This window comes from Blautia sp. MSJ-9 (genome assembly GCF_018919065.1).
In the GTDB taxonomy this organism is placed as follows: domain Bacteria; phylum Bacillota; class Clostridia; order Lachnospirales; family Lachnospiraceae; genus Blautia_A.
Genome location: NZ_JAHLQG010000006.1, coordinates 1 through 114,148, shown reverse-complemented (window position 1 = coordinate 114,148; position 114,148 = coordinate 1). Strand labels below are relative to the sequence as shown.

97 protein-coding genes and 1 riboswitch are annotated in these 114,148 nt (G+C 40.5%); of the genes, 17 read left to right on the top strand and 80 right to left on the bottom strand.

Annotation, left to right across the window (positions count from 1 at the left end):
* Positions 1 to 169: 169 nt before the first annotated feature.
* The 3 genes from spoVG to KQI87_RS01545 form a co-directional block, all read right to left on the bottom strand.
* Positions 170 to 457, bottom strand: coding sequence for a septation regulator SpoVG (spoVG, locus tag KQI87_RS01555; RefSeq protein WP_008706939.1), 288 nt, complete (start codon positions 455 to 457; stop codon positions 170 to 172).
* Between the two features lie 110 nt (positions 458 to 567).
* On the bottom strand, positions 568 to 1,686 hold the full coding sequence (gene glgD / locus KQI87_RS01550; protein WP_216458616.1) for a glucose-1-phosphate adenylyltransferase subunit GlgD: 1,119 nt from the start codon (positions 1,684 to 1,686) through the stop codon (positions 568 to 570).
* Positions 1,686 to 2,960 (bottom strand): glucose-1-phosphate adenylyltransferase, encoded by a 1,275-nt coding sequence (locus KQI87_RS01545; protein WP_216458615.1) that lies wholly within the window; start codon positions 2,958 to 2,960, stop codon positions 1,686 to 1,688. Before KQI87_RS01545 ends, glgD begins: the two co-directional genes overlap by 1 nt.
* A 428-nt stretch (positions 2,961 to 3,388) precedes the next feature.
* Between KQI87_RS01545 and murC the strand changes: the two genes are divergently transcribed.
* From murC to KQI87_RS01525, 4 genes are all read left to right on the top strand, one after another.
* Positions 3,389 to 4,768, top strand: a complete 1,380-nt coding sequence (gene murC, locus KQI87_RS01540; protein ID WP_216458614.1) for a UDP-N-acetylmuramate--L-alanine ligase — start codon at positions 3,389 to 3,391, stop codon at positions 4,766 to 4,768.
* A 671-nt stretch (positions 4,769 to 5,439) separates the two neighbouring features.
* Positions 5,440 to 6,522: a DnaD domain protein gene (locus KQI87_RS01535; RefSeq protein WP_216458613.1), complete on the top strand. Its 1,083-nt coding sequence runs from the start codon at positions 5,440 to 5,442 to the stop codon at positions 6,520 to 6,522.
* 47 nt (positions 6,523 to 6,569) lie between these two features.
* The gene (locus tag KQI87_RS01530) at positions 6,570 to 7,553 is read left to right on the top strand and encodes an ATP-binding protein (protein ID WP_216458612.1); all 984 of its coding nucleotides are present in this window, start codon (positions 6,570 to 6,572) and stop codon (positions 7,551 to 7,553) included.
* A gap of 3 nt (positions 7,554 to 7,556) precedes the next feature.
* Complete coding sequence (locus KQI87_RS01525) at positions 7,557 to 8,744, top strand: ribose-phosphate pyrophosphokinase (RefSeq protein ID WP_216458611.1); 1,188 nt, start codon at positions 7,557 to 7,559, stop codon at positions 8,742 to 8,744.
* A gap of 227 nt (positions 8,745 to 8,971) precedes the next feature.
* Here the strand turns inward: KQI87_RS01525 and KQI87_RS01520 are convergent, their stop codons facing one another.
* The 9 genes from KQI87_RS01520 to KQI87_RS01480 all read right to left on the bottom strand — a co-directional run bounded on the left by KQI87_RS01520 (position 8,972) and on the right by KQI87_RS01480 (position 22,619).
* Positions 8,972 to 10,522, bottom strand: a complete 1,551-nt coding sequence (locus KQI87_RS01520; protein WP_216458610.1) for an ATP-binding protein — start codon at positions 10,520 to 10,522, stop codon at positions 8,972 to 8,974.
* Between the two features lie 10 nt (positions 10,523 to 10,532).
* On the bottom strand, positions 10,533 to 11,585 hold the full coding sequence (locus tag KQI87_RS01515) for a metallophosphoesterase family protein (RefSeq protein WP_216458609.1): 1,053 nt from the start codon (positions 11,583 to 11,585) through the stop codon (positions 10,533 to 10,535).
* A 114-nt stretch (positions 11,586 to 11,699) separates the two neighbouring features.
* A complete protein-coding gene (gene asnS, locus KQI87_RS01510) occupies positions 11,700 to 13,091 on the bottom strand; it encodes an asparagine--tRNA ligase (protein WP_216458608.1) in 1,392 nt (463 codons plus the stop codon).
* A gap of 149 nt (positions 13,092 to 13,240) precedes the next feature.
* Positions 13,241 to 15,655 carry an InlB B-repeat-containing protein gene (locus tag KQI87_RS01505; protein WP_216458607.1) on the bottom strand — a complete coding sequence of 805 codons (2,415 nt, stop codon included), beginning with the start codon at positions 15,653 to 15,655 and terminating at the stop codon, positions 13,241 to 13,243.
* A 251-nt stretch (positions 15,656 to 15,906) separates the two neighbouring features.
* A complete protein-coding gene (galT, locus tag KQI87_RS01500; protein WP_216458606.1) occupies positions 15,907 to 17,397 on the bottom strand; it encodes a UDP-glucose--hexose-1-phosphate uridylyltransferase in 1,491 nt (496 codons plus the stop codon).
* Between the two features lie 361 nt (positions 17,398 to 17,758).
* Positions 17,759 to 20,212: a C39 family peptidase gene (locus tag KQI87_RS01495; RefSeq protein ID WP_216458605.1), complete on the bottom strand. Its 2,454-nt coding sequence runs from the start codon at positions 20,210 to 20,212 to the stop codon at positions 17,759 to 17,761.
* The gene (locus KQI87_RS01490; RefSeq protein ID WP_216458604.1) at positions 20,209 to 21,378 is read right to left on the bottom strand and encodes a class I SAM-dependent methyltransferase; all 1,170 of its coding nucleotides are present in this window, start codon (positions 21,376 to 21,378) and stop codon (positions 20,209 to 20,211) included. Before KQI87_RS01490 ends, KQI87_RS01495 begins: the two co-directional genes overlap by 4 nt.
* 52 nt (positions 21,379 to 21,430) lie before the next feature.
* On the bottom strand, positions 21,431 to 21,799 hold the full coding sequence (locus KQI87_RS01485; protein WP_216458603.1) for a hypothetical protein: 369 nt from the start codon (positions 21,797 to 21,799) through the stop codon (positions 21,431 to 21,433).
* A gap of 121 nt (positions 21,800 to 21,920) precedes the next feature.
* Entirely contained in the window at positions 21,921 to 22,619 is a 699-nt protein-coding gene (locus KQI87_RS01480) for a 5'-methylthioadenosine/adenosylhomocysteine nucleosidase (RefSeq protein ID WP_216458602.1), read from the bottom strand.
* 264 nt (positions 22,620 to 22,883) lie between these two features.
* Here KQI87_RS01480 and KQI87_RS01475 point away from each other — a divergent pair, with 264 nt between their 5' ends.
* Positions 22,884 to 23,129, top strand: a complete 246-nt coding sequence (locus tag KQI87_RS01475) for a TIGR03905 family TSCPD domain-containing protein (RefSeq protein ID WP_216458601.1) — start codon at positions 22,884 to 22,886, stop codon at positions 23,127 to 23,129.
* Between the two features lie 99 nt (positions 23,130 to 23,228).
* Here the strand turns inward: KQI87_RS01475 and KQI87_RS01470 are convergent, their stop codons facing one another.
* Both KQI87_RS01470 and KQI87_RS01465 read right to left on the bottom strand, forming a co-directional pair.
* Positions 23,229 to 24,845 (bottom strand): MBL fold metallo-hydrolase RNA specificity domain-containing protein, encoded by a 1,617-nt coding sequence (locus tag KQI87_RS01470; RefSeq protein WP_216458600.1) that lies wholly within the window; start codon positions 24,843 to 24,845, stop codon positions 23,229 to 23,231.
* A gap of 368 nt (positions 24,846 to 25,213) precedes the next feature.
* Positions 25,214 to 25,651, bottom strand: coding sequence for a hypothetical protein (locus tag KQI87_RS01465; protein ID WP_216458599.1), 438 nt, complete (start codon positions 25,649 to 25,651; stop codon positions 25,214 to 25,216).
* A gap of 119 nt (positions 25,652 to 25,770) precedes the next feature.
* Between KQI87_RS01465 and KQI87_RS01460 the strand changes: the two genes are divergently transcribed.
* Complete coding sequence (locus KQI87_RS01460; RefSeq protein ID WP_216458598.1) at positions 25,771 to 26,841, top strand: undecaprenyldiphospho-muramoylpentapeptide beta-N-acetylglucosaminyltransferase; 1,071 nt, start codon at positions 25,771 to 25,773, stop codon at positions 26,839 to 26,841.
* A gap of 1 nt (position 26,842) precedes the next feature.
* On the opposite strand, the gene KQI87_RS01455 is transcribed toward KQI87_RS01460, so the two are convergent.
* Positions 26,843 to 27,391: an RNA polymerase sigma factor gene (locus tag KQI87_RS01455; RefSeq protein ID WP_216458597.1), complete on the bottom strand. Its 549-nt coding sequence runs from the start codon at positions 27,389 to 27,391 to the stop codon at positions 26,843 to 26,845.
* A 4-nt stretch (positions 27,392 to 27,395) separates the two neighbouring features.
* Complete coding sequence (locus KQI87_RS01450) at positions 27,396 to 27,809, bottom strand: HIT family protein (protein ID WP_216458596.1); 414 nt, start codon at positions 27,807 to 27,809, stop codon at positions 27,396 to 27,398.
* A gap of 192 nt (positions 27,810 to 28,001) precedes the next feature.
* On the opposite strand from KQI87_RS01450, the gene KQI87_RS01445 reads away from it, so the two are divergent.
* On the top strand, positions 28,002 to 28,688 hold the full coding sequence (locus KQI87_RS01445) for a sensor histidine kinase (protein WP_216458595.1): 687 nt from the start codon (positions 28,002 to 28,004) through the stop codon (positions 28,686 to 28,688).
* On the opposite strand, the gene KQI87_RS01440 is transcribed toward KQI87_RS01445, so the two are convergent.
* The 28 genes from KQI87_RS01440 to KQI87_RS16740 form a co-directional block, all read right to left on the bottom strand.
* Positions 28,661 to 29,266, bottom strand: a complete 606-nt coding sequence (locus KQI87_RS01440; protein ID WP_216458622.1) for a rhomboid family intramembrane serine protease — start codon at positions 29,264 to 29,266, stop codon at positions 28,661 to 28,663. The genes KQI87_RS01445 and KQI87_RS01440 overlap by 28 nt on opposite strands.
* Before the next feature lie 222 nt (positions 29,267 to 29,488).
* Positions 29,489 to 30,955, bottom strand: coding sequence for a DUF6382 domain-containing protein (locus KQI87_RS01435; RefSeq protein ID WP_216458594.1), 1,467 nt, complete (start codon positions 30,953 to 30,955; stop codon positions 29,489 to 29,491).
* A gap of 1 nt (position 30,956) precedes the next feature.
* Positions 30,957 to 31,421 carry a TadE family protein gene (locus tag KQI87_RS01430; protein WP_253292320.1) on the bottom strand — a complete coding sequence of 155 codons (465 nt, stop codon included), beginning with the start codon at positions 31,419 to 31,421 and terminating at the stop codon, positions 30,957 to 30,959.
* Positions 31,418 to 31,843, bottom strand: coding sequence for a prepilin peptidase (locus tag KQI87_RS01425; RefSeq protein ID WP_216458593.1), 426 nt, complete (start codon positions 31,841 to 31,843; stop codon positions 31,418 to 31,420). The genes KQI87_RS01430 and KQI87_RS01425 overlap by 4 nt, the downstream gene beginning before the upstream one ends.
* Before the next feature lie 59 nt (positions 31,844 to 31,902).
* Entirely contained in the window at positions 31,903 to 32,535 is a 633-nt protein-coding gene (locus KQI87_RS01420) for a TadE/TadG family type IV pilus assembly protein (RefSeq protein ID WP_253292319.1), read from the bottom strand.
* 83 nt (positions 32,536 to 32,618) lie between these two features.
* Complete coding sequence (locus KQI87_RS16460) at positions 32,619 to 32,801, bottom strand: hypothetical protein (protein ID WP_253292318.1); 183 nt, start codon at positions 32,799 to 32,801, stop codon at positions 32,619 to 32,621.
* On the bottom strand, positions 32,794 to 34,305 hold the full coding sequence (locus tag KQI87_RS01415; protein WP_253292317.1) for a DUF5702 domain-containing protein: 1,512 nt from the start codon (positions 34,303 to 34,305) through the stop codon (positions 32,794 to 32,796). The genes KQI87_RS16460 and KQI87_RS01415 overlap by 8 nt, the downstream gene beginning before the upstream one ends.
* 50 nt (positions 34,306 to 34,355) lie before the next feature.
* On the bottom strand, positions 34,356 to 34,544 hold the full coding sequence (locus KQI87_RS01410; RefSeq protein WP_216458619.1) for a Flp1 family type IVb pilin: 189 nt from the start codon (positions 34,542 to 34,544) through the stop codon (positions 34,356 to 34,358).
* 140 nt (positions 34,545 to 34,684) lie between these two features.
* The gene (locus tag KQI87_RS01405; RefSeq protein ID WP_216458591.1) at positions 34,685 to 35,716 is read right to left on the bottom strand and encodes a type II secretion system F family protein; all 1,032 of its coding nucleotides are present in this window, start codon (positions 35,714 to 35,716) and stop codon (positions 34,685 to 34,687) included.
* An 8-nt stretch (positions 35,717 to 35,724) separates the two neighbouring features.
* The gene (locus tag KQI87_RS01400) at positions 35,725 to 36,498 is read right to left on the bottom strand and encodes a type II secretion system F family protein (RefSeq protein ID WP_216458590.1); all 774 of its coding nucleotides are present in this window, start codon (positions 36,496 to 36,498) and stop codon (positions 35,725 to 35,727) included.
* Positions 36,495 to 37,685 carry a CpaF family protein gene (locus tag KQI87_RS01395; protein ID WP_216458589.1) on the bottom strand — a complete coding sequence of 397 codons (1,191 nt, stop codon included), beginning with the start codon at positions 37,683 to 37,685 and terminating at the stop codon, positions 36,495 to 36,497. Before KQI87_RS01395 ends, KQI87_RS01400 begins: the two co-directional genes overlap by 4 nt.
* Positions 37,686 to 37,720: 35 nt before the next feature.
* Positions 37,721 to 38,746: a hypothetical protein gene (locus KQI87_RS01390; RefSeq protein WP_253292316.1), complete on the bottom strand. Its 1,026-nt coding sequence runs from the start codon at positions 38,744 to 38,746 to the stop codon at positions 37,721 to 37,723.
* Complete coding sequence (locus KQI87_RS01385; protein ID WP_216458617.1) at positions 38,743 to 39,258, bottom strand: prepilin peptidase; 516 nt, start codon at positions 39,256 to 39,258, stop codon at positions 38,743 to 38,745. The genes KQI87_RS01390 and KQI87_RS01385 overlap by 4 nt, the downstream gene beginning before the upstream one ends.
* 255 nt (positions 39,259 to 39,513) lie before the next feature.
* The gene (locus KQI87_RS01380) at positions 39,514 to 40,308 is read right to left on the bottom strand and encodes a lysozyme inhibitor LprI family protein (RefSeq protein ID WP_216458588.1); all 795 of its coding nucleotides are present in this window, start codon (positions 40,306 to 40,308) and stop codon (positions 39,514 to 39,516) included.
* A gap of 125 nt (positions 40,309 to 40,433) precedes the next feature.
* Positions 40,434 to 41,372, bottom strand: coding sequence for a zinc ribbon domain-containing protein (locus KQI87_RS01375; protein WP_216458587.1), 939 nt, complete (start codon positions 41,370 to 41,372; stop codon positions 40,434 to 40,436).
* 97 nt (positions 41,373 to 41,469) lie between these two features.
* On the bottom strand, positions 41,470 to 43,695 hold the full coding sequence (locus KQI87_RS01370) for a protein kinase domain-containing protein (RefSeq protein WP_216458586.1): 2,226 nt from the start codon (positions 43,693 to 43,695) through the stop codon (positions 41,470 to 41,472).
* Positions 43,696 to 43,716: 21 nt separating this feature from the next.
* Positions 43,717 to 44,325: an FHA domain-containing protein gene (locus tag KQI87_RS01365; RefSeq protein WP_049946876.1), complete on the bottom strand. Its 609-nt coding sequence runs from the start codon at positions 44,323 to 44,325 to the stop codon at positions 43,717 to 43,719.
* A gap of 157 nt (positions 44,326 to 44,482) precedes the next feature.
* Entirely contained in the window at positions 44,483 to 45,361 is an 879-nt protein-coding gene (locus KQI87_RS01360; RefSeq protein WP_216458585.1) for a DUF4234 domain-containing protein, read from the bottom strand.
* A gap of 42 nt (positions 45,362 to 45,403) precedes the next feature.
* Complete coding sequence (locus KQI87_RS01355) at positions 45,404 to 47,704, bottom strand: ATP-binding cassette domain-containing protein (RefSeq protein WP_216458584.1); 2,301 nt, start codon at positions 47,702 to 47,704, stop codon at positions 45,404 to 45,406.
* Positions 47,705 to 47,719: 15 nt separating this feature from the next.
* The gene (locus KQI87_RS01350) at positions 47,720 to 48,646 is read right to left on the bottom strand and encodes a serine/threonine protein kinase (protein ID WP_216458583.1); all 927 of its coding nucleotides are present in this window, start codon (positions 48,644 to 48,646) and stop codon (positions 47,720 to 47,722) included.
* A 15-nt stretch (positions 48,647 to 48,661) separates the two neighbouring features.
* Positions 48,662 to 49,441 (bottom strand): PP2C family protein-serine/threonine phosphatase, encoded by a 780-nt coding sequence (locus KQI87_RS01345; protein ID WP_216458582.1) that lies wholly within the window; start codon positions 49,439 to 49,441, stop codon positions 48,662 to 48,664.
* 175 nt (positions 49,442 to 49,616) lie between these two features.
* Complete coding sequence (locus KQI87_RS01340) at positions 49,617 to 50,780, bottom strand: RNA-guided endonuclease InsQ/TnpB family protein (RefSeq protein WP_216458581.1); 1,164 nt, start codon at positions 50,778 to 50,780, stop codon at positions 49,617 to 49,619.
* Entirely contained in the window at positions 50,728 to 51,387 is a 660-nt protein-coding gene (locus KQI87_RS01335) for an IS607 family transposase (protein ID WP_216458580.1), read from the bottom strand. The genes KQI87_RS01340 and KQI87_RS01335 overlap by 53 nt, the downstream gene beginning before the upstream one ends.
* A gap of 109 nt (positions 51,388 to 51,496) precedes the next feature.
* Positions 51,497 to 53,191 (bottom strand): FHA domain-containing protein, encoded by a 1,695-nt coding sequence (locus KQI87_RS01330; protein WP_216458579.1) that lies wholly within the window; start codon positions 53,189 to 53,191, stop codon positions 51,497 to 51,499.
* The gene (locus KQI87_RS01325; protein ID WP_216458578.1) at positions 53,167 to 53,763 is read right to left on the bottom strand and encodes an FHA domain-containing protein; all 597 of its coding nucleotides are present in this window, start codon (positions 53,761 to 53,763) and stop codon (positions 53,167 to 53,169) included. The genes KQI87_RS01330 and KQI87_RS01325 overlap by 25 nt, the downstream gene beginning before the upstream one ends.
* A gap of 151 nt (positions 53,764 to 53,914) precedes the next feature.
* Positions 53,915 to 54,646, bottom strand: coding sequence for a PP2C family protein-serine/threonine phosphatase (locus tag KQI87_RS01320; RefSeq protein ID WP_216458577.1), 732 nt, complete (start codon positions 54,644 to 54,646; stop codon positions 53,915 to 53,917).
* A 42-nt stretch (positions 54,647 to 54,688) separates the two neighbouring features.
* Entirely contained in the window at positions 54,689 to 55,723 is a 1,035-nt protein-coding gene (locus KQI87_RS01315) for a M15 family metallopeptidase (protein ID WP_216458576.1), read from the bottom strand.
* A 52-nt stretch (positions 55,724 to 55,775) separates the two neighbouring features.
* A complete protein-coding gene (locus tag KQI87_RS16740; RefSeq protein ID WP_216458575.1) occupies positions 55,776 to 56,123 on the bottom strand; it encodes a DUF2752 domain-containing protein in 348 nt (115 codons plus the stop codon).
* A 389-nt stretch (positions 56,124 to 56,512) separates the two neighbouring features.
* On the opposite strand from KQI87_RS16740, the gene KQI87_RS01305 reads away from it, so the two are divergent.
* Together KQI87_RS01305 and KQI87_RS01300 are read left to right on the top strand one after the other, a co-directional pair.
* On the top strand, positions 56,513 to 57,793 hold the full coding sequence (locus tag KQI87_RS01305; protein ID WP_216458574.1) for a serine/threonine protein kinase: 1,281 nt from the start codon (positions 56,513 to 56,515) through the stop codon (positions 57,791 to 57,793).
* Between the two features lie 26 nt (positions 57,794 to 57,819).
* On the top strand, positions 57,820 to 58,443 hold the full coding sequence (locus KQI87_RS01300; protein ID WP_216458573.1) for a hypothetical protein: 624 nt from the start codon (positions 57,820 to 57,822) through the stop codon (positions 58,441 to 58,443).
* Between the two features lie 169 nt (positions 58,444 to 58,612).
* Here the strand turns inward: KQI87_RS01300 and yicI are convergent, their stop codons facing one another.
* The 3 genes from yicI to KQI87_RS01285 form a co-directional block, all read right to left on the bottom strand.
* Positions 58,613 to 60,967 (bottom strand): alpha-xylosidase, encoded by a 2,355-nt coding sequence (gene yicI / locus KQI87_RS01295; protein WP_216458572.1) that lies wholly within the window; start codon positions 60,965 to 60,967, stop codon positions 58,613 to 58,615.
* Positions 60,968 to 61,390: 423 nt separating this feature from the next.
* Entirely contained in the window at positions 61,391 to 63,514 is a 2,124-nt protein-coding gene (locus KQI87_RS01290; protein ID WP_216458571.1) for a glycoside hydrolase family 36 protein, read from the bottom strand.
* A gap of 152 nt (positions 63,515 to 63,666) precedes the next feature.
* Positions 63,667 to 64,680, bottom strand: a complete 1,014-nt coding sequence (locus tag KQI87_RS01285) for a LacI family DNA-binding transcriptional regulator (protein ID WP_216458570.1) — start codon at positions 64,678 to 64,680, stop codon at positions 63,667 to 63,669.
* Between the two features lie 258 nt (positions 64,681 to 64,938).
* Here KQI87_RS01285 and bsh point away from each other — a divergent pair, with 258 nt between their 5' ends.
* Entirely contained in the window at positions 64,939 to 65,916 is a 978-nt protein-coding gene (gene bsh / locus KQI87_RS01280) for a choloylglycine hydrolase (protein WP_216458569.1), read from the top strand.
* A 202-nt stretch (positions 65,917 to 66,118) separates the two neighbouring features.
* Here bsh and atpC read toward each other — a convergent pair whose 3' ends face one another.
* The 8 genes from atpC to KQI87_RS01240 all read right to left on the bottom strand — a co-directional run bounded on the left by atpC (position 66,119) and on the right by KQI87_RS01240 (position 72,531).
* Entirely contained in the window at positions 66,119 to 66,532 is a 414-nt protein-coding gene (atpC, locus tag KQI87_RS01275) for an ATP synthase F1 subunit epsilon (protein ID WP_216458568.1), read from the bottom strand.
* A 12-nt stretch (positions 66,533 to 66,544) separates the two neighbouring features.
* Positions 66,545 to 67,942 (bottom strand): F0F1 ATP synthase subunit beta, encoded by a 1,398-nt coding sequence (gene atpD / locus KQI87_RS01270; protein ID WP_008706999.1) that lies wholly within the window; start codon positions 67,940 to 67,942, stop codon positions 66,545 to 66,547.
* Between the two features lie 5 nt (positions 67,943 to 67,947).
* Entirely contained in the window at positions 67,948 to 68,838 is an 891-nt protein-coding gene (gene atpG / locus KQI87_RS01265) for an ATP synthase F1 subunit gamma (RefSeq protein WP_117676676.1), read from the bottom strand.
* 8 nt (positions 68,839 to 68,846) lie between these two features.
* On the bottom strand, positions 68,847 to 70,355 hold the full coding sequence (gene atpA, locus KQI87_RS01260) for a F0F1 ATP synthase subunit alpha (protein ID WP_117676677.1): 1,509 nt from the start codon (positions 70,353 to 70,355) through the stop codon (positions 68,847 to 68,849).
* 7 nt (positions 70,356 to 70,362) lie between these two features.
* A complete protein-coding gene (gene atpH / locus KQI87_RS01255; protein ID WP_117676678.1) occupies positions 70,363 to 70,866 on the bottom strand; it encodes an ATP synthase F1 subunit delta in 504 nt (167 codons plus the stop codon).
* Positions 70,847 to 71,347: a F0F1 ATP synthase subunit B gene (gene atpF / locus KQI87_RS01250; protein WP_242986820.1), complete on the bottom strand. Its 501-nt coding sequence runs from the start codon at positions 71,345 to 71,347 to the stop codon at positions 70,847 to 70,849. The genes atpH and atpF overlap by 20 nt, the downstream gene beginning before the upstream one ends.
* A 40-nt stretch (positions 71,348 to 71,387) precedes the next feature.
* Complete coding sequence (gene atpE, locus KQI87_RS01245) at positions 71,388 to 71,606, bottom strand: ATP synthase F0 subunit C (protein ID WP_019160512.1); 219 nt, start codon at positions 71,604 to 71,606, stop codon at positions 71,388 to 71,390.
* Between the two features lie 262 nt (positions 71,607 to 71,868).
* Entirely contained in the window at positions 71,869 to 72,531 is a 663-nt protein-coding gene (locus tag KQI87_RS01240) for a F0F1 ATP synthase subunit A (RefSeq protein ID WP_216458567.1), read from the bottom strand.
* Between the two features lie 640 nt (positions 72,532 to 73,171).
* Between KQI87_RS01240 and KQI87_RS01235 the strand changes: the two genes are divergently transcribed.
* Both KQI87_RS01235 and KQI87_RS01230 read left to right on the top strand, forming a co-directional pair.
* Complete coding sequence (locus KQI87_RS01235; protein ID WP_216458566.1) at positions 73,172 to 73,846, top strand: SGNH/GDSL hydrolase family protein; 675 nt, start codon at positions 73,172 to 73,174, stop codon at positions 73,844 to 73,846.
* Between the two features lie 219 nt (positions 73,847 to 74,065).
* A complete protein-coding gene (locus KQI87_RS01230) occupies positions 74,066 to 74,842 on the top strand; it encodes a GNAT family N-acetyltransferase (protein WP_216458565.1) in 777 nt (258 codons plus the stop codon).
* Between the two features lie 278 nt (positions 74,843 to 75,120).
* On the opposite strand, the gene KQI87_RS01225 is transcribed toward KQI87_RS01230, so the two are convergent.
* The gene (locus tag KQI87_RS01225) at positions 75,121 to 75,681 is read right to left on the bottom strand and encodes a folate family ECF transporter S component (RefSeq protein ID WP_216458564.1); all 561 of its coding nucleotides are present in this window, start codon (positions 75,679 to 75,681) and stop codon (positions 75,121 to 75,123) included.
* Between the two features lie 86 nt (positions 75,682 to 75,767).
* A riboswitch (THF riboswitch) is annotated at positions 75,768 to 75,872 on the bottom strand.
* A 324-nt stretch (positions 75,873 to 76,196) separates the two neighbouring features.
* On the opposite strand from KQI87_RS01225, the gene KQI87_RS01220 reads away from it, so the two are divergent.
* Complete coding sequence (locus tag KQI87_RS01220; protein WP_216458563.1) at positions 76,197 to 76,394, top strand: hypothetical protein; 198 nt, start codon at positions 76,197 to 76,199, stop codon at positions 76,392 to 76,394.
* 79 nt (positions 76,395 to 76,473) lie between these two features.
* On the top strand, positions 76,474 to 77,652 hold the full coding sequence (locus KQI87_RS01215; RefSeq protein ID WP_216458562.1) for a hypothetical protein: 1,179 nt from the start codon (positions 76,474 to 76,476) through the stop codon (positions 77,650 to 77,652).
* A 54-nt stretch (positions 77,653 to 77,706) separates the two neighbouring features.
* Here KQI87_RS01215 and KQI87_RS01210 read toward each other — a convergent pair whose 3' ends face one another.
* The 22 genes from KQI87_RS01210 to KQI87_RS01105 all read right to left on the bottom strand — a co-directional run bounded on the left by KQI87_RS01210 (position 77,707) and on the right by KQI87_RS01105 (position 110,230).
* Complete coding sequence (locus KQI87_RS01210; protein ID WP_216458561.1) at positions 77,707 to 78,576, bottom strand: amidohydrolase family protein; 870 nt, start codon at positions 78,574 to 78,576, stop codon at positions 77,707 to 77,709.
* A gap of 129 nt (positions 78,577 to 78,705) precedes the next feature.
* Positions 78,706 to 79,857, bottom strand: coding sequence for an alanyl-tRNA editing protein (locus KQI87_RS01205; protein ID WP_216458560.1), 1,152 nt, complete (start codon positions 79,855 to 79,857; stop codon positions 78,706 to 78,708).
* A 204-nt stretch (positions 79,858 to 80,061) separates the two neighbouring features.
* Positions 80,062 to 82,806 carry a C1 family peptidase gene (locus KQI87_RS01200; RefSeq protein ID WP_216458559.1) on the bottom strand — a complete coding sequence of 915 codons (2,745 nt, stop codon included), beginning with the start codon at positions 82,804 to 82,806 and terminating at the stop codon, positions 80,062 to 80,064.
* A gap of 24 nt (positions 82,807 to 82,830) precedes the next feature.
* A complete protein-coding gene (locus KQI87_RS01195; protein WP_216458558.1) occupies positions 82,831 to 83,778 on the bottom strand; it encodes a YARHG domain-containing protein in 948 nt (315 codons plus the stop codon).
* 150 nt (positions 83,779 to 83,928) lie between these two features.
* Positions 83,929 to 85,410 (bottom strand): hypothetical protein, encoded by a 1,482-nt coding sequence (locus KQI87_RS01190; RefSeq protein WP_216458557.1) that lies wholly within the window; start codon positions 85,408 to 85,410, stop codon positions 83,929 to 83,931.
* Between the two features lie 132 nt (positions 85,411 to 85,542).
* A complete protein-coding gene (locus tag KQI87_RS01185; RefSeq protein ID WP_216458556.1) occupies positions 85,543 to 87,024 on the bottom strand; it encodes a hypothetical protein in 1,482 nt (493 codons plus the stop codon).
* Positions 87,025 to 87,054: 30 nt separating this feature from the next.
* Positions 87,055 to 87,795, bottom strand: coding sequence for a fibronectin type III domain-containing protein (locus KQI87_RS01180; protein ID WP_216458555.1), 741 nt, complete (start codon positions 87,793 to 87,795; stop codon positions 87,055 to 87,057).
* 158 nt (positions 87,796 to 87,953) lie between these two features.
* Positions 87,954 to 89,270 carry an FHA domain-containing protein gene (locus KQI87_RS01175; RefSeq protein WP_216458554.1) on the bottom strand — a complete coding sequence of 439 codons (1,317 nt, stop codon included), beginning with the start codon at positions 89,268 to 89,270 and terminating at the stop codon, positions 87,954 to 87,956.
* Between the two features lie 2 nt (positions 89,271 to 89,272).
* A complete protein-coding gene (locus KQI87_RS01170) occupies positions 89,273 to 90,928 on the bottom strand; it encodes a VWA domain-containing protein (protein ID WP_216458553.1) in 1,656 nt (551 codons plus the stop codon).
* A gap of 2 nt (positions 90,929 to 90,930) precedes the next feature.
* Entirely contained in the window at positions 90,931 to 91,704 is a 774-nt protein-coding gene (locus tag KQI87_RS01165) for an FHA domain-containing protein (protein ID WP_216458552.1), read from the bottom strand.
* 45 nt (positions 91,705 to 91,749) lie between these two features.
* On the bottom strand, positions 91,750 to 93,105 hold the full coding sequence (locus KQI87_RS01160) for a trypsin-like peptidase domain-containing protein (protein WP_216458551.1): 1,356 nt from the start codon (positions 93,103 to 93,105) through the stop codon (positions 91,750 to 91,752).
* Positions 93,106 to 93,113: 8 nt separating this feature from the next.
* Positions 93,114 to 93,836 carry a PP2C family protein-serine/threonine phosphatase gene (locus KQI87_RS01155; RefSeq protein ID WP_216458550.1) on the bottom strand — a complete coding sequence of 241 codons (723 nt, stop codon included), beginning with the start codon at positions 93,834 to 93,836 and terminating at the stop codon, positions 93,114 to 93,116.
* Between the two features lie 58 nt (positions 93,837 to 93,894).
* Positions 93,895 to 95,106, bottom strand: a complete 1,212-nt coding sequence (locus tag KQI87_RS01150) for an FHA domain-containing serine/threonine-protein kinase (protein ID WP_216458549.1) — start codon at positions 95,104 to 95,106, stop codon at positions 93,895 to 93,897.
* Positions 95,107 to 95,112: 6 nt separating this feature from the next.
* Positions 95,113 to 95,859, bottom strand: a complete 747-nt coding sequence (locus KQI87_RS01145; RefSeq protein ID WP_216458548.1) for a PP2C family protein-serine/threonine phosphatase — start codon at positions 95,857 to 95,859, stop codon at positions 95,113 to 95,115.
* Positions 95,856 to 96,557 (bottom strand): FHA domain-containing protein, encoded by a 702-nt coding sequence (locus KQI87_RS01140; RefSeq protein ID WP_216458547.1) that lies wholly within the window; start codon positions 96,555 to 96,557, stop codon positions 95,856 to 95,858. The genes KQI87_RS01145 and KQI87_RS01140 overlap by 4 nt, the downstream gene beginning before the upstream one ends.
* A 23-nt stretch (positions 96,558 to 96,580) precedes the next feature.
* Positions 96,581 to 97,897: an FHA domain-containing protein gene (locus tag KQI87_RS01135; protein WP_216458546.1), complete on the bottom strand. Its 1,317-nt coding sequence runs from the start codon at positions 97,895 to 97,897 to the stop codon at positions 96,581 to 96,583.
* Positions 97,898 to 97,911: 14 nt separating this feature from the next.
* Complete coding sequence (locus KQI87_RS01130) at positions 97,912 to 99,555, bottom strand: serine/threonine protein kinase (protein WP_216458545.1); 1,644 nt, start codon at positions 99,553 to 99,555, stop codon at positions 97,912 to 97,914.
* A 121-nt stretch (positions 99,556 to 99,676) separates the two neighbouring features.
* The gene (locus KQI87_RS01125; RefSeq protein ID WP_216458544.1) at positions 99,677 to 102,289 is read right to left on the bottom strand and encodes a serine/threonine-protein kinase; all 2,613 of its coding nucleotides are present in this window, start codon (positions 102,287 to 102,289) and stop codon (positions 99,677 to 99,679) included.
* Between the two features lie 109 nt (positions 102,290 to 102,398).
* Complete coding sequence (locus tag KQI87_RS01120; RefSeq protein WP_256444781.1) at positions 102,399 to 104,786, bottom strand: serine/threonine-protein kinase; 2,388 nt, start codon at positions 104,784 to 104,786, stop codon at positions 102,399 to 102,401.
* Positions 104,787 to 104,853: 67 nt separating this feature from the next.
* Positions 104,854 to 105,618 carry a hypothetical protein gene (locus KQI87_RS01115; RefSeq protein WP_216458542.1) on the bottom strand — a complete coding sequence of 255 codons (765 nt, stop codon included), beginning with the start codon at positions 105,616 to 105,618 and terminating at the stop codon, positions 104,854 to 104,856.
* Positions 105,619 to 105,737: 119 nt separating this feature from the next.
* Positions 105,738 to 108,671 carry a protein kinase domain-containing protein gene (locus KQI87_RS01110; protein WP_216458541.1) on the bottom strand — a complete coding sequence of 978 codons (2,934 nt, stop codon included), beginning with the start codon at positions 108,669 to 108,671 and terminating at the stop codon, positions 105,738 to 105,740.
* 212 nt (positions 108,672 to 108,883) lie between these two features.
* A complete protein-coding gene (locus KQI87_RS01105; RefSeq protein ID WP_216458540.1) occupies positions 108,884 to 110,230 on the bottom strand; it encodes a hypothetical protein in 1,347 nt (448 codons plus the stop codon).
* A 238-nt stretch (positions 110,231 to 110,468) separates the two neighbouring features.
* Between KQI87_RS01105 and KQI87_RS01100 the strand changes: the two genes are divergently transcribed.
* The 3 genes from KQI87_RS01100 (at position 110,469) to KQI87_RS01090 (ending at position 112,265) form a co-directional block, all read left to right on the top strand.
* The gene (locus tag KQI87_RS01100) at positions 110,469 to 110,975 is read left to right on the top strand and encodes an RNA polymerase sigma factor (RefSeq protein WP_216458539.1); all 507 of its coding nucleotides are present in this window, start codon (positions 110,469 to 110,471) and stop codon (positions 110,973 to 110,975) included.
* Positions 110,976 to 111,473 (top strand): hypothetical protein, encoded by a 498-nt coding sequence (locus KQI87_RS01095; RefSeq protein WP_216458538.1) that lies wholly within the window; start codon positions 110,976 to 110,978, stop codon positions 111,471 to 111,473.
* Between the two features lie 72 nt (positions 111,474 to 111,545).
* The gene (locus tag KQI87_RS01090) at positions 111,546 to 112,265 is read left to right on the top strand and encodes a hypothetical protein (RefSeq protein WP_253292312.1); all 720 of its coding nucleotides are present in this window, start codon (positions 111,546 to 111,548) and stop codon (positions 112,263 to 112,265) included.
* Positions 112,266 to 112,472: 207 nt separating this feature from the next.
* Here the strand turns inward: KQI87_RS01090 and KQI87_RS01085 are convergent, their stop codons facing one another.
* The gene (locus tag KQI87_RS01085; RefSeq protein ID WP_216458537.1) at positions 112,473 to 113,441 is read right to left on the bottom strand and encodes a biotin--[acetyl-CoA-carboxylase] ligase; all 969 of its coding nucleotides are present in this window, start codon (positions 113,439 to 113,441) and stop codon (positions 112,473 to 112,475) included.
* Between the two features lie 201 nt (positions 113,442 to 113,642).
* Positions 113,643 to 113,864, bottom strand: a complete 222-nt coding sequence (locus KQI87_RS01080; RefSeq protein WP_216458536.1) for a hypothetical protein — start codon at positions 113,862 to 113,864, stop codon at positions 113,643 to 113,645.
* Positions 113,865 to 114,148: the final 284 nt, after the last annotated feature.

Below are 114,148 nucleotides of genomic sequence, written 5' to 3'. Positions count from 1 at the left end.
GGTAATCCTCAACAGCAGCAATTTTTTCTTCAACTGTACACTTGGGTTTTCTACCCATAAAAATACCTCCAAAGTAGATTTTGGTTATTTAACCTGTCTACTTTAGAGGTATCATATCAATTTCCAGAGACAGTGCCTGTTTTTTATCTTACTGATTATCTCTCACCGATCATTCAGCTGCTGCAGCTTCTTCCGGTTCCGCATCCATAACTTCCTGGAACTTGTCCAGAATAATGGTCTGGATTCTGTCACGGGTTGCAGAATTGATCGGGTGTGCGATGTCACGATATTCCCCATCAGTTGCTTTGCGGCTTGGCATAGCAATAAATAAACCTTTTTCTCCTTCGATTACTTTAATATCATGTACTACAAATTCATCGTCAATTGTAATAGAAACAACTGCCTTCATTTTGCCTTCTTTTGCTACCTTTCTCACACGCACGTCAGTAATATTCATGATATAACTAGCTCCTTTCGATTGCCGAATCTATCCGACTCTTTTAATTTTTACTTTCGGGCCTTTTAATCCCCTGGATATTCCCGGATTGCTCCGCTGCTTCGCAGCTCTCACAATACATATCTCTCATTTTTCTCCACAACGATCTTGACTTCTCCCTCGCCGCAGAAGTACGAATTTGCACGAATAGTGTCTCGGCTCTCAACAATGCAGTTCTCTATATGTGTATTGTCCCCCAGATATACATTGTTTAAAATTACGGAGTTCTTGATAACGCAGTTATTTCCTACAAATACGTCTTTGAAAAGAACAGAATTCTCTACCGTACCATTGATAATGCATCCACTGGCAACAAGGCTGTTTTTAACCTGTGCTCCCGGATTGTATTTTGCCGGCGGCAGATCATCGATCTTTGTCTTAATTGTTGGTTCCTGTTTAAAGAAATAATTTCTGATCTCCGGCTGCAGGAAGTCCATATTTGTCTTATAATATGCTTCTGCTGTGGAGATATTGCTCCAGTATGTATCGATCTTGTATCCATAGATTCTCTTAAGATTCTTATAACGGATCAGGATATCTTTTACAAAATCATGTCTTCCCTCCTGGGCAGCACGCTCGATCAACTCGATCAGCTGTCTTCTGCGGATAACATAGATACCGGTTGAAATTGTATTATAGGAGGAAACGATTGGCTTCTCCTCAAATTCCTCAATTCTGCAATCCTCGTTCATGCGGAGAACACCAAATCTCTCAATCTCATTCGGATCATTGCAGGTAGTGCATACAACGGTAACGTCTGCACGTTTCGCAATGTGGTACTCCAGAACTTTGTTGTAATCCATTTTATAGACACAGTCACCGGATGCAATTACTACATATGGTTCATGGCTTTTCTTAAGGAACTGCAGGTTCTGATAAATGGCATCTGCTGTTCCCTGATACCACAGACTGTTATCCTTTGTAATGGTAGGTGTGAACACGAAAAGGCCACCCTGTTTACGACCGAAATCCCACCACTTGGAAGAACTTAAATGTTCATTTAAGGAACGGGCATTGTACTGTGTCAGAACTGCAACTTTCTGAATATGAGAACTTGCCATGTTGCTCAGCGCGAAGTCAATACTTCTGTAGCTTCCGGCAATCGGCATTGCTGCAATTGCTCTCTTGTTTGATAATTCTCTCATGCGGTTATTGTTTCCGCCTGCCAAAATAATACCTATCGCTCTCATTATTCGTCACCGTCCTTTGCTACAATTACCTGTCCGCCGGCCAGTTCACCATCAGGATAATCCTCAGGAGTTGTAATTCCTGAAATTGCTGTATTCTTACCGATCCTTACGTTATCCGGGATCACGCTGCGCTCACCTACTGTAGCGATTCCAAATGCATAAACTGCCGGTTTCAGTACGTTCGGTGCTTCCTCGCCGCATCCTAATACAACATTATTTCCGATGGTAACATCCTCGGCAATGATCGCTTTATCCATCTGTACGCCTTCACCGATGGTAGAATTGCGCATAATAATAGAATCACGGATCACACTGCCTTTTCCGATCACAACATTCGGTCCGATTACTGAATTATGTACTTCTCCGTAAATCTCAGCTCCTTCACCGATCAGACATCTGTCAGTAACAGCATCTGCGGAAATATACTGAGGCGGGATAATATCTCCCTTTGTATAGATTTTCCAGAATTCTTCATAAAGATTGAATTCCGGAATGATATCGATCAGTTCCATGTTGGCTTCCCAATAAGAGCCAAGTGTTCCAACATCCTTCCAATATCCATTGTATTCATAGGCAAAAAGTCTCTCACCTTTCTCCTTACAATATGGAAGAACATGCTTACCGAAGTCACAGCTGCTCTGATCCTTCAGAGTCATCAGTGCTTCTTTTAAAGCAGGCCAGCTGAAAATATAGATACCCATGGATGCCAGATTGCTGCTTGGATGCTCAGGTTTCTCTTCGAACTCTGTGATGCGTCCCATGTCATCTGTTACCATGATACCGAAGCGGCTTGCTTCTTCGATTGGTACAGGCATACAGGCAATTGTCACGTCAGCTTTATTCGCTTTATGGAAATCAAGCATTACTTCATAATCCATCTTATAGATATGGTCACCGGATAAGATCAGAACGTAATCCGGATTATACTGTTCCATGTAATCCATATTCTGGAAGATCGCATTGGCCGTTCCTGTATACCACTCACTGCTGGTACTCTTCTCATAAGGCGGAAGTACAGTTACACCGCCTTCGTTTCTGTCAAGATCCCACGGGATACCAATGCCAATATGTGTATTAAGCCTAAGTGGCTGATACTGTGTTAATACGCCTACTGTATCGATACCCGAGTTAATGCAGTTACTTAAGGGGAAGTCTATGATACGATATTTCCCGCCAAAAGCAACTGCAGGTTTTGCTACTTTTTCTGTCAGTACGCCCAGCCTGCTGCCCTGGCCGCCAGCTAAAAGCATGGCTATCATTTCTTTCTTAATCATGCAATCACCTCTTGTTGTAATTATGATTATTTAATTATAGCACAGTTCCATCTATTAGTGAACATTATTTACAATTTTTATTAGTGTTTTTTAATTTTTTTATAGTTTTTGTACACGTTTTACTTTGTACATTTTTGATTTTGCCTCATATTTTTATGCACTTTTTATATATCAGATGTCAATTTTTGTAATTTTTTATCATTATCCATATTTTACTATTTCTAAATTGCACATCTGATGTTTCCAACCGCAAACCCGGCAACAGCCTGCTTATGTCACCGTTACTCCCAGCACAGCAACACACATTCCTATTATTGCTATAAACCATAAAATAAAGAAGTTCTTTTCATTTTCCAGCTCAGGGAGTATAATAAACGCAACCAGAAACAAACAAAAAATGGTTAATTTATGATTAAGGAGATTCAACAATGTATCAGATAGATTTTCATAAACCTCTGCATGTACATTTCATCGGCATCGGCGGGATCAGTATGAGCGGTCTGGCAGAGATTCTTCTGGGAGAGGATTTCGTCATCTCCGGATCCGATGCCAAATCAAGCCCGCTTACACAGGCACTTGAGAAAAAAGGCGCAACCGTTTACTACGGACAGCGTGCATCCAACATTACTGACGGTGTAGATGTTGTGGTATACACAGCAGCCATCCATCCGGACAACCCGGAATTTGCCTGTGCAAAGGAGAAAGGCATTCCAATGCTTACCCGTGCAGAGCTTCTGGGACAGATCATGAGAAATTATGACACACCGATCGCCATTTCCGGAACTCATGGAAAAACAACTACAACCTCTATGGTATCTCATATCCTTCTTGAGGGTAACTGTGACCCTACTATCAGTGTAGGCGGTATTCTTCCTGCAATCGGCGGAAATATCCGCGTAGGTGAATCCGAGACTTTTGTCACAGAGGCCTGTGAGTACACAAACAGCTTCTTGAGCTTTTTCCCGAAGATCAGCATTATCCTGAACATGGATGCGGATCATCTGGATTTCTTCAAGGATATTGATGACATTCGTCATTCTTTCCGCCGTTTCGCAGAGCTTCTTCCGGCTGACGGCACACTAATCATCAATGCAGATACACCGAAATATGAAGATATCATCCGTAATCTTCCATGTAAGGTCATTACCTATGGTCTGGAACATGACGCAGATTATCAGGCAGCTGATATTACTTATGATAAATATGGTCACGCTTCTTTCTCCGTTCTCCGTAATGGTGTAAAAGTTGGCAGCTATTATCTGAAAGTGCCGGGCATCCACAATGTTTCCAATGCTCTGGCAGCGATCGCACTTGGTCATCTTCTGGAGCTTCCTGAAGAAGTGATCATCAAAGGACTTGGAAGTTTCACAGGTACAGACCGCCGTTTCCAGTACAAAGGCGAAGTTGCAGGCGTTACTATCGTAGATGATTATGCACATCATCCGACAGAGATTGAAGCGACTCTTCATGCAGCACATAATTATCCACATAAGAAATTATGGTGTGTATTCCAGCCTCATACATATACACGTACCAAAGCCCTGCTTCCTGAGTTTGCAAAAGCTCTCAGCCTCGCAGACCACGTGGTAGTCGCTGATATCTATGCAGCGAGAGAGACTGATACTCTTGGCATCTCTTCCGAGGATCTGCAGAAACGTATTCAGGAACTTGGAACTCCGTGCGAATACTTCCCTACATTTGATGAGATCGAGAACTATCTTCTTTCCAACTGTCAGGAGGGCGATCTGCTCATCACAATGGGCGCCGGAGATGTCGTAAACATCGGAGAACATCTGTTGGGAAAATAGTTTCTTCCTATATTATTGTGTGAATTTCTGTTTACCAAACAGAGAACACTCAAAAATCTCCAGCACTTAACAGGACGATTTCATAAAGCATTTCTTTGCTTTTAGAAATCGTCCTTTTTTACTCATTGCCTGTTATTTTATCAAATAGATAAAAGTCACGTATTCCTCCAAATATCTGCTTACCAATTTATTGTCATCCAAAAGAGTAACAGAAACTTACCTGATTCTCTTAAATTGTAATAAAAACTTTTCCCTGCTCATCAAAATAGTTATAAACAATTTATCCCCCTTCTACTTCTGCGTGTTTCTGCCGCTTTTAGGTACTTATCCACATTATCCACATCGTTATACACATTTTTACCCGCACTTTTATGTGGAATCATATGTGTATAAGTTGATTAACATAATTCTACATTTTTTTCACTCATAACACATCATTTTTCCCTAAAATTCGCCATTTTTTTAGTTTCCCATAATGTACACACGATTCCTTCTTTCCACATTATCCACATTATCCACATTCAAAGTGTGGATGAAACCTTATGAAAAAATCTCCTATTCTCTTTTAAAAAATGTTGTGCTATAATTCAGATTACTAAGAACAAAGCGAATAATTACCGTTACCGAACACAACATGAACAGTAACTTATTTAGAAAGAGAGTAGATATTCATGGCTATGATCACCTTACAGAATTCCCGAAGCGCGGAAATAACTGTATTAACCAATAATTTCATAGACAACTATATGCCTGAAGCCAACGGAGAATTTGTAAAAGTATATATCTATCTTCTAAGGCTTCTTTCTGATACATCTGTACCTTTCAGCCTGGAACAGATGGCTGATCATTTCTTCTGTACAGAGAGGGATATTGTCCGTGCTCTGAAATACTGGGAGAAGGAGAATCTTCTTACTCTGACCTACAGAAATAATGAGGATATTGCAGACATTACGCTTAACATACCGCCAGTAAAATCCGAAGCTCTCAAACCTGAAATTTCTACAGTCCCGATATCTACCGACAGACAGAAGACTGTTCCGCTGGAGCCGTCTGCAAAGCCATCTGCCAAATCTGCTTCTTCACTTTCTCCTGACCGTGTAAAAGAATTAAAGCAGAATGATGAAATTGTACAACTTCTCTATATTGCCGAACAATACCTGGGAAAAACGCTTACTCCTACTGAAATGAAGAAGATCCTGTTCTTCTATGATGAGCTGAAGTTCTCCCCGGATCTGATTGAATATCTGATCGAATACAGTGTAAGCCGTGGTCATAAGAGTATCCGTTACATAGAAACAGTTGCACTTGCATGGGCAGAAGAAGGAATTACTACTGTCACCATGGCAAAAGAAGCAAATTCCCGTTATTCCAAAGAATATTTCACGATTTTTAAGTCAATGGGAATCAGCGGACGCAATCCAGTCGATACCGAGATCACCCTTATGAATACCTGGCTTAAAGATTACGGTTTTTCTATGGATATTATCCAGGAAGCATGCAGCCGTACTGTTCTTTCCACAGGACAACCCAGTTTCCAATATGCGGATAAAATTCTTGCAGGGTGGAAAGATAAAAATGTCCGGACACTGGCAGATATAAAGCTTCTCGATGCCGCACATCAGCGCCGTAAACTGGAAAAGAATGCCCAGAAGAAGGATACTACAGCCAAACCTGCTTCGTCCAACCGTTTTAACAATTTCCATCAGCGGAAATATGATTTCAATGAATATGAGAAAAAACTACTGAATCAGTGATCTGATCTTTTGCTGATCCAGCCTAACCAAAGAAAGGGGGTCAGTTTATGCCTCTACAGAATTATCAATATGACACGATCATGCGGCAATACAGCAAAACACAATCCCAGAACCGCCGTGTTCAGGAGGAACGTACAAAGGAAATCTACGAGAAGATTCCCCGCATCCGTGAAATTGATGAAGAAGTTGCTACTTTAAGCGCTCAGAAAGCAAGAGCTCTTCTGAACGGAGAATCTTCCAGTCTCGAAGATCTGAAAGCAGCAATTTCTCTTTTATCCCAGGAGCGCAGTGCTCTGCTCGTATGTAATGCCTATCCTGAGAATTATCTGGAACTTCCTTATAAGTGTCCAATCTGTCAGGATACCGGTTATGTAAACAGTCAGAAATGCTCCTGTTTCAAGAAAGCCGAGATCGAACTGCTCTATACGCAGTCTAATTTAAAAGAAATTCTCAAAAAAGAAAACTTTGAACACTTTTCTTTTGATTATTATTCTGATACAATGAAGAACGAAGCCACGGGGCTGACAGAAAGAGAGACTGCTCAGAGAGCTTATGATATTGCCAGAGGTTTTGTCCGAAACTTCGATGGTTCTTTCGAGAATCTGTTTCTCTATGGTGATACCGGTGTAGGTAAGACATTTCTTTCACACTGTATTGCCCACGAGCTTCTGGAATCAGCACATTGCGTAATGTACTTCTCCGCATTTGATCTGTTTGATCTGCTGGCAGACTCCAAGTTCTCCAGAGACAAGACAGAAGGTGAGGATTTTGTATTTGACAGTGATCTGCTGATCATCGATGACCTGGGAACTGAACTTACAAACAGTTTTGTCTCTTCCCAGCTGTTTTTGTGCATAAACGAACGTATCATGCGCAGAAAGTCCACGATCATATCAACAAATCTTGATTTTGAAAATTTTTCGGCTACTTATTCCGAACGAACCTTTTCACGAATTATGAGTAACTACAGAATGGTGAAACTGGAAGGAAAGGATATCCGTATACAGAAAATTTTTTTAGGAGGAAAATAAATCATGGCACAGGCAACAACTAAAGATTTAACTACACTTCCGGTGGGCAGACTTGGTCTGATTCCGCTGATCAGCTGTAAAGGTCTGGGTGAGAAAGTAAATGACTGGCTGGTACAGTGGCGTAAAGACCGCACTCACGAAGAGCTTGATTCCTTTGCATTCGAGGGTTATCAGAGAGATTCTTATCTGGTCCCGGTTCAGACAGCACGTTTCGGCTCCGGTGAGGCGAAATGTACGATCATGGAATCCGTACGTGGTGATGATATCTATCTTATGGTTGATGTATGCAACTACAGCCTTACTTATAATATCGGACCATATGAGAATCTTATGTCCCCTGATGACCATTTTCAGGATCTGAAACGTGTAATCGGCGCAATTGGAGGCAAAGCCCGCAGAGTAAATGTTATTATGCCATATCTGTATGAAAGCCGTCAGGACATCCGCAACGGCCGAGAATCTCTGGACTGTGCGACAGCACTTCAGGAGCTTGTAAGCATGGGTGTAGAGAACATCATTACTTTTGATGCACATGATTCCCGTGTACAGAACGCAACTCCTCTGCATGGATTTGAAACAGTACATCCTTCCTATCAGTTCATTAAGGCCCTTCTTAATAATGAAAACGGACTGCACATTGACAATGACCATTTCATGATCATCAGTCCTGATGAGGGAAGCATGAACCGTGCGATCTACCTTGCAAATATCCTTGGTGTTGATATGGGTATGTATTACAAACGTCTGGATTACTCCAAGAGAATCAATGGACGTCATCCGATTGCAGCTTATGAATTCCTCGGACCAAACCTTAAGGGCAAGGATATGATCCTGATCGATGATATGATTTCCTCCGGTGATACGATCCTTAAGATTGCTTCTCTTCTCAAAGAAAGAGGTGCCGGCAGAATTTATATCTGCTCTACTTTCGGTCTGTTCACAGATGGCCTTGAGAAATTTGACCAGGCACACAAGAATGGTGTATTTGACAAGCTGCTCACTACAAACCTGATTTATCAGTCTCCTGAGCTTCTTGCAAAAGATTACTACATTACCTGTGATATGAGTAAATATATTGCTCTGATCATTGATACTCTGAATCATGACCAGTCTGTAAGCCATCTGCTCAACCCGGTTGACAGAATTAAGCGTTGCGTAAATAATTATATGGCTCAGTATGATGAGAAATAATTACATTCGAATAAAATAAATATATAGAAAGAGAGATTACATATATCAATTCTACTCTAGTATGCCGACAACTTGATTGTTGGCACAACAGGACTTAGATTGGTACTATGTAATCTCTCTTTTTATGACTTCTCACATCTTATTATTTATAAAAAAGTCTTTATTATAAAATATGTCGCCAGAAATATCTCTTTAAGCATTTCTGGTAAATAATCAGGTCAGTGATTTCAGGAAAGCAGCAATTTCTGATAAGGAATACCTTCCCTGTCCAGGATTTCCATTTCTCGCTTATGGCAGGTACTGATAATGATCTGTTTATTCTCCTTGTGCATCCATTTGAGCACTGCTGCAAGACGTTCTTCGTCATACATGCCAAATACATCGTCCAGTATCACCGGAAAGCTCTCTTCCTGGCACAGAAGCTCTCCTGCTGCCATACGCAGGGAAAAATAAATCTGCTCCATAGTTCCCCTGCTAAGACGTTCCAGACCAATGGTACGGTCTCCGGTATTTACTGTCATATGAAATGCCGCATCCATCAACACTTCCTGATATTTACCGCCTGTAATCTCACTCAAAATCTGCGAGGTACGTGTCCTGAGCTTACGTCCTACCTGATGATGAATATTTTCAGACAACATCTCTATCGTCTCCATTGCCAGGTTCAGAGCCTGTACTTCCATCTCTTCTAAGGTAGGAAGGTAAGAATTCTCTTCATATTCCCGGTACTCTTCCTGTAGATTTCGAAAATCAGTCTCTTTTTCATCATAGTCCTGTTTAAGGCTCTCCTTGCTCCATTTCAGCTTCTCCTGTCTTGACATCCAACGGTTCTTCATACGCACCCTTTTCTGAAATTCACGGGCATATTTCATCTGCTGTCTGCCACAGAAGAATACCAGGCCTGCTGCTATGGCAACTGCTGTCAGACTTACCGCAATACTATTTGCTGCCAATGCAGACGTAATCAGTCCAATGATTCCCACTGCCGCTGATGCAAGCATTCCCAGCGCATATCCGTTTCTCTTCTTCCTGGTTTCTGCCAGTTTCTCATCCAGAAGCAGTGCACCGTTCTCCTCTCCCGGGCGCATTCCCAGAGATCCTTCTTTCTCATCAATCTGGGCGATCTTTTCCCTGAGATCATTCATCTCTCCTGCAATATAGTCCATATTTACCTGGAGTTTCTGCTGCTCCTGCTCTGTTTCTTTCTGTTTCTTGTCTGCCTGAACCTGATAGCCTTTTCTGGACATTTTCAGCATCTGCATGGCACGTCCCAGATCAATGGAACTGTCTCCGGTTCCCTGATAGCTTGCCATATAATTCTGAAGTTCACGTACCAGATCCTGTCCTGTTACGCTCTTTAACTGCGCAACGGAAACTGTATTGTCATAAACTGCCTCGCTGACATTTCCCAGAACCTTTTCCAGCCCCACTGCATCAATGTCTGCAAGCTCTTTCGTATCTTCATTTAATAATTCACTGAATGCATGATCTTTCTGAAAATTTCTGGACAAACGATAGTTATGACCCTTGCTGTTGAACCAAATCGTTCCTCCGTATTGTCCCGGATTCTCCCACGGTTCATAGGTACTGTATGTATCATTTCTGGCTGCCTTGCCACGCATTCTCGTCAGTCCGAAGAACATGCTCTTAATAAACGTATGAATCGTTGTCTTTCCACTCTCATTCTCTCCATAAAGCACATTGATACCCGGTGAGAATTCCAGAGTCTTATCATGAATCTTTCCAAAATTTTTGATATTTAACTGTCTGATAATCATATTCTACCTGTCACCTGCTTGTCTCCAATAGAGCCTGAAGCCCATAATACAAAGCTTTCTCCTCTATCACATTTCTGTCTTTATGAAGAAAATAACTGATATAATCACCAATCAATGTTCCGCTATACTTTTTCTCAAGGTCCTCCAGATCATAAGCAGGTCTGGATTCATCCAACACTTCTGTCACAAACCCAAAGGACTTCAGTCTCTCCGGAAGAAGCAGAAGCTCCGGTGCCCGGTTTCCACGGATCACAATCCTGTAGATATTCATGCGGCCTTTTGTTGCCAGATCTGCCTTTAGCATATCCTCCAGGGATGCCTGTGTAGAATCTTCCCGCAGCATCAGCAGAATCTGTTCATAAGAGCGGCAGGCAAATGGCACAAACGTTGTCTTAAGTCTCCCGTTCTCCAGATGTCCTTCTATGTACCCATGCTCTCCCAGATCATTCCTGTCGATAGGTTCCAGCGCCCCTGCATAAGCTGCGCCATCCCTGATCAGAATCTGTGGTTTATGGATATGTCCAAGCGCCACATAATCAAATCCTGCGGAAGCAATGCCTTTTATATTCATTGGTATATGTGTAGCATCTCCGCCATGTGCCAACAGGATATGCATTCCCTCCCCCTCTACAGGACGGGCCGCATCGTAAAGTGGCTTCTCAATCTCCTGGTGCTCATAGCTTAATCCATATACATAGACATCCAACTTCTCATCCTTCACACATGTGAGCTGTTCATTCTTAAAAAATGTCACGTTCTTTTCCCACTGAAAATCCCGGTAAAAAGAATCTGCTTTGATGTAGTCATGATTTCCTGCCATCAGATAAATTCGTGTATCCGGAATGGTGGAAAACAGGTAATTTACTTCTTTTAGCTCCCGTAAAAGAGGCTGGCGGTGGAATAAATCTCCTGCTATAAATAACAAATCCACCGGATTCTCACGGATACCCGCAATAACCCGGCGGAAAGTTTCCCAGATTTCTTCCTCCCGCCTGCTGCTCCATGGACAGCCCCTGTCCGGGACTGCACCAAGGTGTACATCTGCAAGATGAATAAATCTCATGCCAATCTCTCTTTCTGTTATGTTTCTCAAAACACAGGTCCAGACAGATATCGTCTGCTTATTTCAACTGGAAATAGTATCTGTGTACTGCTAAACATCTTTCTACGATTCTAATTATAAGTCACAGTTCTTAACAGTTCTTGGGAATGGAATTACGTCACGGATGTTGCCCATGCCGGTAAGGTACATTACGCAACGTTCAAATCCAAGACCAAATCCTGAATGACGTGTGGAACCATATTTGCGAAGATCAAGATAGAAATCATAATCCTCTTTCTTCAGTCCCAGCTCATCCATACGTTTCTCAAGTTTCTCAATATCATCCTCTCTCTGGCTTCCACCGATAATCTCACCGATTCCAGGTACCAGACAGTCCATAGCTGCAACAGTCTTGTTATCCTCATTCATCTTCATGTAGAATGCTTTGATCTCCTTCGGATAGTCTGTTACAAATACAGGTTTCTTAAAGATCTCTTCTGTCAGATAACGTTCATGCTCTGTCTGCAGATCGCATCCCCAGAATACTTTGTAATCAAATTTATCGTTGTTCTTTTCCAGAAGTTCTACTGCTTCTGTATAAGTTACGTGACCGAACTCAGAATTTAATACATGGTTCAGTCTGTCAAGAAGACCTTTATCAATGAAAGAGTTGAAGAAGTTCATCTCTTCCGGTGCATTCTCAAGTACATAGCGGATGACATATTTCAGCATTGCTTCTGCAAGATCCATGTTGTCATTTAAGTCTGCAAATGCACACTCAGGCTCGATCATCCAGAACTCTGCTGCATGACGGGTTGTATTGGAGTTCTCTGCACGGAATGTTGGTCCGAATGTATAAACATTACGGAATGCCTGTGCAAAAGTCTCGCAGTTTAACTGACCGCTTACTGTCAGGTTGGTTTCTTTTCCAAAGAAGTCCTGAGAGTAATCTACAGCACCCTTATCATCTGTCGGAATATTGTTCATATCCAGTGTTGTTACCTGGAACATCTCACCTGCACCTTCACAGTCACTTCCTGTGATCAGTGGAGTATGAACATACACGAATCCCTGTTCCTGGAAGAAACGATGGATCGCATAAGCGCACAGAGAACGTACACGGAATACTGCCTGGAATGTGTTTGTTCTCGGACGGAGATGTGTGATAGTTCTTAAGTATTCAAGGCTGTGGCGTTTCTTCTGAAGCGGATAATCCGGTGCAGAAGTACCCTCTACGCTGACTTCTGTGGCCTGGATCTCAAATGGCTGTTTTGCCTGCGGAGTTGCTACCAGTGTACCTTTGACGATAATAGCAGCACCTACGTTTAATTTGCTGATCTCAGCAAAGTTATCCATTGTATCATGATAAACTACCTGAAGAGTTTCAAAGAAGGATCCGTCATGAAGAACGATAAATCCAAAAGTCTTGGAATCACGTACGCTTCGTACCCATCCTCCTACAGTAACCTCTTTGTCCAGGTATTTCTCTCTCTCTTTGTAGATTTCTTTTACTGTTGTTAACTTCATATCTATATTTCCTCTTTCTCCTCATCGTTGTGGATATTACACAAAAAGACGAAACGCTGTTCTCTCATAACAGCTGTCTCGTCCTTTAGTATAGACTATTCCCTGATTTCACGCAAGGAGTAATCTGGTATTTAACTGTGTTTTTTCTCTTAAGATGGTTGTCTTAATGAATCCATACATTTCGCATAAATGCGCTTATAAGTTCTTGCAGTATAATGCAAACCGTCATCTATCGTTCCAACACCATAATAATCACTGGCAAAACTGTATCCTGTTGATTTCAGATAGGAATACATATCAATATAGGTATACGCTGAACTCAGGTTTGATTTCAGATAAGCATTAAATAATCTGACTGAAGCTTCACTTCTGTCGGCTCTGTTGGTATTTGACAGCATCTGGCGATTTATTGGATTCACTGACATGAAATACAGATCACATCCTTTACTGTTCAGCATAGGTGCAATGCCATTATAATATGATACATATTCCTTATAATCTTTCAGATCATTTACGCCAAAGTTAAAGATAACCGCCGTTCTCTTCTCAAGAATACTGTTCTTTCCATTTATTACCATGGAGTAAAGACTCGACCATCCGGTTGTAGAAAGCCAGTCTAATCCTTTTCCTGCTGAGCAGACAAACTTCACATCCTTGATCGCAGTCTGACCCATAGACTTCAGAACATTCTCCATATATTCTGTACGGGAATCTCCTACAAAGATCACCTGCTTGTATTTATAAGTATTTACCTGTGGAAGTTCATCTTCTGAAAGATCTGTCTCTGAAGATCTGTTAAATACCACTGCATACAGATCCATGTTTCCATTTACTGTGATCGTATCTTCTGCCTCATATTCCGGACTGACAGTCTGCATTTCTTTGGAAGACCATCCCATAAATGTATAACCTTCTGCATCTCTGACTCCCGGCAGTTTATAGGTAGACCCCTGTGCCAGAGTCGTCTTCTGCCAAATCGTTCCGCCAAACTTGTGAAGCGTAAGCATAACTGCTTTCTTCTGTACTGCATAAAGAGCAATATTTTTCGTCACTGTATGAGTTGCTTTGGCAGTTGCTTTCGTGGAATTCTTGGTACTGGACCATCCCAGATTTACATATCCGGTTCTGGCTGGTACCTGCGCAAATTTGACAACAGTTCCCTCTTCTACAGTCTGAGTAAGTTTCTTATAAGCTGCATTGGTATTTCCATTTCCCAGATAATAGGTAACTGTGTAGTAATTACTCTTTCTGCGTACTGCATAGAATTGCGTGTTCTTGGTAATCTTTACGCTTGCACCAACCTTATACAGTGGCGTCGTTTTTCCTTTTACAGTTGTCCATCCAAGATTAGTGTATCCTTTTACCTTCGGCACCTCAGGCAGAGTTACCATCTGATTCTTTGATGCATATAAAGTTAATGATGTATAAGTCTTACTTGTGCTTGTTCCATTATTGTTATTAAAACTAACCGTATACGGCAGTTTCTTATAAACTGCATATAAATTCAGAGCGGCACTTACCTTTACCTGCTGATTTACTTTATAAGTGGCAGAAGATGCGTTCTTGCTCTTGGACCATCCTAAAGCCTGATAACCTGTTTTTGCAGGAACCTGCGGCATTGTTATGGTAAGTCCCTTGCCGATCTTCTGATTCAGTGCAGTAAACTTACTGTTGCTTGCCCCGGTATTCGTCATAAATTTTACCTGAAGTGCTGTACGGCGCACAATGTAGAAATTCATATCACCCGTTACCGTATACTGGGTATTCAGCTCATAGTCCACATTTGAAGAACCCTTGGTAGCAGTCCATCCATAATTAATATACTTGCTTGACGGCATATCCGGCAGTGTAATGGTGTTCGTCTCGTAAGCTTTCAGTGTACCTTTGGAAAATACACTTGTACCCGAATTGTTATAAAGAGAAATTGTACATTTCTTCGGCATATAGAAATCCAGCTCACCATTCTTAATAAAAAAGTCCCAGCTCTCTCCCTTTTTCAGGGTAAGCAGATCTCCTCCTTTAAGTGTGATCGCTTCTCCCAATGCCTCATCCTTCTCCAGTTTCCACATATTTGGAGCTGTCGAATCCGGTACACTAGGCAAAATCAGAGAATCATTCCATGCCAGTACAGCTCTTAACTGTTCACATTCATTCCCCTCTCCATCCACGAAGCGAAGCATAACTTCTTTCTCCGGGTTGATCGTCGGTGTCACAGATGGAGTCGGCGTTGGTGTTGGTGAAGGAGTCGGTGTTTCCGTTGGTGTCACTGTAGGCGTTGTTGATACCTCTGGTGTCGGAGATGCTTCCGGTGTCGGTGTTCCATCCGGCTGAGGTGTCACCGTCGGTGTAACCTCCTGCTGCCCGACTGCTGCCTGTGCAGCTGCACTCTCCGTTCCTGTGTCAAATTCGTCTACGGAGTCTTCTTCTCCGGAACTGAAAATCTGTTCGAAGCTATCCGGAGAGCAAAAGTCTGCTGCCTGCGCCGGAACCGCTGTAACGATCATCGCCGCTGCCAGAACCACACTGGCAAAACGCCTTCCTCTTCCGTGTTTCTTTCTGTACATAATTACCTCCATTTTATTTGCAAAACTTTGCAAAAACGCCCCGCTGCCAAATGTGCGGGACGTTCTCTGTGCATTCCCAAACATTCGAAATCTGAATTACTTTGCAAGTCCCCACCCACTGTTTATTGCTTTTCGCAATTGAAGCAGTGGACTTACTTGATTTGGTTAAATAATGTCATTTGGTTTTATAATAACAAATCTGTTTTTCTGTTATGTAAAATCCATCTTTCTTATGTTCGGTAAATAATCTCTTATAATTTATCAATGAATCTCATAAATGCATCTCTGCCTTCTGCAGTGCATTTATATACACCGGCATCTTCCAGTACATGAACAAATACATTGCCGACTTCTTTTCTGAGAACATCCTGAATGTTATCTTTATCAAGGTTGTCATATTTAGGAAGGAATTCTGCAACCCATGCTGCATGTTTCTCAATCTTCTCATTAGAAGAAATATCTTTTCCCTCCAGAATATATTCTGCAAGAAGTTCCAGTTCCTCTTTTAATCTTGCCGGAAGTACCGCAAGTCCCATTACCTCGATCAGACCAATGTTCTCTTTCTTGATATGATGGTACTCTGCATGAGGATGGTATACACCAAGCGGATGCTCCTCTGTGGTAATGTTATTTCTCAGGGTAAGATCCAGTTCAAACATATCTCCTGATCTACGGGCAATCGGTGTGATTGTATTGTGCGGTTCTCCGTCTGTCTCGGCAAAAATAAATGCGCTCTCGTCTGTGTAACCTCTCCATACTTCCAGAACATGTGTTGCAAGTTCTATCAGTCTCTTCTCGTCTTTGTGACGGATTCTTAAAACAGATAATGGCCATTTGACAATGCCTGCTTCCACATCTTCATATCCCGGGATTGTCACATGTTTCTCAATCGGCGCTTTTGCCATCGCGAATGTATAGTGACCACCCTGGAAATGATCATGGCTTAAAATAGATCCACCGACGATTGGAAGGTCTGCATTAGATCCAAGGAAGTAATGTGGGAAAAGTTTTACAAAATCAAAGAGTTTGATAAATGTATTCTTCTCGATCTTCATTGGAATGTGACTGCTGTTAAATACGATGCAGTGTTCATTGTAATATACATATGGAGAATACTGGAAGCCCCAAGGACTGTCATTTACAGTAATCGGGATAATTCTGTGATTCTCTCTGGCAGGATGATTGACTCTTCCCGCATATCCTTCATTCTCCGGACAAAGAAGGCATTTCGGATAGCTGCTGGACTTTACAAGTTTGGCAGCTGCAATAGCTTTCGGATCCTTCTCTGGTTTGGAAAGGTTAATTGTGATATCGATTTTTCCATATTCACTGTCTACAGTCCATTTCTGGTCTTTCTCTACACGATAACGGCGGATATAGTTACTGTCCTGGCTGAGTTTGTAGAAATAATCAGTTGCTTCCTGCGGATCTTTCTCATATTTGCTCCAGAACTCTTTCTGTACCTGACCTGGACGTGGCATCAGGCAGTTCATAAGTCTGGTATCAAACAGATCACGGTAAACGATACTGTCTTCAATTAGATTTCTCTTTACTGCTTCATCCAGAAGCGCATTTAAAACCTCTTCCAGATTAATGTCTGTGTATTCTTCTTCAGGTTCCACATATTCATCTTCCTTAAAGACATCCAGGAGAAGATTGGTTGTGTAACTCTTCTCGCAGGCAGGTGTGAGCCCTGTTTCAATTCCGTACTGTACTAATTTCTTAATGTTCTCGTATAACATTGGTACATTTCCCTCCGTTTCGTTATTACTGTTCCCTTTGTTCCCAAAAAACGCCTCGCAGGATATTATCCGTGAACAGCAATTATTCAACAGCTATATTTTGTCATATAACTCTCATTTCCTTTTAAGGATACTCAAATATCGTTCAAATGTAAATAACCATTTGCACAATTTTTCTTAATAATAACTGACAGGTTGCTATTCACACGCCACTATCCCGCGAGGTGTTTTGACATGAATATGTCAAAATCCCGAGACATACAGCGCGAATTTATGCGATCAGCATAAATTCTGTGCATCGCGAAGCGTGTTACTGGGCACGGAGTGAACAGCAACCTGTCTGATTGTCGCGAAAGCTATATCAGTAATTAACAGCTTCCACATATGTGATAAATACATTTCCCGCTTTCTGGAATAAATCTGTACTGTCATTCATTCCATACGGATAAGTTTCTTTCTTGACCGGATCATAGAGATAAGTATTGTACTCGTCATACCCCACGATCACCACACTGGTATTGGCTCCTGTCTTGGCGATCACAGGACGCTGTGCACTTACTTCATATAACACGCTATCCAGACTGCACCCGGAAAGGTCGATTACTGTGCCGGTCTTCTTCAGGCTCTTCTTCAATGTTGCCACATCCAGGGTTCCCTGAAGAATAATATCCGGAAGTTCTCCTGTATCCATCTGTATCTTCGTCTTCTTATTCCCACGTTCCCAGATATACTGCTGCGCACGGTTCAGTACCACACCGCCCAGATTATCTGCACGCAGAACTGCTTTTGCAGGATCTGTATAGATACTGTCCAGTCCTCCCTGACCATAAACATAATAAGTAGTTTCCTGCGGGATCTGTGTATCCAATACAATATCCTTCTGCCTTGCACTGCTTACCTTGGCATACATAGCAAGCGGTGAATCTGTCTGCGTAGATGTATTCAATGTCAATTTCACACGGACACCGGTTCTGGATGCCGAAACCAGCTCAACCTTAACTGTATTCACAGCATCCTTTTTGTTGTTCATAATATTGTCCTTCTTTTGGGCAACATAAGCAGTATCTCCGGATTTTGCGGAAAGTTCAAACTCTATCAATGTACTTCCTACAGAAATATCCGTGATGTACAATCCCTCTTTCTGATATTCCTTCTTTACATTTCCTTCAAAATCTTCAATACGCAGAACACGAATACCTTCGGATTTATGTCCGTCTTCATCTGTAAGGATATCGGATTTATTCAGGATTCCATAGATCAGATCCTCATTCATAAATCCTACTGTGCGAAGTCTCTGTCCCTTCTCCGGTGCAATCAGACGGGTTTCACAGGTATCAAAATCAATTTCCTTGATTCTTCCCTTCTCATCACCTTCTGAAACCAGCCAGGCTGCATGATCATTATTATCAGAAGAAACAAAGTTTGCATTCTTAATTCCCTTTTCCAGTACTTCACTTGTATTCTCTTCAATATTAATCTTGTAGAGATTCTTTGCCAGAAGCAGAAACAACTCATTGTTTTCATTGACATAGGATAATTTTTCCAGATCCTTCTTCAGGAACTCAAAGGATTCTGAAACAGGGATAAATGCCCGCTCCTCTGCCACATTCTTATCATGGTTGTAATGATAAACACCGATTCCTTCATATCCTTCGTGGTTTCCTCTGTTCATATATCCATAAAGTACAAAGTCAATGTCACCCTCATCTGTCACCCGGACAATCTTGATATCATGCTGCGTTCTTGAATCGCGGAAATCTCCGTCCTCAGATTTTCGGAAGCTGAAAACCTGGTTTACTTTTCCGTTGTCCGGTGAGTAAGACCACAGATCTCCCTCCTGCACAAATGCTATCACTGTAGCGCTGTCATTCATCATATATTCCACATTCTTGTCGCGCACACCCAGAGTCAGTCCATCATCTGAATAAACCGGAAGTGTTCCGTCGAATACCTGACTGGCAGAACGTTGGAAATCAAGCAAATAAATTCGTGTATCCTGATATTTCATCCTGTAAAATTCTTTTACATCATACAATTCTGTATCGCCGTTATCACTTTGAGATGTAATCTGATACTCAACAGAAATACTGGCAGTTGTTTCGTTGATATCTTTGATAACCGGAATACCTCCCTGATATAACTGCGGTGCAAGAGTTCCCCAGCTGATCTCACTCAGAGAAGAATTAATATTAATTCCTGCATAATTCGTAGCAGCTCCCGTGGTCTCCGGCTCCAGATAACTTCCTAAGTCATCTGCTGTATTCTTGTCCAGACAGGCCTCATAAAAATATTTGACAAAAGCTGCATAATCAGATGCATGTACCTGTGATCTGGAAACAACTCGGGTATAATAATATGCTACGCTCTCATCTGTCTCCAGCGCGATCTGCATGGAATATTCCTGATTCATTCGCAGATCACTGGTGATTTCCACATCTACCGTCAGATAAGAATCTTCTTTCTGGAGATTCTTGATCTTCTTATTTTCCAGAACTTTATTTCCATCTGAAGTACGGATTTCATATGAGAAACTTTTCACATCCGCATTATATGGATTTACCTTGAATTTGAGTTTCTTTGTAGTATCCAGAGGTGTTACACTGTCCCTGGTAAAGTCCGCCTGCATAGGTTCTGCATAACCGTACATTCGGTTGATCAATGTACCATCCATGTCGATCATGACTTCCGGAAAAGTAGCGTCATTAAAATCAGACCTGTCATCTGTAGACTGACTATTCAGAAGCAGCGCAGTTCCTGCTACACCAATCAGAAACACAAGAAGGAGAATACCTGCTCTTTTTAGTATTCCTCTCATTGTCTGCCCCCTTGCTGTTCTTTTTGGTCCTCATTCAGAAGTCTGGCAAGAGTTGGATGAATATTCAATGCTGCAAGCATGTCCTGTGTGCTGGCAATATCTGATTTCTTTCCTGTTTTTACTGCACGGATCAGGAGATTCTTCGGTGTGTGCTCCATATCTATAAACTCCAGGATCTGTGTCTCATAACCTTTGCTTCCCAGCAGATTTGCACGTACTGCATCTGTGATCAGCGCTGACAGTCTCTCTTTCAGGATGCCATATCGAAGGACGGATTCCAACATCTCATTTCTGATCTGTTTATTCACTTCATGCTGACAGCAAGGTACAGAGAGAATTACTTCTGCTCCCCACTCCACAGCTTTCGCAAGCGCATAATCTGTAGCTGTATCGCAGGCATGAAGTGTCACTACCATATCTACAGAGGATACTCCTTCATAATCTGCAATATCACCATGATAGAAATGCAGTTTCTCATAGCCATATCTGAGTGTCAGAGAATTACATTTCTCAATTACATCTGTTTTCAGATCCAGGCCAATAATATTCACATCATAGCCTTTCAGCTCTCTCAGATAATAATACATAGCAAATGTAAGATAGCTCTTTCCACATCCAAAATCCAGTATCGTTACTTCTCTCTCTCTGGAAAGTCTCGGAAGAATATCTTCAATGAATTCCAGGAAACGATTGATCTGTCTGAATTTGTCATATCTGGCATGGACAATTTTTCCCTGATCATTCATAACACCCAGATCTATTAGAAACGGTACTGGAACTCCTTCTTTGAGAATGTACTGTTTTACACGGTTATGTGCCTGGATCTGAACTTTCTCTACCGGCGCATGGTGCTTCTGTTTAATTGTCATTTTGCCCTTTTTGCTTACAAGGACTACGCCATCTGTCATTGCTCCCTGCGCCTGAAACTGTCCAAAGTTCTCTGCAAGTTCTGCCTCCAGATACTCTATCAGCTGCATGCGTTCGTAGTTCTTATGAAGGACTTTCGTCCCTTCTGTGGCAGATGCCTGATAACAGATCTGTCCCTTGAGCCGGATCGGACGTATCTTCACTTTTGAGATACCATTTTTGTTTCTGCTGGCACTCAGAACAGCCTGTATCAGATTTTCATTTATCTGTTCTTCTAAATATTCTCTTAAATTCTTCATTATTCTTTCTATAAAAATACTATTTGATTGTAACTATTCGGCAATCCACTACTCAAAAATATCTCCGACAGCGATGTCTGCGACATCTTCTTCTGGATATCTCCTGATAAAGCATTACTTGGATCAGTTCATCCAGGAAACTTTCCCTGACTGCCTCACTGCTGATCTCCGGCTGTATGCTTTCTTTGATCCTGCTGCTTAAATGATAAAGCATATATTTATCCGGATACTCATCATACAGGCGGCTCCCCTCATAATCCAGGAGATCGCATTCCTCTTCTACCCGCTCCTGGATACGCTGTACTGTCTGTGGATAATAAGACTTCATCAGCTTAAACTCTTCTTCCTGCATCCGTTCTCCTTCATACATAAAAGGATTGGAATATGCCGCGTGAAACGGAAAATATGGTTCGAAATACATATTAAAATCCTGCATTCTTTTTCGTTGTCTATTTCAGTATATGCAGAATATCTCAAACCGTTCGCTTCAGAGATATTACTGTTTTCTCCGTGTACAGCAGATCAGAAATCTGTAACCTGAATTACAGTTCCTGGATCATTCTTACAGTTAATTTTACACTGTGCTCAATTGCTGCCATCTCGAATTCTGCATAATCCATGTTTGCACTTCCGTCTGCTTTGTCAGAAATTGCTCTTACTACAAGGAATGGAATGTGATTCAGATAAGCGGCCTGACCGATGGCAGCGCCTTCCATCTCTACTGCAAATCCACCAAACTCTGAAATAATAGCATCTTTTACACCTTTATCAGAGATAAACTGATCTCCGGAACAGATTCTTCCTTCGAATACACTGATCTCAGGATTTACTTCCTGGCATACCTTTGCTGCCAGATTACGAAGTTTCTCGTCTGCCGGGAAAGAGAAATCATCCATCTGCGGGATCTGTCCTTTCTTATAACCAAACCCTGTTGCATCCATATCATGATGCAGTACGTCTGTAGAAAGAACAATATCTCCAATATTTACATCATTATTCAGGCTTCCTGCGATTCCTGTGTTGATCACAGCTTCTACGCCAAACACATCTGCAAGGATCTGTGTGCACATTCCTGCATTTACTTTTCCAATTCCGGAACGTACAACTACAACTTTCTTGCCTTCAAGAGTTCCTTCGTAGAAATCCATAGACGCTCTGGATGTAATTGTAACATCCTGCATTTTTTCTTTAATTTTGGCTACTTCCTGTTCCATTGCTCCGATAATTCCGATACATTTCATTATTAAAACACCTCTTCTTTGTATATTTGTATTTTTATTTATTCTATCTGGCTGTCCTAACTGGCGGCCAATTTCAGGTTACCTTTCATTCGAAGATTGATAACTTTTTTGTTGCATTCTTTTCTATTATAGCAAAACTTTAATTTATATGGAAACTTTTTTTATGTTCTGTTATAATATGATTACAAAATAATGGTTACTGGCGATTTTTATGTCAGTAATCTGGTAACCTTATAAACTATTTTACACAGGAGGAATCATATCATGACATATAAAACAAAAGGTGTCTGTGCCAGTCACATTGAGTTTGAATTAGATGACAATCATAAAGTTCACAACGTACACTTTATTGGTGGATGCAGTGGAAATACACAGGGAGTTGCCTGTCTTGTAGAGGGTATGGATGCTGACGAAGTGATCAGCAGACTGAAAGGAATCAAATGTGGTTTCAAAAATACTTCATGTCCGGATCAGCTTTCTATTGCACTGCAGGAAGCGCTGAATAAATAATTCCCAATATCCCCCGAAAGTTACACTTTATTCTAACTTTCGAGGGATATTTTTATTTCATATTATTTTTGTACTATTCTGTTTCACATAGAATAACTGCTATACGTCTGTTCTGTCCCACTTGTCGCACAATGACTGCACCTCTCTGGAAAAGCGTTCCAGATCCTTGTTCGGGGTTCCTTCGTTCTTTTTGATTACCGCCAAAAGTCTGTAACCAAGTGCCAGAAGTTTCTCAAATGCTCTGGCAGCTCTCGTTGCCTTAGGAGATGCAGATGCTTTCTGAATTTTCACCCCCTTAGCTTCATAAAGACATACATTATTAGCCAGATCATATTCCGTTCCACTGAAAGGTGCCATTGTATCATATCCCAGATCTTCTTTCAGGCGTTTTGCAAAAATTTCTGTCACAGTATCCTCACCATGGGTAACAAAAACTTTCTGCGGCTTCTCTTCAAATGCCTTCGCCCAGTCCAGTAAACCATTCACATCTGCGTGACCGCTGATTCCCGGCATCTGACAGATATGTGCTGCCACATGAATCGGTTCTCCGAAAAGCTTTACATCTGTTGCACCCTCAATCAGAGCTCTTCCAAGTGTTCCAACTGCCTGATATCCCACAAAAAGAATAGTGTTCCGTTCATCCCACAGATTATGTTTCAGATGATGTTTGATACGTCCGGCATCGCACATACCGCTGGCAGAAATAATTACCTTCGGTTCTTCATCATAATTGATCGCTTTGGAATCATCACTTGTAACTGATACCTTCAAACCAGGAAAACTGATCGGATTAATTCCCTTCTTGATCAAATCCATGGCTTCTTCATCAAAGCAGTCATACTGATGCTCTGAGAAAATAGTAGTCGCCTCATTAGCCAGAGGACTGTCTACATATACTTTGAATCCATTATGCCCGTGTACCAGGTCATCTGCCTTAATCTGTCTGATAAAATACAGCATCTCCTGTGTACGTCCTACTGCAAAGGAAGGAATAACAAGGTTGCCGCCTCTGTCAAAAGTTTCCTGAATAATCTTTGCCAGAAGCTGTACATAATCTGGTTTCTCCCCGTGACTACGATCACCATACGTAGATTCCATAATCACATAATCAGCACGATGCAGATATTCCGGATCCTTGATCAATGGCTGATGAGTATTTCCAATATCTCCGGAAAATACAATTTTCTTCTCTATTCCTTCTTCTCTGATAGTCAGTTCAATACTTGCAGATCCCAGCAAATGGCCGGCATCTATAAAACGTACTGAAATCCCCTCTGCCGGAGTGATCACTTTATTATACGGACACCCTACACAATTTCTGATCACGCCCATCGCATCTTCCATAGTATATGCCGGTACAAATTCCGGTTTCCCCTGTCGTCTGCCTTTACGGTTTCTCCACTCTGCCTCAAACATCTGGATATGTGCACTGTCTCTGAGCATAATATCACACAGATGGCTGGTTGCATCTGTCGCATATACAGGTCCTCTGAATCCCTTTGCATAAATGGCAGGAAGATTACCTGAATGATCCATATGCGCATGTGTAAGAAGAACAAATTCAATTTCTCCCAAAGCAACAGGAATCTCTACATTCTCGTAATAATCCGGTCCCTGCTCCATACCACAGTCTACAAGAAATTTATGCCCCGCAGCCTCCAGATAATAACATGATCCTGTAACTTCGTGTGTTGCTCCGATAAATGTTATCTTCATATGAAAACCCCCTTTCGAACTTTTAGACCCCATATATTATTATATTTATTATACAATACAATGAAACAGATTAATAGTATTTTTCTGAAAATAAAAAACAGAAACAGTTCTTGTTCGACTGTTTCTGTTTTCTCTGCGCCTGCCACGTAACGATATAATTAGCTGATATTTTGTCGTTTCCGATTTACGCATCACATATTTCAGCATCACTTACAGAGTTTTCTATCGCCTCTGTGTTCCCCTGTCTTCATGGTATGTTATAAACATCCCATTTTGAGTTACAGCTTATAAAAGTGTACTCGTTAACTCTCTTTACATATATAATGCGAATCAAAATGATAAATATCACAAAAAAATTTAAAATTCTTTTATTTTTCTTCAGAAAATGATGTATCACATGTCTGCACTGTCTCATCCTCAAACTGCAAATCTGCTGACACAGTCATTCCTGCCAGGGCAGTCAACATAACAGCTGCCACTACTGCTGCTACAGGTTTCAAAAATCTGTGAGTTCTATTCCACTCATTTTCATAATTCTTCAGGTGCTCTTTTGTTTCTTCAAGCCTTTCTGTTCTGATGTCCGCTACTGCTTCCCGATATTCACCTTTTGCTTTCAATCTGGCAACCAGCCTGTCATATTCTCTTTGAACCTTCTCCTCTGGTTCCTCCGGAAATTCTTCCCAGGAAGTTTTTCCGGCTGCCTTCAGCAGTGCTGATTCAAGTATTTTCGTTTCTGCAGCATACTGTTCTTCCAACAGTTTATCCATCTTCCGTTTTTCTGTTTGTCTGTTTATTTTATTTTCCATAATCTTTAACTTTCCTTGACAATTCCTCCCCTTGGGTTCATATTAAATATAACTATCGTTACTGTTCACACCAAAAGGAACAGTAACTTATTTTTCAGAATGAAACAGGAGGAATCTCTATGAAACATATTGTGCTCACCGGTGGCGGTACTGCCGGACATGTTACCCCCAATATCGCATTAATCCCACGTCTGAAAGAACTTGGATACGAAATCTCCTATATCGGATCCTATGATGGAATTGAGAAAAAGCTTATTGAAGAAATGAACATTCCATATTATGGTATCTCTTCCGGTAAACTGAGACGTTATTTTGATGTTAAGAACTTCACTGATCCATTTCGTGTGCTGAAGGGTTTTGGCGAAGCCAGAAAATTGCTGAAACAATTAAAACCTGATGTAGTCTTTTCCAAGGGTGGTTTTGTAACTGTTCCAGTTGTTATTGCTGCGGGACAACGCAAAATTCCTACAATCATCCATGAATCAGATATGACACCAGGACTTGCAAACAAACTTTGCATCCCATCTGCAACAAAAGTATGCTGTAACTTTCCTGAAACAGTCAAGAGCCTTCCCGCAGACAAAGCAGTTCTTACAGGAACACCAATCCGTCAGGAACTATTGAGTGGAGACAAAGAGGCCGCCCTTAAGTTCTGTGGCTTTACAGACGAGAAACCGGTTCTGATGGTCATCGGCGGAAGTCTGGGTGCAGCCTCTGTGAACGAAAATATTCGCAAGATCCTTCCTGAACTTCTGAAAGAATTCCAGGTTATCCATCTGTGCGGCAAGGGAAAAATGGATGAAAGTCTCAAGGATACTGAAGGGTATGTACAGTACGAATACATTAAACAGGAACTTGCCGACCTGTTTGCTTTGGCAGACATCGTTATCTCCCGTGCAGGCGCCAATGCAATCTGCGAATTGAATGCACTGAAGAAACCAAATCTTCTGATTCCTCTTTCCGCAAATGCCAGCCGTGGTGACCAGATTCTTAATGCGCATTCATTTGAGCGCCAGGGATTCAGCATGGTACTTGAGGAAGAAGAAATTACTGAAAGTACACTTCTTAATTCTATCCGTGAATTGTATCAGAACAGACAGTCGTACATTGATGCCATGTCGGGAAGCAGTCATATGAACTCTATCGAAAAAATCACCGGTCTGATCGAAGACTGCGTAAATAAACGGTAATTCATCGCCGTATTTTCTTATATTCTCTGGCAAGCCAGCGTCTCGTCCTCATAACTTTATTGTTTACATTATTTTCTGTGATATGATAATGTTTGGCAACGAGACGCGATGGTATGTCATATAACGTTACACTGACATAGATTTCATAATCAATTCTGTTCTTCTCTCTTAGTTTTTGAAATATCGTCTGTAGATATCCGGCAGCTTCCAAAGTCAGAATAATTTCATCTACATTACCACCGCTCTTCACACCCATATCCGTCATTGTCATAAGCACATCCGAATCCACATGTTCATATTTTCGAAATGCGATCTTGCCATGATCAGTTGCTTTATGAAAACTAATTCTGGTAATAAGGTTACTCAGTTTCTCTTCATCCATAAAGTCTACCGTGTCACCCATATTGTACAGAGTTTCAAATACATCCTGACAAACATCTTCTGCTTCATCAGCATCATGCAACATAGCCTTAGCAATATTAACTACACGTGTGCGGTATTTCTTGTAAATGTCTATAAAATCTACATTCTCCATCTTTTGTAATGTCAAAATATCAGGACAGCTGTTCTTTTACTTTTGACAGAATCTCCTCTTTATCCTTATCACTCAGTTCACCTGGTGTCCATGTGATTCCTACATTATCACCTTTATATCTCGGGATTAAGTGCATATGGAAATGAAATACAGTCTGTCCTGCACATTCTCCATTGTTCTGTACAATATTAAATCCATCACATTTCAGAGCTTCTGTCATTGCTGTTGCCATCTTCTTTGCAAGAACCATTGCCTTTGCAGCCATCTCATCCGATAATTCATAAATATTGGCAGCATGAGACTTAGGCAGGATCAGGGCATGTCCCTTACTTGCCGGACCCAGATCAAGAATCACGCGAAAATTCTCATCCTCATAAAGTGTTGCAGCAGGAATCTCTCCATTGGCGATTTTACAAAAAATACAATTATCCATTTTTAAGTCCTTCTTTCCTAAATAATTCGAATAAGCCTCTGCTCTTGTTCTGAAGGCTTATCCAGACGCTGTTCGCAGACATTATTCCGCAAGCAGTAACTTTGTCGGCGTGTCGTTTTAGTGCGAAATTTCCATGACGAAATCAGTTGCGGTGAAAAATTCGCAATGATACACTTTTTTTGAGGTGATGATATGCAGATTGAAACAACAGAACAATTAAAACAGGAGTTTAGCCTTACTCTTTCCAGGCTGTCACATGAAATCCGTAATCCGATCTCACTGATCAACAGTGAACTCCAATTAATGGCGTCCTCTCATCCGGAATTATACAGTTACAGTCAATGGGATAGCCTTATAGATAATCTGGAATATGTCAAAGAACTGTTAAATGAGCTCTCCGATTTTAGCCATGCCGGAACTGTAAATCTGATTCCCACAGATTCCCGGAAGTTCCTGGAATCTGTTCTATCCTGTGAGAAAAACACATTACATTATCTTGGTATTACACTGGAAACACACTTGGAAAATATTTCCACATCAATACTTCTTGACCGTGTAAAAATGCGTCAGGTTCTATTTAATCTGATAAGAAATGCCTGCGAAGCAGTCTCTCTGCCCGATGGCAAGATCTCAGTCAGACTTTTTCAGGCAGATGAAAACATCTGCATTTCAGTGGAAGATAATGGCTGTGGAATGACTGAAACTCAGCTACAGAATATCTTTCATCCATTTATTACATACAAAGCAGACGGAACCGGTCTGGGACTTGCAGTAACAGCCGAGATCATAGCTGCCCATCACGGCCAGATCAAAGTCTCCAGTTCTCCCGGACATGGTTCCAGATTTAACATCTATCTGCCTGTTTCTTCCGAAGCGTGAATTTGTAAGCGAGAAGGATGATAGAACAATACTGCCAGTATAAATCCACAGATAAGGCCTCCCACATGTGCTGCATTATCCACACCTTCACTTGTAAATCCAAAATAAAGGGAAAATGCAGCCATGATTACAACCTGTCTGGCAGAAAGATCTTCAATATATCCCCTGCCTCTAATCACAGCATAGATCATAGCACCCATTACAGCAAATACTGCACCAGATGCACCTGCGGATACTGCAAAATCTCTGCTGTTTAATTCCAGGAATATACACAACAGATTTCCGCCCATCCCGCCAAGAAGATAAATCAGCAGATATTTCAGCCTTCCTACTGTACGTTCCAGTCTTCCGCCAAGTACAAAAAGTACCAGCATATTATTACCAAGATGCTGCGGACCAAAGTGCAGAAACATACTGGTAAAAATCCTGTAATATTCCCCCTGCATGACAGATGGTGTATACGCAGCACCACACTGAAGCATATGCATGGTATCTTCGGATCCTCCGGTCAGCTCTACTGCAAGAAAAACAAGAAGATTGACCAGAATGAGAAACACTGTAACCGGCTCTTTTTTCATTTCTTCCAAGATTTACCTCTTTTCTGTCTGTTTTATTCTGTTTTGTTGTTTTTTCGTAACTATTCAGCAGTCTACTATTCCGCGAGGTGCTGAATAGTTACGCTTTTCATACACAATCATCTTCAGCAATTCACATAACAAATTCTTCTATAAAGAATTAGCAATATTTTCCTGAATTACTATTCTTAATTGTATCAGACATTTTGTATTTTTTCAAAACATTTATGCCAGAAATATGTATCTTGCCTGTGCAAAGTCCACTTCATCTTCCGGTTGCAGCTGATATTCTTCATCTGGAAGAAGAAGTCTTCCGTTTACCGCTGTTCCGTTCCTTGAATTCATATCTGTAAGATAATATTCTTCTTCCCGCTTTCGGATTTTCGCATGGATACGGCTTACTGTCGGCAGACTGATCACTGCATCACAGGCAGTCTCCAGTTTTCCGATCACAGTCATATCTTCATTCAGATAAATGGTCGCCAGCTCTCCCGGTTCTTTGCTCACCAGACTAGCCGGACCGGATACTGCTCCCGCAGACAAAACTACAGTTTCTCCATAGTCCGCATGAGGCTGCAAAGTTTTGGAAATCTCTGGCTTTGAGTCTGGATATCGATTCGGACTTTCCAGTTCTTCTTTCATGGTTTCATAGAATCGTTTTTCCCATTTCTCTTCTTTTTCGGTTTCAGTTAAATTCGGATACTGTTCAAAAATTTTCCAATCCGCTTCTTCTTTCTTTACATTTGCAGAATTTCTAATTGAAATTCGACCTTTTTTCTCCGCAGATCTCTGCTGTAAAGTATCCGGTTTCTTTCCCCTGCGTACAATACGTACGACCAACATTGTGCATGCTGCCAGTACAAGAATTCCTCCCATAACAACTCCGGTTTCTATATATGGCAGATATCCCATCAGAGTAACTGCCGTTATTCCGCAGAGCAACAATGCTGCCAGTATTATAATCACTCCCTTCTTTATCATTCCAGGCTTCTCTGTCGCTTCACCTTCTCTTATAAACTCTTCCTGTACAGTTCCAGCTTCCCAGAGTCTTTCTTCCTGAAGTCTTTCTTCCATTGAAAACTCCTGAAAATCTTGTTTTTGTCCTGTCCTGGCTTCTGTGTTCTCTTCTTTTGGCAATGTCGATGTTCCCTGAACTTTATATAGTTCTTCTTTAATGTGTTCCAGATGAAAACTGTCTTCCATCGCTCTCTTATATACACCGTATCCCAGAATCACAGCCTCCCCGTCCTGATGATCAATTTTGGGAAGGATATACTCCGTCAGACGCTGAAACTGTTCTCTGATATCTTTTTCGTATCCTGGCATCATGCAGAAATAAATCTGCTGTTTTTCAATATCTGTATAAATATATTCCGGCGCTATAATAAACTGTCCGGGGTTCATCAGATATTCCGCCGCATCCTCCATAGCTTTAACAAAACCACCAAAAATCAGACGGAGATCTTCAATCTCCATCTTTTTCTCTTCATATAAAACGTTCAATGCCTGTTTAGAGGTAATATCAAAGTACACAAGAAATCTTCCATCCATTCCCTGAATCCTGCATTTCAGAAGAGAGGGGATTACATTTCCCACCAGCATTCTCACCTGATAGGAGTCTGTATTAATCTCCTCTTCTCCGTAAAGGATCAAATAATTGTGGTTCATATCTCTCTTATATTCTGTCCGCATCTTAGTCCCCCATCCCCTTTAGAACAGCTGCTGCCGCTCTTAGTTTTCGAATATGTTTTACAGGATTGATAATGGCAGAAGTTCCTTCTATCCTTAAATGCCAGCTCAGATTCCCATATGAAGAAATCGTATCAAGATCATAGGTTACCTGCACTTCCTTCCCCACATTTGTCTGTGTACTCAGATTCTCTGCCCCAAAGAAGCCTGTACTTCCAAGCTCTTCACTGCGCATTCTGGCAGTCTCATACACTTCTCCGTTCTTTCGGATTCCTTCCATACTTCCGCTGATTGCTGATTCATAAGCAGCCGCTGTAAGCCAGGCTCTGTTATGTACAAAGAAACTCAGATAGATCAATCCCATCAACACCAGCAAAATCAACGGCATAACGCAGGCAGTTTCTACTGTCAGGCTTCCCTTACTGACCTTTTTTATTATATTTCTATTTCTCATAATGATTTTTTTCATAGCAAAATCCCTCCAAGATATCCTGCCAGCAAAAATGGCACAAACGGGATCTCCATGTGGCCTTTCCCACGAAATACCATCAGCATAATTCCTGCAAATCCAGCACTGCACAGCATTCCCACAAAAAGCATGGTGAAAAATTCCGCAGGACGCATCATAGTTCCCAGCGCCATAAGAATCCACCCATCTCCCATTCCCACTGATCCCTCCGTAAAAATGCTGATTCCCACAAATCCAAGTCCAGTCCCCGCACATAGCAGGAAATCCAGTGCATCACTCCCGGTGCGTATCGTCCAGATTATCCCTCCCCCGGCAAATACAACAGTGATTAGCAGAGAAATCTGCTTTCTCCGGATATCAATCCAGGAATTCACTCCCAGAAATGCCAGTATACATGCTTCTTTTATACAGTTTACTTCCATATCCCTCTCTCCTGATTCTTATCCACTTTACTTCTTATCCGCTTTAATTTTTATATGTTTTATCCACATCTGCTGCATGCACTCATTCCGGAAACTGTGGAAGATTTTACCAGTTTTACTGAACGCTTCAACCCACTGCAGGACTCCAGATTATGATATCTGTTTCCCTGTTCCGTGACATACACTACCCCTGCCGGATTCTGATTTCTGCTACAGGTTTCACAGGCAGAATAGCGCTCTCCGTATTGATTACTTGCAGACTTTACAGAACTTCCCGGAATCTGTTTCAGAGAAACATTTAGATAACTACATCCAGGATTTTTGTGATAGACACTTCCAGATGCTGTCACATATACCATCTGTTCTACTTCTCCCTGTTCACCTCCATTATCAGGAAACTCTGTTCCAGTCCATGCATGAACTTTTACATGGTTATAGATCACAACACCTGGAAGAGGGAGCAGACCACCAAACGGCTTATAAGTATATATATCCGGCAAAGTAATATTCTCCGGGCCGTTATCTCCCGCAAGACAGGCATACATTCCTGTCTGTTTTGCTCTTGTACATAAGCTTGTCAGATGTTCTGTTTGAAGCTTATAAATATCCATAAAGGATATCAATGTGACCATTCCCAGAAAAAACAATGGAAGCGCCAACGCAGTCTCCACTGCCAGACTTCCCCTTTTCAAAGCACTCTTCTTAAAAAACATCCTTTTCAGAAAAGAGAGATCAAAAGGTGCTTTTACAGAAAGATTAGCTTTCCAATCAACCTTCAAGCTGTATTTATTTCTTCCTTTTTTCGGGGATAAAAAGGAAAAAATATTTCTTCGAGAGCAACTCCTCCTTTCATAATTTTTGTCATCTTTTTTTCTGCTTTCTCTAGTCCCTTTGCTTTTTTTCTGTAAAAGCATCTTTTCACACCTCTTTTCTGAAGCTTGTTTCTATGATCATTCATAGCAATATTGTCGAACCACATGAAATTCCTTTTTCTTATTAGCTTTGATATCTGCAAACGCTTCCAAAGCCACAATACAAGAATCCATACAAAAATGTGCTCTGCCATTATTTCTGATCGTATTCTCAACCATATCCATTCCTCTCATTACCTTCTTTTCCTTCGAAACTGACAAAACCAGCACCTGAATATAGTCTTCATAGGACATTCCATGATCATCGTTTTTTCTCATAGAATCCAATCCTTCCATCAGATTAGAGAGATTTGCCAAGGAAATCTGCCAATCTGCAGAAGTCTTTACCAGCGGAATCTTTCCTCCTGCAAAAAGTTCTCGTACATCCAGTACACTCTCTGCGAATGCCCAGCATAATAGCAGCGCTGTCTCAATCACCACGGCTGCCGGCGGAATCAGAAATCCGGCTGCAATAGCTGTGGCAAGAGCCTGCGCTTCTGTTCTCTTTGCACTGTCTGCCATCAGACTGGCAAAGTTTACACCCTCTCTGATAAACAAAAGTTTCGTTGCTACAGCTTTCAGGTTATCCATATCATTGTCTTTCCCTGCGAAAATATATTCCATCTGATATGCCAGACCTTTGTCTGACGGATTTATATAATTTCCCAGATGATTCATCATATACTGTTGAAATAGTACACCTGAAGTATAACTGTTCTCTGTTGTCAGTCCATCCGGCATCTCCATTCCCTGCTGCAACTGTCTCCCTGAAACCAGCGTATTTCTGCTGACTGTATGCGTGGAAATCCCACGTCCGGATGGCAGCACCAGTTCCAGAACTCCCATCTTCATAATTCTTTTAATAACAGTAATCGGATTATTCACCGGTTCCTGTGCAGGTACCGGCTGTGTCGTTCCATCTCCAAACTGCTGTCCTGAAGAATTGTCTGCATTATTTCCCTGCTGATTCTTTGCAGCTTCTTCCGCTGCCTGCTGGCTTTTTTGCGAAGCCTGATTCATTTCTGAATCATACCTGTCGATAGAACCTCCTGCTTCTGCCTGACTCGCCTTCAAATCTGCTTCCTTCGTTTTCTTCTCACGGTCAGACATTCGGTTAAGAAGGGCCTGTACTCCCTGACTGCCAAGAGTTTCCTGCATATACTGCACAATCTGCTGATAAAAAACTTCTCCACCATTATCTGTCAGAAGACGATAACCGGTCAGTCCGCTCTGATGCAGACTGAGTTTCTGGCTGTTCTGCTTAAGGACAGGTTTCATATAGGATTCTAGATTGTCACAAATCTTTGCAAGGTTCAACATCCCGCCTCCCATAGAGCCGTCAAGTGCAAACAAGTCATACTCCTCCAGGAGTTTCTTATCATACTGTCCAAATACAGAGTACAGTCCGATATCCATACTGTTCAGGATCTGTGTTCGGGCAGATGCCATACGCACAGATTCTATGCTTGTACACACCAGTGACAGAAGCAGACTGAGGATCAGTGCCAGAAATACAGTAATGCTTCCTTTTTTCTCTTTATGACACTTCATACAGGAAGTACACCTCCTTCTCTTTTTTGTATTCAACGGGTAAACTTTTATCAGATAGAATTACTCTGTTTCGCGATCTTTGAAAGAATGCTCTGTACCAGATTGGTCAGCTGCTCTTTGAAAATAATGACAAGTCCGATCAGGACTACAAGAATTAAAATGATCTCCACAACACCTACAGCATCTTCTTCCTCTGCAAATCTTCGCAGCAGTCCGTTTTGTCTTTTCACACTTTGCATCAATTGTCCCATATTCTTCCTCCGTATGTTTCGTTTATATCCTGTTTCACATCTTGCAAACTATAACTCTAATATTAATGTCTATTTCGTGCGCAACAGCATACTTTCCAATACAACACCATTTTCAGGCACTTCTTAGATCAGGTTCCTCCATAAAAGGACAGAAACGCAGGTATCATCACAATTGCCATTACGACCATCAACATCATGATCATCGGGATCAGAAGCTTCGTTGCAGCAGCTTCTCCCAGAACACGGGCTTTTCTCTTACGCTCTTCCCACGCTTCCATAGACTCCCGTTCCAGCATATCTGCCATCTGTCTGCTTCCCTTCTGGAGGTTCTGAATCAGAAGTGTAGCAAAAGTCTTATATTTTGCCTGTCCACATCTCTCTCCAAACCTTCTGTATGCTTCACTCTCAGAAACTCCGCTTTCCATTTCATAACAGATGACTCGTATCTCATCATAGGCAGGCCGCGGTTTTCGTTTCTTCTTTCTGCTATAATCCAATGCGATTTTCTGGAATGCCTTTCTTACTGTCATTCCTGCCTGAACAAGAAGTGTAAACTTCATGATCAGTCCGGGATAATCCATAAGCAGTTCTTCATACCGTTTCTGAAGCTGTACCTGTTCTTCTCTGCCTTTCATTACCAGGATTACCATTGCGGCTATAAGAAACAGCCCGGTCAGAAGCATACCGGAATTATCTGCAGGGATTTCCCACTTTACCTTTTTTCCATTCAGCGTATCCGGAAGATAATAATAGTCCGGATCATTCTGCTGCTCATTATATCGGGCCACTGCCTCTGCCAGATCTTTCTTTGCCTGCTCTTTTCTGGTCAGTTTCTTATCCTGTTTCGGTGTTTCCTGTTCTTCCTGTTCCTTTTCCGGTACCTGTATATACATGGAGACCGGTTTCTCTCCATCCACGGATACCATAAATTCCTTCTCATATGATCCTGTATCCTCCTTTTCCAGACGGTATCCCTGAGGATACACCTGTCCGCCGTTTCCTGCGGTAAGAATCATGCCAAGCAGATTCCCGGATATTGCTACTGCTGCAAAAAGTCTGATTCCTTCCTTTCCTCCGATTCCGGAAGATGGAATCCATCCTTTTTTCCATCCGATCAGTGCACACAGAATCATGACAAAAATGACAACATGTACCCACATTTGTACTGTCACACCTCAATATCTACAATCCTTCTGCCAAGCCAGTATGCAGTCGCATAAATTGCGAGACAGATACTCATTGCTACAATTCCAAAGGGATTTCCATAAAGAACACTTAAGAAGCCCGGTGAGGTCATCTGCAGATACAGAATAATTCCTGCAGGCATAAGACTCATGATCATCTGCTCAGATTTCTTGGCTGCCAGTGTCGCCTCTATTTCTTTCTTCACATCAATCTTATCTCCCAGCATACGTGTTACTTTCTGAATAACCCGGTTCATATCTCCGCCGGTACGCTTAGCTGTATAAAACACAGATGCAAAGTTTTCAATATCTTCTACCTGGCTTCTCTCTCCAAGATCCAGAAACAATTCTTCCAGCGGAACACTGATGTGCTGCTGGCTCTCGATATAGCGGAATTCCTCCACAATATCTGTACCCTTTCCATACAATCGTTCCAGATCCCGAATACAGGTTTTCACTGCACTCTCCACCGAATATCCTGCCTGAACTGCAACACTTAGGGACGTCAGTGCATCTTTGAACTGATAGTTCAGATTCTTTCTTCTCTCTCTGATCATCCGGTTCTGCTGCCATTTCAGATAAAATACAACCACAGGAAATGCAAGAAGCAATACCCACACACTTCTGTAAAAAAGATAATCTGCCATAATACATAATGCCAGTGCCTGACCTGTATATTTCAGAAACTCCCTGGGTGAAAAGCAATAATGCTCATAATCCCGCTTCAGATAACGTTGTTCTTTTTCTTTCCCTTTCATAGTTCAATCCCCGCTCTTTCCAGTTTTTCCACATGGAGGAGAGACGCAGTCTTCACAAGACCTTTTCCCTCCTGCCATTGATACAGCGGCCGAATCCGGATCTCACCGTTTTCGAATCCGCACACTTCAGTTACCTCCAATAATTTTCTTGACTTGTCCCTCATTCTCCCCAAATGTACCAGAATATCCACACCGGATGCAATCTGTCTTCGTATCGCTTCCAGCGGCAGATCAACGCCCATCAAAACCATTGTTTCCAGTCGGGACAGCATGTCTCTGGCAGAATTGGCATGGGCAGTAGACAGCGACCCTTCATGCCCTGTATTCAATGCCTGAAGCATATCCATTGCCTCTCCGCCTCTGACTTCTCCCACAATGATCCTGTCAGGGCGCATTCGAAGCGCAGACTTGATCAGATCTCTGATCGTAACCGACACCGCGCCCTCCATATTTGCCATCTTGGCTTCCAGACGAACCAGATTGTCAATTCCCCTGATGCGAAGCTCTGCATTATCTTCGATGGTGATCAGTCTTTCATCCTTGGGAATATATTCTGACATAGCGGCAAGAAATGTTGTCTTGCCGCTTCCGGTTCCTCCGCCTATGATCATGGAATATCTTGCCTTCACCAGTTTCTGCAGAAACTCTGCGCATTCCTGCGTAATGCTTCCCAGTGCGATTAGCTTCTCCATTGTAATGGGGTGTTCGGGAAAACGCCTGATCGTAAGGATTGGGCCATTTAAAGCTACCGGATAAATTACCGCGTTCACTCTGGAACCGTTCTCCAGTCTGGCATCCACGATAGGCATGGATTCATTGATCACACGGTTGCATTTACCTACGATCTGCTGGATCACATCCCCCAGCTTCTCCGCAGAAGTGAAACTCTTATGCCACCTGGTCAGTCTGCCGGCCCGCTCTACAAAGATGGTGTCAGGTCCGTTTACCATAATTTCAGTGATAGTCTCATCATCCACCAGTTCCTGCAATACATCCAGCTTGCGGACAGAATAAAACAATTCCTGACGAAGCTGTACTTTCTCTTTCAGTGCAAGGCGGACATCTTTTATCTGGTTCAGGATCAATTCATCGATCACATCCAGAATTTCTTTATCTGACAGTTCTCTGGACAGATCCAGTTCCTCCATCAGCATCTGGCGTAAGGTTCTAAATACATCTTTGTTCATCCTTTTTCCTCCGGCTTTCATTCCCACAACTGTCTTCAGATTTCTTTTTTCTGATTTTCTTTTCTCAGAAGATTCCTCACGTAATCTCCCAGTTCACTCCACACCAGTTGTTCTATGTAAGCTGGCGACGGATCGGTTACCATGTGAAAAGGCGGACTTATCTTCTCCGTTTTCTCCAAAATCTGAGGATAATCCCAGATCCGCACCAGATTCTCAAACTGGGCGATCTTGCACTGGGAAACAGCATCTGACAATACAGGCATATAGATTTTCTTACACAGATCAAGTAACTGGAAATTTTCATCAATCCCACATCCAATATCCAGTACGATCACTTCATAAGAACTGTCAAGCATGATCATCTGCAAAAGCCTCTCCCAGTCCTGCCAGGATGTTGTGCGAATGTCTGCCGGCATCTGCACAGGCGGAATATAATCCAGGTTATTGATGGTCTGTATCATACTGTTCATCTTATACAAAAGATTCTGGTTATCTTGTCTCACATAATAAAGAAGATCGCTCAGATTATGAGCAAAACCTCTTCCCATCAGCTCCTCAAATCCAGAATATTCTTCCATGTTCAGGTAAAGAACCGCCCGGTCTCTGGCAAGTATCTGACCAAGTGCCAATGCAAAAGAAGTCTTCAGACAACGTCCCAGAGGAGAAAATACGCCTATTATTTCTGTTGTCTTCTTTAATACTGCAAGCTGATCGGATACGGACTTCTTTTCGGCACCGTAACATGCCATTACTTCCCGGAGTACATCAGAAGAAGACTGATATTTATACACACTTGGATACTGGTCAAGTTCCGGAGGATGCACACCCTCCGACAGAATAATAATCTTACCGATATCCAGTTCCCGGACTTCACGGCACATAGCCCGCCCGGAAATTAACAGCAACTCTATATGTGTATGTTTTCCGTAAGCGATCAGGTTCTCTACTGCTGTAAATGCCTGTATCTCAAACGGGATATTCTTCTTCTGATTCATATAATCCATAAAGTTCAGCGCATAATCTACTTCCAGATCACATACTGCAAAAATATTTCTCTTCAATAGATACCTCCTGCATATAACAACACACTTATAAAAACAGGAATCGTAAAATGGAAATTCTCCGGAGCAGAAATGCTTTTTCTCCGATAGGGAGTAATCTTTCCCGTGCTGACCGTGTGCTCTACATATTTGATAAAATAAAGGATTCGTTCACAGAAATTGTGGTTGATGATCAGAAGTACAGCTGCAATACATGCACCTGCCAGAAAAGAAACAAAGATACATCTTGAAATGGCTCCGGGGCCCATGACCCCTCCCAGCGCACAGAATAATTTAATGTCTCCTGCGCCCATCATTCCAAAAAGAAACAGAATGATAAGAAGTAAAGGTACTACACTTCCCACAGCAAAAGAGCAGATTCCTGCAATGCCTTTTTGCCAGATACAGCCGGACAGTCCCAGAAACATAGAAAACAGAATCCAGCCATTATCAACTTTCGCAGTACGAATATCCATAACCATGGCTGTTGCGGCTACTGCTACAGGAAAAAGGTGAAAAAATACATATGATATCCCCTCCAGTCTTATAATTTTCGTCTTGCTTGATGGATTCCAAGTTCAAACGCCTTATCGTGCAAGCACGAACAGATTTTTGTCCTTTTGACCCTGATATCAATATTATCGTTAAGTAAAAGTGGAATTTACCGCCGAACTGACGGGATTGAATTACCAGAAGACCTCTGGTGAATATTATTATAGGACCAGACAATTGATTTGTCCAGTCCTATTTTTTGTCGAAATTATAAAATAATTATAAACTGATTACTATCACGGAAGCTTTTCTAAAAGATAATATGTACGATCTCTGGTTCTTGTATAACCTTCTCCATACACAGCTGCGTATGTTCCAGCACTTCCGTTAAAGTCTTCTTTTATCTGATTCATCGTCTGTTCCTTATCATTGATCCATGCCTTCTCTTCATCCCTTAACGCTTCCATAGTTGCCGAATCCAGACTTTCTTCCAAATATCCCCAGATAACATTCAATTCTCTGTCCCAGATTTCATATAATTCTGTATATCCGGAATTACTGTCTGCCTGACTGCCAGTTAATGCACGATTCAGTGGTTCCTCACTCTGCGCTTCTACCTGTGCAATCTCATTCTTCGCCTGCCAATACAGATCCGACCTTGTAACCTGCTGCGCCTCGCTTTCTGCCGGCGGTGGAGTTTCTGCTGTAGGAGTATCGACTGGCAGGTCTACCTGTACCGGAGCTTCTGTTGGTACTGGTGTGTCCGTAGGTATAGGAGTATCGGTCGGTGCAGGAGTATTCGTAGCTGCTGGAGCACTTTCTGCACTTTTCTTTTCCCCATTCCCGGATTTATTCGTATTCTGTTTCTTCTTATCTGTACTGCTGACTGTTTCCGTTTTTCCCTCAGGTTTCCGCTGGTGGCTGAACATAAATATACCGGAAGCTACAATTGCCGTTAGGGCAATGATAACAAGAATAATTAATCCTATCGGAGATTTCTCTTCCTGTTCTTCCTCTTCCATCTGAAATCCACAGCTTGTACAGAACTTATCGTCGTCTTTTAACTTATTGCCACATTTAGGGCAGTACATCTCGTATCCTCCTTCTGCTAAAAGTAAATCTCTGCTTATACACAGCAAGCTCCTGCAAAGTATTTATTCTCTGCAGGAGCATATTCTTAATTGTTACTGCTTACTCTATAAGCAGTAAATAATGCCTAATCTTCTTTATACCACAGACCAATATCCGTGATTGCGGTATCTTGCCATTCTATCCTGTCGGTATATACATCCTGAATCGTGATTTTTATATTACTTATATCCGTTTCCGGATTAAGCTGAACCAGAAATTCCTGTTTTCCATCAGGAAATGTAAGATTCCAACTGTTATTTCCAGAATCAATCTGCAGAGTTTTTGGCCTGCAGTTTCCCCAGTAATACTTATCTGACTTATCTGGCAGCCAATTGCCCAGTTTAAATGTCATGTAAGTTACAGGATAAGACTTATCAAAGGTAAATTCCAGATATTCACCAATACCAGGGCCATCAACGCCTTCCTGCCAGTCCGTACTATCATTATCATCAAATGCTTTAATCGGCTCATTTCCAACCAGATCCTGGTCAATGACTGAAGATGCATCTGCCTTTGTGATCGCACCGCTGCCAATTCTGGTATACGTTTTCTTTACGCTCTTTAATAAATCAGAATCTTCCAGCAGTTCTGCGGAAGTTATTTTTTCTACCTCTGCTCCTGCATCCTGATTTGCAGTTCCATCAGGTGCCGGTTCTGCATGATTTTCTGTGTCGGATGTGCCATCGGATCCTTCCTGTTCTACTGCATTTGAGGAACTGTCTGATTTTCCGTCTTCTCCTTCATTTGAGGAACTATCAGTTTTTTCCTTCTTCTCTGAAGAATTCAAATCTGCTTCCGTCTGTATTCCCCCATCTTTCTTTGTCTCCTTATCACCGTGGACCACAAAGAAAATAGCGCCTACAATCACTACAATAGCGATCACTTCCAGAAAAATGGTAAAAATCATAAGCCCTGATTTCTTTTTCTTCGGTTTTTCTTCCCCCGATGTATTTAAATGATAGCCGCAACTGCCGCAATATTCATCATTTTTTCCCACAGGTGAACCACATTTTGGACAATTCATACTTCTCTCCCCTCCTTTAATTCATTCTGTAATTATCCAACACTTGATGTGCCAACAAGTTAGTAACTTATCGTTACATTAACAAAATACTGAACAGTTAATAAGTTTCCAACATACATTCATGAATATAATCCACTGCCTTTGAAAATTCATCAGCTGCCAGATCTGCGTCTCCTCCATCTGACATCACGCAGACAACATACTGCTGTCCATCTGCCAGAACGATTCCAACCTCAGCATAAGTACCACTTCCCGGATTCGGTCTGATTCCATTCTGGTTGCAGAAAGTTCCTCCATTATACAATGTATCCGACTGAAAAATTCCATGTCTCTGTGCATTGTCACAGATTCTCATATAATTCATCAGATAATCTCTATTTATCACACTGTATTTATTCATAAAAAGATCATATACCATATTTGCGGCATCCTTCGCAGAAATCAGATTGTCGTCTGCAGATGTACCACCCTTAACAATCTGACGACGCATCACAACACTCGTAAATTCATTTTCCTGGCATGTTTGCTGGATTCCTTCCAGCGTCAGAAAACTGATCAGAGAATTAGTTGCATTATTGTCGCTGTACATTAGCATCGCCTGAACAAGTGTATCAACAGACATCTGCTGACCCGCCTGTGCTGAAGTAAGATGTCCTCTGCCACCGCTGTTAGTATCATAAGTATACTGAAAAGTAACCGGGGTATTCAGAGTAATTCCACTGTTCGGATCATCCATTTTCACCGCAAGTGTATACAAAATTGGAACCGAAACCATTCCAGTTGCGGGCATAGCAGTATTTTTCTCATCAGTTCCACGGGGAGCATCCTCAATACAGTCACGCATGTACAGACTCTCCTGTGCTCCGGAACCTTTTGATCCAAACAGATTATCCTGAACATTATCTATATTAATTCTCGCAACTTTTGGAATCGTTGTTGGCGTCGGTATTGGCGTCGATGTCGGTGTTGGTTCCGGCTCCTCTTCAGATTTATCTTCAGTTTCTGAATTTTTCTTCTGATCAGAGTCCTTACTCTTATCCGTTGTACCTTCATCTACAGATTCTGTATCCGTCTTGTCTGCCTTCGCTGTTGTCTCAACAGAACCAGAAGAACTGTCTGAAGCCATTTTAGCTTTATAATAATTTACTCCAAATACTGCCAGAAGAGCAATCAGAACTACACCAAGAATTCCTGCCATGATCGGCAGCATATTATTCTGCTTTTTGGGATAATACTGCCTTCCTCTGACCTGTCCTTCTTCCCTGACAACACGATTATTACTATTGTTATGGTTATTATGACCATTATGATTATCAGAATCCTGAATACCCTCTGGTTGTACATTTGCTCTTCCATTATACAGGCAGTCATAAAGCTCCTCCATGGACTGCCAGCGATCGTCCTTGTAAACATTCAGACCCTTACAGATAGCAAAATTTACTTCCCGCGGGCAATCCGGCTGAAAATCTGTCACTGGTCTCAGATGATCCTGATAAGTACGTTCCATAGATTCCGGCGGTATCTGGCCGGTAATGCATCGATACATGGTCGCACATAATGCATACACATCTGTCCAAGGCCCTTGTTCTCCATGAGTACGATACTGCTCCTCCGGTGCATAGCCCGGCTTCAACATGATCGACATACTTCTGCCCCTGGCTGAGCCGAAATCTCTCGCACCGCCGAAATCCAGAATCTTCACTTCATAATTTGTGGTGATCATAATATTATCCGGACTGATATCACGATGAATCAGATTCATCTTATGTACCTGTCCGAGAGACCGGATCAGAGGTTTCATCATGTTCAGCGTTTCCGTTGCAGAAATCCTTCCGCCTCTTTCTTTCAGGTAGACTTTTAAAGTCTGCCCCTCAAGAAATTCCATTACAATATAAGCCGTATGATTTTCCTTAAAGAAATCCTTTACTGTAACAATCTCCGGAAGGTCAATACATTTTGCAAGAATCTTAGCTTCATTGATAAACTTCTCTCTTCCTGTCTCAAAGAAAGTCTGCGCTTCCCCGGAATATGACTGAACCGTACAGCTGTTGCCGCTTGTATCACGGATTGCGCAGCCATTCGGATAATACTCCTTAATAGCAACGCGCATCTCCAGATTCAGGTCCATACCGATATAAGTGATACCAAAACCACCTTCACCGATTGATTTTCCTACGAGATACTTTCCCTCAAGGATGACAAAGGGCGACAAATGATGGGGCGGAATCGTATCTTCTGCCGGATCATATCCGCAGTGCTCACATCTTCCTTCCGGACTGGCTTTTTCCTTCATGCATTTTATGCATAAATTTTCAATCTTCATTTACTCCTCCGACTGCCTGTCCTATTTCGCTTCTTTATTTCTGTATTTATCCCAGCTGAAATCCGGTCCGCAGAGTGGAATGAACATAAGACTTGTCTCTCCCAGAGTAATCACATCGTGACTCTTCAGAATCTCGCTGTTTAACACAACATTGTCATTCAGATAAAACAGTTCATGGGATTCTCCAGGCTGTGCATAGAAAATACCTGCACGCGGCTCAAAGATCACGCATGCGTGACGATGTCTTGCAACTGCCAGGTCTCCTCTGATCACAACGTCCATATCCTCGGCACGTCCGACAAAGTTCTTCCCTTCTCTAAGCTGGAAGCTCTGTCCCATGCACTCTCCCTGGATTCCCACCAGCCATCCGACAACCGGCTGTGTTCCTTTATTTCCGGAAATAGCATGTGAAAAAATTCCCACTGTTTTCTGGTCATCACTCGGAGTATTTCCGCCTGCATATGCAAAAGGCTGCTGCGGCATAGTCGGTGTAACTGACGGAGCCGGCTGATCATTTGGAACTGTCATTCCTATTGTTTTCTGGTCATCATTCATCTGCTGGCAGTGAGGGCATGTCTGATATTTATCTGCATCATAAAAGTGTCCGTTTTCGCATTTCTGTAAGTTCATAGTATTATCCTCCAATTTCTGTCTCTGTTCTGGTCAAGCGGCTAAAATCATCCGCTTCGCTACTTACTCATAACCAAATAACTGCTTCGCAGTTTGGTTAAACCTGATATCAAATCAGGGGCAAAATCTCTTTTAACCCTGACATCCTATCATTTCCTTACTGTAAAATAAACTCATTGCTTCCCTGTCCAAGGATGATCCTTGTTCCTCTTGAGCACCTTGTCGGCACTTCCCGTTCAAGCTGTACAGTGCCATTCATCCTTGTTCCAAGAGAAGAATAATCTGTCACATAATAGCAGTTCTCAGATGCATTAAACTGAACTGTGCAGTGACGTCTGCTGATATCTCTGTCTGAGAGAACCAGGTTACTTGCAGCACCATCTCTGCCGATGGTTACCATCTCACCATCCAGAATGTTGATCTCTGCACCCTGCATACTGCCTTTCGTGCAGACAAGTGCACCATGTGCCATTCCAATGGTCCATCCTGCCATCTGTGTAGTTTCCTCAGATTCCTGCTGTGCAGCTACTGATATCTTTTTCTGAGAAGAACCACTCTGAACAGAACTTCCGGAATTTCCGTATCCCCCAGCGTCATAACCATAAGAATCTCCATAGCCACCCTGAGCATATGCTGCATTATCAATAAACTCTTCATTATATTTACGGCAGATCTTATTCATATTCTTGAATATTAAATGATATGAAATAAAAACTCCAACTCCCAGCAGCAAACACCACATAATAAGTGTTGTTCCGCTCTCATCAACCCTTACTCCATAATCGTCACCGGATCTCTGGATCGTATTTCCCACTTTATAAAGCCAATACCAGCTATAGATACCACAGGTAACAATCGTGAGCAGGATCACTATGATAAAATTCGGTGATCTCCATCCGTCCGGATCTTTCGCAGAGCTTACATCATTCAGATCATTCGTAAAACTCCACATAAAAATCAGTCCATAAATCCCACAGGTAACTACTGATAACAATATATAGATCAACAACGACCTGTCTTCTTTTTTTCGTTCCACTTGCTCTCTCCTCCTTATTTCCCTTTGTTTTTATAATCTCTTTTATCTGCTGTCCTTCGCCACATTACGAAGCAGTAAAACACTGACAACAGTGAAGATCAGCATCATACCTGCCAGAATTCCCCATGACTGCATCAAATGTCCTTTCGTACATTCAAAGAAATCTTCTGCCGCATGTTCCAGTGTCGGAAACTGCTCCTGCATACGAAGCTGCATTCCATTCAGATCCACAATACTTCCCAGCGATTCCACAGACCATCTGCTTACAGTAAGGTAAGAAATCCATTCCCCAGTTCCCTCTAAATTAAACAGAATTCCTGAAAACAGAAGCTGTACGATCAGGATAAATGGTGCCACTGCCATCGCTTTGTCTCCTGTCTTCACAAGAGATGAGACGATAAATCCCATTGCCATAGAAGCCAGCACTGTCAGCCAGACTGTAAAAAATACTTCCAGGTAAAAAGAATCGAAAAAGATTCCAGAATGAGATTTTCCTACAGTTATAAGAAATACTGCCGTCAGCAAAATACTCTGGATCAGTCCAAGTAATGCCTGAATAATAAACTTCGAAAGAATGTAAACCGGAAGCTTCAGGTTTGCCATATATTCTCTCTTTATAATGACTCGCTCTTTGCAGATTTCCTGAATTGAGTTAAATAATCCCATCCAGATTGCCGAACAGCTTAGCGCAAACATCATAGATTTCGTAGATTCATAAATATCAAAGATGTCATCTTCCGAAACAATATATAGCAAAAATCCAATTAATATCGGCTGCAGAAATGTCAGGAACAACTTTGGCAGATCATTCTTGATCAGTTCTGCATATCTGAGACTCAGATACAAAAGCTGCCGCATCCACGAAGTCTTTCTCTCTTTTAACTCGGATTTTCTTTCTTTCTCCGGTTCCGGGAGATTGTCGGAGCCTACGCAGTGTTCATACTGTTCTTCCCAGAACTGCGGATCCTTCGCAATAATATTATAAACATTGACCAGACTGTCTGTCTGGAAAAACATCAGCGCCTGCTGTGCGGTTCCCACGAAACACAAACGCCCGCCCGGTCCCATGAATATGATCTTATCACACATATCCAGACTCTGGGTCGTATGCGTAACCATAATAATCGTCTTGTCCTTTGTCTTTGACAGTTTACTCAGAATGGTCATCAGGTTCTTCTCTGTTCCAGGATCCAGTCCTGATGTAGGTTCATCCAGGAAAAACAGTTTCGGATCTGCCAGAAGTTCTACGGCAATACTTGCACGCTTCTTCTGCCCGCCGGACATTTTTCGGATATAAGTGTTCTCATGCTCTTTTAGTTCCACCATATCCAGAACTTCTTCGATCTTTGCATCAATCTCATCTTTGGTGGTGTCTGCAGACATCTTTAATTTTGCTGTATAATAGAGCATTTTCCGCAGAGTCAGATTCTCGTAAATAATATCCTGCTGCGGCACATAGCCAATGATGCTTTTCAGATGCTGGAAATTCTCTCTCAGATTAATTCCATTGAGAAATACCGCTCCCTGAACATCCTTATCAAATCCGCTCATTGCATTCATCAGCGTTGTTTTGCCTGCACCGGAACCACCGATGATCGCTACAAATTCATTACTCTCAATCTGGCAGTTCACATGATTTAAGATGACTTTCTTCTGTTTGCCAACCCTCTTGTGGAGATTTCGTGTCTCAAGCGCCACGCCCTTTGCCACTGTCTTAAACAGCAAAAACTTCTCCGCAAAAATCATTCGATAATCCAGAATCTGTATCTCATCCTGATTCTTCAAAACAGCCGAATCCTGTACACCACGCCCATTCACCAGAAGGCCGTTTGTGCTCTTTAGATTATGTATCACGCATTTTCCATCCTCTTCCTGTATGATGGCATGCTGTCTGGATACATTACTGCTTTTTAATACCACATCGTTTTTGCTGCTTCGTCCGATCGTTAACGGAGCTTTTCCGATAGGAATTCGCTTCCACGTTTCCTCGCCCTGTTTTGTATCAAACAAAACCGTGATGGAATCATTTTCTAATCCTGCAGATATTCTCAGCAGCGCACCATCCTGAATTTCCACCCGTCTGGCAGTCTGGTGGAGAAATCCTCTTAATCCGCCTGACTCTACAATCGTCCCGTTGCTGCTGTTGAGATCTCTGTAATAAATTTTATTTCCTTCAAAAGTGATCTCTCCATGTCTCCCTGATACAAACCGGAAAGGAAGCTGCACAGTATTTGTACCCATTTCCCTTCCAAGACTGATCGTCCGGGTATTCTGAACTGGAATCTCACTTTTATTTATTCTGCCTTCCGGATCAATGACAGAAATAAAAACGCTTTCTCTCATACCTTTTCCCCTCATTTATTTTCTATGAAAAAAGCTTAAGAATCCTTTTTCCTCTTTCTCATTCTCTCCCAGATCCTTCATGATCTGCTTCTCCGTCTGTTTCGGAACTGTAATGCCCAACTCCGATACAGGCGGTAACTTCCGTTTCATATTTTCATTCAGAACACCATAGGGTTCTTCTCCCGTCAGCATCCTGTAAAAAACGGCTGCCATACTGTATTTATCTGTTTCAGTACTCTTCTGTAACGGTACTTTTCTGTAAGAAGCAGGTACATATCTACTCCAGAAAACAGTATTCTTTATATCATCCAATGCGTCACCAGACCATGATGGATCCAGCAGTTTCACTTCTCCATTCTGACACAGGATAATGTTATCCGGCGTAATGTTTCCGTGAATAATCTTGTTCTGATGAAGCCCAGACACTGCATCCTGCAGTTTCGCCATAATGTTCTCTGCCACCGGCAGACTAAGAGGATTCTGCCTGCTCAGAAGTTCACGCAGTGTCATTCCATTTACATATTCCATTACACTGTATACTGTATTATTTTCCCGAAAGAAAGCATACACAGGAATGAGTTGCGAAATATCCTGACGTTTATGCAGTTTCTCCATATGTGAAAGGAATACATCTTCCAGACGTTTCCATAGATCCTGACTTACCTCACTCTTCACCTGAATCTGTCCCTGAGCTCTGCATGCTGTTTTAACAGGAAACCACTCTCTGATATAAACTTTCTGTTCCAGAAGTGCATCCCAGGCAATATAAAGAAATCCAATCCTGTCTTTTCGCACTGCATCTCCGATAATAAAACGCCGGTTCAAAATGGTCTCTTCCGGAATCTGGTCTGTATAAACGGAGGCTACATCTCGTTTTCTACCACAATATGGGCAGAAATCTGTCTGCTCATATTCCTCCATACATTTCATGCATTTCGGCATATCTTTCTCCTCCTGTTATCCACAATCCTGACTGATTTTCAGCAGGATCACTGTCGTATTATCCTGACCATTTCTGCCCCATCTGCCTGCAGTCTTTCGTAGTCTCTCTCCCGCAATAGAAATATTGCCTCCACTTTCCGTGACGACTGCCTCAATCTGCTCCTCTGTCAGCGTCTTGTACAGTCCATCACTGCACAACAGAAGGATGTCCCCGTCCTGCAGTTGGAATGGAATCTCATTCGTATCTATCAGAATGATATTTCCCAGACCAAGATAACTGGTCAACGCCTCTCCTCTGCTGATCTCTGAATTATAGAAATCTATATCAACCTTTCCTGCTTTTAAATTCTCCCGCAGCATAGTCTTATAGTTGTGGTCTTTCGTCAGACGTGTAAGATGCTTATTTCTTAAAATATACAGTCTGCTGTCACCTACAGACATCCAGTGCAGAAGGCCTTCGCAGATCACTGCTGACACAATGGTCGTTCCTGCATCCAACTTATGATGTTGTTCATCTGTAAGAGTACTTACCAGACGATCCATCCTTCTGGCTTCTTCTTCCAGAAACCCGGGAATGTTCTGGATCGGCCAAGCCTCTTCCAGATCTCTCAGGAAATGCTGCACAGTCTGATCACTAGCCATTTCTCCGTGTTTCAGACCACCCATTCCATCACAGAGCACTGCCATGGCAGATCTGCCATCCGTGACTGCTTTGGCTGCGTCCTGCTGATATTCCCTTGTTCCCTGATCTGTCATCGTATATGTTTCAATTTTCCATAGATTATCCAGTTCCATACGCTTCCCGTTACTGAAAACTTATAAAAAGTTATAAACTTCTATGTTTCATTCCTACTTCAACGAGTATGCTTTTGAAGATATAAATATCTATCTACTCACAAGTTCTTGTACTCTCCATAGGCGTAAATTCCGGACTAACGTATCCGTACATATTTGCATTAACGTTTCAGTGTCAGCTTGCAAATTTTTCTCCATAAGTCTTGAGATTTATAGATGCCTGGAAATCTCTGTCAATCATATTCCCACACGCACATCTATAAACTCTGTCAGATAACTTCAGATCTTTTTTGATGTTTCCACAACAGCTGCAAAGCTTTGATGATGGATAAAACCGATCAGCCACAATAAGCTGAATCCCTTTATCGCTGCACCTATATTCAAGCTGTTTTCTAAACCAAAAAAATCCCTGTGCCTGAACTGCTTTGGATAAATGTCTGTTTTTCATCATTCCGCTGACATTCAGATCTTCAATACATATAAATCTTGGTTTTCGATTTATGATCTCCGATATGGTCTGATTTAAATGATTTTTACGGATGTTTGTTAATCTGTGATTTCGTTTTAATAAAAGTTTTTCCTTTTTGATTACATTATTTGTTTTACAGTAACTTTCCCCTTTCTTATTTTTCTCGTAAGAACGAGAGATACTACGCTGTAATCTGCGTTTCTGTTTTTCTAATTTCTTTATTTTCTGACTCTTATTGATGTTCTTATACTTAGTTCCATCAGAGCAGACAGCCAGATCTTTGATTCCCAGGTCTATGCCGACTCCGTCATCATTAAGTGTTTCCCTGCAGTCAGGAAATTCTACACATACGCTGATCCACCAGTTCAATCCGTCAAAGGATATTCTCGGGTTCATATATTTAGCATTTGTCGGAATACGTCCATGTTCTGCAAGTCTTACCCAATTCATTTTTTGTTTATTTGCTTTCCTGCTGGAAGAAAAGCCTTCAAATTTAACGTGTGTATTACTGAAGCGTATCTTAACGTTGTCCTGATAGAACTTCGGCATTGATCTCTTTTTTGACTTGAATCTTGGGAATTTCTGCAAACCCTTAAAAAAGTTCTTATACGCAGTACAGGCATCTTTGATCGCCTGTTTGGTTACATTATTTGAAATACTCAATAACCACGCATATTCATCAGAATGTCTAAGCTTTGTAAATTCTTTTCTGAGTTCTGCATCTGAAAGGAATTTTCCGCCTTTTTCATAGTTTTCTATTTCCCTGGCCAAAGCCCAGTTATAAGCAAATCTTGAAGCACCTGCGTACTGAAACATCTTAGTTTTCTGTACATTGTTTGGTATCAGCATTACTTTTATGGCTTTTACCATCTGTTTCCTCCTGTATCAGTTCACGGATAAGTTTCTTAGCTATATTCGCTCGTTTTCCTTGTAATTTACAACTGAATACTGTGATTATCTGAACCAGATCTTCAACAAGTTCCTGCTGTTCGGATTTTTCAGTATTATCAATGATCTCAATCTCACAATTATAAAGTGAAGTGATATATTCTATCAGCTCAAAACCAAATCGTAATAGCCGGTCTTTATATAAAACAACAACCTTTTCAACCTGATTTTGAGATATTCGCCTGATTAATTCCTGAAGTCCTTTTTTCTTATAATTAATCCCGGAACCGATATCACTTATTATCTCAAATGGCTGTCCTTTTGCCAAAAGATATGTCTTAACATTATCAATCTGTCGTTCCAGATCATCTTTCTGTTTATGGCTGGAAACGCGACAATATCCAATTGTAATGCGGTTTTTAGGCTTTACATTTATTACCTGGTTGAGTTGCTCATCAGAATAATATCTATAGCCACTTACTGTAGTATGATGCGGATGAAGTTTTCCATTGGCATCCCAATTTCGTAATGTCTGGGCAGATACGCCTATAATTTTTGAAAATTCATGTATAGAATAATATTTACTCAAAGTATCAACTCCTTTCAATAATATCCTATTCTAATATCTTATAAAACTCAACATATACTTATATGATTTTATAATTTATATTTAACTGTTAATTTCCTTCTATGTATAGTTACCAGACAATTTTTGCCTGGATATTCCCTGCTGTAATTTCATCATTCGGCAAAAGCTTTCTTCTCCTGTTCAGGCGAACTCCGTTAACTAATGTTCCGTTACTGCTCTCCAGATCTGTGATATAAACATCATTTCCATCTGTCTCCAGTGCAAAATGCTGTCTGGACATCTTTGGATCATCGAAGTAAATATCACAGTCATCGCTTCGTCCTGCCATAGCACTTCCATTGATCGTAATCTTCAGCTCACATTTTCCATTGATCTGATCTTTCATCAGGAAAGTAACTGTTTTCTGCGGAAGATTTACCACGGAAACATGCTGCTTCACATCCACATTGGATGCCAGGGTTGCTTTGCCATCCACATAGATTACGCCTTTGTTCTTCTTGACTTTCTTATAAGTCACCACAACTACAATAATCACGCCAGCTACTACCACTGCTGCAATTCCTGCGATCAGAATGATCCAGAACGTTGTAGATTTGCCCTTTTTCGCTCCGTCCAGATCAAAGCTGTCCAGCTTTGTGATACCGTTCTTCTCCATGGAGCAGTCTGTAATGCCGGAAAAATTAATCTGATAGTTTCCTGTATACAGTTTGTCCTTGAAAGTAAGAACTGCATAAGGCGTTTCTTTCTCTGAATAAAAAACAGAGTCTACGGCAACAGCTTCGCCGTCTCTTTCTACCTTATAATCTGCCAGGTTATCGGCATTCAGAACTTTCTCAGAGAATGTCAGTTTCAGTTCGTTATCGCTCTCTTTTTCCCACTGAACTACCTGTGGTGCTTCCGTATCCGGAATCCATCTTGTAGGGATTACCTCTTTTGTATCAGTTACCTGCTGATCCAGAAATTTCACAGTCAGGTCTTCTCTTGTGTTGCTTGCTACATTGGTATCACTGTGGAAGAATGCCACGTAACTGTCCTGGACTGTATTTCGGATCTGATTCATAAGATCCAGACAAGTTCCTGAATTAAAGATACTCAGGGTACCACCTGTATTTCGGGCAAGTTCTCCGAAACTGTTGATATATTCTTCTTTTCCAACGTCTACTGCAATGGCATACATCGGAATTCCCTTATGATTCAGTTCGCTTACTGCCTCATTGGAAGTCGCCTGTCCTGTCACACAATCTTCGCCATCTGTGATCGTAATGATTACCCGGCGTTTCTCCTCTGTCTGTGCCGCCTGATCGATCATGTCTGCAGTCTTGACCAGTGTCTGAAACAGTACAGTTTCCATATCGTCATTCTTCAATCCCTGGACAACAGCTGCTGCATCCTGTGGATTCTCAGAACCATTCAACACTACATTTGATTCATCACCAAAAGTCAGAAGAACACATTTATCCTTTTCACCTTCAGATGAGATAAAATTAATGATACCATCTTTGATATTTGCAAACTGACTGTCCGGAATGGACGCTGAGATATCCAAAAGAATGTAATAATCGACACCTTCATTCAGCTCGCTGAATTGTGCGGATTTATCATAGTTCAGAGCTTCCCCACCCAGATATGCTTCATAATTCTGCTCCTGCTGGTCACTGCGGTAATACACTCTTACATCCGGCATATGTAAGGAAATCTGCTCTATCTCACAGGACTGCGCATATACATTAAATGGAAGCATCAGACACATTCCTGTCAGCAGAAGTCCTATTATTTTTCCTATTCTTTTTCTTCTCTCTCCCATGTTTCTCCCTCCACGCAGAACGGAACAAATGTAAATTCACTCTCTCCAAGTGTGATCTTGTCTCTGCTCTTTATTTCTTTTGCTTTTACAAGCATCTCATGGTTGACCATTGTGATAGTTCCACACCCAGGTGAGAGGAAAAATTTGTTGGACCTGTGATCATAGACCAGCACTGCATGTCTTTCTCTTGAAATGGCAGGGTCATCTACGATACAGATGTCCATCTGGTAGCCTCTTCCGATCCAGTTGTTTCCATTATAAATGCGGTAGTCTCTTCCTTTTTCCCTTCCCTTCGTGCACACCAGCCATCCTGTCACGAAATCTTTACCTGACTGTCTGCCGAAAACGCCGATGGTTTTCTGGTCATCACCCTTGGGTGGCTCATACAGACCGACAGTCACAGACTCTGATGTTTCTGCACTATCATCCCTCTTTGGGATCATAATTGTCACCTGATCCCGCATCTGCTCTTCATACCGGTTTCTTTCGTTTTCCAGTTTCACACAATACGGGCAGGAAGTATATTTGTTGTTGTCAAAAAAATGCCCGTTTTCACACTTTACAATTGCCATGTTTCTCTTCCCCACTCAAACTTTTTTGTTGAAGAATATTCAAATTATTTTTTAATCATAGATTTTGATTATTCAACGGATAAATATTCTATGTTCAATTTCTATATTCTTTATAAATATAAGCATCCATAGTCTGATTCCTGTAAGTATTTTACTTAGAATCAATATAAACACAAATTGCAGAATAATTATCCATATCTTTGCCCTCACCATGCTTCTGCACAATCTTCTCCATCTTCTCAAGCCATTGTGCTACACTGTAGGACTGCTTCAGGGTTTTCTCCATCTCTTTCTCTGTGATCAGTTCCCAGAAACCGTCGGAGCAGAGGATAAATGCCTGATCGCCTGTTATCTCAATAGGGTCTGCCAGTGAATAAGCTTCGCCCTCCCAAGGTGTTCCAAGAACTCGCAGGACCTTGTTTCTGTCCTTATGATGCCGAATCTCTCCTTCTTTAATCTGGCCTCCCAGAGCAAGCATCTGCGGTACGCTGTGATCCAGGGTTCTGCTTACCATCCGGTCTTTGTGGAAATAATAGAGCCTGGAATCTCCGATATGTCCCCAGCGAATCTGTTTTTCTGTAATCTGGAGCACTACCATAGTACTCTTCATTTCTTCTTTCTTTCCTTTTTGTGCTTTCTTCTGCAGAAGCCATTGCTGTGCATTCTCAAACGCATGAGACAGATACTCACTGCTGTCTCTCTCCCGCCGGAATACATCAATTGCTTCTCCTGTCACACAGGCCGAGGCTTCGTCCCCGCCCCCATGACCGCCAAGGCCGTCTGCAAGTGTAAATACATAGTTTCCTTCCATCGTACACATCTCTACAGAATCCTCATTACACTGCCTGCTGCCTGGGCGGCTTATCATTGAATAACTTATCATACTATTGGTCCTTCCATTGTTTTAGTTATCTATTCGCATTACTTAGAATACTGGCTTTTCAAAGTGCTGATAATCTATCGGATTCGTCCAATTACCTCCCCAGGTGAATCCATATTTCTTAAATGTGGAGTAACAGATATCTTCAGTACTTGCTACGATCACATGTGGCTCACCAACATATCTGTTGTTCACATACTCGTCTGCATTTCTATGGCTATTTCCCCCATTTTCCACATAAGGGTTCTGCTGTGGATTAATGTCTATTGCTCTTCCATAGCCGTGATTGGAAATACTCTCGCCACCTGTTACCGGTCTGTAGCAGAAACATGAGGTATTATTAGCTTCAATAGAATTGTTATCTGCAATATTTCCACCACTTCCTATCTGCCAGTAATCATCAATCAATTTCATAGAATTTATCTCATATTTATTATTAAATAACTCTTTGAAAATACTCCGCACATCTTCCTCAATATCCTTGTTAACAATCATCTCTCCCAATATCACCTGCTGCTCAAAATTATAATATGGGATAGTCAGATATCTAAGATCTTCTAAGGCAATATCGTCATTGTCACGATAGGATTTCCCGTTAATTCTGTTAAAAATCTCATCGCCTCTTTCGATTACAGAGGAAGTAAAATATTTATCGATATTTATAATTTCATCATCACTGATTGGCTCGTTGACTCTTAGATGTACATCTGAAAATGCTGAATCTCCTGATGATGGAGAAAGCATTCCTTCTTCCTGCGTTATCTCTGTCTGTGCCTCCGCTGCCTGTGCTTCTTCATTCTGCTGGGCAACTTCTGTCTGGGTTTGCTGTAAAGTCTGCACCTGCTGCTTTAAATCTTCCACATCCTGTTCAAGCTGAGTTATCTTCTCATCCTTTTCACTTACCTGACTTTTGACTGCCTTATATTTTTGTTTAATTTCTGTCTTCTGCGACTGTAAATGATCATAATTTCTTTTTGTCTGTAAATACAAAAATCCTTCCGCCACGGAAATTCCCGCCAGTACAATACAAAGCACTGTAAGAATGATAAATTTCACACGGCTCTTTCTTTTTTCAAGCATCTTGTTCCTCCCTCGTACTTCTCACAAAGATTTCTATCTTAATCTTAATTGATTAAATTTTCATCCATATCCATCTTCCAAGAAAAATCAGTCCAGCTACCAGCAGCATTACATTTTCCTGTTTAGCTCCAATGTGAAGCCATTTCCGAAACTGTGTCCGGAACACATAATAGACTCCTCCCAGAATCACAATTGGAAATAATGGATGATACGCAAATGCCTGTCTGAAATCCAGTTTTAATACAGAAATTATTGCCCGTGTCATGCCGCATCCCGGACATTCGACGTGCAGAAATAACTTAAACGGGCATCTGTAAAACAGACAGAATAGAAATATCAGCAGTATTTCTCCTGCTCTCTTTCCAATTTCTTTTATATTCAATGTTTTCAAACTATTCATACGCATTTTCTGACAAGCGGATAAAATCATCCGCTTCGCTACGTGGCTCTACACCAAATAACTGCTCCGCAGTTTGGTTAAACTATATATTCTTACTCATTATAATACATGTTTTCATGTTTTTCCACTATGCAGACCATCATTTTATGCGCATATTTAGTTACTGTTCACTCCGTGCCCAGTAACACGCTTCGCGATGCACAGACTTTATGCTAATCGCATAAAGTCGCGCTGTATGTCTCGGGATTTTGGCATATTCATGCCAAAACACCTCGCGGGATAGTGGCGTGTGAATAGTAATCACAGTTATGCTATTACTGCTTTTATTTTGGGTTGTATTACAAGCATTTTGTGATTATAATAAAACTATCTAACACAAGGAGTTACATATGAAAATAGAAAATTTATGCATACACTGCATGCAGGAAAAAAACAGTGCCAGTGAAATCTGCCCTTTCTGCGGATTTGATCCGAAAACAGCAGAGATCCCACCTTATCATCTGCAGCCATTTTCCATTCTTGCAGGGAAATATCTGCTTGGTATGGCAATTGGAGAAGGTGGTTTTGGCATTACTTATATTGGTATGGATCTGAACCTGGAAATGAAAGTTGCAATCAAAGAATATTATCCGAATGGTTGCGCAACCAGAAACAGATCTGAAAGTAATACCGTCGTTTCTTATTCAAGTTCTATGCATGACATATTTGAAGAAGGACGGGAGAAATTCATTAACGAAGCACGGCTTCTGGCAAAGTGCAATAACTTACCTGAAATCGTTTCAGTAAAGGATTTCTTCAAAGAAAATCATACCGCATATATCGTAATGGAATATATCGACGGAATAACCCTGAAATCCTATCTGAAACAAAATGGAGGAAAACTCTCTGCTCAAAAGACGTTGCAGATGATGCAGCCAGTAATCCACTCTCTGGCAAAAGTTCATGATATGAATCTGATCCATCGTGATATCAGCCCTGACAATATCATGCTCTGTAAGGACGGATCAATTAAGATTCTGGATTTCGGCGGTGCCAGAGATTATATTTTCTCAACCGGAAAAAGTATGTCCATTATGTTAAAACCGGGATATACACCGGAAGAGCAATACCGTACCCACGGAAATCAGGGTCCCTGGACAGATGTCTACGCACTGTGCGCCACAATGTACCGCTGCATCACAGGAACCATTCCTCCGGAATCTCTGGAACGCGCCTATCATGAGAACCTGCAGCCAGTCCGGGAACTTGCTTCTGACTGCCCGCCTGCTGCTGCCTATGCAATTGAAAAAGGTATGAGTATTCATACGGAAGACCGTTTCCAGTCCATGCAGGAGTTATATTCTGCACTTTATGAATCAGAAAATTTCACAGAGATTCCGAAACCTGCACCAAAACCAGCATCAGTACCATCCGAATCTGGTAACACCAAGAAGAAAAAATCTAAAAAGAAAAAGAAATACAGAGGGCTTAAAGTTATCCTTATTCTTTGTATTCTTGTCATTATTTTTATGTGGGTCATGTATCTGACTCAGGATCAGACGATCAGCATAAATATAAGCGCTCAGAACGAAACTTCCGATTTTATAGAAAGTTGCAATGAATCGCCAGAGATTACAGTTGCTGCTGATACTGCTGAAGCTGATACAGAGGAAGATATGAATATTATTTAGGCAATAAAGAAAGAAGGAATTTCCACATGAATAAACTGTTCACAACGATCATATTGATCACCGGTCTTCTGGCGGCAGTCTGTCTGGGTGCTTCTGCCATACACAGCAATACTGCCGGAGATATTATAAAAAATAATGTTACCAGTCTTCTGGAAGATACCACATTAACGGATTCCGAAGATAGTGAAAACAGCTTACTGAAAGATCTGGTACATAGTCTGGCAGGCGAAACTGCCAAAGTTGTTGGAGATCAGCTTGTTGAAATCAAAGAAGTTTCCCGATTGCTTTTCATGTATAAAATCAGTTTTATTGTACCCTGCATTTTTTCTGTTTTATCTGTAGCAATTTCAGGATTATTAACAAAGCGGTGGAAATATCTGCTCAGTTACGGATTTTGTTTACTGAGTGGTATCTTTTTAGTTGTAACGGATTTTCTGTACATCCCATGGCGGATCAAATCCAGCATTCCGGATATTATTTCCGATTACATCCAGGATATTTCCATTACCTTTACTGATCTGTTCAAAATCATGGTACATTCCAGCGGCATCACAGTATTCCTTGGAATCATCTTTCTGCTTCTTACCGCAGTGATCAACTTAACCGCATATTTTGTAAATAAGGATATCTACTTATCAAAAAACAATTAGATTTTTGAGTAAAAAAACAAAGACAGGAGGTTCATCAGTCCGTCACTGACAAGCCTCCTGTTTCTTATTCCTGTTTTTCTTGTTTTTCTTATTCTTCTATTTCCATTTTATCCAATTTTCATCCAGGCCTGTACGCATTCATCTGAAGAATTCTGCTCGTTTTCACAGATTAGAATGTCACCTCTGTCTTAGAACCTTCTGCTGCCAGAATAATTCCATCTTCTGTATCCTTCACTACATTTCCACCTTTAACTGCTGAAACTTCATGAATATTTCTGAGCAGATATGTCATTCCCGGATTCTCTTTGGTTGTTTCCAGAGTCAGTTTATTTTCCTCTTTTACTGCATTCACTGTAAATGCAGATTCCCCTGTACGTGTCACTACTTCACAGGAGCTTGTTCCATTCAGTTCATAAACCTGGATCTGTACATCTTTCTCCAGCTCATAATCAACAGTAGTATCTACTGCACCGATCGGAAGCAGAGTATTTTCTCTTACAAATACAGGCAGTGAGAAGAAGTCATAATCTTCTTCATACCATCTTCCACCATCTTTTACCTCTCCGCTTAAGAGATGAGTCCATTTTCCGGCCGGCAGATAGTATTCTGCATGTCCTTCTTTATTGAAGATTGGTGCAACCAGAATGCTGTCGCCTAACATATACTGCATATCCAGATATTTTGTTGCCGGATCATCGTTAAATTCCATGATCATTGCACGCATGGACGGGATACCTGTTCTGTGTGATTTTACAGCCATAGAATACAGATACGGAAGTAATCTTAATTTCAGTTTTGTAAACTTACGGCATACATCTACAGCTTCCTCATCAAACAGCCACGGTACACGGTAGCTCTTGGATCCGTGAAGACGGCTGTGTGTGGAAAGAAGGCCAAACTGCAGCCAGCGTTTGTATACATCCGGTGCTGCTGTCATTTCAAATCCGCCCATATCATGGCTCCAGAAGGAGAATCCAGACAAAGTAAAGGACAGACCGCCACGTAAACTCTCGGCCATAGATGCATAGGTTGCCGAACAGTCTCCGCCCCAGTGTACCGGGAACTGCTGTCCGCCTGCTGTCGCACTTCTTGCGAAAAGGATTGCTTCTCCTTCTCCTTTTACTTCTTTAAGCAGACTGAACACAGCCTGATTGTAAAGGTATGTATAATAGTTGTGCATAGAAACAGGATCAGATCCATCATAGTATTTCACATCGATCGGTATTCTCTCACCAAAATCTGTCTTAAAGCAGTCAACGCCCATATCCAGCAGAGTTTTCAGTTTGTTCTGATACCATTTCACTGCATCCGGGTTTGTAAAATCAACCAGTCCCATTCCCGGCTGCCAGTTATCGATCTGCTTAATACCTCTTCCGTCCGCACGCTGTACCAGATATCCATTCTCCAGACCTTCTTTAAAGAAATTGGTTCCCTGTGCAATATACGGATTGATCCATACGCAGATCTTCAGACCTTTGTCTTTATATCTCTTCAACATTCCAGGTACATCCGGGAAGATTCTGGAATCCCATTCAAAATCACACCAGTGGAATTCTTTCATCCAGAAGCAGTCGAAATGGAACACGCTCAACGGGATATCTCTGTCTGCCATTCCCTGGATAAAGGAGTTGGTTGTCTCTTCATCATAATTTGTTGTAAAAGATGTGGACAGCCATAATCCGAAAGACCATGCCGGCGGCAGTGCCGGTTTTCCTGTAAGGTCTGTGTAGTTCTCGATCACACCCTTGATGTCATCGCCATAGATAATATGATATCTGATCTCTTCGCCTTTTACAGAGAATCCAACATTTTCTACTTTCTCACTTGCAACTTCAAAGGAAACATGATCACTGTGATCTACGAATACGCCGTAATGTTTGCTTGTTACATAGAACGGAATATTCTTATAGGAAATCTGGGAAGCTGTACCGCCATCTTCATTCCAGATATCAACAACTTGTCCATTCTTTACAAACGCTGTAAATCTCTCTCCCAGACCATATACACATTCTCCCGGTGCAAGGGAAAGCTCAGTTACCATATATGGCTGATACTGCGCTGCCATATAGTTCGGCTCCGGGAATTTCGTCAGAGTGGCTCTGTCATACTGCATATAACCAAGGTTACGGAATCCGATGTTTGTGAGAACTTTTCCGTCTGCTTCATAAGTAATCTTGAAATCTTTCAGGTTAACTCTTACTGTCATTCTTCCGGCTTTCATTACCGCTTCTGAATCCGTAATTTCTACTTCTGTTTCCTGTGGATCTTCATTCAGTTCGTATCTCGGCTCACCTTTTACGTAGCCTTCATAGTGATAGCTTCTGACACTGATAATATCCTTACGTATGGAAGTAAACTCTGTAGTGATGGTTCCTACGTCCAGAGCACCGCCTCTGTCATTGATCTCACGGAACGGAGAAACGATTCTCATTCCGCCCGGAATTGCTTCCGCTGTAAAAGCCTGCATCGCATAGGATGCGTTTGCACGTTCATTCTTCTCCCAGTAACCTTCTGTGAACTTCATTCCTGATCCTCCTGTTTTGATCAAGCGGGTAAAATCATCCGCTTTGCTGTTTGTCATAACCAGATAGATGCCTTGCTGTCCGGTTAAAATTAGGTTTCTATTGTCTCTTTGAGTTGTTTAATTATGAAGCAGAAACGACTCATTTTGTTATTCTCAATATAACCCGTTTTATGTGCAGTGTCAACATTTTATTCGCTATTTTCCATTATTTTATTGTAAGTTTTCTTCATAACCTTTAATAAAACAAAAAGCACTTTCCCAAAGCTTTTCCGTCCATTGAAATATTGTTGAATAATTTTCTGCTATAATAAAATAATTTGAATTTCAGTTTCTGCCATTAATGCAAAATGGACTGACGATATCATTACAAAAATGATATCCAGACAGCCCATTCTGACACTTCTCTATCTAGCTATATACAATTTATTTTTTATCACTCACAACTTCGATTTCAAACAGACGTGCACAGATTTCCTCTTTCATTCTCACGCTCAGAGAACTTTCTACTGCATTCCACTCAAATGTGACCGGACGATTCTGTGGATATGCGCAGTGGACTTTCACTTCTTTTCCTGCAAGTCTTGTCATCGGAAGTGTGATCCTGTCCTTTCCACCTCTGCGCCATACTGCCACATAGTGCTTCTTTCCTGCATCCAGAGCCAGTGCTGACCAGTCATCGGAGTAACTGGAGGTTCCGATCGGCCAGTACGGATATGCCTGGCGGATGTCTCCACGGATGGTTTTATAATAATCCAGCGCTTCCTTTACCAGTCCCTTCTGAACATCTGTGATCTCTGCCAGATGACCGCTCTGATGGATACGGAGAAGAATGGCATTTACCATATTAAAGATAGTCTCTTCCTCACTTGCTCCTGCTTTGGGATAAGACCAGACAGCAGCCTGTTCCATAGCAACTGCCAGAGGTGCATTGGCAGATATCGTTGCATAATATCTGTAATCTTCCTGATCACTGGTAGACTGAATACTATATCTGGAAAGCATCGCATAGTCCATACGCAGACCACCACTGGAACAATTCTCAATGATCAGATCCGGATATCTCTCAAAAACACTGTCCAGCCATGCCAGATAAGCTCTCTCATGACCAAGCAGTCCCTCGCCCGGGCATGCAGCATCTACTTCTGTGCCGATTCCTGGTTCAATATTATAATCCATTTTGATATAACCGATTCCATATTCCTGTACCAGACGATCAATTACTTCATTTGCATGCGCGATAACTTCTGGCTGACGGAAATCCAGCTGATATCTGCTTCTGTCATAAATTCGTTTTCCATGTCTATGGAAGAATGCTTTCTCCGGCATTTTCTCTACCATAGGACTCTTGATTCCCATTACTTCAAGCTCCAGCCAGAGTCCCGGAATCATTCCTTTTGAACGGATATAGTCGATCACTTCTTTGATCCCACCCGGGAAACGTTTCTGAGATGGTTTCCATTCACCTACCGCATCCCACCAGAATCCATCGGCATACCAGCCGGCATCAATGCAGAAATATTCACATCCTGCTTTCGCTGCTGCATCGATCAGCGGGAATTCTTTCTCTGTAGTTGGATCTGCCCAGAGACAGTTCATATAATCATTGAAAATAACTCCAAGCTTTTCATTATCCTGATTTTCTCTGCGGATCGCTCTTCTGTATTTCGTCAGTTCTTTTGCCATATTTCCGAGGTCACCAGTCACTGCACCTACACCTGCAGGTACTGTAACAAATTTATCTCCCGGTTTCAGGTCTTTAAACCAATGGGACTGCTGTTCCGTCGGACCGCTGAGCTGTACATACAGATGATTGGTAAAATCACTGACTTCCCAGTGCCAGGAACCGTTATGTTCAATCTGCCAGAACAGTCTGCTGCCTGTTTCTGTATTTCTCACGTACCCCATTGGAATGTAACTCTTTGCAGACCAGTTTCCTGTATTGGTGATCTCAAAAGCTTTGGATGAGCGGACAGGTGCATTGAGCTGTGCAAATTCCATGCCGACCTCTGGAAGAGAATATTCTTTTACCTGAAGTTCCTTCTGCCATGCATTATGTACCACTCCGATACGGATCTTCTCATCAGGAGTCAGGATGCCTTCCTTCTCTACTCCATTCAGATTAAATGTAGAAACATATTCCAGAGTCTGCACTTCCGTACCTGTATTCTCAACCTCGCACCAGCATCTTACAACTGCAATCCCGTCAAAGAACTGAAAATGATTGATTGCCTGTAAGCCGGACTCTTCATCTGCAGTACAGATTTCCAGTTTTCTTCCTGTTTCATTTCTCTCATCTTTGTGGCTCACATATTTCATCCGATAGCCCGGTGCAGTTACGATATATTTTGTTCCGTGGCGCTCTTCCGGTCTGTCGTAGCCTGCTGCTTCTAACTCTACCAGTCTACAGCCATTTTCTTCATAGTCATTCTTCAGTGTCTTCTCATCAAATGTCAATGCGGAAAAATGCAGCAGACGGACCCCGCCGTCCTCTCTGATCTTCCATACCATGTAAATTCCATTCTCATGAATCTTAAATACTTTCTCCATCCTCTTCCTCTTTTCTGCATATTAACTGCAAAACATTAGCTTACATTTTTCTTTATTTATCGGACGACTGCCAGACAATAACACCATATCTTTTAGCCATTATCCGTTTATACCAGAATACACAATCAATACCTAGTGTGCCGTCATATGTATTACTTCTGCAACATTCTTACACTTTCCCGCTCTATCAACTGCACTTTCGTTTTATAAATATAATCAGAACACTCTTCTCCCTGAATCAGTTTCATCAATATATCCACAGCCACATCCGCTTTCTCTTCCACATCAATCCTCATAGTAGTAAGTTCCGGATATACGATTGTTGCAAAGACATCGTCATCGATTCCCGCAACTGAAAACTCTTCCGGCACACGTATGTGATTTCTGCGAAGAAAAGAAATCATCTCTGCTGCATTTCTGTCCGTGGAAAAGAACAGCGCGGTATCTGTTCCTGCATATTTCAGCAATTCCCTGTATACTTCCTGTCTGCCTTCCATTTCTACCGGAAGCCATCTGGTATCCAGTTCACACCCTCTGTTCTCTGCCGCTATTTTAGTTCCCTGATATCTTCGGTAATCTGCGCCATGTTTATCATTTGCCAGATAAATAATCCTCCTGGCCCCGTGAGAAATCAGATATTCTCCCATTGTCATGCCCGCCTTTTCATCTTCAGAAGTCACAACATAGAACTTCTCTTCTTCCTTCGGCAATTCTCCCATATCAATGGCAACCATAGGTTTATCAGAAAGCCCTGCAATCTTTTTACAGTATGTAAAAGGCATAGAAATAGAAATGATCCCATCTACATTCCAGCCAAGAGTCATCTTCTCAATTTCTTCCACATTCTTATCTGAGAAGATCATAATATAATAACCCTTCTCTCGCAGAATCTGCTCCAGTCTGCCGATGATCCTTCCATAAAATGGGTTCTCATATGCTGATCCTTTTGCAAATGCCGGCGTGTTGATCAAAATGCTGATGATCTTTGAGCTCTTATTGGTCAGCGCATTCAGGCCCAGTCTGGGGATGTAGTTATTCTCCGCCAGAAGTTTCTCTATTCGTTCTATTGTCTCAGCTGAAACCCTGGCAGTCTTTTTATGCAGGACATTTGATACAGTCGTTGTGCTCACTCCTGCCATTTCTGCAATCTGTTTAATCGTAACCATGCGTATTCATTTCCTTCCATTTTATGAGCAGACAAAATTTCCCGACTGCTATTCCTGTCAAATATTTTGAAGTAATATCAGTATACTACATGTATACAGAGAACTGCCACATATATCTTGCATAAACCGGAAACTTTGTGGTAATATTCTCCAAAAATAAAACTATTACCTGCCGTCTTTCAGAAATTCATCTGATTCCACTTTTCAGTTAAACACTTTCATAGACGCAGATTACAACTTTAATCAGGAGGTATCATTATGTGTACAGCAGCAACTTATAAAACAAAAGATTTCTACTTCGGTCGAACCCTTGATTACGAATTTTCCTACGGTGATGAAATCACCATCACACCAAGAAACTACCCATTCCACTTCCGTCACTCTGACAAAGTTCTGGACTCTCACTATGCTATCATCGGCATGGCCCATGTAGCCGGAGACTATCCGCTCTACTATGATGCCATTAACGAAAAAGGTCTCGGCATGGCAGGTCTGAATTTCGTAGGAAACGCAGCCTATGCAGAACCAGTATCAGACAAAGAAAACGTAGCCCAGTTCGAATTCATTCCATGGATTTTAAGCCAGTGCTCCACCTTGGAAGAGGCTCGCCGGAAGCTCTCCGCCATGAACATCACCAACACTCAGTTCAGCGAGACCTTCCCCTGCGCCCAGCTTCACTGGATCCTCGCAGACGCCTCCGGCTGCCTCGTCATTGAATCCATGCAGGACGGTCTCCACATCTATGATAACCCTGTAGGTGTCCTCACCAACAACCCACCATTCCCACAACAGATGTTCCAGCTCAACAACTACCAGTCTCTCTCCCCACGCCAGCCAGAGAACACATTCGCCCCTGGATTAGAACTTCAATCCTACAGCCGCGGCATGGGCGCCCTCGGCCTCCCGGGAGACCTCTCCTCCGCCTCCCGCTTCGCCAAAGTCGCCTTCACCAAAATGAACTCCCGATCCGGTGACTCCGAAGCAGAAAGCATCAGCCAATTCTTCCATATCCTCGGCTCCGTAGATCAGCAGAGAGGATGCTGTGAAGTAGACGATGGAAAATACGAGATCACCCTCTACACCTCCTGCTGCAATGTAACCAAAGGAATCTACTACTATACCACCTACGAAAACCACCAGATATCAGCAGTAAACATGAACCATGAAAACTTAGACTCCGCCACCCTGATCCGCTACCCGGTTCTCACAGAACAAAAGATTCATTTTCAGAATTAATTTAACCAAATCAAGCAAGTAGCGAAAAAAAGCCACCACGAACACGCGGTGACTTTTTTGACCCAACCTGGCGAATCAGTAAAGTTAATACCCTTACACACAAAAACCCCTCGCGCTCCTAAAAAGAAGCGCAAGGGGTGTCCAGAGGGGACGCTGCTCAAGCGTCCCCTCTGGGGTTTTCGTACCATTTATCAAAATGTACTTAAATCTCTTTATGACTCGTAACTCTCAGTCGTGCCATAGCTCTGGACAGAGCCAGCTGATTCATATGATACTCCTGAATACTCTGCTTCTGTCTCATCTGCTCTTCTGCTCTTTCCTTCGCTTCCTGCGCCCTGCGGATATCGATCTCCTCAGGACTCTCTGCCGTCAGACAGAACAGCTTCACACGGTTATTGATCATCTCCACAAACCCACTGCTCACAGCCAGCACATGTTTCGTACCATCCGCTTCCTCGAAACGCATCTCGCCCGGAATGATGGCCGCAACAATATTCTCATGCTGTGCCAGAAAAGCCTGCTCACCGTCAACAGCCGGAATTGTCAGAGTCCTGCCACGTCCTGCAAACGCCAGCTTATTACTGGCATAAATCTCAAGACCAAATGTATCTGCCATAAAATCCGCTCCTTATTCCTGACCCATCTCAGTCTTTGCTTTCTCGATGACATCCTCAATTGTACCAACATTGAAGAAAGCATTTTCCGGATACTGATCCATCTCACCATCAACGATTGCCTTGAATCCACGGATGGTTTCTTTCAGAGGAACATATTTACCCTTGATACCTGTGAAGTTCTCAGCTACATGGAACGGCTGGGAAAGGAACTTCTGGATCTTTCTTGCACGGAATACAGTGCTCTTATCCTCTTCAGAAAGCTCTTCCATACCAAGAATAGCGATGATGTCCTGAAGTTCTTTATACTTCTGAAGGATTTCCTGTACTTTACGTGCTACTTCATAATGTTCTTCACCAACAACATCCGGCTCAAGGATACGGGAAGTAGATTCCAGCGGGTCAACAGCCGGATAAATACCCTGCTCTACGATCTTTCTGGAAAGAACGGTTGTTGCATCCAGATGTGCGAATGTAGTTGCAGGAGCCGGGTCAGTCAGGTCATCGGCAGGTACATAGACAGCCTGTACAGATGTTACAGAACCATCCTTAGTAGAAGCGATACGTTCCTGAAGTTCACCCATCTCAGTAGCCAATGTTGGCTGATAACCTACGGCTGAAGGCATACGTCCAAGAAGGGCGGAAACCTCGGAACCAGCCTGTACAAAACGGAAAATATTATCAATGAAAAGAAGCACATCTCTGTGTTCCTCATCTCTGAAATACTCAGCCATTGTCAGTCCGGTTTCAGCAACACGCATACGGGATCCCGGCGGCTCGTTCATCTGTCCGAACACTAAGGCTGTTTTTTCAAGAACGCCGGACTCTTTCATTTCTGACCATAAGTCGTTACCTTCACGGGAACGCTCTCCAACACCTGTGAAAATGGAGTATCCGCCATGCTCTGTGGCAATGTTCTGGATCAGCTCCTGGATCAGGACTGTCTTACCAACACCGGCACCACCGAACAGACCGATCTTACCACCTTTAGCATATGGTGCAAGAAGGTCGATAACCTTAATACCTGTTTCCAGGATTTCTACAGCCGGTTTCTGATGTTCGAAATCCGGCGGATCTCTGTGGATGACCCATTTCTGTTCTCCCTCAAGGGAAGGACCGTCATCTACTGTATCACCAAGTACGTTGAATAAACGTCCCAGTGTCTTATCACCTACAGGAACCTTAATGCCGCTTCCTGTGGCGATGACTTCTCTGTCACGCTGTAAGCCTTCGCTTGCGCTCAGCATAATGCAGCGTACCATATTGTTTCCCAGATGATGGGAAACTTCCATTACACATCTTTTACCGTTGTTCTCTACCTCAAGGGCATCCTTGATCTCAGGAAGATTTCCATCTTCAAAAACAACGTCTACAACAGGTCCCATAACCTGTACAATTTTACCTTTGTTCATCGTCGTCACTTCCTTTTTTGTGCTTTTGCACCGCTGACAATCTCAGTGATTTCCTGTGTGATGGCAGCCTGACGCGCACGGTTGTACTCAATGGATAACTCCCTGAGCATCTTCTTTGCACTGTCCGTAGAGGACTGCATTGCCATCATTCTGGCATTATTTTCACTGGCATACGCTTCTACAAGACATCCATAGATCAGACCGGTCAGGTAATTGGGAATCATGGTATTCAGAAGTACATCGGCTGATGGTGACAGCACAATTTCCTCCTGCGGCATGTCCGCAAGCATTGCCTGATTTGGCAGGAACTCTGCTTTCTTCAATGGAAGAAGCTGCATATTCACCGGCTCCATTGCAACTGCACTCTGCATCTCCGTATAGAAAATACGTACTTCGTCCAGTTCTCTGTCCAGGAACGCTCTGACAATCTCCTCTGAGATCAGACGCGCTCTGTGCATGGTCGGTTTCTGTACTGTATATGGAAAGTTCTCTGCGATATCCATATGTTTCTTCGTGAAATACTGACGGCCTACCATACCCAGCACATAAAGCTTGCAGTGCTCATGCTCTGCCATAAACTGTTCTGTTATTTTCTGGATATTATGGTTATAGGCACCTGCCATACCTTTATCACCGGTAACTACGATACAGCCGATCTTACGGTCTTCCTCTGCGATCTTATGACGGATACTGAAAAAAGGATGCTCTGTATCCGGCATATGACGCAGGATTCGGGAAATTGCCGCCTGCATATTATAGTAATACGGTTCTGTATCGGACAGGATTCTCTTGGCCTTCTGCATCTTGGATGAAGAAATCATATACATGGCATTGGTGATCTTCATGGTGTCCTGAATGCTTTTCATTCGAGTCTGAATCTCTTTCGTACTGCCCATATCAACACCTACCTGCTCTTATCTGCAAATTCTTCTGCCACTTTCACGATCTTTTCTGCCAGTTCATCCGGAAGCTGTCTCTTCTCCTCAATCTCTCTTCCGATTTCCGGATAAGCACTGTCAAAGTAGTCCAGCATATCTCTCTGATACTTCTTCATCTTCTTAGTTTCCACGTGCATCATTGCCTTGTGTGTTGCCGCACAAAGAGTGATGACCTGTTCATGAAGACTTAACGGGCTTGAAAGCGGCTGTTTCAGAAGTTCCATAAGTCCGCTTCCGTATTTCAGCTGCTGAGTTGTAGCCTCGTCCAGATCAGAACTGAACTGTGTAAAGATTTCCATCTCACGATACTGAGCCAGATCGATACGGACACTTCCTGCTGCTTTCTTCATGGCTTTTGCCTGTGCAGCACCACCAACTCGGGATACGGAAAGACCTACGTTAACCGCCGGACGCATACCGGAGTTAAACAGGTCACTCTCCAGGAAGATCTGACCATCTGTGATGGAAATAACGTTTGTAGGAATATATGCGGAAAGGTCACCTGCCTGTGTCTCAATGATAGGAAGTGCAGTGATAGAACCACCGCCGGCCTTTTCATTCAGACGGCTGGAACGCTCCAGTAATCTGGAATGGAGATAGAATACATCTCCAGGATAAGCCTCACGTCCCGGTGAACGTTCCAGAAGCAATGACAGTGCACGATATGCAACTGCATGCTTGGATAAATCATCATAAACCATTAATACATCTTTTCCCTTGTACATGAAGTACTCAGCAAGTGCAGTACCTGCATAAGGAACAATGTACTGAAGTGGTGCACAGTCACTGGCTGTGGAGGAGAATACTGTTGTATAGTCCATAGCACCATGTTTCTCCAGAGTAGATACAATTTTAGCTACTGTGGAAGCTTTCTGTCCGATTGCAACATAGATACAGATTACATCTTTACCTTTCTGGTTAAGAATGGTATCCAGTGCAACGGAAGTCTTACCTGTCTGTCTGTCACCGATGATCAGCTCACGCTGGCCACGGCCGATGGGGAACATGGAGTCAATGGAAAGAATACCTGTTTCCAGCGGAACTGTTACAGATTTTCTCTCAATGATCCCAGGTGCCGGATTCTCTACCGGACGATACCCGTCTGCCTTGATCTCGCCTTTACCATCGATCGGTGCTCCCAGAGCATTTACAATCCTTCCAATAAAAGCGTCACCTACAGGCACACCTGCCTGTTTCTGGGTTCTTGCCACCTTTGTTCCTTCTTTGATTCCTGTATCTTTACCGAACAGGATACATCCGATGCTGTTTGCACGGATATCCTGAACCATACCTTTCAGACCATTCTCAAAGGTTACAACCTCACCGTACATGGCATGATCGATACCATATACCGTGGCGATACCATCTCCGACGGAGATGACTGTTCCTACTTCCTGGTCCTTACTGATTTCGTCATAATTCTTTATTTCTTCTTTCAGAATCGAAATGATTTCATCTGGATTCACTGCAGCCAACTTTTATTCACCTCCGTGTCAATTTCTGTCTTAATTTCGTATAACGTCCGCGGAGACTCCAGTCATACTCTTTGTCTCCGGCAGAAAGAATGAAGCCACCGATCAAAGATTTGTCTTCTTTCAGAGTAAGAATGACTTCCTTTGCTCCGAATTCCCTGCGAAGGAAATCCTCCATCTTCTCTTTCTGGGCTTCTTCCGGTTTTGTTACATATGTGAGGACAGCTTTCAGGATACCTTTCTGCTTGCGGCTGTAATCACCGTACGCTTCCAGAATCTCCTCAATGCTGCTGATTTTCTGATATTTACAGGTTATCTTCAGGAAATTTTTCATCTCCTGTGGGAAAACCCTGTCAATTACATGTTCTTTTTCTTTTAAAGAAACCAGCGGATTCTCAAGGACACCCTTTAACTGCGGGGTACCCTCGAAAATCTTTTCTGTCTCCAAAACAGCTTCTTCCGGGACAGAAAGCTCATATAATGCTTTTGCATAATTAATGCTTGTTTCCGTCATTGGAATCACCTGCCTCTTTTATAAACTGGTCATAAAGGGACAAATCCTGCTGACTGCTGTTTTTCTCTCCCATGATCTTTGAGGCTGCATCCAGCGCAATCTCTGCCACTCTGCTTTCCATAGCTTTCATAGCATTTTCCTGCTCTGTCTTGATATCTGCCTTTGCTTTATTAAGCATTTCACCGACCTGTGTATTTGCATCTTTTACAATACGGTCAGCCTGTACTTTTGCCTCATCCTTCGCCTGGTTTACAATTCGCATGGATTCGTCTTTCGCAGATTTGAGTGCATCTTCATATTTGCCTTTCAGTTCGTATGCCTTCTCTTCAGTTTCTTTGGCACTTGCGAACTGCTGGTCGATCATGTTTTTTCTCTGTTCCATCACGTTAAGGATCGGACCAAACAGAAACTTCTTCATTAAAAGATAAAGAACAATCAGGTTAATAATTGTAAAGACCAGGTTGATGTTAATCTCGATCACCTGTCCCACCTGCCTTTCGTATGTATTCTTTATCCATCAATTAGCCAAGCATGATAACGATCAGAAGACCGATAACGAAACCGTAAATAGCTGTTGCCTCGGCAAGGGCGCATCCTAAAAGAAGTGCTTTACTGATCTTGCTTTCTGCTTCTGGCTGTCTTGCGATTGCTTCAACTGCTTTGGATGTTGCCATACCAATACCAATACCTGCTCCGATACCTGTCATAACTGCGATTGCTGCTCCAATTGCTACTAACATAACTTTTTCCTCCTGTTGTTTAACTGAAATAAACTAAATATTACAAATCTTTCTTCACAATATGCTATCCTGTCGATATTCCGATGAGATCATTTGATGCCTGTGCAGCAGATGTCTGTACCAACGGTTGTTTATGGCCGTTATGACCCACCGGATATCCGGACAGCATTTAAGCGCTGTTCATAACTGCTGTCTTATTCCTTATGTCCCGCGTCTCAGGTCTTATATAAATGTCATATTCCTGTATGAACAGTAATCTTTTTTATTCAATAGCTTCCTTAATAAATAAAGAAGTTAAGAATACAAATACATACGCCTGAATGAATCCGTCAAAGAAATCAAAATACAGGCTGAATGGGATAGGAAGAACTGCCGGGCATATAAACTCAAGAAGTTTCATAACCACATAGCTTCCTAACACATTACCAAAAAGTCGCATACAAAGTGATGTCGGACGAATGGCGATCTCCAGAATATTGATCGGCAGCATGACCGGAGACGGTTCTGCGAAGCTTTTGAGAAAGCCTTTCAGACCTTTCTTATGAAATCCTGCATACTCGATCAGGAAAATACTGGTAATGGCCAGTCCAATTGTACAGTTTAAATCCTTTGTAGGCGGTACAAATCCAAACACACCGAAAATGTTTGCAATTCCAATGTAAATGACAACTGTCATCAGATAGGGAATATACATTTTTCCCTCTTCTCCAAGGATATCCTTAAAGAAATCATGAAGAAAACCGACGCCTGCTTCCAGGAGAAGCTGTTTCTTACCGGGATTCTCCACACTCAGGTTTCTTACGAGCACCAATGACAAAATTAAAAGCACTGCCATGATGATCCATGTCACTGCTACTGATTCTGCAATCGGTATTCCTCCAAACACTGGTATGGTAAAAACTGTCTTACATTGAAGTTCTTCCATTAACGTGCTTGCTAAATTACCCGTTTCTTTTCCCTCCTTTTTCTATTTGAATCGCTGAAAGACATTCGCACTCTCTTATCATGTCCGTCTCAGATGTCTTTCCCCGGTGTCCGTCTTAGATGCCTCTTCCTGAAGTCTGTCCCTGCTGTCTTTACCTGCTGCCTGCCTTAGATGTCTCTTCCTGAAGCCCGTCTGTGATGTCCTTACCTGCTGTCTGTCTCAGATGTCTTAGTTTAGTCGAAAGTCTGAAAGCTCCTGACCATATATATGATCCGTGAGAAATATAAAATCTTTCTAAAAGTTTCATAAATTCTTTCAGCGATTCAAGATTTTGAGATTATTATATTCGAATCTGTTAAAAAGTCAACAATCATTTTGACTGTTTTAGACAAAAAAAGATTGTTTTTTTGTGCATTGTAACCATTTCTTTTTTTAATTTTACTTTTTTTCTCAATTACAATAGTGCATTTTCACGGAAAAAGGCTGTTTTTCGTTGACTGAACTGTGAAGCGATGATATTATTTTATATAGTTTTTATATAAATTTTATATTACGTCACTTACCAATTTATAGATTGGTAATACCATTTATTTATATCAGCATTCACTATTATATAAAAAATATAAAAGGGAGTTATACTATGCAGATCATTTGTCTTGGAGACAGCATTACCGACTGCGGTCATTTACTCGATGATTTTCCTCTGGGGAATGGATATGTGCAGATGCTTGCAGAAATGTTTCAGAAAGAAATTCCCGGCAGACGGCCAGATTCATATTCTGACAACTCCAGATCGTTTTTATCAAATACAGTACAAATTAAAAACTACGGATTCGATGGCTTCACCATATCAAGAGTCCTGGACAATATCCGCCAGCACCGGATTTCCCTGCACCGTTCTCCTGTTGTAACGCTGCTGATCGGCATTAATGATATCGGGCTGATGATGAATACAAACCGCACTGCTTCTCAGCAGAAACAAATGATGGCAGAATTCTCTGAGCATTACGATGAATTGCTGAAGCTGCTCACTGCAGATGCCAGACAGGTAATCCTTATGGAGCCATTTATCTTTCCGCATCCGGAAGAATATCAGACATGGATTCCACATGTTCGTACCATGTCTGACCTTATCCAGAATCTTGCTGCAAAATACCGGCTGCCATTTGTGCCACTGCATGATGATCTGAATAAAATAACAGCTGAACAGGGATTTGATGCAATTACTATAGACGGCATTCATCTTACCGCCCATGGACATGAATTGCTTGCCCGTAAATTATATCCCCTCGTTCTGGAGACAATCGCCGGATAAATGATTGTTCACTTCACGCCCGGCAAAGTGCTTCATAACGAATATTATAATAAACGAAAGTTTTCTTGCACATCGTTTCTAAACTCTGTATAATTCTAAAAAGACACTTTTGCATGCCTGTGGATTTCTGTAAGTTTTCTATAACAGAGAACCGTTATGGCATTTTCATGCATAAACATGCATTTGTGGACTCATATTGAAAGGAGTCTTCCTTATATTATGGAAACTACAATTAAACAGATTGAAGATATGTCTCTGAACGCCTGGCCGTCTCACAAGATGGAACTGTATGACGGCTGGATCCTGAGATTTTCTTATTTTTATACACACAGAACCAATAGCGTAGAGCAATTCGGCAATTCTACTCTTACATGGAGAGAGAAAATCCCATACTGTGAAAGCGTATATAAACGCCTGGGAACACCGGCTGTATTTAAGATCAGCCCTCTTGTTTCTCCTGACTTTGATTATGTTCTGGAGAACCGTGGATATGCCATCCAGCATACCACCAATGTCATGGCGATGAGCATGAATGCCGCGCGTCTGGACGCTCCGTATCCGGACGTAACGTTCTACGATAACATTCCATCTGAATGGATTGAAAGTCTGTTTCGCTTAAAGAACACTACCAACCCCGTTCACCGCAAAGTCGTTCCATCCATGTATCAGGCGATCCTCAAAGAAACTATCTGCGCCTGCATCCGTATGAACGGCCAGATCATTGCAACCGGACTCGGCATTCTGGACAGAGATTACATCGGGATCTATGCCATCCATGTAAAAGAAGAATATCGCAAACACGGCTATGCACGCCAGATCTGTACCGGACTTCTGAAAGAAGGGATAAAGAAAGGTGCGCAGAATGCATACCTTCAGGTTGTAGAGGGAAATGACAATGCCCGTGCACTGTACAAATCGCTCGGATTCAACCAGCTTTATACTTACTGGTTCCGTGTACAGCCGGATGAGAACGGTAACTATCCACCAGAAAAATAAAATGCTCTGATCATGGCAGGCATGTCCCCGCCCACTGTTCATTGCTTTTCACAATTGAAGCAGAAGATTTACTTGATTTGATTAAGTTTCAGAATATAATAAAAACAGACTCACTGTAAAGTACTTCATATTTTACTTTACAATGAGTCTGTCTTTTTATATCATAACTTTCTTCTTTTTCGGGGAATCGATTGATATGTAATTAACATAGTCCGCGCAAAACCATGTTTTCTTAACTATCTTATCAGTCCATTATTCAAGTCTTAATTCTATCTCAATTATACGGTTTTGTTCTTCAGCACTGCAGGTGCCGCATTCTCAACAACCATTGCTGTCAGCGGGCTGAAATACAGCAGGCAGGTCAGTACACAGTAGATCGGGATCATAATTGCAAACTGTACCAGTCTTCCAGGCATGATCGCATAGAAGTTATATCCAAGCATAATTACAAGTCCTGCTGTTGTAAATACCAGAGAGCTGAGAACCGCTGTTACTACGATAGATACGCAGATGCCAACTGTCTTTCCTGTTTTCTTCTTGTTTGCAAATAACGGTTTTGCAAGAGCAGGAAGAACGCCCCAGAGAACTGCTGCAACTGTAATAAACGGGTTTACTGCATATCCTTTCATAAAACATCCGATGATATCTGCACATAATCCACAGACACCACCAGCTACCGGGCCAAGCCACAGACCTGCAAGAATTGTACTTACACTTCCTACAGAAATACGGTATGCACCGAGATCAATCACCAGAACTCGTGTGAGTACTAGATGCATAGCGATCAGAAGAGCCATGAACACTAATGTCTTTACGTTCCAATATTGTTTTTTCTGCATAATAAAAACACCTCCATAATGTGTTTAAAAAATAGAGTAGTTACATAAATAATAATCCCTCCACATTATGAGATGTCCTCATATGTAGCAACGGGTGCGGAAATCATATCGTAAGCAGCACGCTTTCTGCTTTTCGTTTCACGGCGACTCCCCAGCCTGTGAACACTTGACGCATAAAATCCTACTTCGCTATTATTTATTTATCGAAATTATATCACAATCCATAGAAATTTCAATATATTTTTCGTTATTATTTTGTCAAATTTATAGTCTGTTTATTGTACCTATTTCACGAAAACCAGTTACTGTCTGCTCACAGCAGCACACTTCCCAGAATCTTATCAGTTCTGTCAGATATTCGTAATCCGTTTTACTACTTCTCCATAACCCAATAACTCTTTCGCAGTTTTCCTTAAACAGCGGACAAAAAACTCACATAAAATAACCGCATATACTAATACTATCCATTATACAGACAGATGGATCGCATCTGCTATAATCATGGAGGTAAAAAAATGTCAGAAAAGCGTAAAAATAGCTGCCAAAATCCTTACAATGTATGTTATGATAATTACCTGAATACCAACGCCTGTACAGAATGTACCGGCCTGATATCTACTCCTGCCAAAGACAATGACGAATGGGAAAACTACCGCAAGATTTTTGATTTTATCCCAGATCCGTCAAAAGACAGAATCTCTTCTCATAAATAACTATGTTTCGAGATCCTTACACTGCATGCGGCAGGAATAATGCTCAAACGAATGATTTATCGGAGGTCCTGTCTTTATTATGAAAAAACTGCTTGCCGCATGTGCCTGTACCGTTCTTAGCTTCTCTATGACCGGATGCAGCCTTGGAACTGTACTGGAACAATTCACATCTACCGGAGATACATCTGTCCGAGAACTTACTTCTTCATCTGATACTACAACTGTAACCGAAGCCAAAGACCGCGTTTATATGGATGAGATTTCCGGTACTCTACAGGATTTTTCCGGAAGCCAGCTCATCCTGAATACAGACGATGCATCTTATGTATTCAATGTTTCCAACGCCACACTGGAGTGTAAAGGCGGAATGATCACCGGTGATGAGATCAGTATTATTTATGAAGGACAGCTCTCCAATACAGATACCAGCAGTGTTCGTGTTCTGAAAGTAGTGGATGAATTCCACAAGAAGAACAAACTGAAGAAACGTACTGCTCACGGGCAGGTCATATCTCTGACCTCCAATACGATCACCATAAAAAATAAAAAAGGCAAAACTGCTACTTACCCGATCACCGGAACGAAACAATATTATCAGAACGGCATCAAATCCGGCGACTGGGTCTACCTTACCTTTAAAGGTGAATTTCCGGATACTTCTGATGATTCCTCTGCGTCTTTAAACGCTAGTCATCTGAAAGTCCTGAGTATTTCCGACCTGAAAGACCTGCAGATTCCGGATCCGACACCTACACCTGAACCGACAGTTACACTGACACCGGAGCAGATTGCGAACCGTGAGAAACAGTTTCTGGTAACCATCCAGGCAGTAAATCTGAATATTCTTCAGGTTCTTCCTGCTGGCAGTGATACTCCGCTAAGCATTGATATGTCTGCAATTCCTGCTTATTTTGAGGGCGGAATTGCTCCCGGTTCTCATGCAAATGTGACTTATATTGGAAATCTGGAAGAGGACACTCTGGAGGGCATTCGTATCATTGCCGTAACCGGAGAAAATCCTGCCGGAATCGATGATAAACATATTTCCTTTACAGCAACCGGAACTATCATCGGAAACACCGCTAATACGATCACCGTTCAGACCGACGATGGTGCAGTCGACACTTTCCGCATTGAAAACGCTCAGGATCTTACTGAAAGCGGTGTGGAATACGGCGACTATGTATGTGTTACTTTCCATCCGTCTAAATCAAAATCTTCTAATATTTATACTGCAGTCAAGATTCAGTATGCATAAGCCAAAAGCAGTCCATTTACAGTTTGTACGCTGTAGAATGAACTGCTTTTGTTATTACCGTCTGATAAATTTCTTTTTAATTTCTGATTCACCATCTGAAAGCCAGTGACAGACAATATCACTTTCTTCCAGAATTTCTGTAAACGCTTTCATTTCATCCTGAATTCCTTTTCCATGAAGAACCCGATAAGCCCCTGCATCGCTGCCCGGAGCAACCTTTACTCCAAGTTTAAATACCTTTCTGATATTCTCTTCTGCAAATTCTATGATCGGCTTCAGCGTTTCATCAGCATAACGCCCGTCTCCCAGAAGATTACGCACTGTGACCAGCGTCGGAACCCATACTGTATCACTCTCTGCCAGCATGTTAAGACTTTCTTCATTCATGTAGTTCCCATGCTCCAGACTGTCCACACCGGCTTCCACTGCTGCCTGAACACCATAGTCCCCGTTAGTATGAGACATCACGGCCATACCCTCTTCATGTGCAATATGTACCATCTCTTTCACTTCAGCCGCATCCAGCGGTGTTCCCGTGACAGCTCCGTGTGCATTGAAATCCATGATTCCTGTAGTCATGATCTTAATAAAATCCGCACCTGCATTTATCGCCTCAAGCACACGACCATGAAATTCCCGCATTGTTGCAAAGCTTTTTCCAACAATGGAACCATAGTGTCCCTCTTTGTGGATTGCAAATACAGGAGTCCGGTAATCAATACCGTATTCCGGCGCAAGTTCTTTCGCTCTCGCGGAAACGCCCAGTGCATCGCCACCATCACGTACAAAAGTAATATCTCTGTCCTGATAAGCTTTCAGATGCTCTCTTATTATCTGGTCATCCGGACCATTCTTATGCATATCAATTGCCTGACGGTAATTCACACCATCCATAATTATATGCGCATGACATTCTCCAAACATTTCTCTTTTCTCTGCCTTTTCTTTCTTAGATTAAGACGCATGTGAATCTGTTGTTCGTTTTATGATTTACATATCTTATTGCTGTTTTGAAATCTCTGCCTTATTATCGTTTTCCTTATCTACCACATCTTATTTCTCAAAGAAATTACGAATTTCTGCCTCTGTCGCCTGCACAGACCCCTGTACAAAGAATGGCTTTCCTCCACCTCTGCCGTTTAATGCAGCATTCATTTCCTTTGTATACTGGCGTAAGTCTCCGTCAATTTCTCCCATCGCATACTTATAACTTCCATCTTCATTTCTGGAAAATACTGCACAGCATCCCTGGCAGGTATTCATCACTGCATCTGCAAGTTTACGTACAGAATCTGCTTCCAGACCTTCTTTGAAGATCAGGACACTTCCTGCCCCATCCCACTTCTTCGCTTCTGCCTGGAACATTTCTTCCTCCATACGGGCTACCTGTCCTTTCAGACGGAAGTTCTCATCCTGCAGACGCTGAACTGCATCTGCTGTTTTTTCCATCTTTGCAGAAAGCTTTACAGAAATCTGGTGGTTCTGCTCATTTACCATATTCAAATAGTCCAGAACACGTTTTCCGCAGATCATCTCCATACGGATACCATCACGGAACTTCACTACAGAGAGAAGTTTCACCATTCCGATTTCACCTGTATGTGTCACATGAGTACCGCAGCATGCACATACATCTACTCCCGGGAAAGTCACGATACGAACCTGTCCGGTCAGTTCCTTTTTGCTTCTGTAATCCAGAGTCTCTAATTCCTCTGCTGTCGGATAAGTGATCTGTACCTCTTTATCCTCCCAGACTCTCTCATTTACTTCCTGCTCAATCTCCGCCAGCTGAGCTTCATCCAGCATACCATTCAGGTCTACAGTGATCACATCACTTCCCATGTGGAAGCCTACATTGTCATAGCCATACTTCGCATGAATAATACCGCTGACCATATGCTCTCCGGAATGCTGCTGCATCAGATCAAAACGACGTGCCCAGTCAATCTTTCCTTCAACTTTCGTACCCACTTCCAGTGGCTTGTTTATATAATGAAGCAACTCTCCATCTTTCTCATGAACCTCTGTCACTTTCACATCACCCAGAGTTCCCATGTCACTCGGCTGTCCGCCGCCTTCCGGATAAAAAGCACTCTTATCCAGGATTATGGCATAGCCTTTTTTTCTCTCTCTGCACTCTACTACTATTGCTGTGAATTCTTTTTTATATACATCTTCATAATATAAACGTCTTGTTTCTGTCATTGTCTGCTATTCTCCTATTTTATTTCTAATTTTTATCCTCTTTTAATAGAATTTCTCTTTACATTTTTTTAAATCTAATGCAAGTATAAAGCAATTCCAGCATATTATCAAGACTATAGCCCATGCCAAAAATATTCTATACACCAGCAAAAAAGCTACAGCTTTTTGAATCTTATCAATTCACTAAAGCTGTAGCTTTAATAGTTATCTCTTAATAACAGAAGATGCCTCATATTTGCCATATGTAGTCCCATTCGTCTGTTTTACAAATGCTTTCACTGCATAATAATATGACTCACCTTTTTCGGCAGTTTCATCAGTCCAGGAACTCTTCTTTGCATCATCAATCTTAGCAATCTGTTTCCAGGAATTATTTTTTGTTTTTCGCAGAATCTGATAGCCGTCACAACTCTTCTGTACATTCCAACGGATATAAATTCCATCACTTTCATTTTTTATAGAGTTAATTTTAGTAACAGCAGGAGCCGTCTTTATAGCCGGGCTTACATTATATCTGCTGTAAACTTTGCTTCCTGAAACCTCTCTGTATGCCTGTATCAAGTATTGATAGGATGTTGCGGATGCAAGATTCTTATCATTATATTTCGTCTCAGATGATGATGCTGCTTTTAGAAATTCCCATTTTTCTCCTTCAGGTTTCTTTCGGAAAATATTATATGCCGTTACTCCAGAAACTTTTTTCCATTTTATCTGATTATATCCATCTGATAATGCCTTCACTGTAAATTTCGGAATATCAAGAGCACTCTTTGCTTCTGCCTGGTCTGATTTTTTACCATACTCTTTCTTTCCATTCTTTATTTTAAAAGGAATTATTGTATATACGTATGTGGTTCCTGTTTTAACAGAAGTATCCTGATATTTAACCGCCTTGGCATTTACATCTGCCAGTTTCTTTGATTTTTTTCCTTTTTCAGCTCTGTAAATCGTATAACCTTTTGCGTCCTCCACTCGTTCCCATGAAAGAACAATTCTATTGTATGCTTTAGGCTCTGCACGAAATCCGGAAACCTGCATTGCTTTAACTTTAACTGTAACAGTAGATAAAAGCTGTGATGAATCTGTGCTTTTACAGGTAATTACTGCTGTTCCATTCTTTTTGCCATTGATCACGCCATTTTCATCTACTGTTGCCACTTCCGGATTGCTGCTTTCATATAACAGATTAATATAACTCATAGAATCTGGTGTTATGGCTGCTTTTGTCTTGACACTTTCGCCAGACTTCAGAACTGTTTTATCTGTTGTAAAAGAAAGCACGGGAGTTACTGCATAATCAAGGGTTTTAGTATGAGCTTTGATTCTCGGAGATGAATATAAATCATATAAATCTCTCCAGCTTCCTTCTGCAGAAGCTCTGAAAAAGCTTTCACCAATGTTGCTTCCGGCTTCTGTGTAATACCAGGAAGCGATATTACCCACTTCACGTCCAATACTGAATTTATTGACACCAGTATTTGTAATTACAACCGAATACTTGCTTCCCTGTTGTAATACTACTTCTGGTATTCTTACTGTTTTTATTCCTGCCAGTGACTGATATGCTTCATACGGAACTTCATATACTGGAGAGCCGCTTGTAGGATTCTGTATATCGCTTAAATTTGCATAAATTTGTATACTGTAACAAGCATCATCACTAAATGTAATTATATTTACTTCTCCTAAAATTTCTGCTTTTCCATTTCCTGCTTTCGCGTTAAAAGCCACTGCCATAGACTGACCAGGAGAAAGGCTCCAACTACCATATCCTGTTGAACCATCATAAAAATAATTATTTTCATATTCTGTATCTTTTTCCATATCTACAGCTATTAGTTCTCGAATGTTTTTATCTTCATAGGAAATGTAAAAATATCCATTGTCACCCCAGCTATTTGACCAGCTGTTTTTTACAATCCATGCTCCATCCGAAGTAACCTCAGAAGATGCAATGAAATTTTTTGAAGAATAGTTATCATCCCATCCCACTACCACCACTGCATGATTTGTCGTATCTTCATAAACAGGATTACTATATGCAGCTGTATCAGGATTATAGTATTCATCTTTTCGATTCATACTGATTTTTACAGCTTGTTTTTCTATAAGCAACTGTTTCATCCTATTCACAGAATAGTCAGAAAAAATCGCATTTCTTAAGTATGCAACCGCATGATATTCTTTATCAGATGAAATTTGAGCTGAAGTTTCACCAGAATATTTCAATTCATTCGGAAGAGGCATATCATCTTCCGTTGTCAATCCAGAGTAGGTTGTGAGAAAAATAGTACCTAATCGGGTATTACCGTTCCATGCGTAAGGATTAACTCTAACATTTTTATCATTTGGTGTATTCCCAAGTGGATCATTACTTCTGTTTCCAAAAAAATATCCCAGATGCGCTTCTGAAAGATCATAAGTTCCTTTTCCCTGCGCAAGTAATGATGTTTCAGCAATTGAAGTCAGACTAAATGCATAACACATCGGAGATTGGTATTGATTTTTAACCGAAGTGATAATCCCCTTTTCTCTTGCATCATATTTAGATGGATATAGCTGATAAGTATCAATATCCAGGTTACTTCCAATAAACGGTACCTTTTCTGTAAATGTAGGATAATTAAATGGTTCCAGTTCTTTTTCCCGTTCTTCTTCTGTCAATGGACGGCCTTTTATGTATCGGATTTCTCCATCTTCTTGGCTTTCTTCATCCCCAGTTCCAAACACAGTTGCACTTTCTCCTGTTTCAAAACAATCCACTTCTTCATTGGAAGATTTATCCTGAAATTCTTCTACCATATCTTCATTATCCTGAAATATAAAAGTATCAGAAGTACCGGATTCGAACTCCTCCTGCGCATATACCACAGATTCTGTGCTTAAACACATAGTCAGGCACAAAAATACTGTGAAAATCTTTTTATAACTGTTCTTATTCTTTTTCATCCGTTTCTCCCGAACTTCACCTGTTTAATGCAAATAATTCATGTTTACATATCCTGTATCATTATATTTTGATGAATATACGAGCCAATAAGTCGGGTCACTGCTGTCACGAACTTCTACTACATCGCCTGTATACAGCTCACCTTTCTCATTACCTGAGTTAAAAGATTTTTCGCTTCTTAATGCCAGGTACCCTTTATCTACTTTTACCGTTTTATAGATTACCGGAAAATTGTATGAAGATGTGGAAGTATTTGAAGCATTTGAATCTTTTACAAGATAATCCTTGTTAACATATCCGTAATCCTGATATTTCGGTGCATATACATACCAATACTGAGTATCCGTTCCCTGTTGTAAAAAGACTTTATCCCCTGTATATAGCTGACCCTTCTCATTTGAATCATTATATTCCGGGTCGCTTCTTAATGCCAGGTACCCTTTAGAAACACTCACTTTGTAAGGAATACCAGAAAGGGCATCTGTACTTTCGTAAGTAACTCCACCAAACATTTTATTTTTTGTCTTATCTATATAATCTTTTACAGGCTGATAACTGTATCCTGCTACATCCAACTTATAACCACCGAGTTCCTTTTCTCTTTTTGCCAGAAGTTTAACGTTTGCAAGTTCATATTCATTTAACATACTTTCAGAAAAATCACCCGGTTCAACTGTTCCATAATACCAGTATTGACTGTTAAAATAATCCTGCAATTCCTGTGATGCAAATTTACGTCCATGCTGTGCATAAATTTCATTTTTTCCATAGCACAATACCTGTAAAGGCATATCAGCAATATCACTGTCAGATAAATACATCCAATTATAGCCCTGCACAATAATTGGATCATATGCCTTTACTTCTGCATGAGCTTTAAACGAAATTGCTATGCAAGAAGTCATAAATACAACTATGATTGCCATAATCTTCCAAATATTTTTCTGATAAATTCTTTCTGCTCTCTTCATACTGTTTTTCCATCCTTTCTTAAGTTCTGCTGTTTTTACTGTTTTCCGGGTTTCTTCTTTGTTTCTTTCGCCCCTTTCTTTTTGTTACACATATTTTATCTCACGTCTGCAACCCCTTTTTCGTATCCTTTCCGGTTTTGCAGTTATGTCTCATTTTTTTACCTGAAACGATGCTATAATTGTCTGGCTATCGCTTTTCATTTTTTCATATTCTGCACGTACTTCTTTGTCCTCTGTTGTACAGGTTACATCCGTAGGTCCGGCTATCCAGAACATGACCTGTGCATCCTCATCCTCTGCGGTCAATTGTGTATCATCCGCGTCATCTGGCCCATATCCCCATTCACACACAGCAATTCTCAAAAAAAATCCATTTCCCTGTGGAAAAAATGTTTTTTTCTGATAAAACAGATATTTTGTATATCTTTTACTTTTTTGAGATCTTATGATTACATTTCCGTCCCAGGATTCCGGCAGATAAAAACTGTAATTGTCATTTTCTATTTTCCTATTTGGAAAATCTGTTTTTAAATTCAGCGTCTCTAGAATTTCTTTACATCCTGCAAGTTTTTCCAGATATTTCCGTTCTTTTTCCTCATCTCTCGAAGCCAGCTCAGGATGTTTCGTATTAACCGCCATATAAATACTTCTGCCAAAAATAGTCTCACCATCTAACTTTGTATATTCGAATTCTTCGTCTCTTTGAAATTCTTCGTCATAAGTCAGAATCAAATGCATGAGAACACCATCACTATAAGAAAAATTTTCATCCACAAAATAGTAATAAGAAGTTCCAAGTTTTCCTCCTGAACCACTGGAATATCCGCCTTTCCATGAGTCTGGAATCTTAAATGAAAATTCATCCGTTTCAAATATTTCATCCTGTAATTCTGAATCACTTTGGGATTTTTCTTTTTTTGCTTCTTTACTCTCTGATAAACGCTGCGCCAACTCTTCATACTTGTCCATATATTCCGTCGCCTTACGTTCCACTGCCTCTTTATCATTTTCCCATGTAAATTCTTCAGAAATACATGACTTCAGTTCTGGCGTCACCTGTTCCTGTACATAATCAGTCATTTCCTGATTCCAGCCGGCAAACCAGTAATTAAAATTTTTATAATAATGATATCCTTTCCTGAATTCCTGCATTTCTTTGTATTCTTTCTGATCAGACACCAGTGTTTCATATCCCGAATCAGATTTTTCTACATAGCATAAATCATCGGATAATTCGGCAAGATTCGATATCATACATATCTCTTCATATTCCCGGCTAATTCCAAATTCGTTAAATTCGTCCGCACTGATTTCATATTTTTCAAATAAATTTTTCTGTTCTTCATTTAAGTAACTATAACCAATATTTTGTTCCTTACTCTCCATCAGTGAATTTATTGCTTTATTTACTGTCTCTGTTGCCTCTGAAAGATTTACAGTTCCCTGAAGATAATCGCCTACTGTATCCAGTGCACAATCATATTGATAACTAGCCTGGTCCAATGGAAGGAAAAAAGTTTTATAGTCTTCCACTACTTTTTGAAAATCATCCTGCGCAGATACAGAATAATTTGTCATTGTGCTGCCGATTGCAGTTATACAAATAGCTGTCAGATAAATTTTCTTTTTCATCTCTTTTCCCTCCACAAGTTTTCATATAAAACATTCAAAATCAATGTGTGAATTTTCTGTAAATTAGCACGTATTATATCTATTTATTATACATCAATATCTCCCATATTATCGTGCCAACCTTGTCCCGTTTTAGTTTTTCACCTGGAATGTCGCCATAATTGTTGTAGCAGCAAACTTCATTTTAAAATAATCCTCCCTCTCTGCTTCTCCATACGTTACCCCCGTAGGTCCTCCAATCCAGTACATTATCTGTCGATTTTTTTCTTCTCCCAGTACTCTGGCTCCATCTAAAAGGTCCGGTCTCTCTCCTGTTTTGCTGGGTACTATACTTAAAAGAAGACCTCCGCCGGAAGAAAGGCTTTTTTTATGATAAAAGGCATAACTAGTACAAGTTTTACCTTTTCTGGGGATCATAATTACATTTCCCTCCCATGCTTTCGGCAAATAAAAACTGTAATCATTATTTTCTATTTTTCTACATGAAAAATCCGTCTTCAATTTCAGGGTATCTGGAATTTTGTCACAATCTGAACGTTTCTCCAGATATTCCTGTTCGAATTTTTTGTCCTCCGGATCCATCTCTGAATGTTTTGTATTAACGGCCATATAAATACTTCTTCCCAAAACCGTTTCACCATCTAACTTTGTATATTCAAATCCATCTTCCTTTTCAAATTCTTCATTGCTGGTCAGGATCAGGCGCATAAACTCACCGTCACTTTTGTAAGAAATATTTCTATCAGAAAAGCTGAAATAAAAAGCTTCCGTTTCTCCTCCTGTTCCGCTGTAATATCCATTTACCCAGGAATCTGGAATTTCAAATGAAAATTCTTCTGTTTCAAAAATCTTCTTCTGCGTCTTTATATCTTCTTCAGGACTCTTTTCTTCTACCTCTTTCTTATTCTCAGACAGTTGCTGCATTCCTGCTTCATAATTGTCCATGTAGTCCATCGCCTTACATTCTGCAATATCCTTATCCTTTTCCCATACAAAATCTCCGGAAATAAAGGATTTCAATTCCGGCGAAACCTGATCCTGCACATAGGCAGTCATTTCTTCATTCCAATCAGCAAACCAGTAATTAAAGTTTCTATAATAATGATATTCTTTTTTAAGCTCCTGTAATTCTTTATATTCTTTTTGATCAGACACCAGTGTTTCATATCCTGATTCTGATTTCTTAACATAGTACAAATCATCTGCCAGCTCCGCAAGATTACATATAATATATACATACTCTTCTCTCAGACTGTTTCCAAATGTCTCATACTCTTCTGCATTAATTCCATATTCTTCCAGCAAACTAATCTGTTCATCTTCTAATTTACGATAGCTATAATTTTTCTCTTTTTCTTCCATAATTATACTTAACGTATCATTTACTTTCTCTTCTGTCTCCGAAAGATTTACCTTTCCCTCAATATAATCTCCTACAGTTTCCAGTACACAGTCATATTGATAGTTTATCTGATCCAGAGACAGAAAAAGTTCTTTATAATCCTCCACTATCGTCTGATAATCCTCCTGTGCAGACACAGAAGAACTTCCCATTATATTTATACTGCCTGACATTGTCAGGCAGATAATAAATAAACCTATTTTCTTTTTCATCTGCTATTTCCTCCATACTCTGCGTGTCTGTCATCTTGATAAGGTTATTCTTCCTATCGCTGAGCTATATGAATAAATTTTCTTTCCATTAATCATTCTGTATGCTTTGACAAAATAATAATAGCTCCTTCCATTTGTTATGGACCTGTCAATATAATAGTTTCTGGAGGATGATGCAGTCGCTATACGTTTATAAGTTCCATTTAAAGATGTCGCACGATAAACTTCATAACCTGTCACGGAACTAAGTTTTGTCCAGGTAATTATCGTTGAAGTTGATGAATATCTCTTTAAATTCTTTAAATTTACTTTTTTGGCAAGTTTAGCAGAATATGTTAAAGCATATTTGGAAATACTTCCAAAATTTTTAATTCCAATATAATACACACCTTTTGAAAATCTTGCACTGTATTCAAAGAAGTTAATTCCGTTCTTCTTGGAATAACTCCACTGTTTACTACCGTAAAATGATTTCAGAGTTTTTCCGTTGCTGCCATAAATCAACACACCTGCTGTTTTTGTTCCGGGAACTCCAACACATAAATTAATATCCATAGTTTCAGGAACAGAGATATAATAAATTTTTTCTCCTGTTCTGGTGAACACACCTCCCATGGCTGTTTCTGCCGGAAGCAGGGTTGCAGTATCCATCCACGAATAAGCTTTCGCATACGCATTTTCTGTGAATCCAAATACACCTGCTAACATACTGAAAACTAACGCTAAAACCATTGCACGTTTTCTTAACATTTTTTTCATACCATTTCCCATCCTTTCTTACATCCATTATTTTACTGTTTCAGGTATTTTCTCTGTATTCGTCCTCACCCCTTCCTTTTGATGAACATAGTTTAAGTTCTTAAACGCAACCCTTTTTCATATTCATTCTTCTGGTTATATTTGGAATATCACTATTTTCTATTTAAAAGTCAACATTCCTGGCATATATCAAAAACAACTGCTGTTGACCCCAATGCAATGCGATCTCCATTCCTCAGTCTCTGATAGACTTTGGGCTGAATCTTTATATTATTTACATATGTTCCATAGGTGGAATCAACGTCAGTAATAAATAATTGATTATTTTCACTTACAATTCTACAATGAGTTCCACTAACCCCCTGAGTATTATTCGGCAGACATATATCACATTTAGAAGACCTTCCAATTAATACTGTTTCCTTTATTGACAATTTATGTCCGGCAAGTGGTCCTGTAATTCCCTGTAATAAATATCCCCCAACTTCTGTATTTCCATTTGATTTCAAAAACTGAATAAACGACTTTTTTACAATTGTAAGTGAATTCATCCAAAGTACAATCGTAATGATAATAAAAACAGGAGTTCTATTAATACTATTCCAGATAAAATGACATACAAAGCTGGTTCCAAATGCAATTCCAAAATCTTTATTAAAGAAAGATTTTTCTGTAATTTTTCCGTTTTCTGTATGCAAAGCAACTGCCGCCGTATACGGTGCACAAAAAAGTGTATGCCCTGCCATCGCCCAAATTCCTCTTAACAATTGATTCTGAAAAAGAAAAACTAAATTGTTCTTATCTATTGATCTCAAAAATTCTACATGTAATATTTTCACATTTTCTACAATGCCATATTGAACAGACTCAAATCCACCAAAGCCTGCACCTACTGCTGCTCCAATTACTAATCCTGTTAATCCCCAAATTCTAAATTTAGGCTTCTTATTAAGCAGAACCAAAAATCCAACAGCAATCAGAAGCTTTGCCGGCTCTTCAATAAAAGGAGCATACGCCACCTCTTTTACAGGAATATCTTTACTCATAAATGCAGTTGCCACAAGCGAAAGAAATCCACCTGCTAAAAATATTCCTATCAATTGCAATAATGAAATATTTCTGGGAATATTTAATTCCCAGAAAAAAATCATTACTACAATTGGAGGTAATAAAGGAAAAGCCATAATCACAAACAAATTAATCGCCGGAATATTAATGCTACCAATATATTCTATTAACAAATATAAAGCCACATAAATTATGCCACAGACACCCAGACCGTATTTTAAAACCGTATAAAATAACCAAGGTTTCTGCCAAACACTAAGAAGATATTCTCTACTTTTGGAATCATACATTTCTCCAGCTGAAACAATTAACTCCTTATCAGATTTTGAATGTTTTTTATAAAAATCCGAGAAAAAATCCACCCACGTTACATCTTCCGGTTTATTTAATAGCTTATTATATAAGTCCTTAACTCCCATTCTTATTCATTCCTCATCCAGCTAAAGCGATATTCATAACTTCCCATTCGAACTTTACTGTTATTTGTAATTTCTGTTGGTTGATTTTTAATAAGTTTTACACCTTCTAATGCAATTCCATTTGTTGAAATATCAGTAATATACATCTCCGTTCCATTATAAACCATCTGACAGTTCTGACCGGACAGCTTCATATCATTCTGAATCAGTTTCATATCTGATCTGTCATCACGTCCCATGGTAAATGGTTTATTCATATCAAACAAATATTGGAATTTCACATTGCTATCACCTATAACTACTATTTGTAATCTGTATGCTGGTGGAATTATTTCTTCATTATTCGGATTTATCTCAGAATTATTATCACTTTCTTTCTCTAAAGAGTCTGTAATAGGAATATCATCCTTTTCTTCCTCTGATGGTTCTTTAATAGGAGGATTATTCCCTTTTTTCTTCTGTTTTCTAACGATCAAAATCACACTTATAATTAATAAAACCGCAACGCCTGCACAGATATATGTACGATATGCAGATAATAATGAACTATTTTCTTCTGATACTCTTATTTCCTCTTCTGCTTTTTCTTCAGGCACAGTCTCCGGCTCTTCCGTATCTTTTTCCTCTGGTATCTCTGCCTCTACCGTTTGTTCAGGTACTGTTTCTGGCTCTTCGGTATTCATTTCAGATACCGCTTCTTCTTCAGTTTCTACAGGTTTTATTTCTATTGTATCCCTAAAAATATTAATTGTATCTTCATAGCTCTTTTCTCCGTTTACAAGACAAGATAAACGTAATGTCATTGTATCTTCATTCTTCTGATCAAGCTTAAGCAGATCTTCATTTGAAAGATCAGATAAATCAAAAACAACCTTCTGAACTTTATGCATATTTTCAACAATACTCTTTCCAACATCTGATGCCGAAATGTTCTCAACAACCGGAACATAATGCTGTCCACCTAAAGAATCTCTTGCAAAGCTTCCAAGAATATCTGCGTATTCATTTGCCTCATTCGATGGATTATCATATAATGTTGCCACCGTAAAAACCGGAACTGTCTGCTCTTTTACAACACTTGTCGCTTCCTTCTCCGTAGAACCTTTTTTCTGATCATTATGACCATCTGAAAGAATGACCAGACATTTTTTTGTTTTTACTGAAGTATTGCTCGCCAGCTCCTCCATACTTTCTACAATTCCAGTATAAAGATTTGTATCTTCTTTCGTTACCTCTAATCCTGCAAGATATGAGGAAATCTCTGACTGATCTGTCATAAAAGAAGAGGGAAGAATTGTATCACCCATTGTTGCAATAACCATATTATCTTTATCAGTCATGTTATCAGTGATTGTCTGAATAATCTCCTTTGCACAATCAAACGGAGTTCCTTTCATTGAACCCGAAATATCCAGAAGGATATACCAGGTAACTGCATTCTTTTCTGTTGATTTTACCTTTGGTGCAGAAAGATTTATTCCTGAAAGATTTGCAGAATATTCTGCTTTATCTCCTTCCTCTACATAAGTATAAAGCTGTATTTTGCTTCCATCCGTAATGCATTCCTGAATCATTCGTTTGTTGGCTGCTGCTGATACTGGAAATGTAGTCACCAATAACACCATCACCCAAATCAGAATATATCTTATTTTTTTCATTTTCATCCCTCCTCATCTATAAACCAATATCTTGTGTTTCCAATCTCTAAAACTGCGTGATTATAAAGCGCACGAATCTCACCCTTTTTAAGTTCTCTTCCATTAAATTTTAACGGCTTTTCTGTCTGTTGCTTTTCAATCCAGTATCTTCCCTGATCATGCCACAATGTCATATGAATATCTGCCAATTCTGCATCTTCATCAAGTGCAATATCCGCTTTTCCTTTACTTCCAATTGTAGACTTTACCTTTTTGCGAACCGGAATTGCAATTCTCTCATTCTGATTAACTAAATAAACTGTTCCTATCATCTCCTGAGAATCTGTACTGGGTATTTTATTATTTTTTTTCTTACTTCTCTTTTTATAAATAATAAAACATAACAGAATAACAAATATTAAAAATACTACTACCAGATATCCTGAATATTTTTTTAGATTATGTACCTTTATACCATTTGGTTCTGTTTTCAATTCTATTTCGTTTTCTGTTTCTGGCTCTTTTTTCTGTTCTTTTTTAGCATTTTTTTGAGGTTTTGATTGATCTGTAGTTATAGTCTCATCAGATTCTGACAAAGAGTCCTGAACTTTCTCTTCATCCTTATCTTTTGTACTTTCTTCCGGAGCTTCACTGATCTGTTCAACCTGAATTTCACTAAATGCTTTTTCCGTTTCATCAGGCTTTTCTCCTGCTGCCAACACTCTATCATGCAGAAAAAGTATCTGACTCAACATTAAAATTAATGCAAAGATTATCAATACTCTTCTTTTTCTCATAAAACCCTACCTTCCTGTCAAGTCGTCACCAGTGCTAAAACAACACTATTTTGAAATCTGAAATCCCTGCTCTTTTGAACCAAAATATATTTTGGCTCCAACAGGAAGCTCTACATACACATCTTTTGGTATTCTATCTCCCTTTTCCAGAAAAGTTCCATAAGTTGAACCGTAATCTATCACAAAAAGTTTCCCATCTTTCACTACCAGCTTACAATGCATACCACTGACACCATTTGTGTCTGCCGGGTACCGTAACTGACAGTCATTTCCTCTTCCGACTGTTACCACATCTCCAATAGCAAATCTTCTCTTAACAAATACACCACTGATTCCATTAATTCTGTATCCGCTGTCTTTTTGTTTTACATGATTCTGCCATTCGTTCAGTTTCTTATTAAGTTCAGCTTCAAGTTTTTTTATCTCTTCTTTATGTTCTTCATTCATTTTCTTCTGTCTGGATATCAGAAAAATCCCGATAACTGCTGCCGCCAGAATAAAAATTCCCAATGGAAGTGCCCAGTCTGGAAAATGAAATGATGCTTTGTAAAGATCGTAAGAAATACCATTTGCATCCAGCATATCCATTGCATAGTCAATATAAATAGAAGTTGAATAGAATGACTCTCCTATACCATATGTATTAATTCCAATTACTGCGCCATCTTCTGTAATCAACGGTCCCCCTGAATTTCCATGGTTGATTTTTGCGGTACTTTGAATTACTTTGTTATTGTCAGCCCACGAAAGAGTAGTAAATCGTGAAATTGTTCCATCTGTAGAGATAATACTTTCAACTGCTCCAAATATGCTTCGCCTACATACCGAATATGTTTGTCCATCTGTATCGTAAGCATCTGAATACTCATCTGCATCACCTGGAAATCCTAATGCGTAGACTTTTTGTGCCTCCACAGTGTCATCTGTATGCATTAACGACAAAGCAACTCTTTCACTAATTATTTTCTCTGTTTTCAAAATTGCAACATCCGGATATTCGTCTGATATATCTACAACCGTACAGGCTTCCAATTTACTATAATCAATATTAATTTTTTGCGCATTCTGTATTTCCCCATTCTTATCTACATACTCTGTAAAATCTATTCTAATTGCATCATCACTTAAAATAATATATGTTGGTACAATATTACCATCCTCATTGACCACAACATGACGATTCGTAACAAATGTATCTGTTGCTTCGCCTGATTTTCCAACGCCAAATCCTGTACCTGTAGCAAAATAATTCTTTTCTTCATCTATCGCAGCGATTCGAACCACGCCATTTCTTGCTTTATTTACAGCCGATTCATCTGCACTTACAGAAACACTTCCCAAAACTGTACACAACAAAAATATAGTCAGTATTTTCCAAAATAAATTCTTTCCTTTTTCCATACTTTTATCTAAGTCCTTTCCGGTATCATCACAGCAATTGCAGAATGATTGTCATGCTTTTCCGGCATATTTTCTTCTACCGTTTGTCGAATAAGTTTTATCCACTCTTCTGCCGTAGATGACTTAGCAAGAAGTTCTGTTAACTTTTCATCTGACAATAGTTCCCACACACCATCCGAACATAGTAAAAATGCATGCTCGCCTGGTTCAAGTTGAATACATTTTACTGATTTCAACTCCTCTTCTGCTGTACCAAGTGCATGAAATATCTTGCTTCGCCCCGGATATTCCGGTATTTCATCACGACTAATCTCATTTAAGCTAACTGCTACCTGTGCAATACTGTGATCCAGTGTATAATCCACTAATTTTCCATTAAAAAAATGATATAATCTACTGTCCCCAATATGTCCCCAAATTGCACGACCGAGACTGACGCAAAGATATACAGCTGTTGTCTTCATGTGGTAATCATTCTGTTGTTGCTCAAGAATCTGTTCATTTGCTTCAGAAAACGAATGAATTAGTTGTTCTTTTGTAACTTCTTCATTATCAGAACCACATTGCACCAGCTGCTCGCATACTATTTCTGAAGCTTTTTTCCCATCTCCATGTCCTCCAAGTCCATCTCCAAGCACAGCTACAAGATTTTTCTCATATACACAGAACATACAGGTATCTTCATTTTTATTTTTTCCACCTTTTGAAGAATAACTTTCAATTGTTATCATTTTATAACCTTTCTGGTTTTATTTATGGTGCAGCCTGTATATACAAACTGCACCAAATTTACACCAATTCATATACTTCATTTACAAATGAAATCATCTGCCCCGTTGAAATCTGTTTCCACGTCTCTTTAGCGATTCTTTGATTGTCTACTGATACACCATTGGTAGAATCCGGATCAAAAATCCAAACATATCCCATCCAATCTACAAAAAGATAAAACTGAATCCTGCTGATTCCAACTGCATTTTGGGGATATTGAATATCTGCTGCACGCCCAACGGAGAAATTTTTTCCTTTTGGAATCTGAAATTTATTTCCTTTCAACATCCCATGTACACAGTAAATGGCTCTCTCTAAATTATGTTTCTCTACAAATTTTTTTCTGTCAAAAAGAGCATTTTCCAGTTCCTGTATCGTTTGAAAACGTTTTTCAGTTTCCACCCGAAGTCCCTTATGAACTGCATCAGACACATGAGACGGAACATCCTCAGTAACTTCGCTCAAATGGACCAAAGAATCTGCCTCCCCGCTTCTTTTATCTGCTGTACGTGCAAGAGCTATTGGAGGTAACTTTCCACTTAAACAATAGTAAATAGTGGCACATAACGAATAAATATCCGTGTATGCCTTTTGTTCACTATCATTTAAATACTGTTCAGGTGGTGCAAAATAATCTGTTAAAAGTTCTGTAAAATGATCTGCATGCGCAAAGTCACGTACATTTCCGTAATCAATCAAATATATCTTTCCCTGTCTCGTCAGAAAAATATTATCTGGCTTAATATCTCTGTGGATATATCCTTTTTGATGAAATACTTTCAATATGTCCAGGACTTCTTTTATCACAGGTGCAAATTGCTGCCATGTCATCTTACCATTATGAATCAGATATTCTTTCAGATTTTCCCCTTCAAGAAACTGCATAGCATAATATTCTGTACCTCCATAAGCAAACCGATCATAAACTTTTAATGTCTTAGGATAATTTCGAAGCTCATGCATAATGTCTGCTTCATTTTTAAATTTACCTTTGTACACTTCAAATACCTGTTCTCTTCCCTTCGCAGGTATCACATATCTGGTATATCTATCCCTATACACAAAACCACTTGGATACAATTCTTTTATTGCCACCATTTCATGATATTTTGCATCATACGCTCGGTAAGTATTCCCAAAGCCACCATGACCAAGAAGATTTAATATCTGATATCTTCCTTTTAACCAGCTTCCAGACAGCAATGCATTTCTTGTTTCATATTCACTCATTCAAAATCACATTCCCTCGTAATCCCAGCCGAGAATAACAGCAGTAAAATTATCCTGTACAGGATTGTTCTTTTTCAGAATTTCTTCCAGCATAATTTCTGCAGCCTTTTTTACATCACCTCCACGAATAACGCTTTCTGCAATTTCCTTTTCAGAAATTGTATTAAAAACGCCATCACTCATGAGTAATATCCTGTCACCAGGCTCCAATTCCACATCCCGCAAGCTGCCTTCTATATGTCTTAAACGCCCCATTCCCATATAACTGGTAAGGCATTCCGACTGTTCATCTGTATATGCGTTCTCGTAACTCATATCTCCGTTTACAGCTGACAACAGTAGCTCTTTTTTATAAACATGCTCTGAATTCATCTGAATCAGGTTTCCTGCGCGATAGAGATAAATTCTGCTGTCACCTACTGAAATCCACTGAAAATGATTCTGCTTCTGCCATACTACCAGAAGTGTTGAGCCACTATTCTGCCCTATATCACTATCTGCATTCACTACATCATTTGCAATACCGACAAGCTGATATAAAGGTGCTATGACCCCTTCCTTCAGAACATTTTTTGACTGACTCAATATCGTATAAACCAGAATCTGACTCACTTTATCCCCATCTGAAAGTCCACCCATGCCATCCGCAAGAACAGCTAACACAGTCTCATCTTCCAATGTCACCGTTCCGAAACTATCCTGCTGTGACTTTCGACTTCCAATATGATGCAGTTTTCCAACTGATATTTTCATTCCTCATCACTCCAGTCAAACTGTTCACCACATAATGCCACAAACATATATTTGCAAGAACCAATCGATAAAATATCATATGATTTCAAATCTGTGGAACCATTTACTCGTTTTCCGTTTACCCTGATAATATTTCTTCCATTATCGTGACCAAAGAAGAATTCTTTTTCCTGCTGGTCATAACCAATATAGCAGTCTTTTTCTCTGGAAATATTATTATCGTATTTAAGTACAATATCCATCGAAAAGCTTCTTCCTATGCTGTTATAGCCTGCATGAATTCGATAATCTTTTCCCTTTTCCGGACCTTCAATGCATACAAGCCAGCCTACTACAGGTAAAAATCCCGCCTGATCATTCATATATACACTTGTTGTGTTTTGAGGTAAAGTATCACCAAATGGATTTCCTCCTGGTACTGTGAATCCATAATTTTCCGGTGGGCGTGTTTCTCCTCCATTATTTCCCATCTGACTCTGTGAATTTACAGTCCCCATTCCCACTGGTGCTGTTGGACCATAATCCTCAACTTCAGGAAATGAAAAAGATTCTGTTGGTCTGTAATCAGATGCTTTCCCACCAGACTGATTAAAATCCATAGTTTCATTTGACTGCTCCATTGCTTCCCGTTCGCACTGTGGGCATCTGGTTAATGTACTTTCATAATAATGACCTTTCTCACACTGTTTAAATTCCATAATTATTCGTCTCCTTTTCTTTTTTATCTTTTATTTTTTGCAGCAACATTAACAACCCGAATTACATTTTTTTCTTCCGCAATATAAAATTCGCTTCCTTCGTGAAGTTCCTGTGGCTGTGTGGGTTCAAGTTTCTTTGCACCGACTTTCGTCTTTAGATAAGTTCCATAGGAAGAATCCTCATCTTTCAGATAGAGTTTTCCATTGAGGTAGAATACACTGGCATGAATAGTACTTACACCGGCATAATCTTTCGGATATTGAATACGGCACTTATTGCTACGACCAATCATAACCTTATCATTTCCTATCGGATATGCCTGTCCTGCCATATGCCCGCTTTCAATGTACAAAAACAGGTTTGCCGGTTCAAAAACATTCGGCTTAGGAGCTGGAGGAACAGGTCTTGGATTAGGAACAGGGGGTGGACCAGGAGTGGGTATAGGATCTGGCTCTGGTAGTGGAGGAGTCGGCTTATTCTTTTTGAGCATTTTTCTTATGAAGAATGCTGCAAACAAAATTGTTATAATAAACCCTCCAAGAATTTCTCCTATTTTTTCCCACTGGTCTTTCGCCTGAGCGTCCGTCTTCTTTTGGGACTGATCTTCCGTTTGCTTCTCCGACTGCTTCTCTGTCTTACTTTCTATCGTCCTTTCCGGCTGCTTTTGAGGTTGCTCTTCCACCGTTTTCTCTTCTGTTGTACTACTATTGAAAACACTGTCATCATATGATATTGGACACGCAATACCATTTTCTAAGATTACTCCTATACATTCCCCATTTTCATTTTCCAATGCTCCCAGAAAAGAATTCATGTAAGTTTCATTTTCAATTTTGTCAAATAAAATGGCATAGCCTGCATCAGGATTATCCTCATTTAATAAACAACTCTCATTAACAGTAACCTGCTGTCTGCCTATCTCAGCTCCATTATCACCTTGAAAAATATATACTGCAGCTGCCTGTTCACCTTTAATCGGAAGAGCTGTTTTATATACATTTACACATTGCTGTATGCTGTCTTCCTCACATCTCCAAATACCAATGGTGTTAGCATATGTTCCTATCATTTTTATAGGAAAACTTTTTTCTTCAGTTACAATTTCTGCCGAAATGCCCTCTTCTTCATTATTATTTAGGAAAGCCAACAATGATATCTGACCATCTCCCACATCCATACATACAGCTACATTTGCATATTGCTGTCCTTCATTTTCCCCTTGGTATACAACAAGCCCCTCCGTATCGGCTGCTCTTACCGAATATGGGACAAAGAACATTACTATATTGAAAAATATAAGTTCTACAAATATATGAATTACTCTTAAATTTCTTTTCAAATTATTTCCTCCTATCAACCACCAAAAACGGATTCATTATTGTCTGAAGAAGGTGATAATATACCACTTCCTTCCACAATTGGTATTGGGTTTGGATTGTCTTCGTCTTCTGATGCAGCATCACCATGATCATCTGGTAATGGAACTGGAGTTGGTGTTGGTGTAGATATTTGTGCGTGGTCAATATTGAAGTTCACCTGTTTGGTATCTTGTTTTTCAGTATTCTCCCATTCACTTCCGTTATACATCTGCTGAATAAATGTAACTGTCAGGGTATAAGTTCCTGCTTTTGTAATGCTAAATGACGCCGTATAAGGTGCAGTGTTCCAGCTACTTGTACTTACTACCTTCCAATTATATGGTATATAACGGACATCACCTTTTCCTGGATTTTCATTATCCATACCTGCTCCAACTGCTGTAAATGTTATTTTAGACTGTGTGGTATATCCACCTAAACTGATTCCTGTAATTTTATTATCTACAGAATCTTCATAATTTTCCTCAACATAATATTTCTCCGGACTTTTATAAGATAACTTTATTCCTACTGCTACTAAAACCACACCAAACAAAAAAACTGTCAATTTTTTATGATTTTTAGATTTTGGGGTTACCTCCAATTCTGATTTCTGCTCTATCTTCGGTTCTACTTTCTTTGAAGAAAAATATTTCTGAAGTTCTCCCATACTCTTAATTCTATCATCTTTAAGAATAGCAAGCCCCTTTTTCATTCCTTCTTTCGCGTTTTCTGGCATAGAGAGTTTATTTATTATATTCTGAACCGCATCTTCCTGCTCTTTGTCAAGACGATCCATCGGTGTAGGTAATATTTTCCCCGACATCAGGTAATATATGGTTGCTGTCATTGCATAAACATCTGTCCATGGACCGATTCCTCCATGTGTCCTGTACTGTTCCATAGGACTAAACCCATGTTTCAATACCATCTGTGTGGAGGCAGGAACTTGTTCATTTGCTTTTCCTTGTGTTCCATTTCCTCTATACAAATCCTTTGCTGCTCCAAGATCCAGTAAACGCATCTGTCCATTTGCTTCAATCATAATATTATCCGGACTGATATCTCTGTGAATAATTCCTTTTTCATGAATCCTTGACAAATCTTCCATAATTGGAAGTAAATATGTACAAACTTTCTCATAAGAAAGTGTTCCAGTTTTCATCACCAGATTCTTTAGCGTTTCTCCTTCGACATAATCCATAACCAGATATGCCGTCTCATTTGCCACAAGCACATCTCTTACCCTTACCAGAGTAGGCAACGTATCAATCTTTGCCATGTTACGTGCCTCTTTTATCAAACTATCCCGACTTTTTATTACATTCTGGACATCGGTTCTGGTACTATACCAATTAAGTTTTGCAGATTGTCTGGCATCTCTTCCTACAAATCCTTCCGGATAATATTCTTTGATTGCGACCTTAATGTCCAACGACATATCATAACCAATATAGGTAATTCCAAATCCGCCTTTACCTAACACCTTTCCAACAACATATCTTCCATGCAAGATTGTTCCTGGTCTTAAGGCAAACTCTGCTTCGTCATATTTCTTAATATCAAACCCACAATATGTACAAATCTCATCAGGCTTTTCCAATTTTTTCATACACCCAAAACATCTGTCGAATATCATTACCTCTGCCTCCTTTGTAACAACTGTATTTTTGATAAATCTATATATTTTTTATACATATTTTCTTTAGACAGAATTCTATACTATATCCCACCCCATTTTTCATGTTATTTCCATAGCACTATTCTAGAACTAATTTACCTTTCTGTGATTTGGAGTCCGATGTATTACTATCAGAGTCTAATTTTGACTGCACACGCTGAATAAGTTCTTTTGCATCATATCCTTGTTCCTCTGCCTTTTTATACCACTCTAACGCTTTTTTCAAATCCATTTGCTGACCACACTCACCAAATTCATAATTGTATCCTATATTAACCATCGCAGCACTCTCTCCCTCATCTGCTGCCTGTTCATAAAGTTCCAACGCTTTTTCGTTATCCTTGGGCACACCTTCTCCATGCTCATACATATACGCAAGATTATTCATCGCAGAGACACTTCCATTTTCAACTGCCTCTTCATAAAGTTCCAACGCTTTTTCGTTATCCTTTGACACACCTTCTCCATGCTCATACATATACGCAAGATAATTCATCGCAGCGGCATCCCCATTTTCAATTGCTTTTTCATACCACTTTACTGCTTCTGCATTATCTATCTCTTGTCCTAATAAACCTTGCCAATAGATTGTTCCCATTGTAGTCATTGCTACACCAAGTCCACAATCTGCTGCCTGTTTATAAAGTTCCAGTGCTTTTTCATAATCCTGTGATACACCTACTCCGCATTCATACATATATGCAAGATTATTCATTGCGGATATGTCTCCCTCTTCAACTGCCTTTTCATACCAACTTGCTGCTTCCTCATCATCTTCTTTTGTTTCATTGTTGCTCATAATTTTTCCTAAAAAATAGCATGCATCCATTACGGAGTTATCTTCTGCATCCGTATCTTCTGCTACAAGCTTATAATACTTGATTGCTTCTGTCTCATTCTTTGCATATCCATTCTCTCCAGTTCTATAATTATTTGCCATTTCATATATCGCTTTCAATACACGCTGAACACTTTCTTTTGAACCATCAACATTGTTTTCTTCTGCTTTTTTGTACCAGTTTAATGCTTTTACATAATCTATTTCCTGAACATAATCATTAAATTTGCCAGATTCATAAAGCATCCCCAGAAAAGAAGGCGTTGTTATTGCCCAATCTTCTCCACTATTTGCCACTTCTTCTAAAAGTTCTACTGCCTTTTTCTGGTCTTGTAATACACCCGTTCCCTCGCTATACATAATTGAAAGATAATCCTTTGAAAGCATATCTCCTTTTTCGCTCGCTTTCTCAAACCAGATTGCTGCTTCCTCATTGTCTTCCTCTGTTTCATTCTTAAGCATAATATATCCCAAATAATAGCAGGAATTTTTTTTAAGATCTTCTGAATTTGCATTTTCTGCTACTAATTTATAATACTTAACAGCTTCTTCCTCATTTTTTTCATATCCATTCTCTCCAGACAAATAATTATACGCTGCGTCATACATAGTCTGTGTTGTCTTTTTCACACCATCCTCATCTTTTTCCTGACGATAGGTTTCTAAAGCTTGCTCATAATTTCCTTCCTCATAATATTTCTCCGCACTTTTATGAGATAACTTTATTCCTGTGAAAGCCACGCCAGCTATTACAATTATGCCTACTAATAGGAAAACAGGCGATTTTTTTAACTTTTTAGATTTTAATTCTACTTTTAATTCTGATTTCTGCTCTATCTTCGGTTCTACTTTCTTTAACGAAAAATATTTCTGAAGTTCTTCCATACTCTTAATTCTATCATCTTTAAGAATAGCAAGCCCCTTTTGCATTCCTTCTTTCGCGTTTTCTGGCATAGAGAGTTTATTTATTATATTCTGAACCGCATCTTCCTGCTCTTTGTCAAGACGATCCATCGGTGTAGGTAATATTTTCCCTGACATCAGGTAATATATGGTTGCTGTCATTGCATAAACATCTGTCCATGGACCGATTCCTCCGTGTATCCTGTACTGTTCCATAGGGCTAAATCCATGTTTCAATACCATCTGTGTGGAGGCAGGAACTTGTTCATTTGCTTTTCCTTGTATTCCATCCACTCTATACAAATCCTTTGCTGCTCCAAGATCCAGTAAACGCATCTGTTCATTTGCTTCAATCATAATATTATCCGGACTGATATCTCTGTGAATGATTCCTTTTTCATGAATTTTTGACAGATCTTCCATGATTGGAAGTAAATATGTACAAACCTTTTCATAGGAAAGTGTTCCAGTTTTCATTACCAGATTCTTTAATGTCTCTCCTTCGACATAATCCATGACCAGATATGCCGTCTCATTTGCTACAAGCACATCCCTTACCCTTACCAGAGTAGGCAACGTATCAATCTTTGCCATATTACGGGCCTCTTTTATCAAACTATCCCGACTTTTTATTACATTCTGGACACCAGTTCTTGTATTATACCAATTAAGTTTTGCAGATTGTCTGGCATCTCTTCCTACAAATCCTTCTGGATAGTATTCTTTGATTGCCACCCTAATATCCAACGACATATCATAACCAATATAGGTAATTCCAAATCCACCTTTACCCAACACTTTTCCAACGACATATCTTCCCTGTAGGATTGTTCCTGGTCTTAACGCAAACCTCTCTTCATCATCTTGGTTAATGTCAAACCCACAATGCGGACAAATTTCATCTGGTCTTTCCAATTTTTGCATACATCCAAAACATCTGTCGAAAGTCATTACCTCCGCCTCCCTCTGTAGCAACTGTATTTTTAATTAATCTACATATTTTCTTTAGACAGAATTTTATACTATATCCACCCACATTTTTCGTGTTATTTCCATAGCACTATTCCAGAACTAATTTACTTTTCTGTGATTCGGAGTCCGATGTATTACTACCGGATTCCAACTCCGATTGTAGGTACTGAATATGTTCTTCTGCGTTGTCATAACCGTTTTCTTGCGCCTTTTTGTACCACTTTAATGCTTTTTTTAAATCTTTTTGCTGACCACATAGACCCCATTCATAAATCCATCCTATATTAGCCATTGCAGTACTAACTCCATCATTTGCTGCCTGCTTATAAAGCTCCATAGCTTTTTTATAATCTCTATCCACACCCTCTCCATACATATACATATAGGCAAGATCATTCTTTGCAACAGCATTTCCCTTTTCAATTGCCTGCTCATAAAGTTTCATAGCTTTTTTATAATCCTGTGATACACCTCTTCCATCTTTATACATATCTGCAAGATTATTCATTGCATCAGTATCTCCCTTCTCAATTGCCCTCTCATACCACCTTGCAGCCTCTGCATCATCTTCTTCTGTTTCATTGTTAGCCATAATATATCCCAAATAATAGCATGAAAGACTTTGCAGTTCCTCCTCTGCACTCTCATCTTCCGCTACAAGTTTATAATATTTGATGGCTTCTTCCTCATTCTTTTCACATCCATTAGTTCCTTTTCGATAATCCTTTGCCGTATCATACATTTTCTGTAATACATACTCAATATCATCTTTCGCATCCTCAAAATTATTTTCTTCTGCTATTTTAAACCAATTTAGCGATTTCCTAAGATCTACTTCCTGATTGCATTCACCATATCCATAAATTCTCCCCATATTGTACATTGCTGTACTATTTCCACTATTTGCTGACTGTTCTAAAAGTTCTATTATTTTTTTATTATCCTGTGGAACTTCTTTTCCATTTTTATACATATATATAAGATTATTTGCCGCATCAAAATATCCTTTTTTGATTGCTTTTTCAAACCACGTTGCGGCCTCTGTATCATCTTCTTCTATTTCATTTTTAGCCATAATTTCTCCCAAGAAATTACATGCATATCCTCCAAGACTTTCTGCATTTTCATCTTCTGCTACAAGTTTATAATATTTGATAGCCTCTTCTTCATTTTTTTCATATCCACTTATTCCAGATTTATAGCATCCAGCTATTTTATAAATCATTTTCAATGTTTTTTTCACGCCATCTATATTTTTTTCCTGCCGATAAGCATTCAAAGCTTGCTCATATTTTCCCTTACTATAGTATTTATCTGCCCTTTTATGAAACAACATGGTTCCAAATAGAGTCATACTTCCTACCAAAATTGCACCTAACAAAAAAAACGACCATTTCTTTAACTTTTTTAAATTTAATTTTGTTTTATCTTTATATTTTTGTTCAGATTTTAGTATTAATTTAGAATTTGATTCAATTTGGGGAATTACTTCTAATTTCGGTTTTAGCTCCACTTTTTCTGGACACAAATACTTTTTGAGGTCACTCATACTACTGATTCTGTCTTCTTTAAGAATAGCAAGTCCTTTTTTCATTCCTTCTCTTGCTTTTTCTGGCATAGACAGTCTGTTTATCATTCCCCGAACTTTTTCTTCCTGCTCTTTATCCAGACGATCCATAGGTGTAGGAAGTACTGTTCCCGACATCAGATAGTAAATAGTTGCCGTCATTGCATAAACATCTGTCCATGGTCCAATTTCTCCATGTGTTCTGTACTGTTCCATAGGGCTGAAGCCATGTTTCAGCACCATCTGTGTGGAAGCTGGAACTTCTCCATTCTCATTCACTTTATACAAATCTTTTGCTGCTCCAAGATCCAAAAGTCGCATTCTTCCATTTGCTTCAATCATGATATTATCTGGACTGATGTCCCTATGAATGATTCCTTTTTCATGAATCTTTGACAAATCTTCCATGATTGGAAATAAATATGTACACACTTCCTCATAAGAAAGTGTTCCTCTGTTTATCACCAGATTCTTTAATGTCTCGCCCTCAACATAATCCATAACCAGATATGCCGTCTCATTTGCCACAAGTACATCCCTTACTCTTACCAGAGTAGGCAGCGTATCAATCTTTGCCATATTACGGGCTTCTTTTATCACGCTCTCCCTGCTTTTTATAGCGCTCTGGACACCAGTTCTGGTGCTATACCAGCTAAGTTTTGCAGACTGTCTGGCATCTCTTCCTACAAATCCTTCTGGATAATACTCTTTAATTGCCACTTTGATATCCAGGGACATATCATATCCAATATAAGTGATACCAAATCCACCTTTTCCCAGAACTTTCCCAATAACATATCTTCCATGCAAAATCGTACCCGGTCTTAACGCAAATTCTGCTTCATTATATTGTGCAATATCAAACCCACAATGCGGACAAACTTCATCTGGTTCTTTCAGCTTTTGCATACACCCAAAACACCTGTCGAAAGTCATGCCATTCTCCTCCTTTGTAATGACTATGTTTTTTCTGCCTTTATTCTCCCAGCTGTCTTCCCAGTTCCTGCTCAATCTCCAGTTTTCTTTCCCGTGCTTCTCCCGTATGTTTTGCAAGAACTTCTATGTAATCTTCAAGGTCATCCATGTACCGCATAGCCTTACGCTCAACAACATCTCTGTCATTTTCCCATACAAAATCTTCTGAGATACAGGACTTTATCTCAGGTGTAACTTCTTTCTGTACATAGTCAGTCATTTCTTCATCCCATTCTGCAAACCAGTAGTTAAAGTTTGTATAATAATTGACGCCTTTCATATAATCCTGAATATCTTTGTACTCTTCATATGCCACTGTAAGCCTGTCATAGTCATCCTCTGAGTCTTCCGCATACTCCAGATACTCTGTCAATTCTTCAATATCGGATATTGTATCTGTAAACTCATCTTCCTGACTTCTTCCAAATGCTTCAAATTCTTCTGGAAGTATTCCGTATTCTTCCAGAAGATCTGACAATTTATCATCCAGTGTATACTCTTCCAGACTGTCTTTTTTCTCTTTAAGTGTATCTGTAATGTTTTTTACGGTTTCTACAGTATCTGAATGATCTGTTTTCTCATCAAGATAATCACCTACTGCAGCAAGCACACAATCATACTGATAACTTACATCATCCATGGTTAGAAATATCTTTTTATATTCTTCTACTATGCTCTGATAGCCTTCTTCTGCAGATACCGGGCAGACTCCTGCCAGGCTTCCTGCCATTAAACACAATGTAACTATATATATTTTCTTTTTCATTATGCTCCTCCTTTTTTCATATCATATCTTAGGTATCCCTTACTGTGATTTTCCTCTGACAAGTCTTATAAAATAGTTTTTCATCACGTTCTGTTTTTTCTCTCTTACTTATATTTTTCTTATTTCACACCTTCTATATTATAGTTCCAGCTCAGCATCTCAGCTTTTGCCGCCCGCAGTTTCTTATCAGCACTTTCCATACCGCGTCTGATGCTTTCAATATCCTGATTTCCAATCTGCACAGTCTTAAAATAATTGCGAAAAACCCTGGAATACTGGTTGGCATCCAGAATTTCTGCTGCCTGTTCAGGAAGTAAAAAATTTGATACATAATCCAGTTCATAAAAAATAAATTCCGTATATGCATTCAGATATCCTTCATAGACCTCTACAAGTGCTTTTCTGTCTTCATATTCCCTGTAAACACTGTCTTGACTGCACATTTTTTCCTTCAAATCCACCAACGCCGATTCCATAAAATCTGACATATCTACAGGCGCATCACATAAATCTACGTATTCTGTTATTGGAAAATCTGAAATCTCGATCAGACCATCTCTCACTTCTGGTTTCAGTTCTGAGTAATTATCCAGGTCTTTTGAAAGGGCAATATCTATCCTGTTTTCCATTTCCTCAACTGCCGTTGAATCCTGATTTAATACCCCTTCAATCTCGTCCATCTCCAGAACGCTTTTCTGATCGCTGACAAATCCGCTGAAAATTCCTAAATTCATTTGCATACATGCAGCCGCACGTTTCAGAATCCGCTGTTCCTCTTCGGAAGGTCCCTTATCATCAGAAATAATTCCTGTTTTATGTAAAATGCAGATAACAGACAGGCTCAGGATTACGCAGGCACCAGTTATTGCCGTTCCTTTTAAAATCGTGCCACGTCTCTGCCTTTTTCTGTATACCGTTCTGTTATGCTCGGAAGCCTCTGTCAGATATTTAATAAAATTATCATGAACCAGTCCATAATATCCGTTTCCTGTCTTCACCAGCAACCCAAGCTCTCCTGTAAGATGTTCCTCTATTGCAAAATCAAACCATTCCGATGCATCTGCAATTCTGTCCAGCATGATTCTGGACTTTCCAAGATATTCCGGAAAAGTTTTGCAAAATTCTTTCTTATATAGATTAGAATAATTCTTTTGGGCTATTTTATATACTTCATCTACCGACAGTAATGTTTTATTTTTCTTCTTCATTTCCCCGGCAATGTCCGGCAGCATATGATTAAGAATATACTTACTGCATAACTGTATTCCAGGTTTCCCGGAATGTACCCGCAATTGATACTTCAACAACTGTCCCAGATAAAGCTGGATCAGTTGTTCCGGACTGCTGATACTCATAATTTCTTCCTGTGTCTCAGAAGAATCCTTTCTGAGACCGCAGACTTTTGCATAAAGCTCTAACATCATAGGATTTCCCAGAAGATTTTGCATTCTTTTATCTGCCGGATAAGGAATTTGCATTTTTTCGGTTTCCTGCCGAACCTTCTCCTGATCCAGTGGAAGCAATTCTACACTTTGAAATCCCTGAAGTCCGTACGTCAGAACTTCATCTGATCTCTCTGTAACCAGAACACTGACTCCCTCTTTTGCACTTAATTCTTCAATTTCTCTTAAAAGTTTCTCTCTGTCTGTCCCGGTCTCATTTAATCCATCCAGAAGAAAAATAATATTTACATTTCCCCGGCGTTTTCCGTTAAAAAACTGTTCCAGTTCGTGAAGAGATTCGCCTGTTCCTATACTCTCCGTAGAAAAACAAAGATGTTTTAACAGATGTTTTCTGATAAATGCCGTTTCATTTGCTGTGTACTGATATTCTTTTAATGGAACAAACCAGACAACCGGCTCCGCTTCTCGGTATTGTCTTACATTGTTTTTCCATAATTCTTCCATGAATCTTGTTTTTCCCATACCACCGGAACCCTTTAAAAGGACTTTACTTCTGTCTTTAAGATCAGAATATAATTCATTTCCGGATATCTGCTTCATCATGTAAGAATTTTGAATATCCTGTAATATATAAGATGTATCACAATGCACTGTTTTTCTGTAAATATTTCTGCTGCTTTCCCAGATTGCACTGTGTGAAATGCCTTTTCCTTCAATTCTAAGTAAGAGTTCATCAAACTCTCTTCTCAGAGCCGCAACACTCTGGTATCTTTTTTCCGGAAGCATCTGTAAGCCTTTTATCACGATCTGTGCCGCCTTTAATACCGCACTGTTAGGTTCTCCCCGAAAAATACTCAGATTTGCCCGTAAGCTGCTTTTTAATCCGTTTCGTATAATTTCATTATCTGTCAGTTTATTTCCTGTAAGAATTCTGTAAAACACCGCACATACAGAATAAATATCTGTTGCATAGCTGATTTTTCCAGCATCACAAAGACGGATTTCCGGAGCTGAATAACCCTCTTTTTCACAAAAAGAAAAAACGCCGTTATGTTTATCCGATACACTCCATACACTGTTATAATCTATCAAAAATGCCTGTTCCGGCAAAAGAATAATATTGTCCGGACTGATATCCAGATGAAGCATTTCATTTTCATGAAAAATTTCCACTGCATCCAGAACTTTCTCCATGATCTTTGCCGCTTCGCGAAGAGACAGTGAATCCGTAGTTTCCAGAACATTTTCCAGATTCTGTCCTCCATGAACTGTCAAAACCGAATAATATGTCCCATATGCTTCATACGAATTTACATTTCCTGAAATCTGCGAAGGAAGAGTCTGTAATAACCGGAGATTAATCTCATTTCCCTGTTTAAAACGCATTTTGCAGTTTTGCATATATTCTTCTGCTTCTGAAACATAACTGATATTTCCGTTCTCATCTCTATATATGCCGCCTCTTGGATGATAAGGATAAAGTTCCTTGATCAACACCTCATGCTGCAGTTCTCTGTTCAGATTATCGTTATATATTGCATGATATACGACCGAATTTCCTCCGCATCCCTCTACATCCTTTATTGTATATGTACACCCTCCAAGAATCAGTTTATCTCCATTCTTTCTCAAACTGCGTATATTTCCCATGCAGGACACCTCCTCATATCTATGTTGACATTCTTAATGTCTCAAGTATATCTTTGTCCTGTTTCAGTATCCGCATTTCTTTTCCGCCCCTGGAGTCTTTCTGAACTAGATGTCTTCTGGCAACTGTTCTTCAGTCTGCTATTCTGTCAGTATATCAGCTTGTCGACGCACTAGAGTACAGAACAATTACTTTTTTAAAATGCGTTACGTTATTACTCAAACAGTAATTTTAATACCGATTTAAAACGTTCTCCCATATTGTCCTCTGCCCCGTCATAGCTTGCCTTCAGCGCATACAGTACAAAACAGTCAAACGCAGAGCCCGGGTCAAGCTGGTTCATGCCATATGCCTCAAGAAACAGATTCAGCTGTACAATCCTTCTCTCCATTCGATCATTTGCATCTTCCATTTCACCTAAATCATTGAGATATTCATCGTCGTCATCAAGATCTGAAAAAATATCATCTTCTTTTTCTCTGTTTATCAGATCTGATACTTCAAATTCTTCTGTCAGCAGAAATAGCAAAAGCAGTACCTTTCTGCTGACATCCATCTCCTTTGTTTTCATTTTCGAGATTGTGCTTTCACTCGGCCAGTTCTTTTTGATTACCCGCTGCAGATATGTATAATTTCGTTTTCCCTCACTGGTGTTTTTTCTGGATGTATTCTGCGGAACATACATACGCAAATACTCTTCTATAACTTCTTCAACGCTTTTTTTCTTCAGATCCTGCTTGATTTTCTCGACTTCTTTTTGTCTCTCTTCTTCCGTGTACTTTGTATTTTCTTTTAAATACTGCATCCAATAAGCCTCAAAGTCTGCTTCTGGATTCTGCAAAAGTTTTATCATTCTCATAAATTCATCATAAGCAGCCTCATGGATTTTTCCAAACACAGCGTTGTTTTCATCAAAAAACTGTTTCAAATCCTCTACTGTATGTACCTCATCCAGAAACTTCCGTTGAATCTGGCGGGTATAAACTTTTACTTCTTTATTCTCTTTTGATGATGAAGATGGTTTCCTGTTCTGAGCATACTGTTCCATAACTTCATTTTTCAGCTGAAGCGTTTCGCCATAACTCATTCTTTGCCTCAGGCCAAATGCATAAACCAGTTCTTCCGGGTTGCGATAATGAATTCCTGTATCCGAAATACTCGCCAAAAGCTGACTGGCCCGCCTTTCATCCAGTTCCAATGCAAAACACATCTGAAAGAGCTGTTCTCTGTGTGGTACATTCACTCCATTCATCCAGTTCCTAACATTCCGTGACATACTGTCATAAGAAATTTGCGCCATATCCGATAACTTGCCTGATAAAAAACGCTTTACATCTCCTTTATATTCCTGTTCTTCGCATTTTTCTCTCTTTTCTTTTTCATATTCTGTATAAAACTGCGCAATTGTATCTTTGAATGTGCGGCAAATAAAGCCATTTTCCATAAATTTTATCAATTCTTCGGGGGAAAGGGCCTCTGATTTGATCCCTGTCAGATTATTCGAAGAGATATACGTATACTCTCTTTCGCTGTCAAATTTTAAATTATTTTCCTTCGTCATACTTATTCTATCCTTCGTTTTGGGTATTATGTATATTTTTTATCTTTATTTTCGATTATATCCATCAATTTTCTTCAAACATATATTTAATAGTACATAATGCTCATTACAATGTCAATATTTAAAGGTTGATTCTATGTTTTTTCAGTTATTTTTATATATTGTTTCATATATTTTTTGAATCCATTCCCCTGTCTTCTGCGTTATAATTAAATGAACAGGGACAAAGGAGACAGTAATGATCACAGAAAAGCAATATCTGGAATATCTGATTACGCAATACCAGAACTTAATATACTCGATCTGCCTGAAGTCCGTCGGTAATCCATTTGATGCCGAGGATCTCACTCAGGAAGTATTTCTGTCTGCCTATAAGAACTTGTCCCGTTTTGATGGCACTTATGAGAAAGCCTGGCTAAGTAAGATTGCTGTCCGAAAATGTCTGGACTATTTGAAAGCCGCCGGGCGCCGCAGTATTCCTACTGAGGATACATACTTTTCTCAGCTTCCGGATCAGCAGTCTTCTCCTGAAGATGAATACATGCTTACAGACTCCGATGCCCGGGTAAGGGCATTATGTATGCAGCTGAAAAGTCCTTACAAAGAAGTTGCTTATGCTCATTTCTGTCAAGAACTGTCTGTATCCGAAATCGCACACCGTACAAACAAAAATCCGAAAACAATCCAGACCCAGCTCTACCGTGCAAGAGCTATGTTAAAAAAGATGCTTGAAAGGAGTGATTAGATGCATATTGATAAAAACGATTTAATAGAATTTGACAACAGTACTATGAACACTCAGGAAGTCATCGAGTTTCTATCGCATCTGGATCACTGCGATTCATGTCTCGATCAGATGATAGAACAGGAAAGCCACAGTTTGGCCACTGCTCCCTCCTATCTGACAGAGCAGATATTAAATAAAACTGATTCCGGCGAAATACAATTCGCAAGGGCTGCAGATAAAGCTTCGCGCAAGGTCCAGCTTTTGCGATACAGCCTGCAGACTGCTGCCGGTGTCGCGGCTGCACTGCTTCTTCTGTTCAGCATTCCGAGTGTAGATTTCTCAGAATTGAGATCAAATCATTATTCTACTCAGAGTGAACGTACCGTACCGGAACGCAGCGGCAACCAACTTTATGATTTTTCCAGAGGAGTGAACCAGAGCATCTGCGATGGTACCAGTTCTCTGGCTCAGTATATCAGTGATTTTTCCAGCAAAATAATGAATGGAGGCAAATAAAGTATGCAAAAACAAAAACGTGGATTCTGGCTTTTTATCTTTTCCTTAATCCCGGGCGCAGGAGAAATGTATATGGGATTTAAGAAGCAGGGACTCAGTATTATGCTGCTGTTCTGGGGTGTATTTGCTGTAGGCTCATTTACCGGAATGGACTGGCTTATCTTCCTGATCCCGATCATCTGGTTCTACAGCTTCTTTAATGTGCACAACCTGAAATCTCTCTCAGAGGAAGAATTCTATTCCATAGAAGACTCCTATGTCTTTCATATGGATGAACTGGCAGGAGATATCAGTTCTCTGGTCAGTCATCACAGGAAGCTGACTGCAATTCTGCTGATCATTCTCGGAGCTTCTATCCTGTGGAATAATATTGTAGATTTCTTCTACATGATCCTTCCAGGATATCTGGCCGATGTTCTTGGAACCTTCGCATATCATTTGCCACAGCTGGTAATTGCAGTATGTATTATTCTTGCAGGGATTTATATTCTTACCCGTAAGAAAGATGAACTGAATGATAAGCAGATAAACAGCCATAAGGAAGAAGAACATTACTGGACACCTTATCGCCCGTATCAGCAAAATATCAACGATATGCCTCATATGGACGTAAGCGCAAATACGCCTGCCACTCAGCAGCAGACAGAACCGCAGAATGCCGCACCTGTTGTTGATACTCTGTATTCGGAAATTACTTCCTCTGAACCAGAAGCAGAAAATAAAAATGTAGCTGAAAATCAGTCTGATTCTCTCAGTAATTCTGATTCCAGCTCAGACTCCCAGACTGCATGATAGTTACAGTCATAAAACAAAAAATCCGGTTCTCTTCAGATCAGATATCTATTTACCATTTACCTGATCCATTAAGACGAATGAATGCTTTCTTTTTACTGGACTAATTCGATTCAAACGGGAGTTCGCAATTGAAGCAGGGGACTTACTTAATTCGATTAAAAAATGCGACTCAGATATCCATCATATCTGAATCGCATTTTTCTTTTACACAGACACCGAAACTTCTCCAAAAGATAATATCGTCTCATGTCCGTTCTCTTCCCGTACTTTCAACCGTCCGTCGCTGCATATCTCTAATGCAAATGCCTTTCTGGAAGAGGTTCCATCTGTAATTGTAACCTGATGTCCCGGGATCATATTGTGCTCCACATAATCCGGGGACAGCTTCAAATCTTCGGTTTCTTTTCTCAGTTCGTTTACGATCATTGCCGCTAATCTGTTACGGTCTGTTTTTTCTGCATCCTCACGACTCTGATAAAGTGCTCCGGCAACATCTTTCAATGATTCGGGCAGCATCTTCGGTTCCAGATAAATGTTCAGTCCCATGCCCACTACTACAAACTCTATATTTCCACTCTCAAAGTCGGTGACAGCCTCTGTGAGAATTCCGCAGACTTTTTTTCCATTATAGAACAGGTCATTGACCCACTTGATATCCAGCTGAATCCCGCAAATCTGCTCAACAGCCCTGTACACTGCCACTGCTGCCGCTGTAGTGATCAGCAGACTGTCATGTATGGTTCCCTGAGGTTTCAGGATCACACTCATATAAAGCCCCGCATCCGCCGGTGAATAGAACTCCCGTCCGCGTCTGCCTCTGCCTGCAGTCTGACTTCTGGCAATTACAAATTCGCCGTGCCTTGCTTCCCCGATCATAGCCTCTTTCTTAGCTGTCTGATTCGTGGATTCCAGTTCATCATAAATATCGATCCTAACCTCCGGATCATCCAAGAATAACCGGATTGCCTCCTGAGACAACCGATTAGTATCTTTTGCAAGCATATATCCTTTATTCGGTCCTGCCTCAATATGATATCCTTCTTCCCGAAGTGCCTTCACTGCCTTCCACACTGCCGCTCTGGTACATCCCAGCTCACCGGCAATACTCTCACCTGAGAGCACTTCCCCTTTATTCTTCTCTAACATTTCCAAAAGACTTGATTTTACAGTCATCTTTACCCCTTTTATGATATGTTCCATATCCTGTTATGATATATTTTTAATCATACCATTTCTGACAACTTTTGTCTAATATTTAGGAAAAATCCAAGCTTTTGTTACTGTTCACTCCGCGCCCAGCAACACGCTTCGTGATGCACAGGCAAGTGAGTGGTATAGTTATTTTGAAAATGATGTATTAGTATTCCGACCTGATCAATTATCAGTCAGAATAGCGACTGCCCCTGAAAATACCACTATAAACCCAAAGATCAGGGCAATGATATCCGTGGAATGAAAATCAATATTAAAGATCATTCCCCCTGCGATCATCACCTCCAGAGTAACGATCACTCCCAGGATCACTGCCATTGTCTTTGAAAATTTGTGGTTCTTATTTCTTCTGATTCTCTGTGTGGTATTTGCTGTATTTGTCATTTCTTTCTCCTCCTTAAAATCTTCTCTGTTCGGCCGAAACCGAACATATATTCCGAACATATATTCGCTTTTGACTTATAATACCACACTCCATTCGAAAATGGAAGAGTTTTTTCGAACATTTGTTTTGTTTTTTTATAAATCAAAAGGACTGCCATGCTAATCGGTTAAATGTATTTTTAAATTCTACCTTGCAAGAGTAAATTCTATACCTGTAGAAATTACTTCTGCATGGATTTTTCCTTCTTCTTTTTATAAAATACTACTGCAGATGATCCCCTGCC

Bases quoted from the DNA above. Each gene is read 5' to 3' on its own strand.
- KQI87_RS01225 (WP_216458564.1), bottom strand. From the start codon at position 75,681: ATGCAGAAAAAACAATATTGGAACGTAAAGACATTAGTGTTCATGGCT.
- KQI87_RS01380 (WP_216458588.1), bottom strand. From the start codon at position 40,308: ATGTACTGCCCTAAATGTGGCAATAAGTTAAAAGACGACGATAAGTTC.
- KQI87_RS01290 (WP_216458571.1), bottom strand. From the start codon at position 63,514: ATGGAGAAAGTATTTAAGATTCATGAGAATGGAATTTACATGGTATGG.
- KQI87_RS01095 (WP_216458538.1), top strand. From the start codon at position 110,976: ATGCATATTGATAAAAACGATTTAATAGAATTTGACAACAGTACTATG.
- KQI87_RS01240 (WP_216458567.1), bottom strand. From the start codon at position 72,531: ATGGAAGAACTTCAATGTAAGACAGTTTTTACCATACCAGTGTTTGGA.
- KQI87_RS01150 (WP_216458549.1), bottom strand. From the start codon at position 95,106: ATGAGTGAATATGAAACAAGAAATGCATTGCTGTCTGGAAGCTGGTTA.
- KQI87_RS01155 (WP_216458550.1), bottom strand. From the start codon at position 93,836: ATGATAACAATTGAAAGTTATTCTTCAAAAGGTGGAAAAAATAAAAAT.
- KQI87_RS01170 (WP_216458553.1), bottom strand. From the start codon at position 90,928: ATGAAAAAAATAAGATATATTCTGATTTGGGTGATGGTGTTATTGGTG.
- KQI87_RS01090 (WP_253292312.1), top strand. From the start codon at position 111,546: ATGGGATTTAAGAAGCAGGGACTCAGTATTATGCTGCTGTTCTGGGGT.
- KQI87_RS01145 (WP_216458548.1), bottom strand. From the start codon at position 95,859: ATGAAAATATCAGTTGGAAAACTGCATCATATTGGAAGTCGAAAGTCA.
- galT (WP_216458606.1), bottom strand. From the start codon at position 17,397: ATGTTATACGAGAACATTAAGAAATTAGTACAGTACGGAATTGAAACA.
- KQI87_RS01365 (WP_049946876.1), bottom strand. From the start codon at position 44,325: ATGAACTTACAGAAATGCGAAAACGGACACTTTTATGATGCAGATAAA.
- KQI87_RS01085 (WP_216458537.1), bottom strand. From the start codon at position 113,441: ATGACTGTAAAATCAAGTCTTTTGGAAATGTTAGAGAAGAATAAAGGG.
- KQI87_RS01545 (WP_216458615.1), bottom strand. From the start codon at position 2,960: ATGATTAAGAAAGAAATGATAGCCATGCTTTTAGCTGGCGGCCAGGGC.
- KQI87_RS01330 (WP_216458579.1), bottom strand. From the start codon at position 53,191: ATGGGAGAGAGAAGAAAAAGAATAGGAAAAATAATAGGACTTCTGCTG.
- yicI (WP_216458572.1), bottom strand. From the start codon at position 60,967: ATGAAGTTCACAGAAGGTTACTGGGAGAAGAATGAACGTGCAAACGCA.
- KQI87_RS01440 (WP_216458622.1), bottom strand. From the start codon at position 29,266: ATGAAAAAAGAGCCGGTTACAGTGTTTCTCATTCTGGTCAATCTTCTT.
- KQI87_RS01495 (WP_216458605.1), bottom strand. From the start codon at position 20,212: ATGAGAGGAATACTAAAAAGAGCAGGTATTCTCCTTCTTGTGTTTCTG.
- atpG (WP_117676676.1), bottom strand. From the start codon at position 68,838: ATGGGCAGTACGAAAGAGATTCAGACTCGAATGAAAAGCATTCAGGAC.
- KQI87_RS01175 (WP_216458554.1), bottom strand. From the start codon at position 89,270: ATGGGAGTTAAGGACTTATATAATAAGCTATTAAATAAACCGGAAGAT.
- KQI87_RS01325 (WP_216458578.1), bottom strand. From the start codon at position 53,763: ATGGCAATTGTAAAGTGTGAAAACGGGCATTTTTTTGACAACAACAAA.
- KQI87_RS01165 (WP_216458552.1), bottom strand. From the start codon at position 91,704: ATGAGAAAAAGAAGAGTATTGATAATCTTTGCATTAATTTTAATGTTG.
- KQI87_RS01180 (WP_216458555.1), bottom strand. From the start codon at position 87,795: ATGGGAAATGGTATGAAAAAAATGTTAAGAAAACGTGCAATGGTTTTA.
- KQI87_RS01200 (WP_216458559.1), bottom strand. From the start codon at position 82,806: ATGAAAAAGAATAAGAACAGTTATAAAAAGATTTTCACAGTATTTTTG.
- KQI87_RS01525 (WP_216458611.1), top strand. From the start codon at position 7,557: ATGGCACAGGCAACAACTAAAGATTTAACTACACTTCCGGTGGGCAGA.
- KQI87_RS01195 (WP_216458558.1), bottom strand. From the start codon at position 83,778: ATGAAGAGAGCAGAAAGAATTTATCAGAAAAATATTTGGAAGATTATG.
- KQI87_RS01345 (WP_216458582.1), bottom strand. From the start codon at position 49,441: ATGGAACTGGATAATCTATGGAAAATTGAAACATATACGATGACAGAT.
- bsh (WP_216458569.1), top strand. From the start codon at position 64,939: ATGTGTACAGCAGCAACTTATAAAACAAAAGATTTCTACTTCGGTCGA.
- KQI87_RS01355 (WP_216458584.1), bottom strand. From the start codon at position 47,704: ATGAGAGAAAGCGTTTTTATTTCTGTCATTGATCCGGAAGGCAGAATA.
- KQI87_RS01100 (WP_216458539.1), top strand. From the start codon at position 110,469: ATGATCACAGAAAAGCAATATCTGGAATATCTGATTACGCAATACCAG.
- KQI87_RS01340 (WP_216458581.1), bottom strand. From the start codon at position 50,780: ATGGTAAAAGCCATAAAAGTAATGCTGATACCAAACAATGTACAGAAA.
- KQI87_RS01185 (WP_216458556.1), bottom strand. From the start codon at position 87,024: ATGAAAAAGAAAATAGGTTTATTTATTATCTGCCTGACAATGTCAGGC.
- KQI87_RS01435 (WP_216458594.1), bottom strand. From the start codon at position 30,955: ATGCGGACAGAATATAAGAGAGATATGAACCACAATTATTTGATCCTT.
- atpD (WP_008706999.1), bottom strand. From the start codon at position 67,942: ATGAACAAAGGTAAAATTGTACAGGTTATGGGACCTGTTGTAGACGTT.
- KQI87_RS01405 (WP_216458591.1), bottom strand. From the start codon at position 35,716: ATGTGGGTACATGTTGTCATTTTTGTCATGATTCTGTGTGCACTGATC.
- KQI87_RS01315 (WP_216458576.1), bottom strand. From the start codon at position 55,723: ATGCTTGAAAAAAGAAAGAGCCGTGTGAAATTTATCATTCTTACAGTG.
- murC (WP_216458614.1), top strand. From the start codon at position 3,389: ATGTATCAGATAGATTTTCATAAACCTCTGCATGTACATTTCATCGGC.
- atpE (WP_019160512.1), bottom strand. From the start codon at position 71,606: ATGTTAGTAGCAATTGGAGCAGCAATCGCAGTTATGACAGGTATCGGA.
- KQI87_RS01130 (WP_216458545.1), bottom strand. From the start codon at position 99,555: ATGATATTCGACAGATGTTTTGGGTGTATGAAAAAATTGGAAAAGCCT.
- KQI87_RS01370 (WP_216458586.1), bottom strand. From the start codon at position 43,695: ATGAAGATTGAAAATTTATGCATAAAATGCATGAAGGAAAAAGCCAGT.
- KQI87_RS01520 (WP_216458610.1), bottom strand. From the start codon at position 10,522: ATGATTATCAGACAGTTAAATATCAAAAATTTTGGAAAGATTCATGAT.
- asnS (WP_216458608.1), bottom strand. From the start codon at position 13,091: ATGAAGTTAACAACAGTAAAAGAAATCTACAAAGAGAGAGAGAAATAC.
- KQI87_RS01465 (WP_216458599.1), bottom strand. From the start codon at position 25,651: ATGGAAAATAAAATAAACAGACAAACAGAAAAACGGAAGATGGATAAA.
- KQI87_RS01190 (WP_216458557.1), bottom strand. From the start codon at position 85,410: ATGAAAAAGAAAATTTATCTGACAGCTATTTGTATAACTGCAATCGGC.
- KQI87_RS01300 (WP_216458573.1), top strand. From the start codon at position 57,820: ATGAATAAACTGTTCACAACGATCATATTGATCACCGGTCTTCTGGCG.
- KQI87_RS01375 (WP_216458587.1), bottom strand. From the start codon at position 41,372: ATGAATTGTCCAAAATGTGGTTCACCTGTGGGAAAAAATGATGAATAT.
- KQI87_RS01110 (WP_216458541.1), bottom strand. From the start codon at position 108,671: ATGGGAAATATACGCAGTTTGAGAAAGAATGGAGATAAACTGATTCTT.
- KQI87_RS01285 (WP_216458570.1), bottom strand. From the start codon at position 64,680: ATGGTTACGATTAAACAGATTGCAGAAATGGCAGGAGTGAGCACAACG.
- KQI87_RS01215 (WP_216458562.1), top strand. From the start codon at position 76,474: ATGAAAAAACTGCTTGCCGCATGTGCCTGTACCGTTCTTAGCTTCTCT.
- KQI87_RS01125 (WP_216458544.1), bottom strand. From the start codon at position 102,289: ATGACTTTCGACAGATGTTTTGGATGTATGCAAAAATTGGAAAGACCA.
- KQI87_RS01160 (WP_216458551.1), bottom strand. From the start codon at position 93,105: ATGGAAAAAGGAAAGAATTTATTTTGGAAAATACTGACTATATTTTTG.
- KQI87_RS01470 (WP_216458600.1), bottom strand. From the start codon at position 24,845: ATGAAGATAACATTTATCGGAGCAACACACGAAGTTACAGGATCATGT.
- KQI87_RS01475 (WP_216458601.1), top strand. From the start codon at position 22,884: ATGACATATAAAACAAAAGGTGTCTGTGCCAGTCACATTGAGTTTGAA.
- KQI87_RS01140 (WP_216458547.1), bottom strand. From the start codon at position 96,557: ATGGAATTTAAACAGTGTGAGAAAGGTCATTATTATGAAAGTACATTA.
- KQI87_RS01220 (WP_216458563.1), top strand. From the start codon at position 76,197: ATGTCAGAAAAGCGTAAAAATAGCTGCCAAAATCCTTACAATGTATGT.
- atpC (WP_216458568.1), bottom strand. From the start codon at position 66,532: ATGGCAGATACATTTGGTCTTGAGATTTATGCCAGTAATAAGCTGGCG.
- KQI87_RS01515 (WP_216458609.1), bottom strand. From the start codon at position 11,585: ATGAGATTTATTCATCTTGCAGATGTACACCTTGGTGCAGTCCCGGAC.
- KQI87_RS01210 (WP_216458561.1), bottom strand. From the start codon at position 78,576: ATGTTTGGAGAATGTCATGCGCATATAATTATGGATGGTGTGAATTAC.
- spoVG (WP_008706939.1), bottom strand. From the start codon at position 457: ATGAATATTACTGACGTGCGTGTGAGAAAGGTAGCAAAAGAAGGCAAA.
- KQI87_RS01080 (WP_216458536.1), bottom strand. From the start codon at position 113,864: ATGACAAATACAGCAAATACCACACAGAGAATCAGAAGAAATAAGAAC.
- KQI87_RS16460 (WP_253292318.1), bottom strand. From the start codon at position 32,801: ATGAATGATCATAGAAACAAGCTTCAGAAAAGAGGTGTGAAAAGATGC.
- KQI87_RS01415 (WP_253292317.1), bottom strand. From the start codon at position 34,305: ATGAAGTGTCATAAAGAGAAAAAAGGAAGCATTACTGTATTTCTGGCA.
- KQI87_RS01450 (WP_216458596.1), bottom strand. From the start codon at position 27,809: ATGGATAATTGTATTTTTTGTAAAATCGCCAATGGAGAGATTCCTGCT.
- KQI87_RS01485 (WP_216458603.1), bottom strand. From the start codon at position 21,799: ATGTATTTCGAACCATATTTTCCGTTTCACGCGGCATATTCCAATCCT.
- KQI87_RS01350 (WP_216458583.1), bottom strand. From the start codon at position 48,646: ATGCCGAAATGCATGAAATGTATGGAGGAATATGAGCAGACAGATTTC.
- KQI87_RS01445 (WP_216458595.1), top strand. From the start codon at position 28,002: ATGCAGATTGAAACAACAGAACAATTAAAACAGGAGTTTAGCCTTACT.
- KQI87_RS01410 (WP_216458619.1), bottom strand. From the start codon at position 34,544: ATGCAAAGTGTGAAAAGACAAAACGGACTGCTGCGAAGATTTGCAGAG.
- KQI87_RS01205 (WP_216458560.1), bottom strand. From the start codon at position 79,857: ATGACAGAAACAAGACGTTTATATTATGAAGATGTATATAAAAAAGAA.
- KQI87_RS01120 (WP_256444781.1), bottom strand. From the start codon at position 104,786: ATGCAAAAGCTGAAAGAACCAGATGAAGTTTGTCCGCATTGTGGGTTT.
- KQI87_RS01400 (WP_216458590.1), bottom strand. From the start codon at position 36,498: ATGAAAGGGAAAGAAAAAGAACAACGTTATCTGAAGCGGGATTATGAG.
- KQI87_RS01320 (WP_216458577.1), bottom strand. From the start codon at position 54,646: ATGATAAGTTATTCAATGATAAGCCGCCCAGGCAGCAGGCAGTGTAAT.
- KQI87_RS01115 (WP_216458542.1), bottom strand. From the start codon at position 105,618: ATGAAAAAGAAAATATATATAGTTACATTGTGTTTAATGGCAGGAAGC.
- KQI87_RS01530 (WP_216458612.1), top strand. From the start codon at position 6,570: ATGCCTCTACAGAATTATCAATATGACACGATCATGCGGCAATACAGC.
- KQI87_RS01505 (WP_216458607.1), bottom strand. From the start codon at position 15,655: ATGTACAGAAAGAAACACGGAAGAGGAAGGCGTTTTGCCAGTGTGGTT.
- glgD (WP_216458616.1), bottom strand. From the start codon at position 1,686: ATGAGAGCGATAGGTATTATTTTGGCAGGCGGAAACAATAACCGCATG.
- atpH (WP_117676678.1), bottom strand. From the start codon at position 70,866: ATGACGGAAACAAGCATTAATTATGCAAAAGCATTATATGAGCTTTCT.
- KQI87_RS01535 (WP_216458613.1), top strand. From the start codon at position 5,440: ATGGCTATGATCACCTTACAGAATTCCCGAAGCGCGGAAATAACTGTA.
- KQI87_RS01425 (WP_216458593.1), bottom strand. From the start codon at position 31,843: ATGGAAGTAAACTGTATAAAAGAAGCATGTATACTGGCATTTCTGGGA.
- KQI87_RS01395 (WP_216458589.1), bottom strand. From the start codon at position 37,685: ATGAACAAAGATGTATTTAGAACCTTACGCCAGATGCTGATGGAGGAA.
- KQI87_RS01230 (WP_216458565.1), top strand. From the start codon at position 74,066: ATGGAAACTACAATTAAACAGATTGAAGATATGTCTCTGAACGCCTGG.
- KQI87_RS16740 (WP_216458575.1), bottom strand. From the start codon at position 56,123: ATGAATAGTTTGAAAACATTGAATATAAAAGAAATTGGAAAGAGAGCA.
- KQI87_RS01490 (WP_216458604.1), bottom strand. From the start codon at position 21,378: ATGAAGAATTTAAGAGAATATTTAGAAGAACAGATAAATGAAAATCTG.
- KQI87_RS01480 (WP_216458602.1), bottom strand. From the start codon at position 22,619: ATGAAATGTATCGGAATTATCGGAGCAATGGAACAGGAAGTAGCCAAA.
- KQI87_RS01305 (WP_216458574.1), top strand. From the start codon at position 56,513: ATGAAAATAGAAAATTTATGCATACACTGCATGCAGGAAAAAAACAGT.
- KQI87_RS01105 (WP_216458540.1), bottom strand. From the start codon at position 110,230: ATGACGAAGGAAAATAATTTAAAATTTGACAGCGAAAGAGAGTATACG.
- KQI87_RS01235 (WP_216458566.1), top strand. From the start codon at position 73,172: ATGCAGATCATTTGTCTTGGAGACAGCATTACCGACTGCGGTCATTTA.
- KQI87_RS01430 (WP_253292320.1), bottom strand. From the start codon at position 31,421: ATGAAAAAAATCATTATGAGAAATAGAAATATAATAAAAAAGGTCAGT.
- KQI87_RS01460 (WP_216458598.1), top strand. From the start codon at position 25,771: ATGAAACATATTGTGCTCACCGGTGGCGGTACTGCCGGACATGTTACC.